Annotated in this window: 96 protein-coding genes and 1 tRNA gene (2 of these 97 only partly in view); 45 read left to right on the top strand and 52 right to left on the bottom strand. The window is 47.7% G+C overall.

Going from position 1 to position 115343, the window contains the following annotated elements; genetic code table 11:
• On the top strand, positions 1 to 562 hold the 3' portion of the coding sequence (locus BMZ54_RS05050; RefSeq protein ID WP_238386493.1) for a DUF2891 domain-containing protein. Its footprint begins 545 nt before the window's first position; the window shows 562 of its 1107 coding nt (coding positions 546–1107); the start codon falls outside the window, past its left edge; its stop codon occupies positions 560 to 562.
• A gap of 28 nt (positions 563 to 590) precedes the next feature.
• A complete protein-coding gene (locus BMZ54_RS05045; RefSeq protein WP_089907068.1) occupies positions 591 to 3158 on the top strand; it encodes a DUF3857 domain-containing protein in 2568 nt (855 codons plus the stop codon).
• A gap of 166 nt (positions 3159 to 3324) precedes the next feature.
• On the opposite strand, the gene BMZ54_RS05040 is transcribed toward BMZ54_RS05045, so the two are convergent.
• From BMZ54_RS05040 to BMZ54_RS05025, 4 genes are all read right to left on the bottom strand, one after another.
• Positions 3325 to 3654 (bottom strand): Dabb family protein, encoded by a 330-nt coding sequence (locus tag BMZ54_RS05040; protein ID WP_089907066.1) that lies wholly within the window; start codon positions 3652 to 3654, stop codon positions 3325 to 3327.
• Position 3655: 1 nt separating this feature from the next.
• Positions 3656 to 4969, bottom strand: coding sequence for a metal-dependent hydrolase family protein (locus BMZ54_RS05035; RefSeq protein ID WP_089907065.1), 1314 nt, complete (start codon positions 4967 to 4969; stop codon positions 3656 to 3658).
• Between the two features lie 196 nt (positions 4970 to 5165).
• Complete coding sequence (locus BMZ54_RS05030) at positions 5166 to 6353, bottom strand: FtsX-like permease family protein (RefSeq protein ID WP_089907063.1); 1188 nt, start codon at positions 6351 to 6353, stop codon at positions 5166 to 5168.
• 59 nt (positions 6354 to 6412) lie between these two features.
• Positions 6413 to 7063: an ATP-binding cassette domain-containing protein gene (locus BMZ54_RS05025; RefSeq protein ID WP_089907062.1), complete on the bottom strand. Its 651-nt coding sequence runs from the start codon at positions 7061 to 7063 to the stop codon at positions 6413 to 6415.
• 155 nt (positions 7064 to 7218) lie between these two features.
• On the opposite strand from BMZ54_RS05025, the gene BMZ54_RS05020 reads away from it, so the two are divergent.
• Both BMZ54_RS05020 and BMZ54_RS05015 read left to right on the top strand, forming a co-directional pair.
• Positions 7219 to 7713 carry an RNA polymerase sigma factor gene (locus BMZ54_RS05020; protein WP_238386492.1) on the top strand — a complete coding sequence of 165 codons (495 nt, stop codon included), beginning with the start codon at positions 7219 to 7221 and terminating at the stop codon, positions 7711 to 7713.
• Position 7714: 1 nt separating this feature from the next.
• A complete protein-coding gene (locus tag BMZ54_RS05015) occupies positions 7715 to 8521 on the top strand; it encodes an anti-sigma factor (RefSeq protein ID WP_089907058.1) in 807 nt (268 codons plus the stop codon).
• Positions 8522 to 8709: 188 nt separating this feature from the next.
• Here BMZ54_RS05015 and BMZ54_RS05010 read toward each other — a convergent pair whose 3' ends face one another.
• Positions 8710 to 10476, bottom strand: coding sequence for a DUF4836 family protein (locus BMZ54_RS05010; RefSeq protein ID WP_143080910.1), 1767 nt, complete (start codon positions 10474 to 10476; stop codon positions 8710 to 8712).
• 169 nt (positions 10477 to 10645) lie between these two features.
• Here BMZ54_RS05010 and BMZ54_RS05005 point away from each other — a divergent pair, with 169 nt between their 5' ends.
• From BMZ54_RS05005 to BMZ54_RS04980, 6 genes are all read left to right on the top strand, one after another.
• The gene (locus BMZ54_RS05005; RefSeq protein WP_089907053.1) at positions 10646 to 10933 is read left to right on the top strand and encodes a YciI family protein; all 288 of its coding nucleotides are present in this window, start codon (positions 10646 to 10648) and stop codon (positions 10931 to 10933) included.
• Positions 10934 to 11375: 442 nt separating this feature from the next.
• Entirely contained in the window at positions 11376 to 14618 is a 3243-nt protein-coding gene (locus BMZ54_RS05000; RefSeq protein WP_089907051.1) for a SusC/RagA family TonB-linked outer membrane protein, read from the top strand.
• 19 nt (positions 14619 to 14637) lie between these two features.
• Positions 14638 to 16353 carry a RagB/SusD family nutrient uptake outer membrane protein gene (locus tag BMZ54_RS04995; RefSeq protein WP_202909137.1) on the top strand — a complete coding sequence of 572 codons (1716 nt, stop codon included), beginning with the start codon at positions 14638 to 14640 and terminating at the stop codon, positions 16351 to 16353.
• A gap of 674 nt (positions 16354 to 17027) precedes the next feature.
• Entirely contained in the window at positions 17028 to 18092 is a 1065-nt protein-coding gene (locus tag BMZ54_RS04990) for an efflux RND transporter periplasmic adaptor subunit (RefSeq protein ID WP_089907047.1), read from the top strand.
• A 36-nt stretch (positions 18093 to 18128) separates the two neighbouring features.
• Positions 18129 to 21200: an efflux RND transporter permease subunit gene (locus BMZ54_RS04985; protein ID WP_089907045.1), complete on the top strand. Its 3072-nt coding sequence runs from the start codon at positions 18129 to 18131 to the stop codon at positions 21198 to 21200.
• Between the two features lie 11 nt (positions 21201 to 21211).
• The gene (locus tag BMZ54_RS04980; protein WP_089907044.1) at positions 21212 to 22510 is read left to right on the top strand and encodes a TolC family protein; all 1299 of its coding nucleotides are present in this window, start codon (positions 21212 to 21214) and stop codon (positions 22508 to 22510) included.
• A gap of 64 nt (positions 22511 to 22574) precedes the next feature.
• On the opposite strand, the gene BMZ54_RS04975 is transcribed toward BMZ54_RS04980, so the two are convergent.
• From BMZ54_RS04975 to msrB, 4 genes are all read right to left on the bottom strand, one after another.
• The gene (locus tag BMZ54_RS04975) at positions 22575 to 23114 is read right to left on the bottom strand and encodes an SRPBCC family protein (RefSeq protein WP_089907042.1); all 540 of its coding nucleotides are present in this window, start codon (positions 23112 to 23114) and stop codon (positions 22575 to 22577) included.
• A 46-nt stretch (positions 23115 to 23160) separates the two neighbouring features.
• Positions 23161 to 23856 carry a DUF2306 domain-containing protein gene (locus tag BMZ54_RS04970; RefSeq protein WP_089907040.1) on the bottom strand — a complete coding sequence of 232 codons (696 nt, stop codon included), beginning with the start codon at positions 23854 to 23856 and terminating at the stop codon, positions 23161 to 23163.
• Between the two features lie 141 nt (positions 23857 to 23997).
• Entirely contained in the window at positions 23998 to 24873 is an 876-nt protein-coding gene (locus BMZ54_RS04965; RefSeq protein WP_089907038.1) for a LytR/AlgR family response regulator transcription factor, read from the bottom strand.
• A 316-nt stretch (positions 24874 to 25189) separates the two neighbouring features.
• A complete protein-coding gene (gene msrB, locus BMZ54_RS04960) occupies positions 25190 to 25744 on the bottom strand; it encodes a peptide-methionine (R)-S-oxide reductase MsrB (protein ID WP_202909136.1) in 555 nt (184 codons plus the stop codon).
• Between the two features lie 130 nt (positions 25745 to 25874).
• Between msrB and mutL the strand changes: the two genes are divergently transcribed.
• Positions 25875 to 27755, top strand: coding sequence for a DNA mismatch repair endonuclease MutL (gene mutL / locus BMZ54_RS04955; protein WP_089907037.1), 1881 nt, complete (start codon positions 25875 to 25877; stop codon positions 27753 to 27755).
• A 39-nt stretch (positions 27756 to 27794) separates the two neighbouring features.
• Here mutL and BMZ54_RS04950 read toward each other — a convergent pair whose 3' ends face one another.
• Complete coding sequence (locus BMZ54_RS04950; protein WP_143080909.1) at positions 27795 to 29258, bottom strand: gluconokinase; 1464 nt, start codon at positions 29256 to 29258, stop codon at positions 27795 to 27797.
• A 94-nt stretch (positions 29259 to 29352) separates the two neighbouring features.
• On the opposite strand from BMZ54_RS04950, the gene BMZ54_RS04945 reads away from it, so the two are divergent.
• From BMZ54_RS04945 to BMZ54_RS04930, 4 genes are all read left to right on the top strand, one after another.
• Entirely contained in the window at positions 29353 to 31092 is a 1740-nt protein-coding gene (locus tag BMZ54_RS04945) for a GMC family oxidoreductase (protein ID WP_089907033.1), read from the top strand.
• Positions 31093 to 31152: 60 nt separating this feature from the next.
• On the top strand, positions 31153 to 31848 hold the full coding sequence (locus BMZ54_RS04940) for a gluconate 2-dehydrogenase subunit 3 family protein (protein ID WP_089907031.1): 696 nt from the start codon (positions 31153 to 31155) through the stop codon (positions 31846 to 31848).
• 127 nt (positions 31849 to 31975) lie between these two features.
• Entirely contained in the window at positions 31976 to 33424 is a 1449-nt protein-coding gene (locus tag BMZ54_RS04935) for a Gfo/Idh/MocA family protein (RefSeq protein ID WP_089907029.1), read from the top strand.
• 267 nt (positions 33425 to 33691) lie between these two features.
• Complete coding sequence (locus BMZ54_RS04930; RefSeq protein WP_089907027.1) at positions 33692 to 34357, top strand: hypothetical protein; 666 nt, start codon at positions 33692 to 33694, stop codon at positions 34355 to 34357.
• On the opposite strand, the gene BMZ54_RS04925 is transcribed toward BMZ54_RS04930, so the two are convergent.
• From BMZ54_RS04925 to BMZ54_RS04915, 3 genes are all read right to left on the bottom strand, one after another.
• Positions 34354 to 35682 carry a D-alanyl-D-alanine carboxypeptidase/D-alanyl-D-alanine-endopeptidase gene (locus BMZ54_RS04925; protein ID WP_089907025.1) on the bottom strand — a complete coding sequence of 443 codons (1329 nt, stop codon included), beginning with the start codon at positions 35680 to 35682 and terminating at the stop codon, positions 34354 to 34356. The two genes, BMZ54_RS04930 and BMZ54_RS04925, sit on opposite strands and share 4 nt — an antisense overlap.
• A gap of 158 nt (positions 35683 to 35840) precedes the next feature.
• Positions 35841 to 37184: a Gfo/Idh/MocA family protein gene (locus BMZ54_RS04920; RefSeq protein ID WP_089907023.1), complete on the bottom strand. Its 1344-nt coding sequence runs from the start codon at positions 37182 to 37184 to the stop codon at positions 35841 to 35843.
• A gap of 61 nt (positions 37185 to 37245) precedes the next feature.
• Positions 37246 to 38217, bottom strand: coding sequence for a formylglycine-generating enzyme family protein (locus tag BMZ54_RS04915; RefSeq protein ID WP_089907022.1), 972 nt, complete (start codon positions 38215 to 38217; stop codon positions 37246 to 37248).
• A gap of 141 nt (positions 38218 to 38358) precedes the next feature.
• Here BMZ54_RS04915 and BMZ54_RS04910 point away from each other — a divergent pair, with 141 nt between their 5' ends.
• Entirely contained in the window at positions 38359 to 39288 is a 930-nt protein-coding gene (locus tag BMZ54_RS04910) for a hydroxypyruvate isomerase family protein (RefSeq protein ID WP_089907020.1), read from the top strand.
• A 124-nt stretch (positions 39289 to 39412) separates the two neighbouring features.
• Here the strand turns inward: BMZ54_RS04910 and BMZ54_RS04905 are convergent, their stop codons facing one another.
• Positions 39413 to 39853 carry a lipocalin family protein gene (locus tag BMZ54_RS04905; protein ID WP_162277473.1) on the bottom strand — a complete coding sequence of 147 codons (441 nt, stop codon included), beginning with the start codon at positions 39851 to 39853 and terminating at the stop codon, positions 39413 to 39415.
• Between the two features lie 122 nt (positions 39854 to 39975).
• Here BMZ54_RS04905 and BMZ54_RS04900 point away from each other — a divergent pair, with 122 nt between their 5' ends.
• The 3 genes from BMZ54_RS04900 (at position 39976) to BMZ54_RS32895 (ending at position 42960) form a co-directional block, all read left to right on the top strand.
• A complete protein-coding gene (locus BMZ54_RS04900; RefSeq protein WP_089907016.1) occupies positions 39976 to 40329 on the top strand; it encodes a phage holin family protein in 354 nt (117 codons plus the stop codon).
• A gap of 446 nt (positions 40330 to 40775) precedes the next feature.
• Positions 40776 to 42752 (top strand): alpha-ketoacid dehydrogenase subunit alpha/beta, encoded by a 1977-nt coding sequence (locus tag BMZ54_RS04895; RefSeq protein ID WP_089907014.1) that lies wholly within the window; start codon positions 40776 to 40778, stop codon positions 42750 to 42752.
• A 67-nt stretch (positions 42753 to 42819) separates the two neighbouring features.
• Positions 42820 to 42960, top strand: a complete 141-nt coding sequence (locus BMZ54_RS32895; protein ID WP_156093008.1) for a hypothetical protein — start codon at positions 42820 to 42822, stop codon at positions 42958 to 42960.
• 60 nt (positions 42961 to 43020) lie between these two features.
• Here BMZ54_RS32895 and BMZ54_RS04890 read toward each other — a convergent pair whose 3' ends face one another.
• The 3 genes from BMZ54_RS04890 to BMZ54_RS04880 form a co-directional block, all read right to left on the bottom strand.
• The gene (locus BMZ54_RS04890; RefSeq protein WP_089907012.1) at positions 43021 to 43545 is read right to left on the bottom strand and encodes an O-acetyl-ADP-ribose deacetylase; all 525 of its coding nucleotides are present in this window, start codon (positions 43543 to 43545) and stop codon (positions 43021 to 43023) included.
• 1 nt (position 43546) lies between these two features.
• Entirely contained in the window at positions 43547 to 44320 is a 774-nt protein-coding gene (locus BMZ54_RS04885) for an NYN domain-containing protein (protein ID WP_089907009.1), read from the bottom strand.
• Between the two features lie 68 nt (positions 44321 to 44388).
• On the bottom strand, positions 44389 to 44904 hold the full coding sequence (locus BMZ54_RS04880; protein ID WP_238386491.1) for a Dps family protein: 516 nt from the start codon (positions 44902 to 44904) through the stop codon (positions 44389 to 44391).
• 114 nt (positions 44905 to 45018) lie between these two features.
• Between BMZ54_RS04880 and BMZ54_RS04875 the strand changes: the two genes are divergently transcribed.
• Positions 45019 to 46248, top strand: a complete 1230-nt coding sequence (locus BMZ54_RS04875; RefSeq protein ID WP_089907008.1) for an MFS transporter — start codon at positions 45019 to 45021, stop codon at positions 46246 to 46248.
• A gap of 181 nt (positions 46249 to 46429) precedes the next feature.
• Here the strand turns inward: BMZ54_RS04875 and BMZ54_RS04870 are convergent, their stop codons facing one another.
• The 3 genes from BMZ54_RS04870 to BMZ54_RS04860 all read right to left on the bottom strand — a co-directional run bounded on the left by BMZ54_RS04870 (position 46430) and on the right by BMZ54_RS04860 (position 49498).
• Positions 46430 to 47506 carry an iron-containing alcohol dehydrogenase family protein gene (locus BMZ54_RS04870; protein WP_089907005.1) on the bottom strand — a complete coding sequence of 359 codons (1077 nt, stop codon included), beginning with the start codon at positions 47504 to 47506 and terminating at the stop codon, positions 46430 to 46432.
• A 68-nt stretch (positions 47507 to 47574) separates the two neighbouring features.
• The gene (gene kdsB / locus BMZ54_RS04865; RefSeq protein WP_089907003.1) at positions 47575 to 48300 is read right to left on the bottom strand and encodes a 3-deoxy-manno-octulosonate cytidylyltransferase; all 726 of its coding nucleotides are present in this window, start codon (positions 48298 to 48300) and stop codon (positions 47575 to 47577) included.
• A gap of 7 nt (positions 48301 to 48307) precedes the next feature.
• Positions 48308 to 49498, bottom strand: coding sequence for a DegT/DnrJ/EryC1/StrS family aminotransferase (locus BMZ54_RS04860; protein ID WP_089907001.1), 1191 nt, complete (start codon positions 49496 to 49498; stop codon positions 48308 to 48310).
• A 116-nt stretch (positions 49499 to 49614) separates the two neighbouring features.
• Here BMZ54_RS04860 and BMZ54_RS04855 point away from each other — a divergent pair, with 116 nt between their 5' ends.
• Positions 49615 to 50052: a YybH family protein gene (locus tag BMZ54_RS04855; protein ID WP_089907000.1), complete on the top strand. Its 438-nt coding sequence runs from the start codon at positions 49615 to 49617 to the stop codon at positions 50050 to 50052.
• A 146-nt stretch (positions 50053 to 50198) separates the two neighbouring features.
• On the opposite strand, the gene BMZ54_RS04850 is transcribed toward BMZ54_RS04855, so the two are convergent.
• Positions 50199 to 50396 (bottom strand): hypothetical protein, encoded by a 198-nt coding sequence (locus BMZ54_RS04850; RefSeq protein WP_089906998.1) that lies wholly within the window; start codon positions 50394 to 50396, stop codon positions 50199 to 50201.
• A gap of 286 nt (positions 50397 to 50682) precedes the next feature.
• On the opposite strand from BMZ54_RS04850, the gene BMZ54_RS04845 reads away from it, so the two are divergent.
• The 3 genes from BMZ54_RS04845 to BMZ54_RS04835 all read left to right on the top strand — a co-directional run bounded on the left by BMZ54_RS04845 (position 50683) and on the right by BMZ54_RS04835 (position 52184).
• A complete protein-coding gene (locus BMZ54_RS04845) occupies positions 50683 to 50892 on the top strand; it encodes a hypothetical protein (RefSeq protein ID WP_089906996.1) in 210 nt (69 codons plus the stop codon).
• Between the two features lie 38 nt (positions 50893 to 50930).
• A complete protein-coding gene (locus tag BMZ54_RS04840) occupies positions 50931 to 51392 on the top strand; it encodes a PA2169 family four-helix-bundle protein (protein ID WP_089906995.1) in 462 nt (153 codons plus the stop codon).
• Between the two features lie 249 nt (positions 51393 to 51641).
• A complete protein-coding gene (locus tag BMZ54_RS04835) occupies positions 51642 to 52184 on the top strand; it encodes a CAP domain-containing protein (protein WP_089906992.1) in 543 nt (180 codons plus the stop codon).
• A 206-nt stretch (positions 52185 to 52390) separates the two neighbouring features.
• Here the strand turns inward: BMZ54_RS04835 and BMZ54_RS04830 are convergent, their stop codons facing one another.
• The gene (locus tag BMZ54_RS04830; protein WP_089906990.1) at positions 52391 to 52651 is read right to left on the bottom strand and encodes a hypothetical protein; all 261 of its coding nucleotides are present in this window, start codon (positions 52649 to 52651) and stop codon (positions 52391 to 52393) included.
• Between the two features lie 35 nt (positions 52652 to 52686).
• A complete protein-coding gene (locus tag BMZ54_RS04825) occupies positions 52687 to 53442 on the bottom strand; it encodes a glycoside hydrolase family 25 protein (RefSeq protein WP_089906988.1) in 756 nt (251 codons plus the stop codon).
• Positions 53443 to 53580: 138 nt separating this feature from the next.
• Here BMZ54_RS04825 and BMZ54_RS04820 point away from each other — a divergent pair, with 138 nt between their 5' ends.
• The gene (locus tag BMZ54_RS04820) at positions 53581 to 54606 is read left to right on the top strand and encodes a radical SAM/SPASM domain-containing protein (RefSeq protein WP_089906986.1); all 1026 of its coding nucleotides are present in this window, start codon (positions 53581 to 53583) and stop codon (positions 54604 to 54606) included.
• Positions 54607 to 54686: 80 nt separating this feature from the next.
• Here BMZ54_RS04820 and BMZ54_RS04815 read toward each other — a convergent pair whose 3' ends face one another.
• From BMZ54_RS04815 to BMZ54_RS04805, 3 genes are read right to left on the bottom strand one after another with little or no spacing between them, the layout of a single operon-like run.
• Positions 54687 to 55082 carry a hypothetical protein gene (locus BMZ54_RS04815; protein WP_089906984.1) on the bottom strand — a complete coding sequence of 132 codons (396 nt, stop codon included), beginning with the start codon at positions 55080 to 55082 and terminating at the stop codon, positions 54687 to 54689.
• Between the two features lie 52 nt (positions 55083 to 55134).
• Positions 55135 to 55554 (bottom strand): hypothetical protein, encoded by a 420-nt coding sequence (locus BMZ54_RS04810; protein WP_089906983.1) that lies wholly within the window; start codon positions 55552 to 55554, stop codon positions 55135 to 55137.
• Between the two features lie 19 nt (positions 55555 to 55573).
• Positions 55574 to 55768: a YtxH domain-containing protein gene (locus BMZ54_RS04805; RefSeq protein ID WP_089906981.1), complete on the bottom strand. Its 195-nt coding sequence runs from the start codon at positions 55766 to 55768 to the stop codon at positions 55574 to 55576.
• Positions 55769 to 56002: 234 nt separating this feature from the next.
• Here BMZ54_RS04805 and BMZ54_RS04800 point away from each other — a divergent pair, with 234 nt between their 5' ends.
• Complete coding sequence (locus BMZ54_RS04800) at positions 56003 to 57064, top strand: AI-2E family transporter (RefSeq protein ID WP_089906979.1); 1062 nt, start codon at positions 56003 to 56005, stop codon at positions 57062 to 57064.
• Between the two features lie 7 nt (positions 57065 to 57071).
• Here BMZ54_RS04800 and nadD read toward each other — a convergent pair whose 3' ends face one another.
• From nadD to paaA, 5 genes are all read right to left on the bottom strand, one after another.
• Complete coding sequence (gene nadD / locus BMZ54_RS04795; RefSeq protein WP_089906977.1) at positions 57072 to 57641, bottom strand: nicotinate (nicotinamide) nucleotide adenylyltransferase; 570 nt, start codon at positions 57639 to 57641, stop codon at positions 57072 to 57074.
• A gap of 54 nt (positions 57642 to 57695) precedes the next feature.
• On the bottom strand, positions 57696 to 58190 hold the full coding sequence (gene paaD / locus BMZ54_RS04790; protein WP_089906976.1) for a 1,2-phenylacetyl-CoA epoxidase subunit PaaD: 495 nt from the start codon (positions 58188 to 58190) through the stop codon (positions 57696 to 57698).
• Between the two features lie 11 nt (positions 58191 to 58201).
• Positions 58202 to 58969 carry a 1,2-phenylacetyl-CoA epoxidase subunit PaaC gene (paaC, locus tag BMZ54_RS04785; RefSeq protein WP_089906975.1) on the bottom strand — a complete coding sequence of 256 codons (768 nt, stop codon included), beginning with the start codon at positions 58967 to 58969 and terminating at the stop codon, positions 58202 to 58204.
• A gap of 4 nt (positions 58970 to 58973) precedes the next feature.
• A complete protein-coding gene (locus BMZ54_RS04780) occupies positions 58974 to 59360 on the bottom strand; it encodes a 1,2-phenylacetyl-CoA epoxidase subunit B (protein ID WP_089906974.1) in 387 nt (128 codons plus the stop codon).
• 109 nt (positions 59361 to 59469) lie between these two features.
• Positions 59470 to 60468: a 1,2-phenylacetyl-CoA epoxidase subunit PaaA gene (gene paaA / locus BMZ54_RS04775; RefSeq protein WP_089906973.1), complete on the bottom strand. Its 999-nt coding sequence runs from the start codon at positions 60466 to 60468 to the stop codon at positions 59470 to 59472.
• Positions 60469 to 60567: 99 nt separating this feature from the next.
• On the opposite strand from paaA, the gene BMZ54_RS04770 reads away from it, so the two are divergent.
• Together BMZ54_RS04770 and BMZ54_RS04765 are read left to right on the top strand one after the other, a co-directional pair.
• Entirely contained in the window at positions 60568 to 61179 is a 612-nt protein-coding gene (locus tag BMZ54_RS04770; RefSeq protein WP_089906972.1) for a hypothetical protein, read from the top strand.
• 149 nt (positions 61180 to 61328) lie between these two features.
• Complete coding sequence (locus BMZ54_RS04765; protein ID WP_089906971.1) at positions 61329 to 62798, top strand: S41 family peptidase; 1470 nt, start codon at positions 61329 to 61331, stop codon at positions 62796 to 62798.
• Between the two features lie 248 nt (positions 62799 to 63046).
• Here BMZ54_RS04765 and BMZ54_RS04760 read toward each other — a convergent pair whose 3' ends face one another.
• The 4 genes from BMZ54_RS04760 to BMZ54_RS04745 form a co-directional block, all read right to left on the bottom strand.
• A complete protein-coding gene (locus tag BMZ54_RS04760) occupies positions 63047 to 63985 on the bottom strand; it encodes a M28 family peptidase (RefSeq protein WP_089908381.1) in 939 nt (312 codons plus the stop codon).
• A 132-nt stretch (positions 63986 to 64117) separates the two neighbouring features.
• On the bottom strand, positions 64118 to 66253 hold the full coding sequence (gene feoB / locus BMZ54_RS04755; RefSeq protein ID WP_089906970.1) for a ferrous iron transport protein B: 2136 nt from the start codon (positions 66251 to 66253) through the stop codon (positions 64118 to 64120).
• Positions 66254 to 66457: 204 nt separating this feature from the next.
• Complete coding sequence (locus tag BMZ54_RS04750; protein ID WP_143080908.1) at positions 66458 to 68275, bottom strand: PspC domain-containing protein; 1818 nt, start codon at positions 68273 to 68275, stop codon at positions 66458 to 66460.
• 60 nt (positions 68276 to 68335) lie between these two features.
• A complete protein-coding gene (locus tag BMZ54_RS04745) occupies positions 68336 to 68674 on the bottom strand; it encodes a PadR family transcriptional regulator (protein WP_089906968.1) in 339 nt (112 codons plus the stop codon).
• A 296-nt stretch (positions 68675 to 68970) separates the two neighbouring features.
• On the opposite strand from BMZ54_RS04745, the gene BMZ54_RS04740 reads away from it, so the two are divergent.
• The 3 genes from BMZ54_RS04740 to BMZ54_RS04730 all read left to right on the top strand — a co-directional run bounded on the left by BMZ54_RS04740 (position 68971) and on the right by BMZ54_RS04730 (position 71849).
• The gene (locus BMZ54_RS04740) at positions 68971 to 69258 is read left to right on the top strand and encodes a hypothetical protein (protein ID WP_089906967.1); all 288 of its coding nucleotides are present in this window, start codon (positions 68971 to 68973) and stop codon (positions 69256 to 69258) included.
• A 194-nt stretch (positions 69259 to 69452) separates the two neighbouring features.
• A complete protein-coding gene (locus tag BMZ54_RS04735; protein WP_089906966.1) occupies positions 69453 to 71108 on the top strand; it encodes a SulP family inorganic anion transporter in 1656 nt (551 codons plus the stop codon).
• A gap of 60 nt (positions 71109 to 71168) precedes the next feature.
• Entirely contained in the window at positions 71169 to 71849 is a 681-nt protein-coding gene (locus tag BMZ54_RS04730; RefSeq protein WP_089908378.1) for a carbonic anhydrase family protein, read from the top strand.
• Between the two features lie 228 nt (positions 71850 to 72077).
• Here BMZ54_RS04730 and BMZ54_RS04725 read toward each other — a convergent pair whose 3' ends face one another.
• The 3 genes from BMZ54_RS04725 to BMZ54_RS04715 all read right to left on the bottom strand — a co-directional run bounded on the left by BMZ54_RS04725 (position 72078) and on the right by BMZ54_RS04715 (position 75406).
• Entirely contained in the window at positions 72078 to 73214 is a 1137-nt protein-coding gene (locus BMZ54_RS04725; protein WP_089906965.1) for a methionine aminotransferase, read from the bottom strand.
• 116 nt (positions 73215 to 73330) lie between these two features.
• On the bottom strand, positions 73331 to 74425 hold the full coding sequence (locus BMZ54_RS04720) for a mannose-1-phosphate guanylyltransferase (RefSeq protein ID WP_238386489.1): 1095 nt from the start codon (positions 74423 to 74425) through the stop codon (positions 73331 to 73333).
• A 6-nt stretch (positions 74426 to 74431) separates the two neighbouring features.
• Positions 74432 to 75406, bottom strand: coding sequence for a KpsF/GutQ family sugar-phosphate isomerase (locus tag BMZ54_RS04715; RefSeq protein ID WP_089906963.1), 975 nt, complete (start codon positions 75404 to 75406; stop codon positions 74432 to 74434).
• Positions 75407 to 75560: 154 nt separating this feature from the next.
• On the opposite strand from BMZ54_RS04715, the gene recQ reads away from it, so the two are divergent.
• The 3 genes from recQ to BMZ54_RS04700 all read left to right on the top strand — a co-directional run bounded on the left by recQ (position 75561) and on the right by BMZ54_RS04700 (position 78686).
• Positions 75561 to 77762: a DNA helicase RecQ gene (gene recQ / locus BMZ54_RS04710; protein WP_089906962.1), complete on the top strand. Its 2202-nt coding sequence runs from the start codon at positions 75561 to 75563 to the stop codon at positions 77760 to 77762.
• Positions 77763 to 77770: 8 nt separating this feature from the next.
• The gene (locus BMZ54_RS04705) at positions 77771 to 78544 is read left to right on the top strand and encodes a DUF3050 domain-containing protein (protein WP_089906961.1); all 774 of its coding nucleotides are present in this window, start codon (positions 77771 to 77773) and stop codon (positions 78542 to 78544) included.
• A 69-nt stretch (positions 78545 to 78613) separates the two neighbouring features.
• Positions 78614 to 78686, top strand: a tRNA-Phe gene (locus BMZ54_RS04700).
• Positions 78687 to 78740: 54 nt separating this feature from the next.
• Here BMZ54_RS04700 and rpiA read toward each other — a convergent pair.
• Positions 78741 to 79424, bottom strand: coding sequence for a ribose-5-phosphate isomerase RpiA (gene rpiA, locus BMZ54_RS04695; RefSeq protein ID WP_089906960.1), 684 nt, complete (start codon positions 79422 to 79424; stop codon positions 78741 to 78743).
• 103 nt (positions 79425 to 79527) lie between these two features.
• On the opposite strand from rpiA, the gene BMZ54_RS04690 reads away from it, so the two are divergent.
• From BMZ54_RS04690 to cls, 3 genes are all read left to right on the top strand, one after another.
• Positions 79528 to 80823 carry an MFS transporter gene (locus tag BMZ54_RS04690; protein WP_089906959.1) on the top strand — a complete coding sequence of 432 codons (1296 nt, stop codon included), beginning with the start codon at positions 79528 to 79530 and terminating at the stop codon, positions 80821 to 80823.
• A 29-nt stretch (positions 80824 to 80852) separates the two neighbouring features.
• Complete coding sequence (locus tag BMZ54_RS04685; RefSeq protein ID WP_089906958.1) at positions 80853 to 81821, top strand: carotenoid biosynthesis protein; 969 nt, start codon at positions 80853 to 80855, stop codon at positions 81819 to 81821.
• 105 nt (positions 81822 to 81926) lie between these two features.
• On the top strand, positions 81927 to 83405 hold the full coding sequence (gene cls, locus BMZ54_RS04680; RefSeq protein ID WP_089906957.1) for a cardiolipin synthase: 1479 nt from the start codon (positions 81927 to 81929) through the stop codon (positions 83403 to 83405).
• 1 nt (position 83406) lies between these two features.
• Here cls and BMZ54_RS04675 read toward each other — a convergent pair whose 3' ends face one another.
• The 6 genes from BMZ54_RS04675 to ybeY form a co-directional block, all read right to left on the bottom strand.
• Positions 83407 to 83787 carry a hypothetical protein gene (locus BMZ54_RS04675; RefSeq protein ID WP_202909135.1) on the bottom strand — a complete coding sequence of 127 codons (381 nt, stop codon included), beginning with the start codon at positions 83785 to 83787 and terminating at the stop codon, positions 83407 to 83409.
• Between the two features lie 51 nt (positions 83788 to 83838).
• Positions 83839 to 84987, bottom strand: coding sequence for a lactonase family protein (locus tag BMZ54_RS04670; protein ID WP_089906956.1), 1149 nt, complete (start codon positions 84985 to 84987; stop codon positions 83839 to 83841).
• Between the two features lie 49 nt (positions 84988 to 85036).
• Positions 85037 to 86317: a hypothetical protein gene (locus BMZ54_RS04665; RefSeq protein WP_143080907.1), complete on the bottom strand. Its 1281-nt coding sequence runs from the start codon at positions 86315 to 86317 to the stop codon at positions 85037 to 85039.
• A 110-nt stretch (positions 86318 to 86427) separates the two neighbouring features.
• Complete coding sequence (locus tag BMZ54_RS04660) at positions 86428 to 86973, bottom strand: RNA polymerase sigma factor (RefSeq protein ID WP_089906954.1); 546 nt, start codon at positions 86971 to 86973, stop codon at positions 86428 to 86430.
• 389 nt (positions 86974 to 87362) lie between these two features.
• The gene (gene mnmG / locus BMZ54_RS04655; RefSeq protein ID WP_089906953.1) at positions 87363 to 89231 is read right to left on the bottom strand and encodes a tRNA uridine-5-carboxymethylaminomethyl(34) synthesis enzyme MnmG; all 1869 of its coding nucleotides are present in this window, start codon (positions 89229 to 89231) and stop codon (positions 87363 to 87365) included.
• Positions 89232 to 92597: 3366 nt separating this feature from the next.
• Entirely contained in the window at positions 92598 to 93023 is a 426-nt protein-coding gene (gene ybeY, locus BMZ54_RS04645) for an rRNA maturation RNase YbeY (RefSeq protein WP_089906951.1), read from the bottom strand.
• A gap of 133 nt (positions 93024 to 93156) precedes the next feature.
• On the opposite strand from ybeY, the gene BMZ54_RS04640 reads away from it, so the two are divergent.
• On the top strand, positions 93157 to 93396 hold the full coding sequence (locus BMZ54_RS04640) for a FeoA family protein (protein WP_089906950.1): 240 nt from the start codon (positions 93157 to 93159) through the stop codon (positions 93394 to 93396).
• 499 nt (positions 93397 to 93895) lie between these two features.
• On the opposite strand, the gene nadA is transcribed toward BMZ54_RS04640, so the two are convergent.
• On the bottom strand, positions 93896 to 94903 hold the full coding sequence (nadA, locus tag BMZ54_RS04635) for a quinolinate synthase NadA (protein WP_089906949.1): 1008 nt from the start codon (positions 94901 to 94903) through the stop codon (positions 93896 to 93898).
• A 765-nt stretch (positions 94904 to 95668) separates the two neighbouring features.
• Here nadA and BMZ54_RS04625 point away from each other — a divergent pair.
• From BMZ54_RS04625 to BMZ54_RS04615, 3 genes are all read left to right on the top strand, one after another.
• A complete protein-coding gene (locus BMZ54_RS04625) occupies positions 95669 to 97768 on the top strand; it encodes a peptidylprolyl isomerase (protein WP_089906947.1) in 2100 nt (699 codons plus the stop codon).
• Between the two features lie 114 nt (positions 97769 to 97882).
• Complete coding sequence (locus BMZ54_RS04620) at positions 97883 to 98386, top strand: DUF2480 family protein (RefSeq protein WP_089906946.1); 504 nt, start codon at positions 97883 to 97885, stop codon at positions 98384 to 98386.
• Positions 98387 to 98419: 33 nt separating this feature from the next.
• Positions 98420 to 99067, top strand: a complete 648-nt coding sequence (locus tag BMZ54_RS04615; RefSeq protein ID WP_089906945.1) for a hypothetical protein — start codon at positions 98420 to 98422, stop codon at positions 99065 to 99067.
• Here BMZ54_RS04615 and corA read toward each other — a convergent pair.
• Entirely contained in the window at positions 99064 to 100158 is a 1095-nt protein-coding gene (gene corA, locus BMZ54_RS04610) for a magnesium/cobalt transporter CorA (protein ID WP_089906944.1), read from the bottom strand. The genes BMZ54_RS04615 and corA overlap by 4 nt on opposite strands.
• Positions 100159 to 100323: 165 nt before the next feature.
• Between corA and BMZ54_RS04605 the strand changes: the two genes are divergently transcribed.
• The 4 genes from BMZ54_RS04605 to BMZ54_RS04590 all read left to right on the top strand — a co-directional run bounded on the left by BMZ54_RS04605 (position 100324) and on the right by BMZ54_RS04590 (position 106196).
• Complete coding sequence (locus tag BMZ54_RS04605) at positions 100324 to 101790, top strand: PhoX family protein (RefSeq protein ID WP_162277472.1); 1467 nt, start codon at positions 100324 to 100326, stop codon at positions 101788 to 101790.
• A 235-nt stretch (positions 101791 to 102025) separates the two neighbouring features.
• Positions 102026 to 103849 carry a cytochrome-c peroxidase gene (locus BMZ54_RS04600; protein ID WP_143080906.1) on the top strand — a complete coding sequence of 608 codons (1824 nt, stop codon included), beginning with the start codon at positions 102026 to 102028 and terminating at the stop codon, positions 103847 to 103849.
• A gap of 138 nt (positions 103850 to 103987) precedes the next feature.
• Entirely contained in the window at positions 103988 to 105607 is a 1620-nt protein-coding gene (locus BMZ54_RS04595) for an FAD-dependent oxidoreductase (protein WP_089906942.1), read from the top strand.
• A gap of 37 nt (positions 105608 to 105644) precedes the next feature.
• A complete protein-coding gene (locus BMZ54_RS04590) occupies positions 105645 to 106196 on the top strand; it encodes a type 1 glutamine amidotransferase domain-containing protein (RefSeq protein ID WP_089906941.1) in 552 nt (183 codons plus the stop codon).
• Positions 106197 to 106419: 223 nt separating this feature from the next.
• Here the strand turns inward: BMZ54_RS04590 and BMZ54_RS04585 are convergent, their stop codons facing one another.
• From BMZ54_RS04585 to BMZ54_RS04565, 5 genes are all read right to left on the bottom strand, one after another.
• The gene (locus BMZ54_RS04585) at positions 106420 to 106794 is read right to left on the bottom strand and encodes a septal ring lytic transglycosylase RlpA family protein (protein ID WP_089906940.1); all 375 of its coding nucleotides are present in this window, start codon (positions 106792 to 106794) and stop codon (positions 106420 to 106422) included.
• A 49-nt stretch (positions 106795 to 106843) separates the two neighbouring features.
• A complete protein-coding gene (tamL, locus tag BMZ54_RS04580; protein ID WP_089906939.1) occupies positions 106844 to 109207 on the bottom strand; it encodes a translocation and assembly module lipoprotein TamL in 2364 nt (787 codons plus the stop codon).
• Between the two features lie 41 nt (positions 109208 to 109248).
• Entirely contained in the window at positions 109249 to 114219 is a 4971-nt protein-coding gene (locus tag BMZ54_RS04575) for a translocation/assembly module TamB domain-containing protein (RefSeq protein WP_089906938.1), read from the bottom strand.
• A 220-nt stretch (positions 114220 to 114439) separates the two neighbouring features.
• Positions 114440 to 115075 carry a hypothetical protein gene (locus BMZ54_RS04570; RefSeq protein ID WP_089906937.1) on the bottom strand — a complete coding sequence of 212 codons (636 nt, stop codon included), beginning with the start codon at positions 115073 to 115075 and terminating at the stop codon, positions 114440 to 114442.
• Between the two features lie 92 nt (positions 115076 to 115167).
• Positions 115168 to 115343: the end of a hypothetical protein gene (locus BMZ54_RS04565; RefSeq protein ID WP_143080905.1), read on the bottom strand. The gene runs 418 nt beyond the window's last position; the window shows 176 of its 594 coding nt (coding positions 419–594); its start codon lies beyond the right edge, outside the window — the gene reads right to left on this strand; the stop codon is at positions 115168 to 115170.

Raw genomic sequence — 115343 nt, 5'->3', positions numbered from 1 at the left:
TTTCCTGGATAAGCTGGTATATCCCATTCGGGTGGGCGAGCATACCAACCTGGCCTTTGGCCTGCGCCTGGCCTGGGATTACGCGGTAACCGCACAGGATACGGCCCTGCAAACGGCCATCCGCAAAGCAGCCCTGCGTTTTTATGCGCAGGACAAAGACTGCCCCATTAGCTGGGAGCCCGGCGGGTACGATTTCCTTTCGCCCTGCCTGGAAGAGGCAGACCTGATGTGGCGTATTATGCCGGCAAGCCAGTATACAACCTGGGTAAAGGAATTTTTACCCGGCCTGTTCACCACACCCATTACTATACTTAGCACCGCACAGGTAAAAGACCGTACGGATGGTAAGCTGGTGCACCTGGATGGCCTGAACCTGAGCCGCGCCTGGTGCCTGTATGGTATTGCCCGCCACGTGGATCAGAACCAGGAGGCTATTAAACAGCTGGCGCACCACCACCTGGAAGCCGCGCTGCCCCACGTGGCCAGCGGCGACTATGCAGGCGAGCACTGGCTGGGATCTTTTGCTGTATATAGTTTAACGATAGAGAATAATGACCGCTGAGATTTGCTTGTTTATTTAAAATTCATTCATGTACCGTTCCTACTATCCTTATATACTCAAGTGGCTGTTGATGTTACTGTGCCTGCCCTTACTGCTGCATGCACAGCGTAACAATTTTACCATTACACCCGCTCCTAAATGGCTGGCCCCCTATACGCCGGACCTTAATAAAAAGCCCAACCTGCACGATATAAGCAGCGGGTACTGCCTGCTGCTGCTGGAAGAGCAGCACCATGCAGAAAAGAAAAGCGTTTACCAGCACATCATCCGTCAGATAGTTTCAGAAGCCGGGGTACAAAATGGCGCAGAGGTATCTGTAGATTATGATCCCGCTTATGAGCAGCTGCAGTTTCACCAGCTCATCATACGCCGCGACGGTAAAGTACTGAACAAGCTAAGTGCAGGCCAGTTCCGCATTCTGCAGCAGGAAAAAGAGCTTTCGCGTTTTATATACAGCGGCGTGTATACTGCCTATTGTATTATTGAAGATGTGCGCAAAGGCGACCAGATAGAATACGCCTACACCATTACCGGCCGCAATCCCATTTTTGAGGATAAGTACTTCCGCACCTTTTACTTTGCAGCCTCCGAGCCTATTTTAAATTATTACAAATGCCTTATTGCCTCCACCGCCCGTAACATACAATTCAGGTCATTTAACGATGCACCTATGCCGGTTAAGAAAACATGGCAGGGCATGAACCTGTATGAATGGCAGCCCAAACATATTGCAGAACCGGAAAGGGTGGATTACAGAACACCCTCCTGGTACGATAACTATGCGTATGTGGAGGCCAGTGAATACACCAGCTGGGAACCCATTGTGAACTGGGCCCTGCTGGTAAATGCCACGCATGACCTAAGCCCTGCTTTACAGCAGAAAATAGCAGCCTGGCAAAAAGAAACCGGCAACAACAAGGCGCTGTACATGCAAAAGGCTATCCGCTTTGTGCAGGACGATATCCGTTATATGGGCATTGAAATGGGCGAATACTCCCACCGCCCCAGCCAGCCCGGGAAAATATTGAACCAGCGCTTTGGCGATTGTAAAGATAAATCCCTGCTGCTTTGCACCATCTTACAGGCCAATGGAATTGATGCCAGCATGGCTTATGTAAATACGTTTGCAAAAGCCTCGCTGTCGGAGGCGCTGCCCTCGCCGGTACTGTTCAATCACGTAATTGTATCTGCCAACCTTAGCGGCAATCATTACTGGATAGATCCTACCATTAATTACCAGCGCGGCACCATTGATAACCTTACGGTGCCGGACTATCAACTGGCACTGATCATAAAAAAGGGCACCAATGCATTAAGCAGCATAGACCAGCGCTATAATGGCACCGTACGCATTTCAGAAACCTTTGTGTTGCCGGAAAGCAATAAAAAGCCCGCCCACCTGCAGGTGCTTTCCAACTACAGCCTGCAGTTTGCAGATGACCAGCGGGCGAACTTTGCAGAGAACAGCATGAAAGACCAGGAGCGCGCCTTCCTGGATTATTATAAAGGATTGTATGGTGATGTGCGGGCAGACAGCGGCCTGCAGATCGAAGATGCAGAACCCGAAGACCGTTTTGAAGTAGGCGAATACTATACCATTCACAATCCCTGGAAAGCGGATACTACAGCGGCTAACCGCCAGCAGTTCCATGTGCAGGCCCGCATATTAACAGATATGCTGCCCCGGGTACCGGACGATAATCATACGCAGCCGCTGGCGCTGAAATATCCTTACGCGCTGGACTATACGATCACGCTGCAGATGCCGAATGACTGGGCCATGGATAATACCAGCATGCACGTAAAGAATAAATACTACCGTATTGATTTCACGGCTGCTGTAAATGGCCGCACCGTTACGCTGCATTACCAGTACAACTCCTACCAGGACCATGTGCCGGTTGATTACCTTACCAATTATGTGGACGACCGTAACCAGCTGGCTGAAATAGGCGGCTTTTACCTTTACTGGGACCCCACTGCCGGCAGCAGCACCTCACCTGCCGGGCATAAAGGTATTAGCTGGGTAATGCTGGTTTTATGCCTGCTGTTTGCAGGTATTTTCAGCTACATGGCCGTACGTTTTTATCATCGTTCAGTATTCCCGCTGCAGTATAACCCGGAGTCCTGGGCTATTGGCGGCTGGCTGTTACTGCTGGGTTTTAGCATTACATTTTCCCCGCTTGGCATACTGGTGGATTTAGTACGGAGCGGCTTTTTCAGTAATGCCACCTGGGAGGCTGTGGTGCATGCCCAGGATGCGCAGGTAAGGCTGCTGGTATTTATAGCGGAGCTGGCCTGCAATGTATTCCTGTGCGTATATGCCGTATTGTTAGTGCTGCTGTTTTTCAGAAAGCGGGATACTTTTCCTGCAGCCTGTATTGTTTTTTTTGCGGCGGTGTTAAGCGTGCAGGTGCTGGATTATATAGCGGTAAGCGCTTTAAATAACAACTATGCATGGAGCAGGGACCAGATCACCAATATAAGCAGGGGCATTATAGGAGCCGCCATCTGGATCCCTTATTTACTGCGGTCGGAAAGGGTGCGTAAAACCTTTGTAGTGCCACACCCGTCTGCAGTACAGCGAAATTGGTAATGGAAGGTGAAATTTAAATCTTAAACCAGCGAAGGAGGTTCATGGAGACCATTTAAAAGACTTTATGAACGGGATAAATGCAAAATATAAAAGTGGAATGCAGCGTAGATGGTTTAATATCCAACATCGCTGCATTCCACTTTTACATTTAAGATCTTACATTTCTTTAGTAGTCTATCGTCTCAGAATCAAAGATCACCACCTTCTCCCACAGGTGTTTGCATTCTTCTACAAACTTGAGGTGAATGGGATGTTCCTGGTAAATATCATGGTCGGCCTGGCTGTTAAATACCGTTAGCTCGCAATAGCTATAGCTGCGGTCTATTACCGGACGGTCTGTGCTGGCGGGTTTGCCCAAGTTGAATACCTGTACGGCTTCTATTTTTCCCAGCTCGCTAACTCCATCTTCAAACTTTTTAATGTCCGCGGCAGAAAGGCCTGGTTTCAGGTAAAAGTTCACTACGTGTACAAACTTTTTATCAGTTGCTTTTAACATATCAGTCGTTTTTAACGGTTGGCAAGTTAGCCGTTGTGTTCTTAAAAACCAACCCATCTTTCATTACAAAGCTTACTTTGCCCATGGTTTGTATGTCCTGCAGGGGATCCCCATCCACCGCAACAATATCTGCCAGCTTGCCAACGGTAATGCTTCCCAGCTTATCCTTCATGCCCAATAAGTCAGCTGCCTGCATGGTAGCGGCTTTAATAGCTTCCATGGCTGGCATGCCGCTTTCTACCATGTAGGTAAATTCCAGCCAGTTCTTTCCGTGTGCATACACGCCGGCATCTGTACCAAAGGCTATTTTAACCCCGGCTTTATAGGCCTTGGCAAAGGTGGCCTGTAATTTAGGCCCAATGGATAAGGCTTTGGGAGTTATAACGGCAGGATAAAAACCGGGAATTTTAGCGGAATCCGCTACAGAACGGCCGGCTATAATTGTAGGCACATACCAGGTGCCGTATTTTTTGGCCAGCTCCATGCCTTCATCATCTATAAAAGTGCCATGCTCTATGGAGGTAACGCCGGCGCGTATAGCGCGTTTAATACCTTCAGCCCCATGTGCATGAGCGGCTACCCGCATACCGTAGTCTTTGGCAGTTTCCACAATGGCTTTAAGCTCTTCTTCTGTAAACTGGGCGCCGCTGCCATCCTTGGCTAAGTCCAGCACGCCGCCGGTGGCCATGATCTTTATCAGGTCTGATCCATTCTTATACGCCTGGCGTATTGCTTTACGGCATTCATCAGGGCCGTTCACTACTCCCACATCCGGGCCAGGATCGCCCATCAGATCGCGGCGGTAACCATTGGTAGGGTCTGCGTGGCCGCCGGTAGTGGAAATGGCCTTGCCTGCTGTAAACACCCGCGGGCCTTTTACCAGGCCTTTGTTAATGGCATTACGCAGGGAAATATTTACACCATAGCCGCCACCCAGGTCACGCACGGTGGTAAAACCAGCCATCAGCGTACGCTCTGAGAATGCCACACTCTGAAAGGCATAATCCGCCGGGTTCATGGTAAATTCTTCCATGAATGCTTCCTTTGTAAGCTCCCCGTCCAGGTGCACATGCATATCCATCCAGCCCGGAGTAACAGTTTGTTTGCTGAGGTCTATGATCTTGTCCTGCGGGGCGCCTTCTACAAATCCTTCTTTTATAGCGGAGATCTGGTTGCCGGCAATAATTACCGATACATTTTTACGGGGTGTATTGGCAATACCGTCAATAAGGGTACCGCAATGCAAAATGGTGCTTTGCGCATAAGCTGCGCTCATGCATAATAATAAGAGGGCTGTCAGTACATGGGATCTCATGGGATTGTAGATTTTAGATTTACAATTTTAGATTTGGCTGACCTGGGATTTACGATATACGATTTTAGATTTACGATTTGATTGGCGCGGAATTGGATGCCAATAGTACCAAGCTGGTTTATGGCATACCACGTAAGTAACGGATACCACTATACTACTTCCAAAAAATCTAAAATCGTAAATCTAAAATCTAAAATCAATCCAGGTATTTGCGGATCGTACGGTTGTTAACAAAATACACCAGCAGCAATACCACTACAGCGGCTATCCACATGCCTATACCCGGCCAGGGGCTTACCACCATTTCATGCGCTGCCAGCGCACGGGCAGCCACCCATTGCAGCACCGCTACCAGCAATACAGCCACTATGCCGGTTACTACATACAGCGGCACAAACTGCCGCAGCAAATAACGCCGCAGCTGTGCCGGCGCAGTACCCAGCATTACCAGTAGCTGGATCTCTTTTTTACAGGATGCAATGATCAGCTGTATGAACATGCTGAACACCAGCAGGGCAAACAGTAACAGCACTATACCAAAGAAACCGATCACGGATACAATGGTTTGTACGATCAGCTTTGTTTTGCTGTACTTGATCTTATCCTGGTTGGTGGTATAGCCATGATCGTCCAGAAACTTTACCAGGGCCGGGTTGGCAGGGTCGCTGGTTTTAATAACTATGCGGGATGGCGCTGCCGCTTTACCATTGCCATAGCGGTTATTGGCCCAATCCATAAAAGCGGCCGGCACTAAAAAGGAAGAGATGCGGTCTGAAAAACCTACAATATGTCCGGTGAACTGGGAAGAGAGCAGTCCCCTGGATACCGTGATCTTTACCGGCAGGTTCTTTACCGTTTCCTGCGAAACCTGCGGCAGGTCCTGGCTGAGGGCAAATCCAAAATTATACAGGTTTAAAAAATCATTGGGTAATATAATAGGTATAACACCATCTCCCTCCTGCCATTTCCACTCTTCATTCTTTACATCTATAAAAGAATCGGGAACCGATTCAAAGAACATATCCGTATAGAATTGCAGCTCGCCGGGTGCTGCGGCCGTTACCTTAAACTGGCTGGAGGTTATGTATCCTGCTGCTTCTACAAAGCTTTGTTGCTTGATGGTTTGCAGCTCTTCTGCGGTGAACATGCTTTTATCTGACTGCCCCATCATGGCATTGGTGATCTTTTTATTCACCACCAGGAAATCCGCACTCTCATTCTGGTTCTGCCGCCCGTATAACAGCTGGTTAAAGTTGGTATGGGCCTGTATAGCTATCAGCAGCAGCACCATGGCAATACCCAGGCCCGCAGTAGCCATTAGCAGGCGGCTTTTGCCAATACCGGTTTGTATGATCTTTTTTAAGAGTTGAAAGAACGGGCGCATGTTTGAGTACTAGCTTTTAGCGTTTAGCTCTTAGCCTTTAGCTAAAAGCTAAGCGCTGTTTATAATTGATATTGCACATCGTAATTAAAATGCACATCATTATCCAGGTCAGTAAGCACAAAACCGGCTTGCTGTGCTTTACAGGTTTCCGCTATCAGCGCAGCAGCGCGGCGGGTATTCTCCTCATCCAGGTGGCTGAAGGGCTCATCCATTAACAGCCATTGAAAGGGTTGTACCAGCGCACGTATAATGGCTATACGCTGCCGCTCCCCGTAAGAAAGTGTGCGGGCGCTTTGCTGCAGCACATGCGTTACCTGCAGGCGGGCGGCCATTTCCTGCACCTGCTCCCCTGTGCAGGCCGGGGCAGGGCCCATCACTCTTTTCAGCTCTATGTTTTCCCAGGCAGTCAGCTGATCAAACAGGCGCAGGTCCTGGAAAATAATGCTCACCTGCTGCTGGCGTATAGTGGCCAGCGCGGATTTATTATAATCCTGCCAGGGTTTGCCGTTCACTATTATCTTACCGGAATAGTCATATCTTATATGGTACAGGTAGTGTACCAGGGTGGTTTTACCCGTGCCGGAAGGCGCTTTTATCTTTATAAAACTGCCCGGGCTAAAGGTCACGTCCTTGTTCCAGATATCAGATGTCCGCTGCAATAGCTTGTCGCGCAGGGGCAATGGTATCAGGTGGCTCAGTTGGATCTGCATATAAATTCCATGAAATACAAAATGTACAAACTATTTTTATAGCAGCAAACTTAATTTAACAGTAATCCGTATATAAAGGCGCATCTGAATTTATTTGTCTGCTTTTGAAAGCCGTACCAACATACACGGAGCAAGAATTGGTTAGATCGCTGAAATTGCGGGAGCAAGCTGCATTTAGCTATCTGTACGATCACTACTCGTCCGCCTTACATGGCGTGATCCAGCAAATTGTGCCGGATCCGGATGTATCTGTAGATGTGTTGCAGGAGGTTTTTGTAAAGATCTGGCGGCAAATAGAGCAATACGATCCTGTTAAGGGACGGCTGTTCACCTGGATGTTTAGTATTGCCCGTACCACTTCCATAGATACAGTGCGTGGCAAAGACTGGCGGAATAGTCAAAAGAATAATTCATTAACCGACGACCTTATACCGCTGGCGGGCGCCACTCAGCCCAATCCCATTGATGATATAGGGTTACGTAAAATGGTGCACAGCTTAAAAGAAGAGCATAAGGTATTAGTAGAACTATCTTATTTCCAGGGGTATAAGCAGGATGAAATAGCACAAATGCTGAACATTCCGTTAGGTACCGTAAAAACAAGGCTTAGAGCAGCTTTATTATTATTAAGGCAACAGGTTAAATTATAAAGTGGATATACAGGCATACATACAAAGCGGTGTGATCGAAAGCTACGTGTTAGGCGTAGCGGACGCACAGGATGTAGCAGAGCTGCAAAGGCTGCGCTTTGAGTATCCTGAGGTGGAAGCCGCTATAGCTGCATGCGAAGCATGGCTGGCAGCAACAGCCAACGCCGGCGCAGTACCTGTATCAGATAATGTGAAGGAACAATTACAGCATACCTTACAACATGAATTTGCCCCGGCTGCCGGTACTACTGCCGCCAATCAAACATCGTTGTTAAAGCGTATGAACAAGGTGCGGTATTTTGCAGCCGCTTCCATCGTATTACTGGTGGTCAGCGCAACCATCAACGTATATCTTTACCAGAAATACCACCAGGCTAATAAAGATTATATAGCGCTCATGAATGAACGCAATACCGTGGTGGCAGATAACGGCCTGTACCAAACCAGGCTGCGGCAAATGCAGGACCGTATGCAGCTGATGGCTGCCCCCGGTATGTTAAAAGTATCCATGCCGGGTACACCGGGTAAGGAAGGCAACCTGGTAACCCTGTTCTGGGATACCCATACCAAAGATGTATATGTACTGGCTAACAAGCTGCCCAAAGCCCCCGCCGGCAAGCAATACCAGCTATGGGCACTGGTGGATGGCAAACCCGTTGATGCGGGCATGTTAGGTGATTGTACAGATCTTTGCCAGCTAAAACCGGTGCTGAAAGCGCAGGCCTTTGCCATTACACTGGAAAATACCGGCGGCAGCCCCACCCCGCATTTAGACCAGCTGTATGTAATGGGTAATGTAAAATCGTAAGCTACTAACATACTCAATAGCAGGCTTCAGATGCCTTATTGACTCAGATGCATGGCCGCCTTAACGGGCGGCCATTTTTTTGCAGCGCCCTTATTGCCTGTCTTCCGGCAGGTTTGCAGATCTGTTTGGTGAAATGAAAAAGCCTACCTGTAATGGGTAGGCTTTTTCTTATATCTTATTTATCAGTATCAATTACCGGGAGCGGCAGCAGTATCTGCTTCCATTGCTTCCGCTTTCTCTTTTGCCTGCTGCTCTTTGTAATACTTGGCAGCAGCGGTACCCAGGTTCACCAGCTGTACCAGGCTGTTCTCTTTCTCATTCTTAAAAGTTACCACCACCTGTGATTCCTGCACCTTGCCATTAAACGGCTGGCTTACTGCGCGCAGGTCCTTTAACAGGTCTTTTGCCTGCAGGGCTACTGTACGGCCTTCTGCCGGAATTTCACTATCCGGTATATTCTGCGCCAGCTTTTCAAAATTAACATAGGCGCCCATTGGGTTGCCTTTTATTTTGCTTACAATATCATCATCCAGCTTGGCTTTACCCTTACCGGCCAGGTAAGCCTCCAGCAATACGCTGTCGGAGGCTGCTGTTACCAGCTTATCTGTAATATCAACAGCCGGCATATTAGGCAGCTGCTGAGCCATTACATAATGATCGCCCTGTTTAACAAAAAAGTTTTTAACCATGGGTGAGTTCATCAGCTTTTCAAAAGCGGCTTTATCGCCTACTTTCATGGCAAATACCCATTTGCTGTCAGCGCTCACGGTGCTGTCTTCCGGGAAATAAGGCAGCGGTTTTTTCTTCATGGAAAAGTCGGAAGATACAAATACCAGCTGTCCCTTGAATGCGTTCAGCACGTCATCCAGCGTAAGCCCGCTCTGCCCCATCATCATATTCACAATACCATCTGTTCCGGTGCTTTTTACAATGTCGCCTATAATGCGCATGTCAAAGCCATAGGCGAAAAAGCCGGTAATGTTATCAGAAGGGTATTTTTCCAGCATCTCCAGGTCAAGTGTATTATTACCGTATTTCTTATAGATATCAGCCATTTCCTTGCCTACATAAGAATGGCCGTTCATTACTACCTTACCTTCATCAAAACTTACGGTAGCTGCATAATAACAGCCTTCCAGCAGTTTTTTGAAATTGGCAGGCAGCATGGTCATCTGGCTGGTGGAGATCACTTCCGGATGCACAAAAAAGCTCATGTCGCCGCTTTCTTTCAGCAGGTTTTTGAAAGGTTCCAGGGAACCGGCTGTTTCTGCATCTTTCAGGTGAAACAGGTTATCCAGCACCGGCAGCCAGGTGCTTTCCGCATCATCCGGCGTGGTAAGCACAGTAGGCAGCGCAGTGGCAGAGTCTATCACCGCCGGTTCGCCTTCCTCAGAGCTGTCCGGCTCGTCGGCCCCGGGCATACCCGGTACACCGCCATGTTTCTTAATATCGTTCAGGTCAAAGGGGCGCACATAGATCACCACGCTTTTGTTCCAGCCTACCAGGGAATTATCATCCTGCAGCCAGGCATAGGTAAAGTCGCCTTTTGTTTTGGAGGCAAAGTTGGGAGCATTCTTTTTCAGGAAATCCTCAAACTTGGCGGCGTCTTTTAAGCTGCCGGTCAGTGACAGGTAGGAGTTCTTGTCATTGCCAAAAACCATAGAGGCAAAAAAGTTGCTGTTCAGGTCTACCCCGGAATTTTCCACATCCCGTACGGCTTTGGCCGCTTCGCTGGAGGTGTCTTTGTTCTGCAGGGCAGCAAAAAGTTTGTCTACAGTAATGCCGTTAGTTACCAGTTTTTGTACAATTTGTTTACTGTTGATCCCAATTACAACCCCTGCATTTTTGGGGATATGCTTGCTTTCTTCGGGTATCTTGGAGCAAGCGCTCAGCAAGACCGCTGTGGTGATAGCGGTTAACAAAACCCGGTACATGTTACTTAGCGATAAGTGCATAAGAAGTGTTCAAAGATTTAAAAAATAATAATACCTGTGAAATTACACAAAAATCAACCCTTCCGCACTTTTTATATAAAGTAAATCCTCCAATTGTTTCATACCTTTATGGCACGGTTTTCACTACCTTTTGTTGTAACTATTCCTATTCATTAGAACCAGCGCCAACATGTTCTTGATTTTATTACAATACATACGGCCATTAACGGCCATAGAACACTATCTGGACGCCCACAAAGCATTTCTGGATAAGTATTACCAAAGCGGAAAGTTCATCCTTTCCGGCCGAAGAAAGCCCAGGTCCGGCGGGTTGATCCTGTGTAAAGCCTCCAGCCGTAAGGAAGTGGAGCAGATCATAGCAGAAGATCCTTTTGATAAGTTTCAGCTGGCCCTGTATGAGATCATTGAATTTGAGCCTACTACCTATGTAAATGAGCTGCAGACCTATTTTAACTGAGCAGCCACCAGCATGAGCATAATGTAAGCCTTATACCTCCGAGCACATTTCCCCGCTGATTTATTAACCTGCAAAAATTAGTTCCCTACCGGGAGCCGGGAATTTCTTTTGTCTTTTTTAAGTAGTGCTATTGCAATCGTTTGGAAAAGGTTGTAACTTAATTTTTATCCGGGTAAAACCGGGCATAATTCACGTTATAAAACAAGTTAACTATGATGCCTTGTTGTGATGGTATTCAGTAGTACGTCAGCCAATGTAGATAGTTCCGTTAATTTCCACTAGTTAACTGTAGCAGTAACAAAACAAATATGGATGTCTTCCACGTACGCTTTGGGGCCGGGAAAGGTATTGCCTTTACTATGCCATAAGCCGCCGCATTGCCTGCCGGGAGCCTGACATAGATGCCTATAATTTCCATTCCACAACCTAAAATCAGCATCGTATGAATGTTCCCGTTAACGTTAAACTACGTCTCTCCCGCTGCAGCAGCCTTCTTTGGCTGCTCCTGTTACTGGGCGCAGCACCTGCTGTTGCCCAGCAAAAGATCACCGGTAAAGTGGCCGATGAAAAAAGTAAAACCGCACTACCCGGGGTTACGGTAGTAGTAAAAGGTACCAACCGGGGTACCGCCACCAGCCCTTCCGGCACCTTTGCTATTGAGGCTAAGTCCGGAGAGGTGCTGTTATTTTCCTTTGTTGGTTATAACACAAAAGAAGTAACCGTAGGCAGCAGTACCGACCTTGATGTGGCCCTGGCCGAAAACATCGGTAACCTGAATGAAGTGGTAGTAACCGGTTACGGCAGCCAGTCCAAGAAAGATATTACCGGCGCCGTGGCCACAGTAGATGTGAAGAAGCTGCTATCCACCCCTGCCGCCAACGTAGGCCAGGCCCTGCAGGGCCGCGTAGCCGGTGTTACCATTGGCACGGATAACAGCCCCGGGGGTAATGTAATGGTGCGCATACGCGGGTTTGGTACCATTAACGACAACTCGCCCCTGTATGTAATTGACGGGGTGCCCACCAAAGGCAACCTGAACACCCTGAACCTGGGCGACATAGAATCTACCCAGGTGCTGAAAGATGCCTCTGCCTCCTCCATTTACGGCTCCCGCGCAGGGAATGGGGTGGTGATCATTACTACCCTCAGAGGCAAGCCCGGCAAGCCTAAGCTCAGCTACGACTTTTATTATGGCACCCAGCGGCCCGGCAAGTTCCTGGATCTGCTGAACACCCAGGAGTATGCCGACCTGTTATGGGAATCGCGCATTAATGCGGGTAACGTATCCAACGGCAACCCCAAACATGCGCAGTTCGGTAACGGACCCAAACCCGTAATACCGGATTACATTTTCCCGGAAGGCGCTATGGAGGGCGATCCGCGGGTAAACCCCGCCAATTACACCTCTAATATTGAAAGCCCGGATTTCCGCAAAACCAAATGGCTTATTACCAAAGCCAATAAACAAGGCACCAACTGGATGGATGAGATCTTTGACCCCGCCCCCATCCAGAACCATCAGCTGAAAGTATCCGGCGGCAGCGAAACCGGGCGTTATGCCATGTCAGTGAACTACTTTAACCAGCGGGGCATTATGATCTACACCGGTTATAAACGTTACTCCGTGCGCGCTAATACGGAATTTAACGTGAGTAAGGCCATCCGCGTAGGCGAGAATTTCCAGGTAGCCTACGGTGAGCGTATAGGCCAACCCGCAGGTAACCAGAACGAGGGCAACCCTGTTTCCTTTGCCTACCGCATGCAGCCCATTATACCCGTATATGATATTATGGGCAACTTTGCCGGTACCAAAGGCGGTGACCTGGATAACGCCAAAAACCCGGTAGCTGCGCTGTACCGCAATAAAGACAATATCAGCAAAGAGCTGCGCCTGTTTGGTAACGGCTGGGCAGAGGTGGACATCTTAAAGAACCTCACCGCCCGCACCAGCATTGGCATAGATTATAACTGGAATAATTACCGGAACTACACCATCCGCGATATAGAATCCAGCGAATCTGCCAGCGTGAACAGCCTGGCCATTTCCACTGCCTACGGCAATACCTGGACCTGGTACAACACGCTCACCTACCGGCTGGACCTCAGCTCCATGCACCACTTCAACTTCCTGTTAGGTACAGAGGCTATCAGCAGCATGAACGACCCGCTGACCACCGGCCGCTCCCGCTTCTTTTTAGATGACCTGGACAACCGTTATATAGATGCCGGTAATGGCAGCACCGCCAACAATACCGGTGTATATTCAGACTGGCGCCTGGCATCAGAATTCGGTAAGATCAACTACGGGTATAATGATAAATACCTGGTAGACTTTACCCTGAGAAGGGACCGCTCCTCCCGCTTTTCCCAGCAGCATAACGTGGCCTACTTCCCGGCGGTAAGTGCCGGCTGGCGCGTATCTGAAGAGCCTTTCATGAAAAGCATCAGCGCTATTAACGACCTGAAGCTGCGCGTAGGCTGGGGCCAGACTGGTAACCAGGAGATTGGTAACTACAACCGCTTTACTACTTTTGGTACCAACCCTACCAACTCCTTTTATGACCTGAACGGCTCCCGTTCCTCTGCCCTGCAGGGTTATGAGCTAAGCCAGTTCGGCAATCCGAATGCCAAATGGGAAACCACTACCAGCACCAACATTGGTTTGGATGCCACCATGATCAAAGGCAAGCTGAGTATAGGTATTGATGTGTACCAGCGTAAAACCAGCGACATGCTGTTCCCGGTAGAGATCCAGTATACCCAGGGCCAGGCTACCAACCCTTTCCGCAACATTGCTACCATGATGAACCGCGGTATTGAGCTGGGCATCAACTTCAGTAATGATGCTATGAAAGGCGACCTTACCTATGACCTGGGCATTAACTTCAGCACCTATAAAAATGAAGTGCAGAAAACAGACGGGAATGCCAATACCCGTTACTTTGGCTTTACCACCCGCCTGCCGGCCATGACGGTAACCCAGGCCGGGCAGCCCATTTCCTCTTTCTTTGGTTATGTGATCGATGGTATTTTCCAGTCGGATGATGAGGCGCTGAAAGCACCCCCGCAATTTGGCGGCGGCGCTAATAATAAAGCCGGCCAGTTCCACTTCCACGATGTAAATGGCGATAATAAGATAGATGCCAACGACCGCACGATTATCGGTAATCCGCACCCGGACTTTACCTATGGCTTTAATGCCCAGGTGAACTATAAGAACTTTGGCCTTACCGTGTTTGCACAAGGCGTGCAGGGTAACCAGATCTTTAACTATGTGCGCTACTGGACCGACTTTCCCACCTTTGGCGGTAACCGCAGCCGGGAAATGCTGGAAGACTCCTGGCGCCCGGGAAAAACAGATGCCAAGCTGCCACAGCTCCGCTCCAATGATGTGATCAGCAGCAACCCATCCACCTACTACGTGGAAAATGGCTCTTACCTGCGCTTCAAGAACATACAGCTTTCTTACAACCTGCCGGAAAGCCTGTTAAAACGCTTTGGCATCAGCACATTCCGCATTTATATACAAGGGCAAAACCTGTGGACCATTACCCCCTACACCGGGCTTGATCCGGAAATTAACCTGCGTAACTACGATCCTAATAATGACCGCCATATGGGTGTGGATGAAGGCTCTTATCCCATGGCAAAAGTGTATCTCGTAGGCGCAAACATTAGCTTCTAACAACCATAAAATGATTACCATGATCACACGTAAAACCATATATACCGCCATTTTACTGCTGCTATGCGCGGCTTGCAGCAACAGTTTCCTGGACCTGAAACCCAAAGGCGTGCTGCTGCCGGAACAATTATATACCAACAGTGGCGTGAATGCGGTATTGATAGGCGCTTACTCATTGCTGGACGGCGTAGGCGCGGGCAACACTACCTACCAAAGTTCCGGCGATAACTGGGTATACGGCAGTGTAGCTGCTGACGATGCCTATAAAGGCACTACCTCCGGCGACCAGCCGGCCATTAGCCTGATCGAGACCTACCAGATCCTGGCAGATAATGATTACTTCCGCGGTAAGTGGCGCGCCGTATACGATGGTATTGCCCGCAGTAACGACGTAATACAGGCCCTGGCCAAAACACCCGCCACGGAAATTGATGATGCAGAGCGCACCCGCATTACGGCAGAAGCCCGCTTCCTGCGCGGCCACTATCATTTTGAAGCCAAAAAGATGTGGAATCATGTGCCTTACATTGATGAGAAAGTGTACAATCCGGAAGATGCCAACAGCACTAAAGTGCCCAATGATAAAGACATATGGCCCAATATTGAGGCCGACCTCCAGTTTGCCTACGAAAATCTTCCCCACCGCCAAACCCAGCCTGGCCGCGCCTCCAAATGGGCCGCTGCCGCTATGCTGGCAAAAGCCAAGCTGTTCCAGCAAAAGTATGCGGAGGCTAAAACCCTGCTGGACCTTATTGTAAGCCAGGGCGGTTATGTGCTGGTAGACCGCTATGCCGATAACTTCCGCGCCCAGGCCAATAACAATGCAGAATCTGTTTTTGAAGTAGAGCACTCCGTAAACGATGGCGCACCCGGCGGTGAAAATGGTAACCAGGGCGCTACGCTGAACTATCCCTACGGCGGGCCTACCACCTGCTGCGGCTTTTTTCAGCCTTCGCAAAACCTGGTGAATGCGTTTAAAACAGATGCCAATGGCCTTCCTCTGCTGGATAATTTCAATGCAGATGATGTAACGAACGACCAGGGCATAGAATCCAAAGACCCTTTTACTCCCTATGCAGGTACCCTGGATTCCCGCCTGGACTGGACGGTAGGCCGCCGCGGCATTCCCTACCTGGATCATGGCCTGCACCCCGGCAAAGCCTGGATCCGTGACCAGGCGTATGCAGGTCCGTACTCACCTAAAAAGAACATGTTCTATAAAGTGGATATTGGCAGCGCCACCTTTGCCAATAACCCGCGGCAGAATGCCAATAACTACCGCATGCTGCGTTACTCACATGTGCTGCTGTGGTTAGCGGAATGTGAAATTGAAATAGGCTCCCTGGAACGTGCCCGTGAGCTGGTGAACATGATACGTACCCGCGCCGCCAACCCCGTAGGTTTTGTAAAACTGCCGGATGGCACCAATGCCGCCAACTATAAAGTAGGTTTGTACAATACCACGTGGACCGACAAAGCGCTGGCCCGTAAAGCCGTTCGCTTTGAGGAACGCCTGGAATTTGCCATGGAAGGCCACCGCTTTTTTGACCTGGTACGCTGGGGTATTGCACCGGATGTGCTGAACACTTATATAGCCCAGGAAAAAAGCAAACGTACTTATCTGAATAATGCTGCGTTCAAGGCTACTAATATTTATTATCCTATTCCGCTGCAGGAGATTGTGAATAGCTCCATAAGCGGAACAGCCACGCTGAAGCAGAACGATGGATACTAGGGTTAATTATGACCCGCCCAAAGCAGCGCCCCGCTGAGCGGGGTTGGCCATTGAATAATCATGAATAATTACGAATTGTGGAGTATTCAAGGCCTGCACCCGTTTTGCGGAAAGTGTGTTGAAAACGAATATGAATGCGACGATGAATTGCGTAATCTGACGGTGAAATCGTTTGTGAAGCATAGACAGATTAAGAAGTTTTATGAATACGAATAGATAAAAGCAAACGCCCGTAATGTTTCTACATTATGGGCGATTTTTTTTGTGCAATTCAAGATTTGCAATACTATTAACGTTACCATAAAGGCTCCGGTGGCCTGGTTACACATCCCTCCAAACAAACCGACCCACAAGATTATCAGGCTACTGCATAACATCCATCATCAAAATCATATCAATAATATCAACGGACCCATTGCCTGTGTGTTGAAAACCCATTACCACGAACTACCCAATTATTCGCATTCATATCTGTTTTTCAATGGTGCTCATGAATGCTTCGCATTTCGTAATTCGTAATTGACAATTCGTAATTAAATTAACAATCCGGCGAAGCTGTGATTGTTAATTACTGTTAACCCTGTTCAACCCGTAATCCGCCGCAGCCACCGATAGTAAACGCCCATTGGCCGACACCCCCCAAACCTCCCTTACCTTATCTCTAGTTTTGTCAAATGGCAAAATTGATTACCGGAATATTGGGCATCACCGTGCTCATAGCCGGGTGTAAAGGAAAAGCAGCTACACCCAGTGCCCGCGAAAAGGGCAACAACCAGGCTACCATTGTAGATGTAATGGTAGCCGGCACCAGCACCATTAACAATACGATTGAAGCCAATGGTACGGTGGTAGCCAATGAATTTGCAGAGCTGCACCCGGAAATAAGCGGGCGCATTACCTACCTGAATGTGCCGGAAGGCGCGCTGGTACAGCAAGGCACCCTCATTGCCCGCATTAACGATGCAGACCTGCAGGCACAGCTGCAGAAATCAAAAGTGCAGCTGGACCTGTACCAGAAAACAGAAGAACGCGACCGTAAGCTGCTGGACATTAACGGTATTAACCAGGCCGACTATGACCTGGCCCTTAACAATGTGAACAGCACAAAGGCAGATATTGCCTATACCCAGGCGCTGATAGATAAAACCGTGATCCGCGCGCCCTTTACCGGCATTGTAGGCTTGCGCCAGGTAAGCATTGGCGCCTATGTAGCACCCACCAATGTAATTGCTACCATTCAGCAATTGGATAAAATAAAAGTGGATTTCACTTTGCCGGAACAATACGGCTCAGTGATTAAAAAAGGTGCGGTAGTAGATGTAACGATAGATGCCAGCACCAATGCACAGCGTAAAGCAGTAGTGATAGCCTATGAGCCGCAGATAACGCCTACCAGCCGTAACATACGGGTGCGCGCCGTGCTGCAGGAAGGTAAAGGCCATCCCGGCGCTTTTGTAAAAGTGTACCTGAATGCAGCCGCCGATAAAAAAGCCATCCTGGTACCCACCAACGCCATCATCCCCAACGATAAAAATAACCAGGTGATCCTGGTAAAAAATGGCAAAGCCTCTTTTGCAGATGTTGTAACCGGTTTGCGTGAAGCCAGTAATATAGAGATCACCAGCGGCATTAACCCTGGCGATACCGTAGTAGTAACCGGTGTGCTGTTTGCACGGCCGGATGCGCCATTGAAAGTACGGGGCGTAAAAACAACCGCACCGGCAGTTGCGCAGCAGTAAAAGATTTGAACGGAAACATAAGATAAGACAGTACACATGAATATTTCTGAACTGTCACTGAAGCGGCCCGTGCTGGCAACAGTGATGAACCTGTTGATCATTTTATTCGGCGTGATCGGGTATACCTTCCTGGCCGTACGTGATTACCCGGCCATTGATCCGCCGGTGATCACCGTTACCACAGCTTATACCGGCGCTAACCCGGATGTAATAGAAAGCCAGATCTCCGAACCGCTGGAAAAACAGATCAACGGTATTCCCGGTATCCGCACCATCAGCTCCACCAGCTCTTTAGGCAGCAGCGCCATTACCGTAGAATTTAATTTAGGGATCGACCTCGAAGCTGCAGCCAGTGATGTGCGCGACAAAGTAAGCCAGGCCACCCGCAGCCTGCCCCTGGATATTGATGCCCCACCCGTAGTAACCAAGGCCGATGCCAATAGTGATCCCATACTGATCCTGGCCGTGCAAAGCCGCACCAAAAGCCTCATGGAGCTGAGTGATTATACGGACAATGTGCTGCAGCAACAGCTGCAAACCATTGACCAGGTAAGCGCTGTAAATGTATTTGGCGATAAAAGCTACGCCATGCGCATTTGGCTGGACCGTGATAAAATGAACGCCTACGGCATTGCCTATAATGATATAAGCACCTCGCTGAATAATGAGAATGTGCAGCTGCCTGCCGGTAAAGTGTATGGCAACAATACAGAGCTTACCATCAATACCCTGGGCCGCCTTACTACAGAAAAAGATTTCCGTGATCTTATTTTAAAGGAAGACAGCACCGGCATAGTACGCCTTAGCGATATAGCCCGTGTGGAGCTGGGCCCGCAGGTGGAGGAGCAAAGCTGGAAATACAATGGCGTAAATGCAATTGGCCTGGCCATTATTCCCCAACCCGGCGCCAACAATATTGCCATTGCCGATGAATTTGATAAACGCCTGGCTGCCATTAAAAAAGCCAACAAGGCGGATATTGAATTTAGTGTGCTGGTAGATAATACCCGCATCATCCGCCAGTCGCTGGCAGAGGTGCAGGAAACCCTCATCATTGCCTTTGCGCTGGTAGTGCTGGTGATCTTTTTCTTTTTCCGCAACTGGCTCATTGCCCTGCGCCCCCTGATAGATATCCCTATCTCGCTGATCGCTACCTTTTTTGTGGTGTATGTAGCCGGGTTCACCATCAACATCCTTACCCTGCTGGGTATTGTGCTGGCCACGGGTTTGGTGGTAGATGACGGTATTGTGGTAACGGAAAATATTTTCCGGAAAATGGAGCAGGGCCTTAGCATCCGCAAAGCCGCGCTGGAAGGCAGTAAGGAAATATTCTTTGCCGTTATCTCCACCTCCATTACACTGGCGGTGGTATTTATGCCCGTGCTTTTCCTGCAGGGATTTGTGGGCCGCCTGTTCCGCGAGTTTGGCGTAGTGCTGGCAGCAGCGGTGCTGATCTCCGCCTTTGTATCCCTTACCATTACACCGGTGCTGAATGTGTACCTCACACGTAAAAAAGCCGGCCATGGCTGGTTATATGATAAAACAGAACCTTTTTTCCAGGGCCTGGAAAACGGCTATCATAAGCTGTTAAAAGGTTTTATGCAGGTGCGCTGGCTGGCCTGGGTGATGATCGGGGTATGCGGCATCATTATCTGGTTAATACTACGCAGCATACAAAGTGAAATAGCACCGCTGGAAGACCGTAGCAGCATCCGTTTTAGCGTAACCCTGCCGGAGGGCGCCAGCTTTAACTATACGCAGGATGTAACGGATAAGATCTCCAACTACCTGCTGGACTCTGTTCCCGAACGTGATTTTGTTTTTGCTCGCACCCCGGGTGGCAATGGCACGGTCATGAATACCTCCCAGCCCCGTATTGGCCTGATACCTCCGCATGAAAGAAGCCGCAGCCAGAACGATATTACCACGGATCTGCAGCAAAAGCTCCGTCGCTTTAATGATGCCCGCATTTTTGCCATCCAGGAACAAACCATTGCCGTAGGCTCCGGCTCTAAAACCAGCCTGCCCATACAATTCGTATTGCAGAACCAGGACCTGAATAAGCTGAAAACAGTGATCCCGGAATTTCTGGAAGCGGCCCGTAAGGATAAAACCTTCTCCAATGTGGATGTGGACCTGAAGTTTAATAAACCAGGCGTGGAGATCAGCTTTGACCGTATGAAAATAAAAGACCTGGGCCTTTCCACTAATGATGTGGTATCCGCTATGCAGGCCGCCTTTAGTGGCGGCCGTATGGCTTACTTCATTATGAATGGCTACCAGTATTATGTAATAGCGCAAATGGAAAGGGGGCAGCGTAACACGCCGCTGGACATCAGCAATATTTATGTGCGTAATAAGTATGGCGATAATATTCCGCTGGAATCGGTAGTGCATGTAGTGCCCAACACCAGCCCCTCTACCCTGTATCACTTTAACCGCTATAAGGATGCTACCATTTCCGCATCCCTGGCCCCGGGCCGTACTATTGGAGATGGTATCAAGGCCATGCAGGGCATCGCCGCCAGGCTGCTGGATTCCAGCTTCCATACCTCGCTGGCAGGCTCCTCCCGCGACTATGCGGAAAGCTCTTCCAACATTGTATTTGCTTTTTCACTGGCGCTGGTGCTCATTTACCTGGTGCTGGCCGCACAGTTTGAAAGTTTTATCGATCCGCTCACCATTATGCTTACCGTGCCGCTGGCCTTAGCCGGTGCGTTATTAAGCCTGTGGGTGTTCCATCAAACCCTCAATATCTTTTCTGAAATAGGGATGATCATGCTCATAGGGCTGGTAACCAAGAATGGTATCCTGATCGTAGAATTCACCAACCAGAAACGGGAGCTGGGCATGTCAAAGATGGATGCAGTAATAGAAGCAGCCTCCCAGCGTTTACGTCCCATTTTAATGACCAGCCTTGCCACCTCCTTAGGTGCGCTGCCCATTGCCATGAGCCTGGGCGCCGCCTCTACCAGCCGTATTCCGCTGGGTATAGTAGTGGTAGGCGGTATTTTATTTTCACTGATCCTTACGCTGTTTGTGATACCAGCCGTATACACCTTTGTATCCGGTAAGCACAAAGCGCATGTAACAGTTATCAATGATTAATGTAATTAAGCATGAAGCAGTTTTTTTTATACAGCTGTATGGTATTGTGCCCGGGTTTATTACAGGCGCAAACCCTCACCTTGCACGATGCAGTAGCCATAGCGCTGCAGAACAGCTTAGGCATACAGATAGCAAAGAACAATGTAACCGCAGCAGGCATTTATAACAGCTATGGCATAGCCGGTGGCCTGCCGCTGGTAACCGCCAGCGGATTGGACCAGGAGCAAAGCACCAGCATTAAACAGGAATATGCCAACCCGGCTAATAATAAAAGCAGCAGTAATGCCTCTTCCAACAGCCTGTCGGCTTCATTAAACGCCTCTATGCTGTTGTACAATGGCAACCGGGTACAGAATGCGCGTAAAAGGTTAGGTACCATAGAAGCGCAGAACCAGCAGGTGCTCAGCTCCCGCGGGTTGATGGTAGCCTATAATGTAATGCTGCGGTATTATGATATTATCCGCCAGCAAAGCTATGCCGGTACACTGGCCACCTCCATTACCGTAAGCCGGCAGAAGCTGGATATTGTAAAGGCCCAGCAAAGCGCTGGCGTAGCTAATAATGCAGATCTTTTTCAGGCCCAGGTAGACCTGAACACACAGATACAGAACTTACAGGCGCAGCAGCTGGTGATAGATCAGGCTAAAACAGACCTGCTAACCTTACTCACTTTAAAGCCCGATTCTTCCGTTACCATACAGGATACTATCCTGGTGGATAAAAATATGGAGCTGGGTACAGTGCTCAATGCCATTGCATCTAACCCGGATATTACGGCGGCAGATGAACAGGTGGCCATTAATGAATACCTGGAAAAAGAAACTGCTGCACAACGCTATCCATCCCTCAGCGCAAATGCAGGTTATAACTTCAGCCATACCAAAAATGCCGCAGGCTTTTCCCTGTTGAACCAAAGCTATGGCCCTTTTGCAGGTGTAGGGGTAAGCATTCCCATTTTTAATGGCAGCATTTACAGAAAGCAGCAGCAGGTGGCAGACATTAACATTAAAAATGCCCGCCTGCAAAAAGATACGCTTACACTTAACTATACTTCCAATACCATTAAGAACTGGCAGGCCTATAATAACAACCTGCAGCAGCTGGAAACAGCCAAGGACAACTACGACCTGTCCGGCAAATTACTGGCCCTGGTGCTGCAGCGTTTTCAGCTGAAACAGGCTACTATTGTGGATGTAAAAAATGCGCAGGAAAGTTTTGAGAATGCAGGCTACCTGCTGGTGAATGTAAGCTTCTCCGCCAAGGCGGCAGAGCTGCGGTTAAAATGGTATGCACATAATTTGCAGTATTAAAAATATAACCGTCACTTTTAACCAATAACGCGCGCCAACAACAAAGCGCCAGCACCGGCTGCCATCAATACTGCATAGTATCTGCCTCCGCCTGTTTTTTAAGAGCCGCCAGCCCGGCATCGTAATCCCTTTCCAGGGAACCTCTCAGTAACAAACTGATTACATTCAGCGGGCGGGGAAAATCACTGTCAACTCCCCAGGTAACAACCGTTTGGCCTTTATCTTCTTTGAGGTGAAAGAACACATCTGCAGTAGATTTGGAAGGGCCGGCAAAGCTTAGCTTTTGCTGCACCTTTTTATAGGGCTCCAGCTGCAGGTGCTCCAGCCTTCCTTCACCTACTTTTTCACCTTGCCAGCTATCCACCGCGCCCACAGTACCATCCTGCCCGGTAATAGTATACTGCGCAGCGCTATCCAGCTTACCCCAGGCATTCCATTGGTTAAAGTTTTTGAACAGCACAATGTGCTGCCATACAGTGGCTTGCGGGGCATGAATGGTAATGGTACGTTCCATATGCAGGTGGGTAGGCGCTGCAAATAAGACGACGACGGCCGCCAGCAGCGCCACACCGGCGATCCCTAACAGTACTTTAATAACTTTCATTACGGCAAGGGTTTGGTGATGCCGGTAAGATACACTTTTTCCCTTGCTACCTTACTGCTACCGGCACAGTTGTTTCCGTTGCAGCAGCTTGCTTATTGAATTTACGTTTGTACCGGTTTATAGTAAGCGTGATCAGCGTGCCGCCTATGATCACAGGGGCCATCCACACCATAAGGCCCGGCAAAAAATGTACATTCACCACCATAAAGGCTGTTACTGCTGCCACATAGGCCCCGCACATGCCGCCAATATGGGTGTACAGCCATTGCTGCTTGTCTTTAGGCGGAATAATAAAATGTTTTATATCACTCCCGGCCATCCAGATACCCAGCAGGCCAAAAAATACAGCCACCGTGTGAATGTAAGTACTGTGGGTAACTAAATGGCTTGCGCCCCAGGCAAGCAGGCCGGTATTAAAGATCACACCCACCCCGTTAATCAAATAATCCGGTAGTGCCATGCGCTGCCCCTTATATAACTCCTTCAGGTACAGGGCCCGGTAACCGCGCAGCAGCAGGTGATAGCTGAAAAAGGCTACCATCAGCAAAAAGGTAAGCCCTTTCATGAGCGACATAGCCAGCGCCGTAACAAATACCAGCGTCATGGCAACAAAAAAGGCTTTGCCACCTGCCCGGTGCCTGCTTTTTCCCTTAGCTGCCAGCATGGCTACCAGGCCGGTAATAAGGGAAAGGGTGCCGCCAATAATGTGTAATACCAGTGTAACAGTGAAGATTTTTTCCATGGTCGTATGCTTTGATGCAAAGTTGTAGCAAAGCTTCCCGGTCATAAAATGCAAGGGGCCAACGGGAAGGAAAATGGGGCCAATAGGAGCCTGTGGGGTGAATGGGAAGGTAACGTGGGCAGATGGGAAAGCGTGCAGGGGCTACAACCGCTCCCGTATTTCCTGGTGCAGGCTGCGGGACACCGGCACCCAATCGCCCGTATGGGCCAGCTGCAATTTATACCCCTGGGCATTGCCGCTTACCTCCGTTACATGATCCAGGTTTACCAGAAAGGTGCGGTGGCAGCGGAAGAATTGCGGATACCCTTCCAACCCGGTAGCCGCCCTTTTCAGGGAGCTGCGCAGCATGGTTTGCCTTACAATGCCTTTTTCAAGATGGTACACTTTTATATAATTATCTGCGGCAGCTATGTATAATAACTGTTCAGGGGTCAGCTGCAAACCATCGCCACCCTGTTCTGCCATTAGCTGCACGGTGGTTTTCACAGGCGCGTCTGGCGTGGGCGCAGGCGTTTCAGGATGCTTTCTTTCCTGTACCTGTGCATCCAGGCGGCTGGCTTCTGCGGCATATTTTTTTTGCAGCTTTAGCTGGGTGTACATAGTCCACATGCACACGGGCAGCACGCCTACAATCAGGGTCACCACCTGGAACCAGATCACAGAGGATACGGTAAAAGAAGTATGCAGGTACCAGGCGGAAAATACCAGGTTGCCCAGGCCGATCAGGAAAACATCCGTAATTGTTACAAATATTTCCCGCCCTACTGTCCAGGAAGCTTCCCGGAAATAAGCCGGCATCAGCAATGGGCTGATCCATATTTCCAGGAATATAACCCCAAAGGTTACCAGCCCAAAACCGGCAGCAGCCCGTAACAGGCGCCCCGGCTCCAGCTCTCCCAGCCCAAATGGGCGGAAGATGTACAGGAACAGGGCTATAAATACCCCGAAGACCAGCGGGGTAATTACTTTGCTTCCGGCAGTAGCTAACGGGTACGGCTGTTGTAAAAATTTAAACATGGGCGGCTGCTATGCCGCAAAAATAGTATTTCCGTTGGGGCAGGCGGCAAGAAAGAGGGTAAATAACATGGCGCACCCACCAAACATCCGGCTGGGCTTCACGTATGTTCCTTGTAGCCGCCGGCGCTGACAGTAAGCCGCTCACGGAGGTTTAGCCTGTGCACCGAATATTGCAACAGGTAGCGGCAGAGCGGCATACACCGGTAACTCCTGCTAAACCAATGGTTATTAATGATCGTTGTTAAAAAAAGAAAGCCGGTCTTTTAAGGCCAGCTTCCATTTTATTTGTTCCGGTGCTGATGGTTCAGCGTTGCGGCTATTCTTTTTTGTCCTTGTAATTTTTATCCGCTTCCTGTGCTTTGTCAAAATCCAGTATCACAGAGTTTATGCAATACCGCAGGCCGGTAGGCGGCGGGCCATCATCAAACACATGTCCCAGGTGGGCTTTACAACGCCCGCACATTACCTCCGTGCGCTGCATGCCATGAGTATTGTCCGGCGCATAGATCACACTGGTTTTGGTAAGCGGCTGAAAAAAGCTGGGCCATCCGCAGCTGCTTTCAAACTTAGCGTCTGATACAAACAGCGGGTTACCACAGGCCGCGCAGTAATAGGTGCCCTTTTCCTTGCTGTTCCAGTACTTACCGGAAAAAGCCCATTCCGTGCCTTTTTCACGCGCAATATTATATACATCTGCCGGTAGCATCTTTTTCCATTCATCGTTGCTGATATTCACCTTCGACGAATCTGTACGGGAGTACACTTCATTCTTTTTATCTTCCATAGCTGTTTTTTTATCGGATTGCTGTGAGTAGGAACAATGGCTGAACAGAATGGCTAAACCCAATATCATCAAACTTCGTACGCTCATTATTATGCTGGTTTAGATTTATTTTTTTGGACACTGAAGTTACACACATTTTATGTTATAATCCTGTTATAAAATGCCCGCTGGGGCTTGGCATTATAATTCCTAACTTTACAGCAAAAGGGATTTACGCGTGGCCGATATCATTAACTTACTACCAGACAATATAGCCAATCAGATAGCCGCCGGGGAAGTGATACAACGCCCTGCCTCTGCCGTGAAGGAGCTGCTGGAAAATGCGGTGGATGCCGGTGCAACTGAAATACAGCTCATTGTGCGTGATGCAGGTAAAGAGCTGGTGCAGGTAATTGACAATGGTAAAGGCATGAGCGAAACAGATGCACGCATGTGTTTTGAGCGCCATGCCACCTCTAAAATAAAAACCATTAACGATCTGTTCGAGATCCGCACCATGGGTTTCCGGGGCGAGGCCTTAGCCTCCATTGCCGCCGTAGCGCAGGTGGAGCTGAAAACCCGTCAGCCCGATTCGCCCATTGGCACCTGTATAGAAATAGATAACAGTGTGGTACGCAACCAGGAGCCCTGCCAAACAGCTGCAGGTACCTCCATTTGCATGAAGAACCTGTTCTTTAACGTGCCTGCCCGCCGCAACTTCCTGAAAAGCAATGCCGCTGAAATGCGCCACATAGTAGATGAGTTCATCCGCGTGGCCATGGCTTACCCACAGCTGCAGTTCACCTTTACCAGCAATAACCAGCAGGTTTTTTACCTGGAAAAAGGCTCGCTTAAACAACGCATCATTGCCATCTTAGGACAGCATTATAACGCAAAGCTGGTAACCGTAAAAGAAAGTACGGATTATGTGAACATACATGGTTTTGTAGGCAAGCCGGAAACGGCTAAAAAAACCCGGGGCGATCAGTTCTTTTTTGTGAACAACCGCTTTATTAAAAGCCCCTACCTGCACCATGCCATTATGAGCGCGTTCTCTGAAATGCTGCCGGGCGACAGCTTTCCGCTGTACGTGCTGTACATAGACCTGGACCCCGCTCATGTGGATATTAACGTGCACCCTACCAAACAGGAAATAAAGTTCGACGACGAAAAGATCCTGTATGCTTTTGTACAATCAGCCGTAAAACATGCGCTGGCCCAGTTTAATGTTACGCCCACCCTGGATTTTGACCTGGACCCGGGCATTCAGCAGCTGGATGCTATCAGCAAGCCATTCACGGAACAGCAGCAGGAACGTTCCACCAGCAGCTCCCTGTACAAAACCTTTACCCAGGCACACCAGGCGCACGTAATTGACAAAAGCAGCAACAGTAATCTTAAACACTGGAAAGACCTGTACGAGATAGGCAAAACAGATCTGCCGATCCAAAATACCGGCATGTCGCCCATACCGGACGCACCGGCTTTTGTGAACCGACCCTCCACTGCCTCCATGATAGATGACCGCTGGCAGGATACTACCATTGATCAGAAGGTACCCGTACAGGTGCACCAGCAATACATTCTTTCGCAGATAAAATCCGGGTTTATTCTTATAGACCAGCATGCCGCACATGAGCGTATCTTATATGAACGCTATCTGCGCGCCCTGCAGGATAAACCGATGCCCACCCAGCAAAGCCTTTTCCCGCAAACACTGCAGCTGCTGCCGGCCGATGCTGCGCTGATCGCAGAAATGCTGCCTGACCTGCAGGTATTGGGGTATGATATGGAACCTTTTGGCAACCATACCTTTGTAGTACGCGGCACCCCCGCAGATATACAAAGCGGTAATGAGCAGGCCAGCATTGAAGGACTGCTGGAACAGTTCAAGCATTTCAGCGCGGAGCTGAAGGTGAACAAACGCGAGCAGCTGGTGCGCTCCATGGCCCGCAACAGCGCTATACCCGCTGGCAAAAGCCTGGGCGCCCGCGAAATGCAGAATATTATTGATGAATTGTTTGCATGCAACATGCCCAATGTATCACCGGGTGGTAAATACACTTATGTATCCTTTAAGCTGGCCGACCTGGTGAGAATGTTTGAGAGAGGAAATTAACAATGTGCGCCATACCTTAAAGGTGTGGCACACATTGAACTATAGCTGATGCATTATATCTTTTAACCGCTCATACACCAGCCCATAGAGCTGGTAATGTTTCTTATAAACAGCTGCACCTTCAGTCCACGGCATAAACACCTGTGTTTCTGTTTCCGGCAATCCTTTAAACGGTATATCTAACGCCTCATAACCCATCATACCAGCACCAATGGCAGATGCATCATTCTGCTGCCCCAGGTGCATGGGCTGCTGAAAAATATCTGCTATCAATTGTATCCATCCCGGTGAAGCCGTAAACCCGCCGCTCACTGCTATCTGCTGTATAGGTCCCGCAGCTTCCTGCAGCGCGTTGAAAATGCTTAACAATCCAAATGCAACCCCTTCCATGGCCGCACGCATAAAATGCATGGCCGTATGCTGCGGCTGCACGCCAATAAAAGCGCCCCGTGCATGCCCGTCCCACACAGGCGCACGCTCACCTAACAAATAAGGCAAACAAATTAATCCGCCCACGCCAGGTTCCAGCTGCAATGCCTGCGCTATGTAAGTATCCAGGTCAGCCTGCGGCTGTTGTAAAAAATCACGCATAAACCATTGCAATACATTGCCGCCGTTATTCAATGGCCCGCCGGTGATATAATGGTTTGCGTCCAGCACATAATTAAAGATCCGCTGCTGCTCATCCCTTACCGGTTTTGCTGTTGCAATGCGAAATGCGCCACTGGTGGCTATAGTAAGCGTAGCGTGGCCGGGCGCTAATGCCCCGCTGCCCAGCTGCGCCAGGCAGCCATCGCTGGCGCCAATTACAAAAGGCGTATCAGCTGGTATACCCAATTCTTGTTTTAAGCCGCGTAATATATAATGGGCGGGTACGGGCTGCGGCAGCTGCGCGGCCGTAATACCCGCTACCTGTAAGGCTTCCGGGCTCCACTGCAGGGCATGTATATCAAACAGCCCCGTAGCAGATGCAATGGAATGATCCACTACATACACACCAAACAAATGATATAGTACATACTCCTTAATACCTACCCACCACTTTGTATGTGCAAACAGATCTGGTGCATGCTGCCGCAGCCAGGTTATTTTGCACAGGGGCGTCATGGGATGCACAGGCACGCCGGTTTGATGATATAATGCTTTACCTTGTGCAGTAGGCGCCAGCACATCTGCAACCGGTTGACTTCTGTTGTCGGCCCATATGATCAAAGGTATTAAAGGGCTGCCGTCCGCATCCAGCGCCATTATGCTGTGCATTGCGCTGCTGAAACAAATTCCTGACGGCGGTTGTTTCATTTGCTGTGCTACCTGGCGTATACCCTGGGTTACCGCCCGTAAAATATCATCCGGGTGTTGCTCACTATGCCCTGGTTGGGGTTGTTGTGTAGTATATGCTTGCTGGTAAAGGGCCTGCACACGGCCATCCGGCAGTAAAGCTATTACTTTGGTGCTGCTGGTGCCAATATCCACACCGATCATGTATTTTAATCCGCTATTCATACCGTAATTGGTTCTCAAAATAAAAAACACCTTTCATTTCCTAGCTTTAATTTATAGATTTAAAGCCTTTTAAAAGTAAAATCACACCACGTATATGGCATTGGAGATCAAGCAAAAAGGAAAGGTCTATGACGTATGTATCGTAGGTTCCGGAGCCGGGGGCGGCATGGCCGCTAAAGTACTATCAGAGGCTGGCCTCAAGGTAGCGCTGCTGGAAGCCGGGCCTAAATATGATCCGGCAGACCCCGAGCAGGCCACTCAGCTCAAATGGCCCTGGCAGTCCCCCCGCAGGGGCGCCTCTACTACCCGCCCCTTCGGCGATTTTGATGCCGCCTATGGCGGATGGGAAATAGACGGTGAGCCGTATACTACTAAAAACGGTACTTCATTCGACTGGTTCCGCTCCCGCATGGTAGGCGGACGTACCAACCACTGGGGCCGCATTTCACTGCGTTTTGGCCCGCGCGATTTCAAACACAAAAGTGTGGATGGCCACGGCGACGACTGGCCCATCTCTTACGATGATGTAAAACCCTACTACGACAGGGTAGATAAAATGATCGGTGTGTTTGGATCCAAAGAAGGCATCTTTAATGAGCCGGATGGCTACTTTCTGCCACCGCCCAAACCACGCCTGCATGAGCTTATGATCAAACAGGCCGGTGATCGTTTAAATATTCCCGTAATACCTGCACGCTTATCCATATTAACACGCTCTGTAAATAAGGACCGCGCCCCGTGTTTTTTCTGCAGCCAGTGTAACCGCGGCTGTACCGTGTATGGGGACTTTTCTTCCTCATCCTGCCTGGTAAAACCGGCTGTTAAAACCGGGCATGTAGACCTGTACACCGGCGCCATGGTGCGCGAAGTGCTTACAGACGATAGCGGCAAAGCTACCGGCGTTTCTTATGTTGATAAAACAGACCTGCAGGAATATGAAGTAAAGGCCCGCGTAGTAGTGCTGGCAGCCAGCGCCTGCGAATCAGCGCGTTTGCTGCTCAACTCTAAATCTCCCCGTTTCTCCAATGGCCTGGCCAACGGCAGCGGGGTGGTAGGTAAATATTTACATGACAGCACCGGCGCCTCCCGCGGCGGTTTTATACCCAAGCTCATGGACCGCAAACGCTATAATGAAGATGGCGTAGGCGGCATGCACGTGTATATACCCTGGTGGCTCGATAATAAAAAGCTGGATTTTGCCCGCGGTTATCATGTGGAATTAGGCGGTGGTATGCACATGCCTATGTATGGTTTTGGTTTTGGTATGGAACGCCTCAATGGCAAGTACGGCGGCGCTGATGGTAAAATGAAGGATGCCGGTGGTTACGGCGCCGGGCTTAAAAATGACTACCGCCGCTTTTTTGGCGCTACCATTGGTTTTGCCGGCCGTGGCGAATGTATTGCCCGTGAAGATAACTACTGTGAAATAGATCCCAGCGTAGTGGATAAATTTGGTATTCCTGTGCTGCGCTTCAATTACACCTGGAGCGAGCATGAGATCAACCAGGCCAAACACATGCAGGATACTTTTGAGCAGCTGATCCACGAAATGGGTGGTATCGCCCTGGGCGAGAAAGCCGGTGCGGATACTATGTACGGGCTGGAAACACCGGGCCGTATTATTCACGAAGTAGGTACTACCCGTATGGGCGATGATCCCAAACGCTCTGTGGTGAACAAGTTCAACCAGGCGCATGAGGTAAAGAACCTGTTTATAGTAGATGGCGGACCCTTTGTGTCACAGGCAGATAAAAATCCTACCTGGACCATCCTGGCCCTGTCACTGCGTGCCTCCGAATACATTGTATCTGAATTAAAGAAACAAAACATTTAACGGTGAAGCCCCAACGTTGATCACAAAGCGTTGCACGTTTCACACATAAAACTCAAACGTATGGATAGAAGAGAGTCCCTGAAAGCATTAGCCGTTGGGTCCTTATCTGTAGGCGCCATCCTTACCGGCTGTGATGATAAATCGAAGGTAAAGGAAGATAATAAGAAGCCGGGCGGCGATGATGCCGACGTGTATGGCCGCACGCCGGAAGAAAAAGAACGCGATAAAAAGCTGAAGGCCGACAAATATTTCACCGATGCAGAAATGAAAACCATTACCCTGCTCACGGCCCTCATTATCCCGGCGGATGAACATTCCGGCAGCGCTGCCGATGCCGGCGTACCCGCCTTCATAGAATTTACGGTAAAAGATCAGCCCCGCCACCAGCTGCCCCTGCGCGGCGGCCTGCGCTGGCTGGATGTATATTGTCTGAAACACTATAACAAACCCTTTGTGGATTGCAGTAAAGAACAGCAAACCGCTTTGCTGGATCATATTGCCTATCCCGAAAAAGCCACGCCGGAGTTTAGCCAGGGTGTAGCCTTCTTTACCCTGATGCGTAACCTGACCGCCACCGGTTTTTATACCAGTGAGCTGGGTATTAAAGACCTGGGGTATGTAGGCAACCGCCCCAATGAATGGGATGGCGTGCCGGAAGATGTATTGAAACAATACGGGCTGGCATACGAAGAAAAAATGTTACCCGTTTATCTGAAAATTGAAGACCGGGGCAAACTCATGACCTGGGAAGATTAAATTATAAACAATAGGAAGTGATGAAATGTGAAAGGAGCGTCCTCTCACATTTCATCTTTCGTTAACCATGCACGTCATTGACATTTGACTATATTTCTTTTATCTTGATTTAAAACTTTTCTTACTCATGGTCCAGGAAAAAAATAACCAGGGAGACAGTGTTTCCCGCAGATCTTTTCTGAAGAACGGGGCGCTTACCGCCGCCGGCTTTATGATCGTTCCACGTCATGTACTCGGCGGTAAAGGATATACCGCTCCCAGTGATCGCCTGCGTATAGCAGGTATAGGTGTAGGTGGTAAAGGTGAAAGCGATATCAATGAATTCTCAAAAGGCCCGGCCGACATTGCCTTCCTTTGCGATGTGGATGAGCGCCGTGCTGCCAATTCCGTTAAGCGTTTCCCGAAAGCCAAGTTCTATAAGGATTTCCGGAAAATGCTGGAAAAAGAGCACAAGAATATTGATGCCGTATCCGTATCCACCCCGGATCATACGCATGCCGTAGCCGCTATGGCCGCCATGCAGCTGGGTAAGCACGTATATGTGCAAAAACCGCTTACGCATGATATTTATGAAGCCCGTATGCTTACCCAGGCAGCCAACCGCTATAAAGTGGTAACGCAAATGGGTAACCAGGGTTCCTCCGGTGATGGTGTACGCCAGCTGATGGAGTGGTACCAGGCCGGCCTGGTAGGCGATGTGCATACCGTATATTGCTGGACAGACCGCCCCGTATGGCCCCAGGGTATTCCCTGGCCTACTGCCAAAGCAGAAGTGCCTAAGGAGCTGGATTGGGACCTGTGGTTAGGTACCGCCCCCTCTAAAGATTATATAGATAAGCTGGTGCCCTTTAACTGGCGCGGCTGGTGGGATTATGGTACCGGCGCTATCGGCGATATGGGTTGCCATATTATTGAACCGCCCTTCCGCGTGCTGGACCTCGGCTACCCTACTGCGGTAGAGTGTAGCGTAGGCAGCGTGTATGTAGATGAGTTCAAACGCGGTTATTTCCCCGAAAGCTGCCCACCCTCTTCCCACGTAACGCTGAAGTTTGCCGGCAAGAACGGTAAAGAAGTTACCATGCACTGGATGGACGGCGGCATACAGCCTGAGCGTCCGGAAGAGCTGGGCCCTAACGAAAGAATGGGCGATGGTGGTAACGGCGCCCTGTTCATAGGCACCAAGGGTAAAATGATGTGCGGCACCTATGGCATGTTCCCCAGCCTGCTGCCCACTTCCAAGAATACCCAGGTAAATATTCCGCAAACCATTGCCCGCGTACCGGAAGGTCACTACCAGCAGTGGGTAAATGCGGCTATTGCCGGTTATAACAGCCCTAAGGCAAAAGCCCTCAGCTCTCCCTTCTCCATAGCAGGTCCCTTAACAGAAACTGTGCTGATGAGCAACCTGGCCATCCGCAGCTATGACCTGAAGAAGGAAATTGAAGGTAAAACCACCTTCCCCGGCCGCTACATTAAGCTGCTGTGGGACGGTCAGAACATGAAGATCACCAATTTTGACGATGCCAACCAGTTTGTGAAGCGTACTTACCGCGACGGCTGGAGCCTGGGCGTATAGTCAATGTGTAAATAAGTAAATGTGCGGATGTGCAGAAAATGATCTGCGCGGTCCGCACATTTCTTTTGTAGATCTGTTTGTTATAAAACACGGCCGGCCCCATACATAACCTGTTCATAAACAACCCATTCCCTTAAGGTTACTACGGCATTCCTTCCGGATATCCGCAGACCGGCACTCCTCCACATCAAAATATTCATCCTATTCTTTTCGTTTAGTAGGGTAGGTTAGCTATTTTTATAGTGTCAATCCATATCCTAGCATTCTATGGCGCAAAAATACTTTTGGTTATTAGCCGTGTCAGGCGGTTTATTTTTATGGGCCTGTAAAAAGGAAGTGAGCCGCGAAAGCGCAGCTCCTCCGCCCGTAGCAAGCACCTGTAGTTATGCGCCTTACACCGCAGGCTCCACTTACGACTTTGTTAATACAAATAGCAGCAACCCGCTGGATAGCAACTTCTTTACAGTAACCGTTACCGGGGATAGTACCATTAACGGGCTAACTTTCAGAAAGCTCAGCTCCGATACCGCCACCACCTACGACCGCTGCGATGGGAATGGTAATTACTACCAGATGGTAAAGGGCATTTCCTTTGAAGGCTATAGTGCAGACAGCGTGGTAACGCTTTACCTGAAAGATAATGTGAATGCCGGCGCCAGCTGGAATGATACGGCTACCGTTAAAAAGGGAACGGATGAACAAAAGGTGATGCTTACCTATACCGTTACCCAAAAAGGCGGGCAAAAAACCGTTGCCGGCCTGGATTTTACAAACGTGATCACCGTAAAGCTCAGCGCTTCTGTTAAGTTCCTGGGCACCACCATTCCTTTAGGTACGGTAGCTACCAACTATTATGCGGAGGGTATTGGCCTCATAGAAATAGATCAGCAGGATGATACTACTCGCCTGCTTAAATACAACATTAACCCCTAATTATTATTCCTTACTTCCGTTAAAAAGCGCTCAACTGCACGCCGCACCGCGGTGCTGGTGCCGTTATGGTTATTTACCAGCACGCTGAATACCAGTGTTTTCCCTTTCTTTGTTACCAGGTATCCGCTTAAAGCCACACACCCACTAAGGGTACCGGTTTTGGCATGCACAAACTGCTCTTTATAATAATTGCGCAGCGTGCCTTTGCCCCCGGTTGGGAAAATGGCCCACAGCCTTTCTTCCGGGTATTGTTTATGCATAATGGTCAATACGCTCACAAAATCCCGCGGACTAAACAGGTTGTAGCGGGAAAGCCCGGAACCATCTACCCACTCCGGCTTATCCGGCAGGTTTTGCAGGTATTGCTGCTTTACATAATCAATCACTTTTTGGGTGCTGATGGTATCCCATTGCTTGGCGCTGCTCATCATCAGCGTTTGTTCTGCAAAAAAGTTATCGCTGCGGTGCATCATGGGGGTAAAAAGGGAATCTACCGGTCGGCTGTACAGCGTAGTAAATGCTTTGGCGTTTACTGCAGGCATTTGTTCCGCCACGGTTACGGGCTTGTGCAGGGTATCCTGCAGGCGCTGGGCCAGGTCCTGCAGCGTGCCGGTAATATAGGGCACTTCTGCCAGCAGCAGGGCCGTATCCCGCTTTGCGTATTGCAGGGAAAAGGTGTTGCTGCGTTCATCCCTCTCCGTTACGGCTTCGCTGAGCGTATCATTTACCTGCCAGGAAAAATGCCCGCCGTAGGAAAAGGCAGGCGGCGTAATGCTAATGGTATCCCGGTGGTGCTTAATACGGGCCACATTGCCATACACGGGCCACTCATTCAGCTCCGGCTGGTAATAATCCGCATAGTCGCTCCAGCTCCAGCCCGGCCCAAAACGTTTATTGGTAATTACGCCTGGTATCAGCACAATGCGTTTATCCGTGCGCGTAAGCAGGTCCATAGCGGGTTGTGAAATATAGTCCGGGTGCAAAAAGGAGGGATCTCCCATGCCCTTCACATACAGCACACTGTCTGTTTCCAGGTACTTGAGCGCGGGCAGGCTATCGCCCAGCATTTGCAGGCCGGCAAATAAGGTGAATATTTTGGTGTTGGAGGCAGGGGTAAAATATTTATTCTCCTGGTACTGGTACCAGTACTCCTGTTTGGCAGGGTCGTAAATGCAAATACCTACATGCGCCTGGTTCAGCGGCTGGCTATTCAGTAGTTCCTGCGCCCCTTTACGGAGGTTGCTGTGCTGCGCCCACAGGGGATGTGCGCAAAAGAGGGTAAGGCACAGGAAGGCGGTACATTTTAGCGGATACTTGATCTTCATTGTGGTAAAATAATAGTTAGCGGGGGTTAGCGCAAAAAAAAGATGGCGGGCGGTAGTTCATGGACCGTGTCCCCCAAAAAAGCCAATGGTCCACCGCCTTCCCCTTACTTTAATAGCAATGAAAGCAATGGACCATCGGCCATGAACTATGAACCTCTTTAACTAAAATACTTCGTTTGCCCCGGCTTCGCATACGCGTAAAATCCATCAGCATCCGGCATTACCGGCGGCTTGGCATCAAACGCATAGGTTTCCGGCTGCAGGTTTAAATTGGAATGCAGCGCTTTATCCCAGGGAATAATTTGCCCGGAGTAAGTGGCCAGGCGGCCCATAATGGCAGTCAAGGTAGTTTGCGCACCGCGCTCTGCATCCCAGAATTTATACTCCCCTTTGGCTACGGCGGCAAACAGCTCATCATGCTCTGTTTGATAGGGATTGTTCTCCTGTTTCTTATCAAACTGGTACAACGTTTTGCCTTTGTAATCCTGTATCAGGCCTTTATCGCAAATAATACGGCCCTTGGTTCCAATAATCTCTTCATCCACCCGGCTGGCACTGTCTTTCCAGTGGCGGCACTGGCTGTTCATTACAATACCATCATCATAGCGGTATTCTACATAATGGTGGTCATAGATCTCTCCGGTATCCTTGCCGGTACGTACGGCCCGGCCGCCCATACCCACAGCAGTGGCGGGGGTAGCGCCTTTAAACCAGTTGCCTACGTCAATGTTGTGAATATGCTGCTCCACAATATGATCGCCGCACAGCCAGTTAAAGTAATACCAGTTGCGCATCTGGTATTCCATTTCAGTATATTCCGGCTTGCGGGGACGTATCCATAAAGCGCCTTGGTTCCACCACACCTGCATGGAAAGGATGTCGCCTATCATGCCGTCCTGCACGCGTTTGTACAGCTCCCGGTAAGAGTTCTGGTACCGGCGTTGCAGGCCTACTACCACGTTCAGCTTTTTTGCTTTTGCTTTTTCCGCAGCTGCCAGCACCCGCTGTATACCGGCGGGATCAGTAGCTACCGGCTTTTCCATAAAAATATGTTTGCCCTGGTTCACCGCTTCTTCAAAATGTATGGGGCGGAAACCCGGCGGGGTGGCCAGTATCACCACATCGGCCAGGGGAATGGCTTTTTTGTAGGCATCAAACCCGGTGAATTTATTTGCCTCCGGTACCTTCAGGCGGTCCGCCTTTCCTTTTTCTTCCAGGGCTTCCTTAATATTATTGTAGCTGTCGTTCAGGCGGTCGGGGAAAGCATCCGCCATGGCTATCAGCTCTACATTTTCTTTGGTGCTCAGCGCCTGGGTGGCGGCGCCGGTGCCGCGGCCACCACAGCCTATCAGCACTATTTTGATAGTGTCTTTAGCGCCGGAAAAATAATTGGCGTGAGAGAGCATGGGCATAGCCAGCAGGCCGCCAGCCAATAGGGTGGATTGTTTCATAAAATCCCGGCGGTTCTGTGCGTGGAATGTTTGTTTTTTTTCGTTTTCCATAAATCTTTGACGGTTTTTTAGTTGGGAGTAAGAAATAGGAAGGCAGAGGTACTTCATTTACTTATCTCGCTCCAATATATTTATCTAGTACCTCTGCAAAAAATTGCGCTGCTTCTTCTTTAGTAGGCTGCTTAACGGGGCGCACTATACGAAAACCAATAAACGGCGCGTCTGCATTCCACCATTTGCTTTTAGGGATCTGCGGGTCACGGCGGTTCCAGTCCGGGTCCGATTTCAGGCGTGCTGCGCTGCGTACATGCGCTGCATCATCCTGGTAGTTGCCGCCTTTAATAGTGCGCGGTGTTTTGGCAGTGGGTTTGATCCAGGGGTCTGTGGCGGCGGCATGCTCCAGGTACTGCGGATCGTATTGGTCCAGCGTCCATTCTGCAACATTGCCCAGCATATCATACAAGCCAAAACCATTAGGCTGCAACTCTCCTACTTTATGATATTTTCCTTCGCTGTTATCTGCATACCAGGCAAATCTTTTCAGCTCTCCGGCATCATCCCCAAAGGGATAGGCCGTGGCAGCGCCGGCGCGGCAGGCATATTCCCATTCTGCTTCTGTAGGCAGGCGGTAAAACACCCCGGTTTTTATATACAGCCAGCGGCAGTACATCAGCGCGCCGTACTGGCTCATACTGTTGGCCGGAAAACCGCCGCTTTTACCCATGCCCAGGGTAAGGTCAATGTAGGGTGGGCTGGGGCGCGTCATACCATCCGGTATGGGCGTTTTATCTTTCTCCGCATCGGCATATACGTCATATTCATCAAAGGTAACCTCATGGGCGCCCATCCAGAACGGGGCAATGGTTACCTTCTTTTGCGGGCCTTCATCTGCTGCACGGCCCTTTTCTGTAGCCGGGCTGCCCAGTGTAACGGTGCCACCGGGTATGGGTACCATTTTAAAGGAAACATCTGTGCCGGGAAGCTTTTCTTCATACGTTTTAAAATTAGCATCGCCGGGCGTTTGTGCCAGTACAGGTTGTGCTAACAATGCTATCAGAGCCAGTGCGGTCAATTTTTTTTCCATGGAATTTTAGCGTGGTTGGGTGAATTTATTAAATCCATTAGTGGAATCCAATACTAATTTTTAAGCGGGTTAGTATTTCCATCTAAAACCTATTAAATTTAATACCTCATAAAAGCATCACCCTTAACCCTCCTAAACGTTATGGAAAGAAGAACCTTCCTGCAACAAGGTACCCTGGCCGGTATATCGGCCCTGGCTTTTGGCGGCGCACAGGCAGCCGGTAAAACTGCTAACGGCACAACGACGCCGGCAGCAGAAAAAACTTTTAACATGAACTACGCGCCGCATGATGGTATGTTCAAGAACAGCGCCGGCGACGATTTCCTGGACCAGATCCGGTTCATGCACGACCAGGGTTTCCGTTCCATTGAAGATAATGGCATGTTGAAAAGAGAGCCTGCCATGCAGGAAAAGATCGGTAACCTGCTGGCTAAGCTGGGTATGCAGATGGGCGTATTTGTAATTGACAGTGGCGATAACTGGAAAGTATCCCTCACCACCGGCAAGCAGGAATTTGTGGATACCTTTTTAAAAACCTGCAAAGCCTCCCTGGATACGGCCAAACGCTGTAATGCCAAATGGGCTACCGTAGTGCCGGGCTTTTTTGAACGCAAGCTGCCTATTGGCGTGCAAACCGGTAACGTGATCGATGCCCTGCGCCGCGGTGCAGAAATACTGGAGCCACAGGGCCTGGTAATGGTGCTGGAACCGCTGAGCGATACGCCGGAGCTGTTCCTGCGCACTGCCGATCAAACCTACGAGATCTGCCGGGCGGTGAACAGCCCTTCCTGCAAAATACTCTATGATATTTACCATATGCAGCGCAATACCGGCCACCTCATACCTATGATGGATATGTGCTGGGATGAAATTGCCTACATACAGATCGGCGATAACCCCGGCCGTAAAGAGCCCGGCACCGGTGAGATCAACTATAAGAACATTTTTAAACACCTGCACGAAAAAGGCTACAAAGGTGTGCTGGGCATGGAGCACGGTAATTCCGGGCAGGGTAAGGAAGGAGAGCTGGCTGTAATAAAAGCTTACCGCGATAGCGATAATTTTCTTTGATTTTAGATTTTGGAGAAAGACTCCACTCCAGCAAATCTAAAATCTGAAATCGTAAATCTAAAATAGAAAAGGATGGGCTTGCGCTCCATCCTTTTTTCATTTTTACTATAGAAAACTTGGCAGTTTACTTTTTTAAATAGAAGTATTCCTTACTGTAGTTACCATTTCCAAAATCCGTATCCGTAGAGGAAAGTACCAGCTGCGTGCTGTTTAAGGTTACAATGTTCACCTGCTGCGGTACGCTGCCATTGCTGCTTAGCTCCAGGGTTTGGGCATTCACCAGCGTATAGGTGCCTGTAACTGTAGTATCATTCAGGTTGGAAGAGAATTTCCCGTTCTGCTGAAAAGTAATATGCGTGTTAGCCGGGTCTTCCACATCCAGCGTATCTACAGATATCAGCTGGTTTTGCTTATTAAACAGGGAATCAATGCCTACTTCAAAGCGCCAGGTACCTGCAATTACGGAGTTGTCCGGTCCCTCTTTATCATCATCTTTACTACAGGCCGCAAAAGCAATTGTGATTGTACCGGCCATTGCCAGTAACCAGGTAAATGGTTTTCGCATACACATATGGTTTATTAAATACAAAAATAATATGTTTGCCTGGAAGTTCGCTTTTCCGGCTGTTACGTTTACGTCATGTTTTATAACGCTATTTTCTTAACTTTCTGTATAAATATTTGTTTATGAACTTTTTGATCCGCCTGCTGGTAAGTGCACTAGCCGCCATGGTCACCGCTTACCTGCTGCCCGGGGTTAAGATAAATAACTTCTTAACGGCGCTCATACTGGCCTTTGTGCTGGCTATCCTGAACCTGCTGGTACGCCCCGTGCTGGTGATCCTTACCCTGCCGGCTACGGTAGTTACCCTCGGTCTGTTCCTGCTGGTTATTAATGCCGTTATTATTTTGCTGGCCGCACGGCTGGTATCCGGCTTCCGGGTAGATGGTTTCTGGTGGGCTTTGCTGTTCAGTATTGTTATGACCGTGGTCAACAGCATTATGCATAGCCTGGCAGGCGGAGATAATGACCGGGATTGATTTTAATTACGAATTATCAATTACGACCCCGCCCAAAGCGGCGCGGGGAATGCCATTGAAAGCAATTATGATATGAATAATTGCGAATTGGGAGTGCGAATGGAAAAGCAATTCGTAATTGGTAATAAGAATTAAGAAGGATGGGTAGCCAATAAAGCAACCCGTACCGGACATTCATTTCACAATTCATAGTTTATAGTCGCCAACAGTTTAGAATACAGGTAATCATTAAAACAACCCGCAATTAACATTCGCTTCGATCACAATTTGTAAATTGGTAATACGAATTAAGAAGTGTAATAGTCAATACGGCAACCATTACTGACATTTAGTTTGTAATCATTAGTACAAATTAGGAAGTACATTTAACAGTAACACGCACCCGCCATTGACAACCGCTTCGATCACAATTCGTAATTGATAATCCGTAATTAAACCAGTCCGGCATGTACTTTAACAGGACATTGATCAGCGATGAGCAGTTGCTGGATTTTTATCACGCTATACTCTATCCCAGGTTAGTAGAGGAGAAAATGCTGCTCCTGCTGCGGCAGGGCAAGATCAGCAAATGGTTCTCCGGCATAGGCCAGGAAGCCATTGCCGTAGGCGCTACCCTGGCCCTGGCGCCGGATGAGTGGATCCTGCCTCTGCACCGCAACCTGGGCGTATTTACCACCCGTAATATGCCGCTGCACAAGCTCTTCCTGCAATGGCAGGGCAGTCGGCAGGGCTACAGCCAGGGGCGGGAACGCAGCTTTCATTTTGGCAGCCGGGAGCACCATATCTGCGGCATGATCTCCCACCTGGGCCCGCAGCTTTCTGTTGCAGATGGTATTGCCCTGGCCCATACCCTGGCCGGGCAGCAAAAAGTTACCCTGGTATTTACCGGCGAAGGCGGCACCAGCGAAGGCGAGTTTCATGAAGCGCTGAACGTAGCTGCCGTGTGGGGCCTGCCGGTCATCTTCCTCATAGAAAACAACGGCTACGGTTTAAGCACCCCCGTAGCAGAGCAATACCGCTGCCAGCAGCTAACAGATAAGGCCATTGGTTACGGCATGCATAGCCTGCGTATAGATGGTAATAACCTGCTGGAAGTGTATAACACCGTAGCCGAAGCAAAGGCCTATGCCCTGCGGGAGCAAAAGCCGGTGCTCATAGAGGCCCTTACCTTCCGCATGCGTGGGCACGAGGAAGCCAGCGGCACCAAATACGTACCCCCCGCCCTGCTGGAAGAATGGGCGCAGAAAGATCCTATCCATCACTATGAAGCCTTTCTGCGTTTTATAGGCCTGCTGGATGATGAGAAGATCAGCGCTATTCACCAGCAACAGAAACAATATATTGATGCCACGGTTCATGATGCATTAACAGAAACCGTCCTTGTAGCGGATACAGCGCAGGAGCTGGCAGACATTTACGCCCCGGCGCCGGCCATTCACCACAAAGCTGCCGACACCACCCGCGAGCTGCGTTTTATAGACGCTATTGCCGCCGGATTAAAAACCGCCATGGAGCAGTTTCCTAACCTGGTACTCATGGGGCAGGATATTGCTGAATATGGCGGTGCTTTCAAGATCACAGATGGCCTGCTGGCGCAGTTTGGCAAAGCACGCGTGCGCAATACCCCCCTGTGTGAAAGCGCTATCATTGGCGCTGGCCTGGGCCTTTCCATTATGGGCTATAAAAGCATGATAGAAATGCAGTTCGCTGATTTTGTGAGCTGTGGTTTTAACCAGATCGTAAATAACCTGGCTAAGATCCATTACCGCTGGGGGCAGCACGCCGATGTGGTCATCCGCCTGCCGGCGGGCGGCGGCGTGGGCGCAGGGCCCTTCCATTCACAGAGTAATGAAGCCTGGTTTACCCATACACCGGGGTTAAAGGTGGTATATCCTTCTTCCCCGGCAGATGCCTATGGCCTGCTGCTGGCGGCCCTGACAGATCCGAACCCGGTATTGTATTTTGAGCACAAAGCCCTGTACCGCAGCATTAGCGGCCCGGTGCCGGAAGGCTGGTTTCCCATAGAAATCGGTAAGGCCAGCCTGGTGCAGGAAGGCACGGACATAAGCATTATCACTTACGGCAGCGGCGTGCACTGGGCGCTGGACTATGCACGGCAGCATCCGGAGCTGTCCCTCCACATCCTGGACCTGCGCACATTGCTGCCGCTGGACTATGACGCCATTAGCCAGGCGGTAACCCAAACCGGTAAAGTGCTGATACTGCATGAGGATACGCTCACCGGCGGCCTGGGGGGAGAGATCAGCGCCTGGATAGCGGAGCACTGCTTCCAGCAGCTGGATGCGCCTATTATGCGCTGCGCCAGCCTGGATACACCGGTACCTTTTGCGGCGGAGCTGGAAAAAAATTTTCTGGCAAAATCCCGGCTGGATCAATGTATTCAACAACTGGCCGCATATTAAACGGCGGCTGCTATGGGATTTTTAAAGGGAATGCCCTAACTTGCAGCCACAATTAAACGCTTTAATCATGTTACAAACATTCTTAACAGTACAAACCTCTGAGTTTTATAAAACCTTTGATAAAGTGGGTGGTATTATGATCTATGTTGTTATTGCCCTGTTTGTGCTGATGCTGCTGTATGCTACTGTGAAGTATGTAAAGCGCTAGTTGCTTACTTAGATTAAATTAATCTCTTTATATACGGCCCCGGCATTCCCGGGGCTTTTTTTATTGCCCCTCCTGCAGCGCTTCCTGAGCGTACTGCAAATTCTCTCCGTCAAAACAAACCAGTATCACCTGCTCAATGCTATCTTCCTGCGCTAAAAAGTCCCGGATGGTTTTCACCGCAATCTTTGCCGCCTGTGCTTTGGGAAAATGATAAATGCCTGTGCTGATGTTTGGGAAGGCAATGGTCTTTACGCCATTGTCTACCGCCAGCTGCAGGGAATTCCGGTAACAGCTGGCCAGCTTTTCTGCCTCCTTTTTATGGCCGCCGTTCCATACCGGGCCTACGGTATGTATCACATATTTAGCCGGTAAGCGGCCGGCAGTGGTGATCACGGCTTCGCCGGTGGGGCAGCCTCCCTGCCGGGCTACTATCTTACGGCAGTCGTCCAGTATGGCCGGGCCTCCGGCCCGGTGTATGGCCCCATCCACCCCGCCGCCGCCCATCAGGGAGGTATTGGCTGCATTTACAATGGCATCGGCTTCCACTTTGGTAATATCACCCTGTATGGCAATGATCTTTGCCATGTTACTTCACTTTTACGTATACCAGCTTACCCATTTTCTTACCGCTGTCGCGGATATCTATCTCAAAACGGTCAATGCTTTTAATAAGCTGTACCAGCTTGTTAAAGCCGTAGTTACGGGCATCGAAGTCCGGCTGTTTTTTCAATAACAGGTTGCCCAGCTCTCCCAGGTAGGCCCAGCCATCTTCATCTGCAATATCATTAATGCTGGATGAAAGTAGCTTGATCACTTCCCGGCCGGCCTTGTTAATGGCTTTTGCCTTTGGTTTTGCTTTGCGGTTATTGCTCTTGGCTGCTGCGGTCTCCGTTTCGGCTTCTGCCTCGGCCTCCTGGTTTTGCCGTAATATTTCCAGGTAAATGAACTTATCACAGGCGGCCCGGAAGGCGGTAGGCGTTTTCATTTCGCCCAGGCCAAATACGCGCATGCCGGCTTCCCGCAGGCGGGTGGCCAGCCGCGTAAAATCGCTGTCGCTGCTTACCAGGCAAAACCCGTCCACACGCCCGGTGTACAGGATGTCCATGGCATCAATGATCATGGCGGAATCCGTTGCATTTTTGCCTACCGTATAGCTGTATTGCTGTACAGGATTAATGGCATTTTCAAGCAATACGGTTTTCCAGCCCGTAAGGTGAGGTTTGGTCCAGTCGCCATAAATTCTTTTGAAGGTAGGAATGCCATATTTGGCTATTTCCTCCAGCATGGCTTTTATGTTGGAATGGGGAATGTTGTCGGCGTCTATTAATACGGCAAGCCGAAGCTCTGTATTACTGTCCATAAGCCAGGGGGTTTAGTTGCGTAATATTACAAAAGATCTGCGGCCTGCCGTTATTTTACAGTAGTGCATTATTTCAGGTAAGAGCGGATCATCCATGCGGTTTTTTCATGACTGGTCAGCAGGCCGGTCAGGAAATCGCTGGTGCCTTTGTCTTTGTATTTTTCGTCCAGCTCGTCTATTAAACGGCGCAGGTTACGGATGATGGTTTCATGATCATCCAGCAGGTGGCCCAACTGTACCTGCTGATCATTGGTGTACTCCTGCTCTACCAGGCTGGTAAGCTTCAGGAAGTCGCTCAGGCGGCCTTCTGCATAGTGGCCCAGGGCGCGTATACGTTCTGCCATTGCATCGATCGCCTCTGCCAGCTCTTCATACTGGTTCTCGTAAAACTTGTGCATCTCCATAAAGTTGGAACCTTCAATGTTCCAGTGGTAGTTGCGGGTTTTGGTGTATAACACCATCAGGTCTGCCAGGCATTTATTTAACTCCAGGGCTACTGCCTGTAAGTTCTTTTCTGAAATGCCGATGTTTGCTTTCATCTCTTTGTGTTTTTCTGTTGTTGCTTTTGCGGTCATTGTTGTCATAGTTAATATTTTAAGGTGGTTAAACAAGACGTGCCCTGAAAAATCCTACTAAAATAGTAGGCGGTGGTGCCGGTTACTTCGCTATTTTTGTGCCATACTTCCTAATTTTGTGGTATGGAACAGTCGTCGGGGAGAATGTACACTTTGCATTTCGTTCTACTTTGCCTCAGTAATGCAGTATTCTCCGCTAGTTACAATATGTTGATCCCTGAGCTGCCGGCTTATCTTACCAGCATGGGCGGCGCGGATTATAAAGGTTATATCCTGGCATTATTTACCTTAATGGCAGGTCTCTCCCGTCCTTTTAGCGGCAAATTGACAGATAAGGTAGGCCGCGTTCCCGTAATGATCTTCGGCTCTGTTGTATGTGTAATTTGCAGCCTGTTATACCCGCTGATAAGTTCTGTAGGTGCGTTCCTGCTGTTGCGTTTCTTTCATGGTTTCTCCACTGGTTTCAAACCTACCGGTACCTCCGCTTACATCTCTGACCTGGTGCCTAATAACCGGCGTGCAGAGGCGATGGGTATGGTAGGATTGTTTAGCACCATTGGCCTGGCTTTAGGCCCTGCCATTGGAGGTTTCATTGCTGCCCGCTGGAATATTTATGTAATGTTCCAGGTATCTGCCGTATTTGCGTTACTGTCTGTCGTAATACTGATCGGCGGTCTTAAAGAAACCCTGCCTAAACCCAGCCGGCAACGTTTTAGCCCTTCGCTGCTGAAAATATCCCGTCACGAAATATTTGAGCCGCTGGTGCTGGCGCCGGTGATCGTTACCTTTTTCTGCTTCCTAAGTTACGGCGCTTTACTCACAATTATTCCTGATTTTAGTCAATACCTGGGTATTCATAACAAAGGCCTGTTCTTTACCTTCTTTACCGGCGCATCTATCGGTATCCGTTTGCTGGCCGGTAAGTTATCGGATAAATACGGCCGCTTACCCGTGCTTAAAATATCTACGGCTACCATGGCCATAGCGCTGTTCATGCTGGCCATGGCCACCACGCCGTATCTGATGATGGTGGCAGCAATCATATACGGTGTATCCGTAGGGTTAAACTCTCCTGCCGTTACTGCCTGGACGGTTGACCTGGGCGATCCCGCACACCGCGGCCGGGCGCTGGCTACCATGTACATTGCCATGGAAGCAGGTATCGGTTTGGGCGCTTATTTTTCTGCCTATATCTATCATAACAACGCGTCCTATTTTCCCCTGGCCTTTGGCGTAATGGGCGTAGGCTGCCTGGTAGCGCTTGTGTACATGATGCTGATTTACGACAACCGCCGCCTGAAAGTTATGTGGAGACTGGTGCATATGAAGGCGCCTTTCAGGAGGTGGCTGTGAGAAGCTGAAAGCATAAAGCGCAAAGCATAAAGCAACTACATTATCTGCTATAAAGTAAAACGCCTAACGAATGTTCGTTAGGCGTTTTACTTTATTATGTTTATACACATTACATCGCGTACAACAAGCCTCTAATTTGCTTTCTCCCTTTTGCTTTCTGCTTTATGCTTTGCGCTTTATGCTACAATTTAGCATACAAATCCCTTAGCCTTTCCCTCGTCATCTGCTGCTGCCAATCCTTACCCAGCGCATTTTCCCACAAAGGCGCCAGGCTTAATGATACATCTATCATCTTATCCACATCCGCAGCGCTCATGCCTTTGGTAATGTTCTGAGGAATGGTTACGTTATGGCGCTGCACCATTTCCTTAAACTCCTTTACCCCCTGCGGGTAAAACTCTTCCAGCTTATCAAACACAATACAGTTACCAACGCCATGGTGAGTACCCAGCACATAGCTAAGGCCGTAGCTTACTGCATGCGCCACGCCTACCTGTGAGTAGGCAATGCTCATACCGCCGGCATAAGAGGCCATCATCAGCTTTTCATCTGCATCATCATCCCAGTGCGGTTTTTTCAGGAATATTTCCTGGCACAGCTCCAGCGCCTTTTCGCCATAGGAGCGGCTAAAGGCGTTCAGGTAAGTACCTTCCAGTGATTCTACGCAGTGTATATAACAGTCCATAGCAGTATAGAACCGCTGGTTAATAGGCGCGTCTTTTATTAACTCCGGGTCCAGCACAATCTGGTCAAATGGCGTATAGTCAGAGTTCATGCCTAGCTTACGGGTAGGCCCGGTAAGCACCGTAGTACGGCTTACTTCAGCACCGGTACCGGAAAGCGTGGGTATCCCGGCTTTGTACACACCGGGCTGCTTTACCAGGTCCCAGCCCTGGTAGTCGGCGGAGGAGCCTGGGTTGGTCATCATCAGGCTTACTGCTTTGGCCATGTCCATGGTGGAGCCACCGCCAATACCAATAATGCCGGATACCTGGCCAAATTCTGCTTTCAGCTCATCGCGCAGCTGGTCTACATACTTCGTCTTAGGCTCATGCGTTACATCAATGAACACAACCTTATCCTTGCCCTGCAAAGGTATACGGCCGGTAAAAGCCGGTTTATCCTTAAAGAACTGATCCACGAAAAAGATCATAGGTGCATCGCCCTTGCGCTGCGGCGCCAGTATTTCATCTAACTGGTTAAACGCACCCCGGCCGAATATTACATAACCTACCAGCTTAAAATTTCTGAATTTCATACCTTACTTATTATTACATACAATCCAACCCCACCAATCACTATTAATTATTCATTCTTCATTATTAATTACAACAGCCGCGCTGCTTTCTCCAGGTCCTCCGGTGTATCTATCTCCACACCCATATATTCCGTTACCACCATTTTCATGGGAATACCATTTTCCAGGTAGCGCAGGCATTCTATTTTTTCCGCGGCTTCCAGCGGGCTTACCGGCAGCTGTGTAAATTCCAGCAGGGTTTGTTTGCGGAAAGCGTAAATGCCAATATGCTCGTAATAAATGCTTTTCACCTGCTTATCGCGCGGGTAGGGTATTACGGAGCGGGAAAAGAACAGCGCGTTAAATTGCTTGTCCACCGCCACTTTTACATAGTTAGGATCTTCAATGGAGGTCCAGTCTTTCAGCTCCTGCATCAGGGAAGCTACCTGCACCTGTTTGCCGGCTTCGCCTTCAAAAACCTTCAATAGTTTTTCCAGCGGCGCCTTTTGGGTAAAGGGTTCATCGCCCTGCACATTCACTACAATATCCACGTCCATACCGGTTACGGCTTCGGCTATACGGTCTGTACCGCATTCATGCTCTTTTTTACTCATTACAGCTTTGCCGCCATTGCCGGTAATTTCCCGGTATATCACATCGCTGTCCGTTACCACCATTACCTCGTCAAACACGCCGGTATTTACCGTAGATTCATAGGTGCGCAGTATTACAGACTTCTCTCCCAGCTTGGCCATTAGCTTACCGGGAAAACGGGTGGCCCCGTAACGCGCAGGTATTAAAGCAATACTTTTCATAGTTGAATTATAATGCGCTCTTTACAGCCTTCACCAGCTTATCTGCTCTTTCTTTTATTTCGCTTTCGCTCCAGCCCAGGTTAATGGGGGTGCAGATGCAGCGGCTAATAATAGCGTCAGATACCGGGAACTGTTTGATCTTATATAATTCCAGCGCCTGTTGCAGGCCTGGTGCAAAGTGATTTAGGGTAGCGCTTTGCTTAAAATGTTCCCAGTTGCGGATGTAGTGCCAGTTATTATCAAACCAGTAAAAAGCAGCCAGCCCGGCGGCTTTCATGGCAGCGGCTGCAGCGCGCGCCTGGTTTTCTTCCGGCAGGAAAAAGCCCAGGAAAGTAGCGCTGTCACCCGCTTCATCCGGCAGGCGGCGGAAGCTTACTTCCGGTATGCTTGCTAAAGCGTCTTTAAATATTTTCTTGGTGCTGCGTTGTATGGCCAGGAATTTATCCAGCTTGCGCACCTGCGCCAGCCCCACGGCTGCATGCAGCTCGGAGATCCGGAAGTTCTGCCCCATAAACGGATGCAGGTCTGCCCCGCGGTCCACACCCAGGTGGTCATGTCCGTGGTCGGAGTAGGCATCGCATTTCAGGTACAGGTCTTTATCACTGGTTACCACAGCGCCGCCTTCGGCACAGGTAACAGTTTTTACAAAGTCGAAAGAAAAAATGCCGGCATGCCCTATAGATCCCAGGGCTTTGCCTTTATAGCTGGCGCCAAAGCTTTGGGCGGCATCTTCCAGCAGTATCAGGTTATTCTTTTCGCAAATGGCTTTCAGCGCATCCAGGTCGGCCATGGCACCGCACATGTGCACAGGCATAATCACTTTGGTGCGTGGTGTAATGGCGGCTTCTACTGCGCGGGGATCCAGGGTAAGGGTATCATCCACATCCACCAGCACCGGGGTGGCCCCTACAGAAAAGATACTTTCAAAGCTGGCTACAAAGGTGAAAGTAGGCATAATCACCTCATCGCCGGCGCCAACACCCAATGCTGCCAGCGCAGTGGTAAGGGCAGTGGTACCGCTGGAGGTAAGCTGCGTATATGGTACATTCAGCTTGCTGCTGATTGCCTGTTCCAGTTCTTTCGCTTTCCAGATGCCTTTACGGGGACCATCAAACCCGTAACGCATAAAAATGCCGGTTTCCAAAACATCATTTACCTCTTTCCTCTCCTCGGCGCCAAATAATTCAAATCCTGGCATAAGCTATTGATTTTAACGTGTTGATAAAGCTATTTTTGTTGATCGTGCTTGCAAAGGTAGCATAATCATACTTGCCTCCTAGCTAAAAACTGTTTATCTTTTATTAAAAATTCAACATGCGTTTCCTCCTGTATGCTACCCTTTTGACAGTGTTGGCCCAGCTGCCTTGCTCCCATATTAATGCCCAGCAAACACCGGAAGCCGCTATCCGGCAGCTGATGCAGCAGCAAACCGATGCCTGGAACAAGGGCAACATCCCGGTTTTTATGCAAACCTACTGGCAGTCGGATTCTTTGCTGTTTATTGGTAAAAACGGCATTACCAAAGGCTGGCAGGCCACCCTGGACCGCTATAAAAAATCGTACCCCGATACGGCCACTATGGGCCAGCTGCACTTTAATTTACTGGAACTTAAACAATTAACGCCGGAGCTTTACTTCCTGGTAGGTCAATGGCACCTGCAACGCAGTGTGGGCAACCTGCAGGGGCATTTTACCCTCCTGATCCGGAAAATAAATGGCGCCTGGAAGATCATTGCAGATCATAGTAGTTAGAACTTCCCTAAAAAAGAAAACCATCCCAGGAATGGGACGGCCTGCTATACACCACAACATTAAAGAAGAACTATGACTAAACACTGTTCCCTAAATAGTTAAAAATGTTGACGGGAGTTTCCAATTTTATTAATCGATATGGTGAGTCAAGTGTTATCTTTTCTTCTCTCCTCACTATCTCTCACCGCCTTATTCTCTTTAGTAGGTTTTTCCGACAATTCTGCCCGCAGCGGGTTAGTGCGCGTATCAGCCTTGCTGGTTTTTAATATCTCTGCCGGCTTTTTAGAATGGTCTACTTTCGTATCCGTATTCTTTTTGTCCGATGTGTTTTTCTGTTGCGACATAGGCTACTCTGTTTATGTCAGGTAAAGGAATAAGTAACAAAGTTTATTCCATTCATGTACCCCGCAGCCACAGGCACTTGTAAGCCTTAATGTGATGCGCAGATTCCACAACCTGTGCGGCAGCGTTCCCCAAGTAGTGGGACTAAAAATAACTGGCAGCATGCTGTCACTCGATTGCAGTAGCCACTTTTAGCCCTGATAACCAACTCTTAACGAGCAGGCACAGAAATTGAAAAGTCTTTTTTCTCATTCCCCTATTTATTTTTAAAAATTAAAGCTGTTGTTTATGAAGATCCAGTTGCACAACTGGTGGGAGCTGAAGAAGAGATTGCAAAAACGTTACTCCCACCTCTCCGAAGAAGACCTTACTTATGAGTATGGCAAAGAACAGGAACTGATTGTACGCCTGCAGAAAAAAACCGGCACCTCGCATGACGATATGGTGCGCATCATCAAAAGTTTTCAGGTAGCATATTTGCAGCATGAGCTATTGTAGATCGTGACAACGTTTATGCACCTTTTAAAATGTGAGTTATGATAATGTACACAGATCTTGTTAGCACGCTGAACGACCTTGTGCGGGTGAACAACGACCGATCGGCAGGTTATGCTACAGCGGCAGGGCAAACAGATGAGCCGGGATTACAGCACATTTTTCAATCCATGGCCGACCAAAGCCGGGAATATGCTTTTGAGCTGAACCGGCTGCTGAAGGACATGGGCAGTGAAGAAGAAGTAGACACCAGCCTGGGTGGCGATCTATACCGCACCTGGATGGATCTGAAGGCCGACTTCACTGCAAATAGTGATACCAGTATCCTGGCCTCCTGCGAGTACGGTGAGGATGTAACGTTGCGGGTGTATAACATGGCGCTGACCAATGAAATTGAGATACCGCAGCACGTGCTGGATGTGATCACCCGCCAGTATGGCGAATTAAAACTGTCGCACGACAGGATTAAAAAACACCGTGATCTGAATAAAGCAATTAAATAATTTTAGCATCTGAGTTAACCCTTTGACAGCCAGTTGCTCCCGGTCCCAAGGGAACAACTGGTTTTGTTTTTTATATATGCGGGGCAAATAAATCTGTTTTGGTCCATTTTAGTTTCAAATCAGCCACTTATCTTTGATACCCAAGAGTCTGTTTTAACCCTTTCCTCTGAACAAAACCGGTATTTAATTTTAACCCAATTCTATCTCAAACCGGTAACTGATTATTCCTAACTTTTTTAACTGGTAATAATGACCGGCTTTTTACGATTTATAGCCCCCGTATTTGTTGCGCTATTATTTATTGATTGCGGAAAAGAAAATAATGTGAACCCGCCCGTTACTTCCATTACACCGGATAGCTCTGCACCGGTAACCGACAGCTTCCCGGAAAATGTGGTGAACAGAACCGCTTTATTACGCCTGGTAAATGGCCTGCGCAGCCGCGGCTGTAATTGTGGTACCGATAAAATGCCGCCCGTGCCCGCCCTTACCTGGAACATAACACTGGAAAAAGCGGCCTGGCTGCATAGCAAGGATATGTACACACAAAATTACTTTGACCATAACTCACCGGACGGCACCAATCCCGGCCAGCGCCTGAGTGCCGCCGGCTACCCCTGGTTATACTATGGTGAAAATATTGCAAAAGGCCGGATGGATGAACAGGCTGTGGTACTGGGCTGGCTTAACAGTCCTAAACACTGTTATAACATGATGGATGCAAACTTTAAGGAGCTGGCCGTAGGTAAGTTTGATATTTACTGGACGATGGAGCTGGGGAACAGGAAATAGTTGGCAGTCATTAGTTGGCAGTGGGCAGTATGAAACCCTTTGTTGGGTAAAGTTTTTTGAACATGGTTTATATAGCTCCCATTTATATTCATATTTTTGCGGCGCATCTTCCTGACTGCTGACTGCTGACTGCTGACTGCTGACTGCTGACTGCTGACTGCTGACTGCCCACTGCCCACTGCTGACTGCCCACTGCCCACTGCCCACTAAATATCTATTTTTCTTCTCCACCACTTCCACACCATATACAAATAAGCGCCCAGTGTGATCGTGGCAAAGGCATAAAAAAATATCATGCGGCCCGGTGTGGATTGGTCCGGTACGGCAAACCCCAGGAACAGCCCCAGGAAAACATTTATCATCATCCAGAAAAAACCCAGGAACAATGTGCGTGTGATCTTTATAAAATACAGCACTATCTCCGACTTAAACGGGTCTTTCTGTTCTTCTGGTCCGGTGGGTTCCATGGTGCAGGTATTTAGGTGAGCTATTGAACCACTTATCAGGGCAGGCACATTTTCATTAACGCCGCACTATCGCCCCGGAATACATTAAAGTCTACAATTGTTTTTATCCCATTTACCCTGCCAATATCACTGTGCTGCCAGAACACCCATTCCCGGTCTACCCGGGGCCGTTCTTTCTGGTAGTAGTGCGCTATCCACAGCGGGTAATCATTAAACTCATCGCCCAGGTAGGTGTTATAGAATTTCAGGTTTGTATAGATAATAGGCTTTATGCCATATGCTTTTTCCAGCTCCTCCAGCCATATTTTAGCGGTGCTGCGTATCACTGCCGGCGGCTGGTTGTTATGCGTTTCAATATCCAGTACGGGTGGCAGGTCGCCGGAAGTAAGCTGTACCACGTTCTTAAAGTTCACCGCCTGTTTCAGCGGATCGCGGGTAGCATAAAAAAAATGGTAGGCGCCCCGTATAAGACCGGCCTCCCCGGCTTTTTGCCAGTTGCGTTTAAATGCTGCATCCTGGCGGGTAATACCTTCCGTTGCTTTTATAAACGCAAAGGATATACGTATTTTATCAACCTGCATCTGCTGCACGGCATCCCAGTTGATCTCTTTCTGGAACTTGGAAACATCTATGCCATGTATGGCATAGTTCACCGGCATATCTATCCCAAACTCCTCATAACGTACAAAGTTCAGCGCTTCCTGCCGCTGCCACCACCACCATGCCACCACGGCAATGGCTGCTGTTATTATACAAACTATTAATAAACGTCCCGCTTTGTTAATGCGCATGTAACCTTTTTACAAATAATAAATGGGGCGCAACAACCACCCCCTGAGAACTTACTATGCAGCTACAAGTATAGCGCAATATTTTATTACTGTTACATGTATAGTTGTGTTATTTTTACATACAAAGTACCCGGATGTATGCCTGAATTTAATCTGAATGATTCCTTAAACCTGCTTTCCAAGTTCACCCTTCGCCGGGCATGGAATGCTGGTAAGGTGCTGAGCAGCTTTTTCGTGAGTAAGTGGACAGGCAAGCCCGTACAGTGGGGATACCCGGTATCCATCTCTTTTGAGCCTACCACCTCCTGTAACCTGCGCTGCCCCGAATGCCCCAGCGGCCTGCGGGCCTTTACCCGGCCTACCGGTATGCTGCAGCAGGATTTTTTCCGGAAAACCATCGACGAAATTTCCAAAGACCTCTTATACCTCATCTTTTATTTCCAGGGAGAACCTTACCTGAACCCCGGTTTCCTGGACATGGTAAAGTATGCAGGCGATAAAGGTTTATACACTGCCACCTCCACCAACGCGCATTACCTTACAGAGGCCAATGCCAAAAAAACGGTGGAAAGCGGGTTGGACAGGCTTATTATTTCTATAGATGGTACTACCCAGGACGTATACACGCAATACCGGGTAGGCGGCCAGCTGGATAAAGTGATCCAGGGCGCTAAGAACATTGTAAAATGGAAAAAAGAGCTGAATTCCAAAAAGCCCTTCGTTTTCTTCCAATTCCTGGTAGTAAAACCTAATGAGCACCAGATAGAGGATATTAAAAAGCTGGCAAAGGAGATCGGGGTTGATGAGGTACGTTTTAAAACGGCCCAGGTATATGATTATGAAGAAGGTAACCGCCTGATTCCAACGATTGATAAATACAGCCGCTACCGCCGCAAGGAAGATGGTACCTATGCCATCAAGAACAAGCTGGGTAACCAGTGCTGGCGCTTATGGCACTCCCCTGTTATTACCTGGGACGGGCTGGTGGCGCCCTGCTGTTTTGATAAAGATGCACAGCACAAGCTGGGCGATCTGAAACAGCAGTCGTTCCGGGACCTGTGGTTCAATGAACAATATGTGCGGTTCCGTACCCAGATTATGGAAGGCCGTAAGAATATTGATATTTGTGCTAACTGCAGTGAGGGCACTAAAGTTTGGGGCTAAGCTGCTGCCGGTTATTTGCTGATAACAAGTCCTGCTAACCTCCGGCTTCAAAGGCGCCGGCTGGTATTGCATCTTTTAAGCTATTCATCATCATGCTCCGTTTCCCGCCCGCGGGCACTGGCTTTTTTCCTCGCCCTTTTCTTTCTCCTGTTCTGCTGGTACTTGCTGAACAGGTTTATACCTAAGCGTACGCCCACAAATTCCACCGCCGTCATAATGGCGCTGGTAGCAAAGTTCTTGAACTTGCCACTACCCATGGCTATACCGGCTACCCGCGCAGCCATACTTATAAAGCCTTTGTGTTTGCCCACTCCCGGTATTACCGAGTTAATGGCCATGGTTTTGTAGTTGTCCTTAAAAAAATCAACCCGTTCACCCAGATCCAGCTCCAGTTTGCGGGTACGTTTTTTAAGACGGGAAATCTCTCTCTCCAGGTGATCTGCGTTATTGATTTTAGCGATTTTTGCCTTAGGCATGTGTAAACGCGTTTATTGATTTTACGTGGATTCCGTTTTGGGTTGTGTGGATTTATGCTACAGGTTCCTCCTCTTCAGATTCAAATTCAGCAGGTTCCTTTTCAGATTGCCGGTTATCATCTACCATCTCATCTACCAGTTCGGCAATCAGCATATTGGACAGGGGCCGCTGTATCAGGGCTTTACGGAAAACCAGTAATATAATAAGCAGCACTATAAATAAACCGGCCGCACAGGAAAACCCGATCGTATAGCTGCCGGTTATCTCGCCAATCCAGAAACCTACTACCATCCCCAGGAACACCACCACAAAAAAGAACAGCAGGAAAGCCATGGTCAGGGAAAAAAATAACCCTAATGCTTTCGATAGCTTTCCTGCTGCCTGGAGCTTAATGAGGTCCAAACGGGTTTCCAAATATTCTTTGGCAACCTTGCCTGTTTGGTTAAAATAATTGCTAAAGTTATCTTCCATGCAAATTAGTTTAGGGGGATTATGCCAGCTCATTTTCTATGGCATCCTCAAATTGCTCCCTTTTTTTCTTAAAGCGGTCTTTTAGCTTATCTGTCTGATATTTCAGCTTATCCACTAACTCATCTTTTTTATCAGAATTCAGAAAGTAACCAACAGCTACGCCTACAGCGGCGCCAACAATGAAAGATACAACGGCTTTTGAACTGTTACTCATAGTGATTATTTTTTTAGATGAAACATTGAGTTTTAAACTTGGGTAAAGAACGGGGTACAAACATTATTCCAACATTTTAGCACTGCCACAAACCGGCGTTAAGTATCATTTAAATGTTAATGGTTGCTGTATTTATATAATTGCACATACAAGGTATGAACAAAACACGGGTTAAATGGTTCAATCTTTGGATGGCTTCTCTTGTCCATTCATTCAACTATTGTATCTTTTACTATGAGCTATATCGACAATGACCGCCTCAAACAGATCTTTTTCCTGCTGATCATTATTTTATGGGGGGTGCTCCTGTTTTCTGAACTGTATGGGTTATTCCCCGGTTTGCTGGGCGCCTTATCCATGTATATACTTTGCCGCCGCTGGATGCGGCACCTGGTAGAAACACGCCAATGGCGCAAAAGCCTGGCCGCCGCTACCCTCATGTTCCTTTCCTTTATTATTATACTGCTGCCCATTGGTTTGCTTATTAACATGCTTACCGATAAAATAAGCTATGCTATTAACCATTCATCTGAGCTTATACAGAGTATTAAGATGGTAGATGGCCGGCTGCAGCACAGTATGGGCTTTAGCCTGCTAACACCGGAGCGCCTGCAAAAAGTGCAGGAAGCGGTAACCGGCCTGCTTCCCATGTTATTAGGCGCCACCTTTAACACCGTAACCGCCATTGCTATCCTGTACTTTGTATTATATTTTATGCTGGTATACTCCAGGGAAATGGAGGAAGGCCTGTATGAATATATTCCCCTGAAAGATGAAAATGTGATACGCCTGGGTAAAGAGCTGCACACCATGATCTTTGCCAATGCAGTTGGCATTCCCTTAATTGCTATTATACAAGGAGTGGTAGCGCTGCTCGGCTACTTTATTTTTGGCGTGCCTCAACCTTTTTTCTGGTTTGCAGTAACCTGCTTTTGCGCCATGCTGCCCATTATAGGAGCCGCCGCCGTATATGTGCCCATGGGCGTATACCTGATTGCAGCAGGGCATACCTGGCAGGGTATTGCAATACTCATCTACGGCTTTGTAATAGTGGGCGCCTCAGATAATATATTCCGTATGATGCTGGCTAAAAAAATAGGGGATGTGCACCCGCTGATAACAGTTTTTGGGGTGATCGTTGGCGTAAACCTGTTCGGGTTTATTGGGCTGATCTTTGGGCCGCTGCTGATCTCTATGTTTATACTATTGCTGAAGATCTATTCCAATGAGTACCTGGTTAAAAAACGCGAGGTAAAGGTGATAAAAACAGGCGCTGCTGCTAAAGTAAAACCTTAGCCGGCTGCTATTTGTAATAATTATTCTCCGCTATATACGCTACCACATTATCCGGCACCAGGTAACGGATGGATTTTCCCTGCTGTATCCATTGCCGGATGTGGGTGGATGATATGTCCAGCATAGGCGCTTCCAGCACCTGTACATTAGCACCAAAGGTTTCAGTTACCTCATGCCCCGGACGCTTATAAACGTAAATGGGATAATGCTTTATCAGCTGCTCATAATTCTTCCAGCGGCGAATGTTCTGAAAACTATCGCTGCCCATGATCACGGTAAATTCCTGCGTAGGAAATTTCTCCGCCAGATAGGTAAGCGTATCAATGGTATAGGAAGGGCGTGGTAAGGAAAACTCTATGTTGCTGGCCCGCAGGCGGGGCTCGCCCTGTACCGCCAGCTCTGCCAGGTGAAAGCGGTGATGCTCATTCAATAAGGAAGAGGAAGGCTTTAACGGGTTCTGTGGGGATACTACCAGCCAAACTTTATCCAGGTCGGTGTTATAGGCTATATAGTTAGCAATAATAAGGTGCCCGGTATGTATAGGATTAAAGGACCCGAAATACAAGCCAATCTTCATGCGCAGCTTTTATTTGGGCTGTAATATATAAATTCCCACCCACATGTGCTGCATTTACTCCACAGGTTTAAACTGCTCAAACACCATCCCGCAATCTTTACAGTAATGAATGGCGCGGCAAAGCGTGGAGCCAAAGGGGGAGCGCAGGTACGTGTTTTCACTATGGCAATGCGGGCAGGGAGTGTTCAGCATAATTTCCGCACGCAGCTCACCCTCATGCACCTGCGGGGCGGCTATTCCAAAATGCTGCAGCTTTTCTTTCGCCGTGTCGGTAAGGCGGTTGCTTTGCCAGTGCACTTCCTTATCCACTGTTACCTGCACGGGCAGGCCGGTTAATTTGTTTACAGTGGCCCGTATATTTTGCTGAATGTAGCTTACAGCCGGGCAGGCCGCAAACGTAGGGATCATTTTTATATGAGCCGTACCCTCATACAGCGTTACCCCGGTGATCATGCCCAGCTCCAGTACATTCAATACCGGTATCTCCGGGTCCATTACCTGTTCCAGGGCAGCGTATATATCAGCAATGGTGGTGGTTCCGGTTGTCATATGCTTTTATTTTACCAGCCGGCCGTGGGGTCCAGCCTGAATACTTCTCCCATTTCCTGCAACAGCGCCTGCAAATGTGGGGTATGGTTTCCATAGCGCCCGCCATATTGGGGCGCTACCTCAGCGGGGTCCGGCAAGTTCAGGGATGCATTTACCAGCAGGGGATAAATAGTGTTCAGCCATTTATCATACAGCGCCTGCTCTCCGGGATAAATACCGGCATCTGCCAATAAGGCATCCTGCGGGCCCGGTTCAAAAATGCCGGCCGCCAGCGGAAAACAGCGGTCCAAAGCAGCCTGCATGCGCTGCCGGCTTTCTTCCCCTCCCCTGCACAGCTGTAATAACCAGGCATCTGCATGCAGGGTATGATACTTTAATTCTCCCTTCACTTTTTTGCTCAGCTGCTGTAATGGCTCAAAGCTGCATTGCTGCAGGCTTTCATAACGCACTGCCTCCGCATGGTCAAACAGGAAATGCCGCATCAGGCTAAAGTCGTAGCCGCCAATAGGCAGCTCTGCCAGGTGGCAGCAGGTAAAATCCTTTGCAGCGCGCATAAAGGCAAACTGGTCAGGGTCTTCCCCTCCCAGGTGCTCCTGCAGTATGCGGTATAAAGCCCAGGCATGGCCTATTTTATCCTGCGCCATGGAGGAAAAGGCAATGTCTTCTTCCATAATAGGCCCCAGCCCCGTCCATTCAGAGTTGCGGTGGCCTAAGATCAGCGCATCATCTGCCATGCTGGTAATAAGTGTGGTAATAGCTTTTTGCAAGGCTGCATTCATAATACTATGCTTTGGGCGGCTTTACGGCCTCCCCTTTAAATTTGTTGATCTTATCCATTACTTTGAACCCACTGGCATCCCTATACGTTTTTTCCAGGTTGTTGGCAAACATATCCTCATCCTCCAGGTCAAAGGCCAGTATATCCGCGCTGCGCACCACCCACAGGTTCACGCATTTTTTACGGCGGCCAAATTGTTCTTTTGCAAATACCAGCGCCAGCTGCGGGTCCGGGGCATGTACACAGCCTACGTGCTCATGATGGGCGCCTCTTTTTTCCTGGTGAAATACTTCGTACACATTCCAGTTCTCCCCTTCTTCTACCTTAATGGGATCATCCGCATTCCCCAGCTTTAAGCGGTTCACACGTGGATCATATGATTGGTTGGACATGCATTTTCATTTTTAAACACTGCAGAAAGTAGTAGTACGTGGAAGCAGCTTTGTTCATAACGGTAACTATTATACGCTGTCAATATCTTATCCCGGGAAGCAGCTATGCCTACGCTACGGGCAGGGCTCTTCTCTCTTTCGGATTCATTAATGCCTTACGCACCCAGCGCCCTTCTTCCTCCGCCCACCTGCGTACCTGCAGCCGCTCCTGGTTACAGGGGCCGCCGCCGTTGATCACTTTAAAGAACAGGTCCCAGTCAGGGTCCGTATACTCCCAGCGGCCGGTTTCCGTATTTTTATGCAACAGGGGATCCGGCAGGGTAAGCCCCAGCTCCCATAGCTTTGGTACATAAGTATCCAGGAACTGGTTCCTCATTTCATCATTACTGGCCATTTTCACCCGCCATTGCATCAGCTTTTCAGAATGCTGTGATACCTTATCAGGGGGGCCAAAGAAGTGCATAATAGGCTGCCACCAGCGGTTCAGCGCATCCTGCAGCATATCCTTTTGCATAGGCGTGCCCGTAGCCAGCGCTATCAGTGCATCATGCCCCTGTTTCAGGTGAAAGCTTTCTTCATAACAAATGCGCTCCAGCGCACGGCAGTAGGGACCGTAGGAGCCTTTGGCATTAGCCACCTGGTTCACAATGGCTGCCGCATCTATCAGGAAGCCTATCACCGTCACATCCGCCCAGGTTTTAGCCGGGTAATTAAATACATTGGAATATTTGGATTTACCGCTCAGCAGGTCATTGATCATAGCCTCCCGGCTTTTGCCCAGGGTTTCTGCGGCATTATACAGCAGCTGCCCATGGCCTATCTCATCCTGCACTTTAGCTATCAGCGCCAGCTTGCGTTTAAAGCCCGGTGCACGGGTTATCCAGGTGCCTTCCGGCAAAGCGCCTATTATTTCAGAATGGGCATGCTGTTCTATCAGGCGGGTTAGCTGTCGCCGGTATTCTGCCGGCATCCAGTCGCCCGGTTCTATCTTTTCCCCTTTGGAAATACGCGCCTCAAAAATGGCCAGCTTTTCAGGGTCATCATGCTGCTGCTCCTCGCGCAACTGTTTTTTGTTGGGCTCATCAAAGATGTATCCTCCGCCGTACATGGGACGATTGTTTTGGTCAATTGTAAATTACGATTTTTATACATTCCGCCGGAAAATCGTTTAAATTACAGCAGGCCGCTTTATGAGCTGCCAACTGAAATGTTACTGCCTTTCTGGAGTATATTAAACGCGCTGTTACCCATTGCCGGTAGCCCTGCAGGCCCGCCCGCCGTGCAGGATACACCTGTTATAAAGGTGGTGTTCACTATGGATAACCGCCCGGACGATCCCGATAGCGATACCCTCTTTTACCCCACCCGCCGGCTGCGCTGGTCTGATTTCCGGGGCATCCCCTCCCTTTCCGGCAATAGTGGCGCCATAGCTTTTACCAGCTTCTCTTACGAAGGCAGCAGCCGTTTGCAAAAAGATACATTGCGCATTACCCTTAACCTGCAGGTGTTCTTTATCCGCAGCGCCTCCTGGGCACGCGCCGGTGTTATGGATAGTTACTCCCTGGCCCATGAGCAGCTGCATTTTGATATTACCTGGCTGGTGGTGCAGCGGTTTAAACAAAAACTCCTGCACATGGAGCTTACCAAAGATGATTACGACAGCATGATCCAGTATGAATACCTGGAATCTTTCCGGGAAATGAACCGCATGCAGGATGCATATGATGAGGAAACCCGCCATAGCATAAACACAACAGCCCAGCGGGAGTGGGCTGACAGGGTAGCACGGGAGCTGGAAGCGTTTAATACGGATAAATGATTGCGGTCCGGACGGCCAAAATGCGGCCGGCGTATTGCTTTATAGATAATTTTAGCTTGCTGGCCGATGCATTCCCTTCACCGGATAACATTTAAAGGCAGGAAACGTTTATTTAATTAGCTTTAAGTAAATAATAAACCCATAAACTTATGTCATCTAACCGTTGGGGAGCCCTAGTAGGGAGCTGTGTTGCTTTACTATTCTTATTGAATGCCTGTAAAAAAGATCACGGAACTCCTGTTACGCCCATTACAGACACTACCGGCACCGGTGGTAACATTGCTACAGTGAAAGATTCTATGTACTTCATTTTCAAGGATGAATACCTGTGGAATGATGTGATACCGGATTCTGCCACCTTTAAGCCCAATAGCTACTCCACCCTGGATGACCTGTTCAAAGCCCTTATTTCCTTTAAAAAGAATGCAGCCGGCAAAAACATGGATAAGTACGGTTTCCTGGATAATGGAGCTATAGCCGGTGAGATCAATGAAGGCATTGCCGGCGATTACGGTTTTGACCTGGGTTACAATGATGTAAGCGATCTTCGTGTGCTTTATGTATACCCCGGTTCTCCTGCCTACCAGGCAGGCATTCGCCGCACCTGGCAAATAACTGCGGTTAATGGCAATACTGATATGGAATACAACAATGCCAACGTAACACGGATCAGCAATGCCATCTACTACAGCAATAGCGTAACACTTACCCTTAAAAAGCCGGATGCTACCTCCGTTACCGTTACCCTTAATGTGGCTAACTACAACATTAACCCGGTGCTGTACAGCAACGTGCTGAATGTAGGCGGTAAGCGCGTAGGTTACCTGGTATTCAACCAGTTCATTGCCCTGGATAAAACTCAAACCCAGCTGGATGCTGCCTTCGATAATTTTGTTACCAACAATATAACCGACCTGGTGATAGATCTCCGCTACAATGGCGGCGGCTCAGTAGAAACGGCTGAATACCTGGCCAACCTCATAGCTCCTACCTCCGTTGGTACCGGCAATACCTCGCTGATGTACAAGGAGTACTACAACACTAACCTTACTAACCACCAATACAGCAATTACCTGAAAACTAAAAAGGTGCCTGGCGCCAATTATTCCTGGGGCGATGTGTTTGACGATTGGGTAAGCAACCCCTCCTTCTATTTCTCCAAGAAGAAAAGCGTAAATGTTCCTAATGTAGTGTTCATTGGTACCGGTTCCACAGCATCGGCCAGTGAGCTTACCATGAATGTGCTGAAACCATATATGAATGTGAAGCTGGTGGGCGATACTACTTACGGCAAACCGGTTGGTTTTGTAGGCATCACCATTGGCGGCAAGGATATGTATGCCGTATCCATCTGGTCAAAGAACTCCCAGAACCAGGGAGATTATTTTGATGGATTTTTCCCGGATGGCGGCACCGCTACCTATGAGGATTTCTCCATTGACTGGGGTAGCACCAGCGAGCTGCTGCTGCGCAAGGCGCTTATTACCCTGGGTGTGCCGGAAAGCGCCCTTGGCCGCATCAAGCCGTCTACAGAAGGCCTGCGCACATTCCGGGAAAACATCCACATGCCGGAACATAAGTTCAAGGGCATGATAGAAACCCGGCGTAAGTTCAAATAATTTTGAAAACCTTATCTATACACAAGGGGCCAACCGGATCGGTTGGCCCCTTTATTTTTATGGTAGTGTTATTCGGGTGTTATTGGTATGCTTCCCTCCTAAAAAGGCTCCGTAACCCGTATGCAACCCGTGCGCAACTAGGGTCCCCTACATAAAACCCTACATCTTTTTTATTCGGGCACCTGATGGAGACCAGTCGTTGCTTAACAATTCTCAAATCCTTCGTTTACTCCTGAGGCATTTTCATTTCAATAGATCACTTTAGACCGCGCTTTATTCCCTGTTAGCTCAGTATCCGCTGCGCTTAGCACCATCCTTATTGTTTGCACCGCCCGGTAATAGAACGATGGATCAATATGCTCAAACGCATCTCCCACACGGTGGTAGTCCGCATGATCCTCTACTCCAAAGTACAGGAAGGGAATGCCTTTTTTATGAAACTCATAATGGTCGCTTTGTTTGGTCCAGTCCTGGGCGCCGTCTTCCGGCCGGTCATGGCCGGTTAGCAGCTTAATGGCACTGCTGTCGGCTGCCCGTGTCACAAACTTCTTCAGGTCGGGATTCTGATAGGTACCGCATGCATACAGCTCCTGTTTTTCATTCCGGCTTACCATATCCATATTCAGGTTCATATGCACGCTGGCGGCAGGCACCGGTAGCTGCTGCACAAAGGCTTTGGCGCCCTGCAGGCCTTCCTCCTCCCCATCCAGTGCGGCAAATACCAGGGTATGCAGGGGCGGGTGCTGCTGGTAATATTTAATGAGCGATAGCAGTGCGGCGCTGCCGGAGGCATTATCATCGGCCCCGTTAAAAATGCTGTCTGCGCTGTTAGCCTGGTGGCTGATGCCCAGGTGATCATAATGCGCCGTTATAATGATCACGTTATCTGTTTTACCGGGAATATAGCCGTACAGGTTAGTACCCATGATCTTCTTATCTCCCTGCGTAAAATAAAACGGGTATTCGTATGTGCCATGAAAAGGCTGCAGGCCGGCCTGTTTAAAGCGGTCCATAATGTAAAACTGCGCCAGCCGGTTCCCTTTGGTGCCGGTTTTACGCCCCTCAAACTTATCGGCGCTCAGGGTGCGGATATCTTTCATTAATTGAAGGGAATCAATAGCCGGCCGTTGTGCCAGCGCCCCTAATACGGGCAACAGTGCAATGGTAACAAGCAGGAACTTTTTCATACGTGCAAGATACTTAATTACGCTAAACGCCGAGGGCAAAACGCTTAATGCAGAACGCTGATCATAGCCATTCTGTTGCAGTATGCATTGCATTAGCGTTAAGCGTTCTGCGTTAAGCATTCAGCTTAACTCCTACTTCAGTATCTGGTAAGCTATAAAACTGCAGATGTACGCCAGCCCGGTCATATACACCAGCTGTATGGCCGGCATTTTCCAGGATTTGGTTTCCCTTCTTACAATGGCCAGGGTGCTCATACACTGCATGGCAAAGGCATAGAACAGCATCAGGGAAAAGCCAGTAGCCATGGTATATACCGGGCTGCCATCGGCCCGTACGGCGGCATGCATTTTTTCGCGGAGGGTGGCATCATTATCTTCCGGGCTTTCGCCTACGCTGTACAGGGTAGCCATGGTGCCTACAAATACTTCGCGGGCAGCAAAAGAGGTAATAAGGGCAATGCCTATTTTCCAGTCAAAACCCAGGGGGCGTATCGCGGGTTCTATGGCATGGCCCAATATGCCGGCATAGGAATTGGCCAGCTTTTCTGACTGGTAGGCTTTATCCAGCGCCTCTTTATCATTGGGGTTAGCAGCCATTAATTTCTCGTACTTGGCATGTACCGGCTGCATTTTGCTGCCAGGGCCATAGGAGGCCAGGAACCAGAGTATTACAGATATCACCATAATCACTTTCCCGGCATCTGTAATAAATATGCGGGCCTTTTCCAGCATGGTGGTGCCTACGTTCTTCCAGCGGGGCGCCCGGTACACGGGCAGCTCCATAATAAAGTAGCTCTTTTCCTTAATGGCCACAAACCATTTCATGATAGCAGCTATTGCCAGGGCCATAAAAAAGCCCAGCAGGTAAAGGCCCATCATCACTAACCCCTGCAGGCTTAAAAAGCCCAGCACCTTACGGTCAGGTACCACCAGCGCAATCATAATAGTATAAATGGGCAGGCGTGCGGAGCAGCTCATTAAAGGGGTTACCATAATGGTTATCAAACGCTCTTTCCGGTTCTCAATACTGCGGGTAGCCATAATAGCAGGTACGGCACAGGCTACGCCGCTGATCAGGGGCATTACAGATTTACCGTTCAGCCCCACCTGCCGCATTAAGCGGTCGGTTAAAAAGCTGATGCGGGCCATATAGCCCGTATCTTCCAGCAGGGTTATTAACCCGAACAGGATCATGATCTGTGGTATAAAAACGGCTATGCCGCTAATACCTGCCACCACGCCATTGATCAGCAGGTCGCTGAACTGGTTGTCGGGCAGTATGCCCGAAAGGCTGCCGCCTAACCAGCCAAAGGCCGCCTCTATACCGTCCATAGGGTAAGAGGCCAGCCAGAATATGCTCTGGAACAGGAAGAACAGCACCACCAATAATATCACATACCCCCAGAAACGGTGCAGCAGTATATCATCCAGCTTTTCGGTTTGCAGCTGTTTCTGCAAAGGGTCGGCCTCCACTACGGAGGCTTTCATAATATGTTTTATGCGGCCGTAGCGCTGCATAATTTCCTCTGCCTGCACCTTGGTTTTATTAAACTTGTGGGTTTGCAGGGCATTTTTAATGGCCAGCTTTTGCCCGCCGTTCAGGAAGTGAAGCTCATCACTATTCACCGCTATGTGCAGGGCGGCATAGTCGCTGCGCACCTGTACGTATTTTTTAACCTCGTCCACTACTTCAGGCGCCATAATATGGCTGTCCACAAAATCGCGCACCGGCACAGGGAAGTGCTCCCTGGCCAGCAGGTCTATATTCTTCTTCAGTTCAGGAATACCTTTATTCTTGCGGGGGTTAATGGCCAGCACCGGCACGCCCAGCTCACGTTCCAGCCCGTTCAGGTCTATTTCCACGCCTTTTTTGCGGGCAATATCCATCATGGTAAGGGCTATAATAACCGGGATCTTCAGGTCTATGATCTGGGAGCAAAAGAGCAGGTTGCGTTTCAGGTTAGAGGCGTCGGCAATAATAAGGATCATGTCAGGCCGGTCTTTCCCCGCAGGGTTCACCAGCACATCATAGGTCACAAATTCATCGGCGCTTTTAGGATACAGGCTATAGGTGCCCGGCAGGTCTATGATGTTGGCATGCAAGGCATTGGATATGCTGCTGCTGCCGGTTTTCTTATCAACCGTAACCCCTGGAAAATTACTGACCTTCTGATTTAAACCCGTTAATGCATTAAAGAGAGAGCTTTTCCCGCTATTCGGATTTCCTACCAGCGCAATATTGATTGCTGCGTTTTTCGTTGCCTGCATTCCTTATCCTTGTCATCGAAGTTCAAATATGCAAAGCTATATATTTAAAAGCGAGGGTAATGATCGAATCCGGAAAAAAAGAAGAAACGGGTGAGGTTCCCCGGGACAAATGAAAAGGCGGTTATAAAAGAAGAAACCACGGTGGATACCGTGGTTTTCATTTCTTCTCGTTAACTATTGAACTTATTGTGATGAATGAAAAACTTATTTCAGCATGTTATAAACGCTGTAAATGACCAGGGAAGCGCTTTCCACCGCCGGTACCTCCATGCCTGCATTTATGCTGGCAGCGGTAGGGGTAACCGGTTTTTCCTTTGTTTTTTCTTCTTTCTGATCCTTTTCCTGCTTATCCTGCTTTTCTTCCGGCGACTGGTAACGGTAGTTATCCTGCAGGGAATCATCTCCACTCCTTTCCTCGCGGTGGCGGGGTTTCTTCTCAATGTGAATGTTATCCAGGCCATCTATGGTCATTTTCAGCTCCACCGGGCCATCATGGTCGCGGTCCCAATCATCCCAGTCATCCCACCAGTCATTATCATTCCATCCGTGTATGAAGTGGTAGTGATGGTAAGCATCCTTCTCCACCTCAATATCCTTACCTATAGGCACTTTTACCACTACGGTAATACGCTGTTCCCGGAAGTGGGAGTTACGTGGTATGCTGATGCCGGCGGGCAGGTACAGGATAGAATCCTGCTGGTTCATCTGGAACTGGATTTCGCGGGCCAGGGCTTTTGCCTGGGAAACGGTTCTGCCGCGGGAGCTGCGGAGCACTTCCACCTGGAAGCTGTCCGTAATGCTCTTTTCAATCTTCACACGTATGTTGTCAATGATGGCGGTATCATCGGTTACCCGCAGGCCGCCTTCAAAAAAGTCCACATCATCCATCTCCACCAGGTCTTCTGTCTTTTTAATGATCAGCTTTCCCTTGCTGGGCTGTACCAGGGGATAAGTTTCCTTTTCCCGGAAGCTGGTACGGAAATCCTTTACAATAGATACTATCAGCCAGGTGCCGCACAGCAGGCCTAACACCCACAAAAAGCTTAAGGTATAGCCCACATACCGGTTAGTCTGTTTTACGCCGGTAAGCTTACGGGTCAGGAATATTATAAGACCTACTACGGGGATGCCTATCAGCAGGATCACCGCAGGCCAGAACAGCATATTCTGGAAGCCGGATGACAGTAACAGGCTTTTAAGTGGGAAGAGGGCCGCGGAGGAAGCAGCGATAGCAATACCGGCTATTATAAGGCTAAACAGTATTACCACTGCCAGGAAGTAAAAGAACCCTTTGGTTACAAACAACAGCACTTTCCCCAGACCGGTAAAGAAATTGCGGAAGATCCGCTCAATATCGTTACCAACCTGCCTTCCGCGGCCCTGCGAAAAATTTTTGATGTCGTCGCCAACATTTTTGAACTGGTTTTTCATGGCGTTGATCTCATCCTGCACTGTAGCGCGGATGTTGTTCACATCCACGCGCTCACCGCGCATTTCCAGCTTTTCAGCTGCCGTATTGGCTTCCGGGGTGGCTATCCATAATATAAAGTATACCAGTATACCGCTGCCAAAACCGCCAATAGCCAGCAAGGCAAAGATGATGCGGAATACCACGGGGTCTACATTCAGGTAAGCACCCAGGCCGCTACATACGCCACCCAGTACTTTATTATCCGGGTCGCGGTACAGGCGTTTACGCGGGCGAATGTGTGGGATGGCCTGTTCCGCCGCGCCGGTTTGGGCGCTTTCTTTGGCCGCATCTTCCTCAAACTGCTCCGGCGTACCCATGGAGGTTTTGATGGATTCCACGTCCTCATCGGTGATGCAATGAGCGCCTTTTTTCAGCTTGTCCTGGAATAATTCCGCTATCCGGCTTTCAATGTCGCTGACAATCTCGTCGGCCCCTTCCTCCCTGGCAAAATAGCGCTTCAGGCTATCCAGGTATCGCCTTAATATCTCATAGGCGCTATCCTCTATGGGTATTAATCGGCTGGCGAGGTTTATGTTAATAATCTTTTTCATCTTTACAGTTTTGATTTTCAACAGCGGGAACTGTTTTACAGATTTTAGGTGATATAATGTTTAAAGGATGGTAGTGTTCTGCGTGAGCTGATGGACCGCATTGGCCAGTTCATTCCACGTTGTTTCCAGCTCCCGGTAAAAGGCCTCTCCCTTTTCGGTCATGGAAAAATATTTGCGTGGGGGCCCTGAGCTGCTTTCTACCCAACGGTAGGTTAATAGTTCTGCATTTTTCAAACGGGTCAGTAAGGGATACAGGGTGCCCTCCAGGATGTCCAGCTTCGCCTCTTTCATTTTTTCAATAATGTCTGAAGGATAAGCTTCTCCTTGCTTGATAACGGAAAGAATGCAGAACTCCAGCACTCCCTTCCGCATCTGCGACTGTGTGTTATCTATATTCATGGCAAGTGAGCTTTTTAACTTTACAATTCAAAGATAGGGAATATTTACTACTATGCAATACACAATACCATAGAAAGCAAAATAATTGGTTTAGACCATTACCTATCAAAACCGGTAGATCAGCCACAGTGGCTGATCTACTTAAATCTATACTAAAAACAGTAGCTGATTTTATGTGATGAATGGTAATATATTGGGATGAAAAAGGGACCAGGGGCTTTTAACATTTTTTTAATTGTCGTATTTTCAAAGTATAAACTTGGTTAATTACTTTTGTCCCGAGTGTATCTTAAAACATGAAGAAATTTCTCAGCATATGCCTCCTGGTACTCATGGGTACCCAACTGCTCCCGATCAAGGAGATGGGCAAGCTGCTGTTTAATAACCAGATTGTTGAGGAACACCCCGTAGATGGTTGTGTAGATATAGTGAAGCTGGCCAAAGAAGTTAAGTACTACGACCATTTTGATGATTCCCTGAAATTTGCTCCTGAGTTATACCTTAATATAGTGCAGTACCAACTCTTTGAAGATATTCCTTCTGGTCCTGCCCGTGAAATTCACGCTCCCCCACCCAATTGTTAAGCGATACCTATGGTTTTTTACGCCTTACTATCCTGTAATGCGTTTTCCTCTTGTATTTACATTTTCACATGCTGTTCCACTGCGCTGGTACGAATTAACATGGTATATAGGTCTATACCTGTGTTAGATCGCACATAACGTCGTCGCAGCTCAGTCGTGTGAACAAAGCTTAACAGTTAAATCCCTTTGCGATTATGAGCAAGCAACCTTCTTTTTTCTCGAATATAAAAAGCGACCTTTCATCAGGCCTGGTAGTATTTCTGATAGCAGTGCCGCTTTGCCTGGGTATAGCCCTGGCTTCAGGTGCGCCTTTGTTTTCCGGTTTAATAGCCGGCATTATCGGGGGCCTCGTTATCGGTTCCCTGAGCGGTTCCCAGCTAAGTGTAAGCGGCCCGGCCGCCGGCCTTACCGCCGTGGTATTAACGGCTATTACCAAGCTGGGGGCTTTTGATGTATTCTTATTATCCGTATTCATTGGCGGCGCCCTGCAGTTAGGGCTGGGCTTAATAAAAGCCGGTACCGTGGCCAATTACTTTCCCTCCAATGTTATTAAGGGGATGCTTACCGCCATCGGTCTTATTATTATCTTAAAACAAATACCGCATGCCTTTGGGTATGATAAAGATTCTGAGGGCGACTTCACCTTTATACAGGTAGATGGGGATAACAGCTTTACTGCGCTGCTTTCAGGTATAAATCATATTCACCTGGGCGCTACCCTTATCACCATCATATCTATATTGATCATCCTGTACTGGAGCAAAATACCCAAGCTCAATGCAATACCATCTGCCCTGGTAGCGGTAATAACCGGTGTGCTGCTGAATATGCTTTTCCTTAGCACTGGCAGCAGCCTGGCCCTTTCGCCCAGCCACCTGGTGAATTTACCGGTAGCGGACAGCTTTCAGCAGTTTATAGGCCAGTTCACCCTCCCCAATTTTAGCGCAATTGCCAATAAAGAAGTATGGGTGGTGGCGCTTACTATTGCCATAGTAGCTTCTGTAGAAACCTTGCTGAATGTGGAAGCCACCGATAAGCTGGATCCGCTGAAACGCCATACCAACCCTAACCGTGAGCTGCGTGCACAGGGCATTGGTAATATGATAAGCGGTTTAATTGGCGGCCTGCCCATTACCTCCGTAATTGTGCGTTCCTCCGCCAACATTAATGCCGGCGCCCGTACCAGGATGTCCGCCATTACCCACGGCCTTTTGCTGCTTACCTGTGCCGCTTTAATACCCATGGTGCTGAACAAAATACCGCTGGCCACCCTGGCGGCCGTGCTGCTGGTTACCGGGTACAAGCTGTGCAAGATTTCCATTTTCAAAGAAATGTTCAGCAAAGGCAAGTACCAATGGGTGCCGTTTGTGGTAACACTGGTTGCCATTGTGTTCACCGATCTGCTGATAGGTATAGCCCTGGGTATGGCCGTGAGCGTAATTGCCATTTTAAGAGGCAATATGAAAAGCCCCTATTATTTCCGTAAAGAGCAATACCATACCGGCGATACCATTCGCCTGGAGCTGGCACAGGAAGTATCCTTCCTTAATAAAGCCAGCATATTGCTTACGCTGGATCATTTACCGGAAAACAGTTCTGTGGTAATAGACGCCAGCAACACGGTGTATATAGATCATGACGTGCTGGAAACCATCCGTGAATTCAGGGATGTAAAAGCCGTACAAAAAAATATAAGCCTGGTGCTCACCGGCTTTAAAGAGGTATATAATATCTCCAACACACCCAGCGAGGAGCTGGATGGCCATCATGCGGCCGCGCGGGCCGGGCATGTACAGGTAATATCCTCCGGTAATCATGAACAGCTGTTAAAGGAGCTGGAGCTGAATTAACCGGGAAGCATGCCTTCCGTTTTTCAATTCTTTTATTCACAAACCATTAAAAAAATTAAAATGAAAACTTTAAATAAAGCTGCACAGGCAAACTTAACGCCGGAACAAACTTTACAATTGCTTAAACAGGGGAACAACCGTTTTGTAGATAACCTGAAGATAGACCGGAACCATTTACAACAGGTAAATGAAACCTCCGATGGCCAGTGGCCCATGGCAGCTATCGTAAGCTGTATGGATTCACGCACCTCTGCAGAGCTGATCTTTGACCAGGGACTGGGCGATATTTTCAGCATTCGTTTAGCCGGTGCTGTTATTTCCGATAATGTGCTGGGTAGCTTGGAATATGCCTGTAAAGTAGCCGGTTCCAAATTTATTGTGGTGCTGGGCCATACCAAATGCGGGGCTATAAAAGGCGCCTGCGATCATGTAGAAATGGGTAACCTTACAGGGCTGCTTAACAAGATCACTCCTGCCGTGTACGCGGAAAGAACCATCCGCGAAAACCGGAACTCTCATAATCATGCTTTTGTGGATGCTGTTACCAAACTGCATACAGAACGCTCTGTACAGGCCGTGCTGGAGCAAAGTATGATACTTCGGGAAATGATCCTGAATGGTGAAGTAGGAATAATAGGCGCATTATACGATGTTGAAACCGGTATTGTAACCTTCCTGGATCATACCCAGGTACTGGGTGCAAACAGTTTGTACGAACAGGAGCTGTTAGCGGTAAGCTAACCGGGATTTAACTCATAAGCATTTCGTACTGCTCGTAATACAAAGGACAGCCGTCTCTTTTTTAAGAGATGGCTTTTTTTTACTTACGAATTGGCAATTACGAATTACAAATGAATAGAACGTATGAACAGTGTGAACACTGTTAAATACTAAGCGGCAATTTGTAATACCAATCCGTAAATTCGATAGTTATATGGAGAATATCCAAGCGTAGTATCCAATTCGTAATTAAACCTTGCGTAGTCTTTCCGCCGCCTGCTCTAACGTGGCTTTCTTTTTGGCAAAACAGAACCGGATCACGTGATCATCCTGCCCATCCTGGTAAAAGGCAGATACTGGTATGCTGGCTACGCCAAATTCTTTGGTTATACGAATGGTGAGGTCTTTATCCCCTTCATCGGAGATCCTGTCATAACGCATCAGCTGAAAATAGCTGCCGTAACATGGCAGCGGCGTAAATTTAGTATCCGCCATTAGCTGCAGAAAGTAGTCTCTTTTTTCCTGGTAAAAGGCAGGCAGGGATAAGTAGTGTTCCGGTGTTTCCAGGAATTTAGCCAGCCCATATTGCATGGGGGTATTTACTGAAAAGCAAAGGTACTGGTGCACTTTACGGTACTCCTTCATCAGGTGGGCGGGGGCTATGCAGTAGCCCATTTTCCAGCCGGTTACATGAAATACTTTACCAAAAGAAAAAGTAACAAAGCTGTTCTTAAACAGGTTGGGGTATTTTAATATGCTGTGATGCTGCCCGCCGTCATAAACAAGGTGCTCATATACTTCATCACTTAACACCAGCAGGTTATGTGCTGCCACCAGCTGTTCCAATTCCCGTATATCCGCCTCCGTTAGTATGCTGCCGGTAGGGTTGTGCGGCGTGTTCAGCATGATCATGCGGGTGCGGGATGTTATTTTGCTGCGTACCAGCTCCCAGTTTATACGGTATTCCGGAAAAGTAAGCGGTATCAGTACCGGTACACCGCCATTCACCAGTACGTTTGGTATATAGCTATCGTAAGCCGGTTCAAAAATAATCACCTCATCGCCGGGTTGTATACAGGTGGCAATGGCTGTAAATATGGCATAGGTACCGCCGGGTGTAATAGTGATCTCTGTATCCGGGTTAATGGTTTGCGCGTAGGAATTGTATATTTTTTTTGCAATAGCTTCCCGCAGCGGCATAATACCGGGCATAGGCGCATACTGGTTATGACCCTGCTGCATGGCAGCATTCACAACTTCTTTTAAAGTATCGTCACAATCAAAATCCGGGAAACCCTGTGAAAGATTAATGGCCTTGTGTTCTGCTGCCAGGGCAGACATGACGGTGAATATAGTGGTGCCTACGTTCGGGAGCTTAGAGATCATATCCTATAAATTAACAGCCGTGCCAAGCGAATAACAAACGTCGTTTCAGGTTGCCAAAAAAATAATTCGTAATTCGTAATTCGTAATTCGTAATTCGTAATTCGTAATTCGTAATTCTACAAAAATTTGTCTCCCTTATTCCGCTTAACTTCTGCTACGTATTCTTTGATCTGCTGTTCATTCTCTTTTTTGCAGATAAGCAGCACATCGTTGGTATCTATCACTATAAATTCATCTAAACCCTGCAGCACTACCAGCTTTTCGGGAGCTGCTTTCACCATACACTTGGTAGCATCTATCACTACCACGTTCTTACCCTGCACGGCATTGCCCAGGTAATCCTTTTCCAGGTTTTCGTAGGCGGAGGCCCAGGTACCCAGGTCGCTCCACCCGAAGTTGGCAGGGATCACATACACATTATCCGCCTTTTCCATAATGCCATAGTCAATGGAAATATTGGTGCACTGCGGGTAGATACTGTCCACCAGCTCCCGCTCTTTAGGCGTATTCAACGCATCCCGGCCCTGTTCAAACAGCTCGTCTATTTCAGGCAGGTATTTTTTAAACGCAGCAATAATTGTTTTTACATTCCACACAAAAATGCCCGCGTTCCAGAGAAAATCACCGCTTTGCAAAAAGGTTTTGGCCAGCTCCAGGTTGGGCTTTTCAGTGAAGGTTTTTACCTCGTACACATTATCCGCCACCTGCTGGGTTTCATATTGAATGTAACCATAGCCGGTATCCGGGCGGGTAGGTTTAATACCCAGTGTTAATAATGCGCTGTTCTTTTGTACAAATGTGAGGGCGTTCAGGCAGGCGGCGGTAAAGGCCGGGCCATCTAATATCAGATGATCTGCAGGTGCGCAAACCACACAGGCCTGCGGGTCCTGCTGATGGATCTTATAGGAAATATACGCTACACAGGGTGCGGTATTTTTGCGGGAGGGTTCACACACCACATTGGCAACCGGCAGCTCTGTCAGCTGTTCCTTTACCTTACCTTCATAATGCTGGTGTGTAACCACATAGATGTTCTCTTTCGGCACAAACGCTGCAAAGCGCTCATAGGTCCACTGGAGGAGGGTTTTCCCGGTATTCAATATATCCAGGAATTGCTTGGGGTAATCGGTACGGCTGTAAGGCCAGAAACGGCTACCTATTCCTCCGGCCATAATGGCCACATAAAAATGCCTGTTCATTTGTGTCGTCATCGCTTGTCAAATAATCCCTTCCCTGATAAGGTCATGTAAATGAATGATGCCAATATACCGCTTATCTTCCATAACCAGTAACTGCGTAATATCGTGCTGCCGCATTTTTTCCAGGGCGTTGATCGCCAGTTCATCCTTTTGTATGTGCTTGGGATGGGCCGACATTATATCCCGGGCAATTACCGTTGCAGTATTAATATTTTTCTCCAGCATCCGGCGCAGGTCACCATCAGTAATAATGCCACACAATTGCTCTTCCGGATCCATTACAGCGGTTACGCCCAGCATTTTGGAAGATATTTCCAGGATCACTTCCTGCAGGGGGCTGTCCAGGCGTACACGGGGTGTTTGATGGTGCCGGCTCAGGTCCCCTACCTTCAGGTACAATTTTTTGCCCAAAGTGCCGCCGGGGTGGAATTTAGCAAAATCTGCAGCAGTAAAACCGTGCCATTCTATCAGGCATACGGCCAGCGCATCGCCCATCGCCATTTGAGCGGTGGTGCTGGTGGTGGGCGCCAGGTTATTCGGGCAGGCCTCCTGGGTAACCGTAGTATTCAGCACCAGGTCCGCTTCCTGCGCCAGGTAAGAGCTGGTATTGCCTACCATGGCAATAAGGGTATTGCCAAAGCTCTTTACCAGTGGCAATAATACCTTTATCTCAGGCGAGGAACCGCTTTTGGAAATGCACATCACCACATCATGCTCCTGTATCATACCCAGGTCGCCATGAATGGCGTCTGCAGCATGCATAAACAAGGCAGGGGTGCCGGTGGAATTTAGCGTGGCTACAATCTTTTGCCCAATAATGGCGCTCTTGCCAATACCGGTTACAACCAATCGTCCCGCACACTGTGCAATTATCTCCACAGCCTTTTCAAAGTCCTCATCTACAAATTGCTGCAGATCTCTTATTGCTGCGGCCTCCACTTGAAGGGTCCGCAATGCGGTTTCACGGATGTTTATAGCTGTTGTTTTTTTCATCTTGGCGGCACAAATTTACCTCAGTTTATATAAATTCTGTTGTAATTCAGGGGTTTTTTAAGTAACTTCGTGTCCCCTAAAAATCATATAATCAATAAACGTAATCCGTTAGTTCTTTAGAGTTTTGAATGTATATCGTTAAATCTTGAATGCAATGGCTGTTGTAAAGGTAAGTTTGTTAGATGCATTACACGAACACTTTGGGTTCGATTCCTTTAAAGGGAACCAGGAGATTATCATAAAGAGCATACTTTCCGGGAAAGATACTTTTGTAATTATGCCAACCGGAGGGGGGAAATCCCTTTGCTACCAGTTACCCGCCCTCATTAGTCCCGGATGCGCGCTCATTGTTTCTCCTCTTATTGCGCTGATGAAAAACCAGGTAGACCTGGTTCGTTCCTACAGCAGCAAGGATAATGTTGCACACTTCCTCAATTCTACTTTATCTAAAGCACAAATAAAAAAAGTACGTACCGACCTGCTGAGCGGCAAAACCAAATTGCTGTATGTAGCACCGGAAACACTTACAAAACAGGAAAACCTGGATTTTTTCCGGGACCTGGAGATCTCGTTCTTTGGCGTGGATGAAGCGCATTGTATCTCTGAATGGGGGCACGACTTCCGGCCGGAATACCGCCGCCTGAAGGAAATGATAGACCAGATCAACCCGAACCTGCCTATTATTGCCCTTACCGCTACCGCCACCCCTAAAGTGCAGAGCGATATTGTAAAGAACCTGGTATTACGCGAGCCGGAGATCTATATTTCATCCTTTAACAGGCCTAACCTGTATTATGAAATAAGACCCAAACGCAAGAAAGATCAGACCATCCGCGAAATAGTAAAGTTCATCCACTCACATAAAGGCAAAAGCGGTATTATCTATACCCTGAACCGTAAAACAACGGAGGAGCTGGCCGATATGCTGATGGCTAATAATATTAAAGCCGTAGCCTACCACGCCGGGCTGGATTCCAATACCCGTGCTCAGCGCCAGGATATGTTCCTGCTGGAAGAGGTGGAGGTGATAGTAGCTACCATTGCGTTTGGAATGGGGATCGATAAGCCGGATGTACGTTTTGTGATCCATTACAACATTCCCAAAAGCCTGGAAAACTATTACCAGGAAACAGGCCGTGCCGGCCGCGATGGGCTGGAAGGCATCTGCCTTTGCTTTTACAGCCATAAAGATGTGCAGAAGCTGGAGCACCTTATGCGCGACAAGCCGCTGAGCGAACGCGAAATGGGCGCCCAGTTAATAAACGAAACAGTAGCATATGCAGAGAGCGCTGTATGCCGCCGTAAAGTAATTTTGCACTACTTCGGAGAACATCTTGAAAAAGATAATTGCGGCAACTGCGATAACTGCCGTAATCCGAAGGAGAAAATAGAAGTAAAGAACCGCGTGGTCATAGTGCTTAAAGCAATTAAGGCGCTGGGTGAGCGTTTTGGTACAGAGTACGTAGTAAATATTATTACCGGTAAAAGCAACCCGCAGATCACCACCTACCGCCATGATCAGCTGGATGTTTTTGGCGAAGGCAAAGAGTTTGATTCCCATTTCTGGAATTCCCTTATCCGGCAAATGATGCTGGAAGGGCTGATAGAAAAAGATATTGAGGAATATGGCCTGCTGAAGGTAATGGACAAAGGCAATAAATTCCTGAAAAAGCCTTACTCCATTATGGTATCCCTTAACCACCAGTTTGATGATGAAGGTGGCGGTGATGATGATGAAATGACCGCAGAAGCCCAGGCCTCCGCTGATCCGGTGCTGTTTGAAATGCTGAAGGACCTGCGTAAAAAAGTGTCGAAGGAAAAGAACCTGCCTCCCTTTGTAATATTCCTGGAAACCTCCCTGGAAGATATGGCTACCCAGTACCCTACCACCGTACAGGAGCTGGAAAAGATACAGGGCGTTAGCAAGGGTAAAGCCATCCGGTATGGTAAACAGTTTGTTGACATTATCGGCAAATATGTGCAGGAGAATGACATTGTAAAACCGGACGATTTTGTGATGAAAAGCGTGGTGAATAAAAGCGGTTTAAAAGTGTTCATTATCCAGAACATTGACAAAAAAATGCCGCTTGAAACCATTGCCAAAAATAAAGAGTTAAGCATAGCCCAGCTGCTGGATGAAATGGAAACCATTGTAGCCAGCGGTACTAAACTAAACCTGGATTACTGCATTGACGAAGAGCTGGACGATTATGCCCAGGACGAGATCATAGAGTACTTTAAAGGCTGCGAAACATCCAGCCTTGCGTTGGCCCGTGAGGAGTTGATCGAAAGCGACTACACCATTGAACAATTAAAGCTTATGCGCATTAAGTTCCTGGTGGAATACGGAAATTAAAAGCAGGAATGAATACACAGATCAAGGATGCAATAGCACCCTTAAGAGAAACCATTATCCAACATCCCCTATACCGCCGCATCCAACACATTGATGATATACGGCTGTTCATGCAATACCATGTATTTGCAGTTTGGGATTTCATGTCATTATTAAAATCTTTACAAAGCCGGCTCACCTGCACCACCATTCCCTGGATGCCCACCGGCAATGCAGCCACCCGTTTTCTTATTAATGAAATTGTCACCGGGGAGGAGAGTGATATAGCGCCGAATGGCACCCGTACCAGCCACTTTGAGCTATACCTGCAGGCCATGCAGCAGGCGGGCGCCAATACGCAGCCTATATTGATTTGCCTGCAGCAATTACAAGCCGGTGTTAACATAAAAACAGTACTGCAAAATACTTCCATACCTGAAGCTGCCCGCTCTTTTATGCAATACACCTTTGACCTGATTGAGCAGGCGCCGGTGCATATACAGGCTGCGGTATTCACCTTTGGCCGCGAAGACCTGATCCCCGATATGTTCTTAAGCATGATCCAGGACCTGGACAACCAGTTCCCCGGGCAAATCGGTATTTTCAAATATTACCTGGAACGGCATATAGAAGTGGATGGCGATCATCACAGCCAGCTAGGCATGCAAATGGTGGAGGAGCTATGTGGTACCAATTCCCTGAAATGGCTGGAAGCAGCCGGGGCCGTGAAAACAGCTTTGGAAAAGCGCCGTCAGCTATGGGATGGTATTTATCAGGAAATAACGGCTTCTGTAACAATTTGATCCAATAATATTTGGAAATTAAAATCGAAAACTATTATCTTTGCACTCCCTTCACAAGAAGGACTAGGCGGTGCGGTAGCTCAGTCGGTAGAGCAAAGGACTGAAAATCCTTGTGTCGGCGGTTCGATCCCGCCCCACACCACTGGAAAAGAGATCACAGCAATGTGGTCTCTTTTTTTTGTTTATATCCTCCCGGCTATTTCTCCCTTACCTCCGTTGTTCCATCCTCATAACCCAATACCACCTTATCCGCCATTTGCACAAACAATCCTGTTTCCACCACACCCGGAATATTATGCAGCGCATCATTGATCAGCTGCGGCTCTTTAATAGTTCCAAAAGAGCAATCAATAATATAGTTTCCGTTGTCTGTAATAAAGATCTCCTCTCCTTTTGCACGCAGCAACGGCCGGCAACCCAGGCTTTGCAGCTTGCTGCCTGTGGCTTCCCAGCCAAATGGGATCACCTCTACCGCTAATGGAAAACGGCCCAGCGTAGGCACATATTTATGCTCATCCGCAATAATGATCAGCTGCTTACTGTGGTAAGCCACTATTTTTTCCCGCAACAGCGCACCACCCCCACCTTTAATTACATCCAGGTTTTCACTTACTTCATCGGCGCCGTCAATATCAATATCTAAGCGCTGGGTTTCTGCAAAGGTGGTAAGCGGGATCTTTAGCTCCCGGGCCAATGCTGCAGAGGCTTCAGAGGTAGCAATAGCCTGTATATCCAGTCCATCTTTCACCAGGGCGCCTATTTTCTGAATCGCCCAGTAAGCGGTAGATCCGGTGCCCAGTCCTACTATCATACCCGGACGGATGAACGATGCCGCTTTCTCGCCGGCAGCTCTTTTAGCATTTGTTATAGGATCTTGCATTTTATTCAGTTATGAGTGGTTGTTTACGAAGATACAAGAACACCTTTAACTTATATAAAAAGCTGCTATTTTTGACCGCACATCCCATGTTCAAATACATTCCATGACTGATCAACACCCTGCCCACAACACCGCCTGGCGCCTGAAAGCAATTATCACCGGTTCTGCCGGCAACCTGGTGGAGTGGTACGACTGGTATGCCTATTCCACCTTTGCCCTGTACTTTGCACCGGCCTTTTTCCCGGAAGGCAACCCTACTGTACAGCTGCTGAACACAGCGGCTATTTTTGCCGTGGGCTTTCTCATGCGGCCTATTGGGGGATGGCTGTTCGGCCGTATTGCCGACCGCACCGGCCGTAAAGCGGCCATGACCTTATCCGTGCTGTTAATGTCGCTGGGATCGTTGATGATCACGTTCACACCCTCTTACCGCAGCATTGGCCTGCTATCGCCGGTATTTTTACTGCTGGCCCGCTTGCTGCAGGGCCTGAGCGTAGGCGGGGAGTACGGTACTTCCGCCACTTACCTGAGCGAGATTGCCACCAAGGAAAAACGTGGTTTCTTTTCCAGCTTTCAATACGTAACCTTAATTGGCGGGCAGCTGGTTTCATTAGGCATTCAGCTGCTGTTGCAAAAAGTTTTTCTTACCCCGGAGCAGCTGCATAGCTGGGGATGGCGCATTCCCTTTTTCATAGGGGCTCTGCTGGCATTAATAGTATTGTATATGCGCCGTAACATGGAAGAATCCGTAAAGCTGGATGATAAAAAAACAGAACGTGGCTCTGTAGCTGTGCTGCTTAAAAAACATCCGCGGGCCGTGCTCACCGTTGTGGGATTAACGTTAGGCGGCACGCTGGCCTTTTATACCTATACCACCTACATGCAAAAGTTCCTGGTAAATACGGTGCATTTATCCAAAGAACAATCCACCCTTATTGTTTTTATGCTCATGCTCATTTATGCAGGTATACAGCCGCTGTTCGGGTGGATCTCTGATAAATACGGGCGCAAGCCTTTACTGATAGGGTTTGGCGTGTTAGGAACTTTATTCACCGTACCTATTTTAACTACGCTTAGCCATACCACATCTGCTGTTGCTGCATTTTTTCTGATACTAGCTGCGCTTATTATTGTAAGCGGGTACACCGCAATTAATGCCGTGGTAAAAGCAGAACTTTTTCCGGCAGAGGTAAGGGCATTGGGGGTAGGGCTGCCTTATGCCTTAACTGTAGCGCTTTTTGGGGGAACAGCAGAATACATTGCATTGTACTTTAAAAACATTGGGCACGAGTCCCTGTATTACTGGTATATTACCGGCTGCATTTTTATTTCGCTTATCGTGTACGTTGCTGTAAGGGATACCAGGCGCACTTCATACATTGACCGGGAAAATATGTAATTTCATATTGCTACCATAAAACCTGCAATATGAGGCCTTACCCCGCTATGCCATATGAGTATCCTGTTGGTATTTGCTACCCGCTTACAGAATGTTGTATGTTCCTGTTATTCTTACTTTGTTGCATACACGCCTATAAAAAGGGTATTGGCAATATCATGTACCTGCTGGGTGGCCTGGGTTTCGGCTTATTGCTGGAGTATGTGAATGTAGCTACCAACGCAGGTTATAAGTATGGGCAGTTCTGGGTTATGCTGGGTATAGCGCCTCATAACATCCCGGTGTGCATTGGTACCGGCTGGGCCATTATTATTTACACCTCACGCCTGGTAACAGATGCATTGGGTATGAGCTTATGGACGGCCGCCGCGCTGGATGCCCTGCTGGCCGTGAATATAGACCTGAGCATGGATGTGGTAGCCTACCGCCTGCATATGTGGCATTGGGACTGGGAATCCCGCGGGCCGCAATACAATGTACTTACCAGCCAGTGGTTTGGCGTGCCTTATGGCAATTTTTATGGCTGGCTTTGTGTAGTGTTCTTTTATTCTTCTTTTGCACGTTTACTGGAAAAGGTAAAGGCGGTGCGGGCTAAAATATGGCGCATCTTTACCCCAATCCTGTCTATCCTCATTTCGCAGGCGGCGCTGTGGCTATCCCTTTTCACTATTGCAGATTTTTTAAGATTAACTTTTGGTATCACCAGCGCACACAGGCTGGTGGCTTTGCTCGTATTGTTCAGCATTATGTCTGTATGGGGTTACGTTAAACGAAAAAATAAAACCATTGATCATACTACGCTTCCTGCTGTAACCTGGCTGGTGCCCGTATGGTTCCATCTCTACTTTTTCTGCTGGTTATTTATTGGCGGCTTCTCTACAGAAAATACCCGGATGACGGTTTTCGCTGTAATTAACCTGCTGGTGGGCGCTCTTATACACTGGGCCCTGTTTATAAAACCAGCTATTACACCTTTACCTGCAGTAGCCAAACAGTAAACCAATTTATTGGAAAACTTTTTGTTGATAACTATTCCTTTACCGGTGCATTACTGCACTATTGGCATAAACTTTTATCTTTATCAACAATAATCGCTTCCTGTTGTGTTTACCATCCTCCATTTATTATCAGAAACTAACTGGCACCTGGCTATTAAAATATTCAGCTATCTATTGGTGCTCCTCACATTTGTAGGGGTAGTAGGCACTATTTTGTTGGAGAACCGCAACCCTATTAAAGCCATGGCTTATATACTGCTGCTGGTATTTTTACCCCTGGTTGGTTTGGTGGTATACTATTACCTGGGGCGCGATCTGCGTAAGCGCAAACGCTTTACCTTTAAAGGTTCCAGGGATGAATCCCTTATGCTGCGGTACTGGGAAAATAAACGGCCTGAGATAGAACAAATGCAGCTGGAGCTACGCCACCTGGTAGCCAGTAAACAGGAAATAGCGGCTATGCTGCTGAATACCATGCACTCACTGCTTACCCGTAATAACCGCGTAAAAATATTACTGAACGGCGAGCAAAAGTTTCCGGCCGTAATGGAAGCACTGCGCGGGGCGCAGCATCACATTCATATAGAGTATTACATTTTTGCTGTGGATAGCGTAGGAAATGCGGTAATAGATATTTTAGTAGAACGCCTGCAGGCGGGAGTGGAAGTCCGTTTTATTTATGACGACCTGGGATGTGACAACATGGGCGGAATAACCCGCCGCCTGAAAGAGCATGGTGCGGAAGTATATGCTTTTTCACCGGTGCTGTTGGATTTTTACCTGAATGCTAATTACCGGGATCACCGTAAGATCATTGTGGTAGATGGAAAAATTGGTTTTACGGGTGGTATAAATATGGATGAACGTTACCTTAATAATGGCAACAATGAAGTGTTTTGGCGGGATACCCACCTGCAGCTGGAAGGTGATGTGGTGAACCAGCTACAGCTGCAGTTTATGATGAGCTATCGCTATTGCAGTAAAAAAGATTTCCCGTTTGCAGCCCCCTATTACCAGCGTGCAACCTTTACCGGTGAGTGTTTTACGGATATTGTTGCCAGCGGTCCGGATTCACCGTGGCCCATGGCTATGCAAACCATTATTATGGCCATTAATGTAGCCCGCCGCCGCATACGCATCAGCAATCCATACTTTATTCCGAATGAACAATTATTAACAGCTTTGCAAATGGCTGCACAAGCCGGTAAAGATGTAGAGTTATTGTTACCCCAGCAGGGCGATTCATTTTTTGTGCAGCATGCCGCACAATCCTTCATCAAACCCATGCTGGATGCAGGAGTGAAAGTGTACTTTTATCAGAAAGGTTTTATCCACGCTAAATCCATGATCGTTGATGATAACCTGGCAATAGTAGGTACCGTAAACCTCGACAACCGCAGCTTTTACCTGAACTTTGAAATTGCGGCTATTATGTATGACCGCGTTGTTGTAAAAGAACTAAACGCTGCTTTTGAAGATGATCTGGATAACGCTGTGCTTATTACCCGCCGCAGCTGGAAGAACCGCTCTATAGGTGAAAAGTTTGTAGATGCACTATGCCGGCTGTTAACACCGCTGTTATAGTTTATTCTTCATCATCCCGCTCTACTAACTGATCATCTTCCAGATCCTCATGCCGGTCGCCACCTAAACTATAAAAATTATTTTCTTCATCCTCCTCACCAATATCTTCTCCCTCATTATCCAGTTCTGCGCCAGGTATATCCAGCTTCCTTTCTTCTTCCGGTAAATCCTCTTTATTCTTTGCTAATTCATTATTCAGCTGAACATTGCGGGTAACGTTTTCCACATCCAGGTCTTCCTGTTCACCCTGGTTCATAATATCCTCGCTCGCGGGATAAGTGGGGTAACCGGGAAATGTTTTATCTCTTTTCTCCTCCTGCTCTTTCATGCTGGGCGCTTGCGGCAGGTCCTTCTTTTCTGGTTTGTTTTGATTATTTTTCATAGCAGTACCTTTTTAGTTTTACTACGTACCGAAAATGCTATGCCATAAATATTACTGCTTTTCCACGGCTATCATTTTTAAACATACAGGCATAGAAATTTTTATTTGCTCGCCGGTGGGTTTTATAGCACCGGTAGTGGGATTGCGTTTAAACAGAACAATATTATCGCTATCCTGGTTGGCCACTAACAGGAAGTTGCCGGAAGGGTCTATCATAAAATTGCGGGGCGCTTTTCCACCGGCGGACTGCTGCCCTTTCCACACCAGTTTCCCACTACGTTGATCAATGGAATAATACACAATGTTATTCAGATCATAGCGGTTGGAGGCGTACAAAAATTTCCCATCCGGTGAAATGTGAATATCTGCACCTGAGACCTTGCCTTTATAGGTAGCCGGCAAAGTAGAAATCGTTTGTATGGGTGTAAGCTTGCCGGCATCATATTTAAATGCCGTTACTTTTCCATCCAGCTCATGAATAAGATAAGCCCATTTGCCATTGGCATGAAAAGTAATATGCCGCGGACCGGAGCCTGGCGGCAACGGTGCATAGGATGGGTTGGCCTCCTGCAGCAGTAAAGGCGAATTGGGATCATACTTGTAAATACCTACTTTATCAATTCCCAGGTCAGGCACATACAGGTATTGATTATCCCGCGAAAACTCCACGCAATGCACATGCGGCTTTTCCTGCCGGTTCTTATCCACACTGGATCCGGTATGTTGCACGGTTTGCAGCGGGGCGCCAACCTTTCCGTCTGCCTGTACCGGTAGTACGGATAAGCTGCCGCCAGCGTAATTGCCCACCAGCACATGTGTGCCGGCGCTGTCGGTATTAATATAACAGGGACCTTCTCCACCGGAAGGCTGTTTATTCAGGAACTGCAGCTGGCCGGTGGCATTATCAAATGCAAAAGCGCTTACACTGCCGGTTCTTTCCTCACCAACTTCGTTTACGGAGTATACATGTTTTTTATCCGGTGCAATAGCCAGGAAAGAAGGGTTATCCACACCTTTGGTAATACTTACCGGTTTTACCGCTCCTGTTTGTGAGTTAAAGGCATAGATATAAATACCTTCACTTTGCTTTTTGGTATAGGTGCCAATCAGCAGATATTGGTCGTAGTCAGTTGATGGTGTTTGCGCATTTAGCAGCAGGGGGAAAAGTATTGCGCCGGTAGTAAGCAATAAACCATGCATAGGTCATAACGTTTCTTATACCTAATATAAGCAAAAAGAAACTACCGGCCTATTGCTTGCGCCTGAATTGGTTAAAATTCAGCTGTACGGCTACCCCGGTGGAATATAATTTTACCTGCCCATATCCAATATCACCCAGCGGTACTTTTACAAACGGTTGTATGCCTAATGACATATGGCTATTCAGCGGCAGCTGGTAAGTGAAAGCTAAGTTAAGCACCGACAGGTAATGCTGATTTTCATTGCTCAGGGATTTATTCCAGTCGGTCATATAGTCCCTTTTATAAGTATATTCTTCCTTGAGCATAAAATAGCTGGACAAACCAACAGTAGCTGTTAAGGTATACTTAGGTCTGTCCATAAAAGTGTAGTTAATATTGATGGGCACATCCAGCACTTTACAGTTTGCATCTATGCGCTTTACTGTATTCATTGGGTAAGACCATGTTTTTATTACACCATAATCTTTCCGGGTACCGCCATAAGGTTTATCGCTATACACTGCACCGGTGGTGAATGACCATCGATTGTTTATATGATAGTTGACCAGTATTCCACCATCCAAACCAAACTTTCCATATTCCAGTGAAGGGGCTACGTTAAACACAGGTCCCAGCATTAACCCAACAGAAAATCCTTTGCGGCTGGGAACGGTGTTTTTCTTTTTCTCCGTTTTTTCCGCGATCTCTTTAATGGGTAAATGACCACTGCGGTTTAGTTTAGCAGAAACTGCCGGATTAGTAAAGTAATGAGTATTGAGTAAACGCAGCACCTCATTTTCTTCTGCTAAGCCGGAAGTATTTTTATTAACCGGAGCCGGAGCATTTGATACGTCCGTTCCCGTTACATCATTTGAATTTGACAATGGTTGTTCTGACTGATCGGCTACCGGTGAAGTATTTTTTGTTCTCTGTTTATTTGCCAGCCGGTCTGCCGCAAACCCCTTACCTGTAGTATTATATTTATTTTGTCCGGGCTTATTCACGGAGGCGTTTGCTGGTGTTGAATTATTATTTCGTGCAGGTGTTAACGTTGTAACATCAGATGATGCTGAAGGTGTTTTTGAAACAGGAGGTACAACTGCACTGTTATTATCATTTGGTGCAACAATTTTTTCATTAGAAGTCAAGACGGAATCTGCAGGTGAAGTAGTGGTCGCCTGCTCAGTAGTTTTTGTTGTTTCAACAACCGGGCTGGTTGTTGTGGTAGTGCTGTTGCGCCACCAAATGAAAGCGCCTGTACCCAATAATATTAATACAAGCGGCGCCAGCCACCACCAGAAAGGTTTTCTGTTGGTGTCGTTGTCGAGAGCATCCAGTTTCCTTTCCATTTTTTTCCAGGCATCCGGATCAAATGGAAAATTTTCTTCGCTCAACCTCTCACGAAACTTATTATCAAACGCGTCACTCATTTTACGTAACCCTCGTGGGTTTTTATATTTTATCTTACGGTGTTATAGGATGTAGCCTTTTCTATTTTTTCTTTCAATATTTTTTTTGCCTTAAAAAGATTAGACTTGGAGGTTCCCTCCGATATCCCCAATTGTTCTGCTATTTCCTGGTGCTGGTACCCCTCCATTACATACAGGTTAAAAACAGTGCGGTAAGCAGGGGGTAAAGATTGTACCAGCAACAACAACTCATCATACGAGAGCTTGTCCATTGCTTTATCATCCATACCCAGGTCATACACCTGTGTTATATCTTCTGTGAAAGAAATTCGTTTTTTACTGCGCAGATGATCGATGGCTGTATTTACCACTATTTTGGCCAGCCAGCTTTTGAAGGGACGTGTCGTATCAAATTCAGAGATGTGTTGAAATATTTTCAGAAACCCATCATTTAAAATTTCAATTGCTTCCTCCTTATTTTGTGCATACCGCAAAGCAATACTCATGGCATATCCATAGAATTGCCGATACAATAATTCCTGGCTGTTACGGTTTAAGTTCCGACAGCCTTCAATAATGTCGTTCAGTTCGTGCACGAAATATCTGTTACCTTTTTTTTCTTACGTTCCCCTTAAAGTACACAACTTTTTTTCAGAGAGTATAAAGATATTCGTTTTACAATAATCACCTTAATATTTACGTCGGTTAAATACAAAGCGTTGCTTTTATCCACAATTTTTAGTAAAAAAATATGTGGTTCTCAAAATATCCATTTTAAAGGCGCTAAATTCTTTATATCCCTGTTTTGATACTAACACCAGCTTCAGGGAGCGATCGTTAAAATTTGGGGAGATAATGAAGCTGCAATTTTATTAGTTAATTATTTGATAATCAATTAGTTAATAGAAATAAGTCTTTTCTGGTACGAAAAAGGGAAATATCCACGTGGAACATTTCCCTTCAGCATTTTTAAACAGTATTTATTTTACCGTCCCATGTACACCATTAAAATTTGTACATCACTTGGATTCACGCCGCTGATCCGGCTGGCTTGTCCTAAAGTACGCGGACGAATTTTATTAAATTTCTGACGGGCTTCTGAACTGAGTGAAACCAATTTGGTATAATCAAAAGCTTCCGGGATCACCAGGTCTTCCAGTTGGCTCATTTTTTTCACCAGTTCATTTTCCTTTTCAATGTATACTTCATACTTGATCTGGATCTCTGCCTGTTCCAAAATTTCTGCTGAAAAACTTTCCAGCGCATTTGCAATTTTTTGCACCCTGTTTTTCATGGACAAAATATCCATTCCGGGGCGCAGTAAAATTTGCCAGGCACGTTGCCGTTGGGTAAGCAGCGCAGAATTTTTTTCTTCCAGGTGATGATTAATATCTTCCGGATCCAGGGGCAGCTCTTTCAAAATGGATTTTACTTTAGCAACACCTTCCTGTTTCTGCTGCACTTTTTCAATTCTTTCCTGGGAGGCCAAACCTAAGCGATAACTTTTTTCTGTTAACCGGAGGTCTGCATTATCCTGACGGAGTAATGTTCTGAACTCTGCCCGGGAGGTAAACATGCGGTAAGGTTCTTCGGTACCCTTGTTTATAAGGTCATCTATCAATACTCCAATGTATGCTTCACTCCTTTTTAATACAAACGGTGGCTGACCACTAGCTTTCAGATGAGCATTCATACCAGCTATTAAACCCTGGCAAGCTGCTTCCTCGTACCCGGTGGTACCATTAATTTGTCCGGCAAAGAAAAGGTTTTGCACCTGTTTTGTTTCCAGGGAAAACTGTAATTGGGTAGGTGGAAAATAATCATACTCGATGGCATAGCCCGGGCGGAACATTCTGCAGTTCTCAAAACCGGGTACCATTTGCAGGGCTTTGTATTGTACATCTTCCGGCAGGGAGGTAGAAAAACCATTCACATATATTTCCACGGTGTTCCAACCTTCCGGTTCTACGAACAGCTGATGTCTTTCTCTTTCTGCAAAACGGTTGATCTTGTCTTCAATACTTGGACAGTACCTCGGGCCTACACCCTGGATCCTTCCCTGAAACATGGGTGAACGATCGAAGCCGGTCTTCAATGCCTCATGAACTTCGGCACTGGTATAGGTGATCCAACAGCTGCGTTGCTGTTCGGGTTTTATTTTTTCTACATCCAGGTATGAGAAGCCGGTGATCTCTTCATCACCTTTTTGCTCTTCCATTTTTGAGTAGTCAAGGCTGCGGCCATCAATCCTTGGAGGGGTCCCTGTTTTCAAACGGTCGCTTTCAAAACCCAGGGATACCAGTTGTTCGGTAATTCCGGTGGCAGCTTTTTCTGCTACCCGTCCTCCACCGAATTGTTTATCGCCAATATGCATTACGCCATTCAGGAAAGTACCATTGGTAAGTACTACTGATTTGGCTTTTATTTCATGTCCTAATCCGGTGATAACACCATAACATTTACCATCTTTTACTAACAGACCTTTTACCATGTCCTGGTAAAAATCTACGTTCGGGGTTTGCTCCAATGCTTCCCTCCACTTAGTGGCAAATAACATCCGGTCGTTTTGGGTACGGGGGCTCCACATCGCAGGTCCTTTGGATCGGTTTAACATCCGGAACTGGATCATAGATTGATCTGTAACAATACCGGAGTATCCACCCAGCGCATCTATTTCACGTACTATTTGCCCTTTAGCTATACCACCCATGGCAGGGTTGCAGCTCATTTGGGCAATAGTTTGCATATTCATGGTTACCAGTAATACCCTGGATCCCATGTTAGCTGCTGCAGCTGCAGCTTCACAACCGGCATGTCCGGCGCCCACCACTATAACATCATAAGAAGGAAACATACTTCGTTTTATATTGTAGAAGATGCAAAATTACATATAAGCAAGGATAACTGAGGTTTTTGTTTAGTGTTCCACGTGGAACATGAAGGTGGTTTCATCTCGGGGTTATAATAGCGGGTGGTGCCATTCACACCGCGACCATTTGGTATACTGTTGTAGACACCGCCTATGTAAGTAACACTGGCGCCAATGCCTTGTTGTTCTGTACATAATCATAGCAGCCAAATGGATCAGGACGGTGACGGTACTATAAGTATTGACGCTGATTGAAAGATTATTAGCTGGAAGTACTTCTCTAACGCAATAAAATAGCTGTGCAGGGTGTACAATGACATGGAGAAGTAATAGCTTAATGACCAGACAGGTGCTTTATACCACGTGACATGCAAAGTGTTGATATTATCACTTTGCAGATTTAAATCACAATCATGATCTTAGATTCCTAATGGATCTTTTGTACAGGTCAGCCTACCTTCCTTCACCTTCCTTCACCTCCCTCTTCCACCTTTCTCCTACCTTATTGCCTAAATATAGCTTACCTCCATGTAGGTATTCTGTAGGTATTCTGCATTGTGGAAGTATGCTAGTGTATAAAGGCAGTACATTATTGGCAATGCTCTACAGTAATTCTTACCAATAACTGGTGTTCAAACAATACGGACTGAAGAGTAATTATCCCTAATAATAACTAGTGATGGAGCCATACGGAACAGGGTCGTGAAGCCAGGACCTTCCTAGTAGCCCCAATTCTCATAGTAATTGTTCCTGATAACTGGTGATAGAACAATATGGAACAGGGAGGTCAAACAAGGATTCTCCTAGGACGGCAAATGCTCACAGTAACTATTTCTAATAATCCGTGATGGAACAATATGGAACAAGGAGAGTGAAACAAAAATCTCCTAGCACCCCCAATGTTCACAGTAATTACTCCTAACATCGGTATTGGTAATGGAACCATACGAACCGGGGAAGTGAACAAGATCTTCCTAAGACTATATTCACAGCAATTATCTCTAGTCACTGATGGTGGAGCATATGGAATACCGGGCGAGACACAAGAATTCCCAGTCCTTATACATGGAAGAAGGTACTATCAAGACACTCCCCAACCTGAGTAAGTTCCTATAATAGCATGTTGCAATCTTATCTGATACCAGCCCTCTGTTATAAAACGTGGGCCGTGAAAAGTAGTTGAGTAGGGCTGCGGGGTATATTAGATGGCTACCCTCTCACCCACTTGGCTCGCTTCTTATTGGTAATCTATCCATAAATTGAATTGGTTTATTCATTCAAGGTAGGAGTAAAACACATAGAGTACTACCCTCAAAGTACCAATAATCACCCCTCCTAAATAAACATTCCCAGGGTCAGGATAGCTATAAGTGGTCAGGACTTTCCAGGCAAATGAAGAAGAATGATGCTGCGCAGGAACTCATAGAGGTAAAAGGATTTCAAATTATCTGAGCTGGAAACATCAAATAAGACAGCAATTACAAGAAGTAATAGTATTTATAAGGGCACTTTGACCTATCCAGCCCACCAGATATAGGGGAAGAATGTCAGGATCCGGGCGTCCCCTAGCCTATTTACCCTCTATTGATAACTACCTACTTCTTCAAGGGTGATAGGTCGCTATGAATATTCCAGTATTGGCAAAGATACTCTCCTGCACTAATGGAACTACAACCTCTATTCAACTATACCTGGGTACCGTTACCAGTAACCTCCACACGGTCAACAACAGTTTGGATACGTGCAGGGAAAGACCATATGAAACTAACAGGTTTTTCTGCAAACTGAACGAGGAAATCTTGTATGTACAGGAGGAAGATCATTCTACACCTGCCGTCTCTCCTTAGTTGAGGCCCTTTAAAGCAGACTTATAAGTAAAGGAATAGATAATCCTGTTCAATACTCTTTCTTAAAAGGAGGCAATATCTTCCGGTTGGGACCGCACATGTTCCTTGACATTGTCCTACAGGATCACCTCCAATACTAAAGAGTGCGGCCTAGCCTGGTATTAAAAAAGTTTCATTACCGGCATTCTGATGAAGGTTGGTTTGAATTTATAAGGGCGGTTCAGGGGCAAAAAGTGTTTAAAGGCTGTAATGAATGAGTATACTTTAACCCCTAAACAAGATCTTATGTCTATCTCTCTCATTAAAAGAGGGCCATCCCTAGGGTGAGAAATCTCTACTCGCCTGCTACTTTTATGTCTTAATTGTATGCAGTCTGCCCCTTTATCCCAGGTACCAAAGGGCAATCCTCATATTCCCTATCCTCAAACAATACTCCTGGATCATACTTTTTAGAAGATAATCTCCGCTCAGATCTTTCCATTTACTCTGTCCATCACATACCAATGGGAGTACTTTTCAGTAAATTCCCTTTGATTAATCAAAACTCATACTTTCAAGGAAGGCGGGATCTATGATTTCGATAGATCTTACAATCTTTCAAATACCAATGTGCTCATCAATCAACCTCTAGTGTCAATGAAATCTTCCTTCTTTATACTGAAGGATAATGAAAAACTAATTCTGTATCTAGTGTTCCACGTGGAACATACAGATTTCACAAAGTAGATTGTTCCATGTCAATGCAGCTCTTATCTAAAAAGTATCGTCGATTATTGTACAATAAGAGTAAGATGAAGAAAAAAATGCTTTCCTCCCCTTGTTAAGATCAGGTCAAAAGTGAAATAGTAAAGATTACGGATAATAGTATCGTAGAGATAGATATTAAAAAAATAGAGGGACAATTATGTCAGCCTGAATAAATTTTCGATGCACTCTCATTATACCACATAAAAAATCATCCTCACCTCTCCCATTCATTCTGAAAATCTATTGCTCCCTCATCCAGGTTTTGGTAATCTGCAAGCTTCGTTGTTTAACCATAACCAACTTAAGTCTAGCACACCTATTCTATTTTTAGGTTAACCTCTTTAGAAAATATTTTCCGTCTTAAATAATTCTGAAAGCATAACAACCTAAAAAGTTCGTGTACCTGCACGACCAAATGTTCTATTACAAGATGGAACCTCTGTTTTACCGATAGTGCATGTTTGCATCCAAAAGTATTTCCTAAATAATTTTGAGTAAAGAAGCGTGAGGTACATTTCCGGGTTTCCGAATTGTGCAAGGAGTAGCACATTAAATTCCTGAAGAAAAACACATCAATCAAAATAAGGGAAAGTGAAAATAATTTTACTCTTCAGGTTCTATTATACAAAACAGCAAGGTTAACAACGCTCAATTTTTGGAATTACATTTCTCTGAGTTATAATAAGCAGTAACCATCTCTGGCAAAACAAAAATCATCTATCGCCCATAACCTAAACTCTCCCTATTTAAAACTCCCTCATCCCACAAAATACAACTTCAAACATTCGTCCTCTTTTTCTCTCATCAGTGCCGCATCTTTTTTCGTCTTATCCTTATACCCACATAAATGCAGGGCGCCATGAAAAATCACCCGGTGCAATTCCTGCTCTTCACTTACTTTAAACTTTGCCGCATTATCCCGCACCCGGTCAATACTAATGTAAATCTCCCCCACTGTTTCTCCAGGTACTTCGCTCATCTCAAAAGTGATAATATCGGTATAAGTGTCATGCTGCAAAAATTGCTGGTTCATTTCTAACAGGTAGGCATCGCTGCAAAAAACATACTGCAGCTCCTTCAGCTTTTGTCCCTCTCTTTCAAAAATACTTTTGAGAAATGTTTTCAGTCTTGTTTTTTGTTTGATAGCAACGCTTACTTCATGCGCGTCAAAATGTATAGCCATAATTTCCTGTTATAAATTCTCAAAAAACAGATGTAAAAATATGGTGAAATTTCTGATTCGCCGGATCCTGTTTTTTGCGGGTAACGTTTCACAAGGTACCTTTGCGTATTCATGAATAAATGATGATAGTGAAATGAGTAAGCTTCCCATAAAGTTATCAGCCCTGGCCATAGGTAAAAGTGCAGTGATCACCTCTTTTGAAAAAGACGATCTTCATATCAAATTAATGGAAATGGGTTGCGTGCCCGGAGAAACGGTGAAGGTGGAAAAAATTGCACCGCTGGGAGATCCTATCTCCATTATGGTAGCCGGCTATAATTTATCGCTCCGCAAAACAGAAGCTGATTTTATTTGGGTAGAAGAGATCGGATAAGATCATTCTTATAAAATAAATTTGTTACCCCTTTTTAAAGTACGCTGTATTTTACACTGATCAATTATGATTATTTGAAAAATTCTTTTCAGATAGATTGTAAATTGTTTGCATCACCCAGACACCTATTACAATACTAAAATAGTTCCCTCCTATTTTTGGTTAACCCAGATCATTTTCCAACTAAACAAATATCCAGCCGTTGTATTTCATATAACCGTTAGCGTTAGCATACCAATATTTACCGTCTTCAAATTCCTCACTTATCCTTCAAAAAAATTCAATTATACCATGTTCATAACCTAGGAAAATAGAAACTTCCAAATGTGGATTACATGTGCGTAACCTGGGAGATATTCAGAATCAGGGGAAGGCCTTTAGAATCATCTATACAAGAGGAAGGCCCGGATCTACGCCATATAACGCATTCTCCGGGCCTTCATTTTTTGAAAACTATTATAAAATAGCTAACCGATGTAGTATATTGATAATCAATTAATTATAATCCATATTGCGCGCTGATCTCCAGCATACGGTCAATCGGTTTCTTAGCGGCTATACGCAGCTGTTCATCCATGGTAATTTCAGGTTCTTCATACTCCATACACAGGTACAGCTTTTCCAGCGTGTTTAATTTCATATGTGGACAATCATTGCAGGCACATGCATTATTTGGTGGCGCCGGTATAAACGTCTTGTTAGGATTGTTTTTCTCCATCTGGTGCAGAATACCTGTTTCTGTTACCACAATGTATTCCTGCGCATCGTCCCTTTCTGAGAATTTCAGTAAGCCGGTGGTAGAGCCGATATAATCCGCTATTGCCAGCACAGCTGCTTCACATTCCGGGTGCGCTATGATCTTTGCCTTAGGGTGCCTTACCTTGAGCCGGGTGATCTTTTCCAGGGAGAAAATTTCATGCACCATGCAGGCGCCATTCCACAGCACCATGTCCCTACCCGTTTTTTTGATCAGATAGCTGCCTAAATTCCGGTCAGGGGCAAAAATGATGGGTTGGTCAGCTGGCACGCTTTCGATGATTTTTTCGGCATTAGAAGACGTACAAATGATATCGCTGAGCGCTTTGATACCTGCAGAGCAGTTAATGTAGGAAATCACGATATGGTCCGGGTACTTTTCCCTGAACTTCTTAAACAACTCCGGCGGGGCACTGTCGGCCAGGGAACACCCTGCCTTCAGGTCGGGCAGCAGCACCTTTTTCTGCGGGCTTAATATTTTCGCCGTTTCTGCCATAAAGTGCACCCCGGCAAAAACAATGATGTCGGCATCTGTTTTGGCAGCCTGCTGGCTCAGGCCCAGGCTGTCCCCGATATAGTCTGCCACATCCTGGATATCGGGCTCCTGGTAATAGTGAGCCAGTACAATCGCATTCTTTTCCTTTTTCAATCTTTCAATCTCCGCAAACAGATCCAGGTTCACATTTACGGGCACATCCAAAAATCCATTACGTTGCAAATTTTTTTTCGCTTCCGTGAGCTCCCTAATCATAATTATATATTTAGTTATTTATTTAAAAAAGAAAAACCCACTACTATTAGGGGGGTGAATATGTGGAAATTAAATTTTCCCATCGTATACAAAGGTAGTTGTTATTCTTTTTTACTCAGCTATCCACAGGAAATTAACAACGTATATCAGCCACCATATTGGATTTTACCCGCTTCATCCACACCCGTGGATATCATTTTCCGTGTACATCTTTTTACCCCTGTGTGTATTAAGAAAATGTTAACAGACGGGGTTAACTTTCCCCTTTTTTGCTGTTTTACCATCCAAACAACCAGCGGGCACAATAACAAAATTAGTTTTACCTGTGTGTAACCCTGCTTTTTACCACTCTTTCACCGGGTTATACGGTGGTTTTACACAACGGCTGTGGATAAATTCCGGCCTAGAAAGTGAACCGGAACTCCCCCGTTCGTTTTATAACGCGCTAATGGTTATAAACAATTTTATGTGGATTGGCAGCGGCCGTTTTCAAAAATGTGAATAATCATAAAAATTTTTACGGCCTGCGTAGAACGGCATATCTATATGCGTGGCTAATTCCGTTATATGTACCAAACAGTGCCATAAATACATTAAAATTTCCGGAAATGTGGATAACCTGTGCATGTACCGGCTGTAACGAAAGGGTGATATATGCCTGAAACCCTTAACTGTACTGCATTTGGACCTGGAAAATACTGTTTTGCAGTTACAGTTATTTTATTCTATTTTTGCTTTCCCTAAAATTTTATACTATATAATATTATGTCAGTTATTCAGAAGATCAGGGATAAATATGCAGTGGTGATCATAGTGGTGATCTGCGTTGCTATTGTTAGTTTCCTGCTGCAGGATGCCTTTTTTGGCAAGAATTCCCTATTCCGCCGTTCCACGAGTGTAGGTAAAGTTAATGGTGAAGAGCTGGAGATCGCCGATTATCAAAAGCGTATACAAGACGCTGAGAACGGTGCGCGCCAGCAAATGCCCAATGGCAGCATTGACGAGCAAACCCGCCAGTATATTCGTGAGCAGGTATGGAACCAGTTCCTGAACGAGCAGATCATGCAGGCACAGTATGATAAACTGGGCATAGATGTTACAGAGGCTGAGGTGGTAGACCAGTTCAATGGTAAAAACCCCAACCCGATCGTTGTACAGCAATTCACCAACCCGCAGACCGGCCAGTTTGACCGCGCCGAAATGCAACGGGCTTTACAGAATATCGGGCAGGACCAATCCGGCAGAATGCGCCAGGCCCTGCACCAGCTGGAAGAAATGATCTCCAAAACTCAGCTGCAGCAGAAATATATGACCCTGGTAAAACAGGCAGTATATTATCCTAAATGGCTGGCTGCTGAACAACAGCAGGAGAACAGCCAGACAGCAAACATATCTTATGTGAACGTGCCTTATGCTACCATTGCAGATTCTACTATTAAAGTATCTGATGGGGAGCTTAATAATTATATAACTGCGCACAAATCTTTATTCAAAACAGAAGAAGCCCGCAAAGTTGAATATGTAGCTTTTGATGCATTACCTTCCAGAGCTGACTCTGCTGCTGCCCTGCAACAGCTGGCAGCGCTGAAACAGGAAATGGACACTACAAAAGAGATCGAGAGTTTTATTAACAGTAATTCTGAAATTAAATACTTCGACGGGTATGTTTCCAAAACTGCGCTGATGGTACCTAATAAAGATACCATCCTCAACCTGCCGGTGGGCGCTATCTATGGTCCCTATGTAGATAATAACTATTTGGTGCTGGCAAAAATGCTGGACCGTAAAACCATGCCGGACAGTGTGAAAGTGCGTCATATATTAATAGGTACCCAGCAAGGCCTGCCCGATTCTATTGCACATAACCGTGCCGATAGTATTGAAAGAGCAATTAAAGGTGGCGCCGATTTCAAAGCCCTGGTTACACAGTACTCCGATGATCCGGGTAGTAAAGCCAACGGCGGTGAATATGACATTACCCCGGCTACCCAGTTCGTAAAAGAATTTAAAGATTTTGCGTTTGATGGCGCTAAAGGCCAGATAAAAGTGGTAAAGACCCAGTTCGGTTACCATGTAATAGAAATAATGGACCAGAAAAATTATGGTCCTGCCGTGAAAGTGGCTTACCTGAGCAAGCCGGTGGATGTAAGTAAAGAAACCGACAGTAAAGCATATGCTGCTGCCAGCGAATTTGCCGGTCAAAACCGCGATCAGAAATCTTTCGAGAAAAACATCCAGGAAAAAGGATATAACAAACGCCTGGCAGACAATATCCGTCCTATGGATTTTGTAATTCCCGGTATTGGCCAGGCACGTGAGCTGGTACGCTGGGCTTATGAAGCCAAGAAAGGCGATGCCAGCCAGGTTTTCACTTTTGAAAACAAATACGTGGTAGCGGTATTAACCGGTATCCGCCAGGAAGGCACTGCCTCTCTGGATGAAGTTAGACCGCAGGTAGAAGCAGAAGTGAAAAAACATAAAAAAGCAGAACAGCTGATCGCTAAGCTGGGCCAGCCGGCTTCTATTGATGCTGCTGCAAAAGCCAGCAGCCAGCCGGTACTGAAAGCAGATGGTATCAGCTTCAGCACACCGTTTGTACCCTCTTTAGGTTTTGAGCCTAAAGTAGTAGGTGCAGCCTTTAACAAAAGCTGGGGTACTGCCAAAGTATCTGCGCCTATTGAAGGTACTGCCGGTGTATATGTGCTGAAGGTAGACAGCTACCAGCCTGCCGCACAACCCGCACAGGACCTGAACACACAGCGCGCTGCCTATGAGCAGGGTATTAAATCCATGCTGGATCAGCAGCTGTTTGAAGTGCTGAAAAAGCAAAGCGATGTACAGGATAACCGCGGTAAATTCTTCTAAAGCTCACAAACGACTTATATTATAGCAAAGGCCCGGAGCGTAAGTTCCGGGCTTTTTGTTTTGAAGGGGTTTGGCCGGATATTTCGTAAATTCGTATACGGAAAAAGGATTTATATGGACGAGATTGTTAATAAAGTAGCGCAGAGCGCACTTACTTCACTGGACCTGGAAGATTATTATCCCAAAGAAGAAATAGTAGTGTTTGATATAAAGGATTACCTGTTTATGGAAATGATCCTGAAGGAAAAAGATTTCCGTACTGCTATGCAAAACCTAGACTGGGAGCAATACCGCGATAAAAATGTAGCCATTACCTGCACGGCCGACGCCGTGGTGCCCCGCTGGGCCTATATGCTGATAATGACCTACCTGGAACCGGTAACACATTACGCTGCTTTTGGCGATGCCGGCTTTATTCATAATACCCTGTTCCTGCAAAACCTGAATAAGATAGATGTGAATGAGTTTGCAGATAAACGGGTTGTGATCAAAGGCTGTGGGGACAAAGGCGCTGGTGAAATTGCCTATGTGGAGATCACCCGCCTGCTGCGCCCTGTAGTAAAAAGCATTATGTATGGAGAGCCTTGCTCCACAGTGCCCATCTACAAGAAAAAATAAACTGTAAATATTAAACGTGTACTGTTGCCTGGAATGCATTACATCCGACACCGTTATTTTTTAGTACCGGCTATCATCATTACTATATGGTTGCTGCAGGGTTGTAATGGATGTAACCATACTAAAACAACACCTCCTGTACGCGACAGTGTAACTACTGAAATAATAAAGTCCACACCGAAAGACACGCTTAAGAACTGGGCAGAACAGCGCCTGATACAATGGAAGGGCTGGATAGACAGCAGCATGGCCGGCGGCTTTGGAACCGATAGCCTGGAACGTACCACGGTAGACACTTTGGGATCAATAGATACTACCTCTATGGAAGTGGCGCGGTTTGAACAGTTCCGGCAATTTTTTGTGTATAGCCCCGACAGCAGCCGGGTAATAGATATGGTGAGCTATGGAAATTTCCTGCACCAGGGCACCCATGGTAAAGTAGTGCTGGAATCCGGTGAGCCTGATACGGAGGTGGCTATTGTTAACGTACAAACGAAAAAACGCGAACGCATTTTATTTACCGGCCCATCCACTATTATTAAACAGGCCGTGTGGGTAGATGATCATACCATATTAATAGCCGGCGGCACGTACGATGAAAATAACCAGCTGCAACCGGTTATCTGGAAATACGATACCAACACCAAATTATTGGAGAACTGGGAAAACGACCGGCTCTAAAACCATCCCCGCTTCTTAAATAAAATGATCATAATTATAAGGATTACCACCATAATTGCTATGGTAGTAAAGTAACCGTTGGGTGAGTGCAGCTCCGGCATGTTATCGAAGTTCATACCGTAAATACCGGCTATTACCGTGAGCGGCGCCATAAGCGTGGTTACCACGGCCAGCACCTTCATTACCTCGTTCATTTTCAGATTCAGCTGGGTGTGATACTGCTCCTGCAGGTTAAACACCATATCCTTATAGTTATCGGTAAGGTCGTTACAATGCACAATGTGGTCAAACACATCTTTATAATATTTCATGGTGCGCTCATCCAGCAAAGGACTTTCACTTTTTAAAAAGCCATTTACCAGTTCCCGCACAGGTGAAATAGCGCGGCGGAACAATAACAGCTCCCGGCGCAGCAGATTAATACGGGCCAGGGTGCGGTTGTTAGCTTCGTGCTGCACCACATCTTCCATCAGCTCTATACGTTCACCTAATTTGTCCAGCACCGTGAAATAACTATCTACAATAAGATCCAGCAAAGTGTAACATAAATAATCTGCAAAAGCCAGGCGGATGCGGGAGCCGTTGATATGCAGCTTTTCGCGGATGGGATCAAAAACATCGCGGTGGGAATCTTCCTGAAAGGAGAGCACGAAGTTTTTTCCCAGCACAATGCTCACCTGCTCCTGTTCTATGGTACAGCTAAGCTTATTAAAATAGATCATGGGCAGCACACAAAATAAGTGATCACCCATTTCATCCATCTTGGCGCGCTGGCCTACATTCAGGATATCTTCCTCTAAAAGGTAGTGAATACCAAAGCCGGTGCAAATAGTATGGATCTCTTCTTTGCGGATACCGTCAATATTGATCCAGCTGGTTTCCGGTGTTGTTGCATAGTGTAACAGCTCTTTTACATCCTGCAGCTTCACTTCTTCACAATGATTATCTTTAAAATCAAACACCGTGATCTTTACCTCTGCTACGGGCTTGCGGTCTGCAATACCGGTAGCAGGATTGTAGTTCATGATGCGCTGCTTTTTTCCCTTAAAAGGATTTAACGCATCCGGAATGGGCAATATACGTTTAGCCATAACAGTTAGTTAATTCAGTCCTGTAAAAATACAGGGGTGAAAGAAAAAACTTTCACCGGTCATACCTTGTTCGTACTACTTTTTCAAAATTCAAATTAAGATAAAATAATGGTAACCCTGGCATAACATAGCCCCCTTATCTTCAGTTTAAATTGGTCAAATCTCATGTCAACTATCAACCTCGGAAAAACCTTGCCCCTACTGGGCCTTACTGCCAGCGTACTGTTTCTTTCATGTGGTAAAGACAACGATGGAGGAACTGAAAACCCTCCGAATAACGCCATTGAATGGAAAAACCATTCTGTTACACCAGCTTTTATCAAAAAACTCTCCGGTTTTGAAGGCCTGGAAGTGTATTCCCTGATCAGCAGTGATGATACCCTGCCGCAAAGCCCCAATTATGTATTTGGCGGCTCTGCCGATGGCTCCGGTATACTAAAGCAGGGGGATAACTATGTAATGCTGGTGAACCAGGAGGATAACTATTCGGTATCCCGCATTACGCTGGACAAAACCTTTAAACCTGTAAAAGGCGAGTACGTGTTAAACTCCGATGGCGGCCAGTGGCGTTTATGTTCTGCCACCCTGGCTACACCGGAGATACATGGCTTTGGCCCGCTGTACCTGACCTGTGGGGAAAGTAATGTAGAAGGCAATGTACATGGGCTGGATCCGCTGGCAGCTGCCGGCAACCCCGCCACCGGGCATGAGCTGAAAGCCCTTGGTTTCAGAAGCGCGGAAAATGCCGTGCCCCTGCCTAAAGGTACCTATGCAGGTAAAACTGTGATCGTGATCGGGGAAGATGCAGAAGATGCTTCCGGCGGCCAGGTGTTCCTGTATATGAGCAACACCGTGGGCGACCTGCAAAAAGGCAGCCAGTTTATGCTGCGCCGGGTAGATGGCAACCAGCGCGAAACAGATATGAAAACCGGTTCCACCTACGATGTGGAATTTGTAAGATATGATAGCACTCTTACCGGTGCGCAGGTAGCCCTGCTAACTGACCCACTGAAGGCTATTAAGTTTGGCCGCGTGGAAGATGTGGATTACCGCAAAGGCAGCGATGCCAATGGCCGCGAAATATATTTTACTGTAACCGGACAGCCTGTAAGCGGTGTGAATGCAGATGGCGCGCGCACCCAATGGGGCCGTGTGTACCGCCTGGTGCTGAATGAAAACGACCCCTTAAAAGGTAAGCTGGAAGTAATACTGGATGGGGATGATGATAATGGCCCGGCGAATAAGTTCCAGAACCCTGACAACGTATGTGTTACGGAAAATTATGTGTACGTACAGGAAGATTCCAATGGTTATGGTACGGAAGATCATGATGCATATGTGTACCAGTACACCATTGCCAGCAAACAGCTGAAACCCGTGTTTGAGCTGGACCATCACCGTACTGCAGCAGATGCGGCCAAGTATGGCAGCGCTACTTCCAAGTTCGGTAGCTGGGAATACGGATCGCTGGTGGATATTTCCAGTGTAATTGGTGTGGATAACGCCTTTACGCTGTGTATACAGCCGCATACCTGGCATGGCGCCCGTTATAAAGGTGCAGATGGCGGCGCCAAACGCGCAAATGAAGATCAGGGTAGTGAGATTGTAGTGATCAAAGGATTACCGAGATAAATTTAATGATAAAGCAGGGTTGGCCAAAAGAATGTAAAATCATAAATGCAACCTTTCAAATGTAAAAGTAAATTACCGTGATAACAGGTACAGACTCATGTTCGCGGCATTTTACTTTTACATTTATGATTTATCCCGTTCATAAAGTCTTTTAAATGGTCTCTATGAACCGCCTTCGCCGGTTTAAAATTTTACATTCTTTTTGGCCAGCCCCTTTCCGTACCCAACCTGCAACATGCGTATAGGCGTTATAGTGATAGCTGTTACACTGCTGGCCATACTGGCTTACAGCATTATTGACCTGAAGGCAGATAGTGCTGCACCTTTGGCTACCAGCCGCTGGTACCAGTTTCAGGCAAATGAGCTGGAGCAGAAGGTAGCTGCGCTATGTACGGCTATTGAACAACGACAGCCAACGCAAAAATTGCAGCAGGCTTTTTTTGCAGCCAGGCTGGCCTACAAACCCCTGGAGCTGCTTACTACTTATTACATGCCCTATACTGACCGGTTTATTAACGGGCCCAATTTGCAGGAAGTAGAAGCAGATGAAAAAGATGTGACTATACAACCGGAAGGTTTCCAGGTGCTGGAAGCCTTATTATTCCCCACCTTACAAAACACAGATACCGCAGCACTGCGGCAGGAAGCACAACGTCTGCAGGCAAACCTGCAGCGGGTGCACATGCGGGCATCCAGCCAGGATTTTACGGATGCACAGCTGTTTGATGCCATGCGGCAGGAAGTATTACGTATCTCCTCCCTGGGCCTGAGTGGATTTGACTCACCGGAAGCGCAATACAGCCTGCCGGAAGCCGCAGCTGCCTTGCATGGTGTGGAAACCATCTGGCATTTTTATGCTACACGGGTACAGCTTATTAACACAGAGCTGGCTAACCATACGCAGGAATTGTTTACCAACGCCCGGCAAATACTGCAAACACATACTGACTTTAATACGCTGGACCGTTTGCACCTGATCAGCAACTACCTGGATCCGCTGATGGTAAATTTAAAACTGGTGCGTGAAGCCTTGAATATTCCCTATACACAGCTGCCCCACTTTTTAGACCCTGCCGCTTCCCATACATTTGCCAAAGACGCTTTTGACGTTACCTTTTATGCACCTGACCAGGCGCAGGTTATTACAGCGGATCAAATAACCCTGGGTAAACAATTGTTCTATGACCGGGTGCTTTCCTACAACGGACAACGTTCCTGCGCTACCTGTCATGATCCGCATAAGGCATTTTCCGACGGACTGAAAACCCCTGCTGCCCTGGACGGAGAAGCACCGGTAATACGAAATACCCCTACTATTTTAAATGCTGCGTTGCAACCCGGTTTGTTCTATGACCAGCGCGTAGCTTACCTGGAAGACCAGGTGAATACTGTGGTGCATAATCGCGCAGAAATGCATGGCGACTTAAAAGCCGCTGCCTTGAAACTGCAGCAGCAAACCCGCTACCAGCAATTATTTAAAAAAGCATTTGATGTACAGCCATCGGAGATCAATCCTCAAAATATTCAGCGTGCTATTGCCAGCTACATACGTTCGCTTATAAAACTGAACAGCGCTTTTGATGAGTATATGCGTGGCGATACCACCCGGCTGACTGCTGCAGCAAAAAGAGGATTTAATATTTTTATGGGCAAGGCAAAATGCGGCACCTGCCATTTTATGCCGCTGTTTAACGGCGTAGCTCCACCGGATTTTGCAAAAGCAGAAGCTGAAATTATCGGGGTACCTGCTATAAAAGATAAACCGGTAATAGATACAGATAATGGCAAATATAACGTGCACCACATAGCCTTATACCGCTATGCGTTTAAAACCCCTACCCTGCGCAATATAGCCCTTACAGCGCCTTACATGCATAACGGTGTATTTAATACGCTGGAAGAAGTGATCACTTTTTACAACAACGGCGGTGGCGCCGGCATGGGTATGCAGCTGCAGGGGCAAACCCTGCCCACCGATTCACTGCACCTGAACCAGCAGGAGCAGCAGGATGTAATTGCCTTTATGCAATCGTTAACCGATACTGCTGCCATTCAATAATTCCCCGCATAACGTAGTAATGTATACACACTTGTTTACGGAATAGTGTAACCTAATTACCTGTAATAAAGCGCACTGCACGGTAGGCACTACTGGAACCGTTTTTGTTATTACTACTTACACCTAAATGCGTGATTTATGGAGCAAGCGCAGCAAAATGAGCATAAAGGAATTGAAAGTAATATTACCTCCGGCATACACAGCAGTTACTGGCTGGATTCTTTGCAAACCCTGCAATATGAGCCCCTGCAGGAAGACCTGGAAACAGATGTGGTAATTATAGGTGGCGGCATGGCAGGTGTAAGCATTGCCTACCGCTTAACCATGCTGGGCAAAAAAGTGGTATTGGTAGAGGACGGCTCCATAGGCAGCGGGGAAAGCGGACGTACCACCGCGCACCTGGTAACTGCATTGGATGACCGTTATTACCACCTGGAAAAAGTATTTGGAAAAGAAGGCATCCGCCATATAGCAGAAAGCCACCGCGCCGCGATTGATACCATCGAACAGATCATACAAACAGAAGGTATTATATGTGATTTTGAAAGAGTGACCGGTTACTTATTCCTGCACCCTTCTGATAAAGCAGATTCACTGGAAAAAGAATATAACGCTACCCGGGAAGCCGGGCTGGAAGCGGCTTTGCTGGATGCGGTACCCGGCCTGCCCCAGGTGGGGCCCGGCCTTGCATTTGCCAACCAGGCACAATTTCATCCTTTAAAATATTTACATGGTTTGTGTAATGCCATTACCGCAAACGGCGGAAAAATATTTACCTCCACCAAAGCGGAATCCATAGACCATACCGGCATTGTTACCGACCAGGGCATGCGGGTGCATGCCGGTTTTGTAGTGGTGGCCACCAACTCACCAGTAAATGATAAATATGCCATTCACCTAAAGCAGTTTGCTTACCGTACGTATGTAATTGGCGGGCTGGTAGCAAAAGATAGTATTCCGCATGCATTGTGGTGGGATACCGGTGACTACCACACCAATGCTTCTATACCACCCTATCACTATGTACGCATACAGGCTTATGATGAAAAGCATGACCTGCTGATATGCGGTGGTGAAGACCATGCTACGGGCCTGGCTTTTGCAGAACCTATTACAGATGAGGAACGGTACCGGCACCTGGAAACCTGGGTACGTGGAAAATTTAATATAGAAGAAATTATTTACCGCTGGTCCGGCCAGGTAATGGAACCCATGGATTCACTGGCTTACATAGGCCGTAACCCCGGGGATAAAGACAATGTATTTATTGTTACCGGCGATTCCGGTAACGGCCTTACACATGCCACTATAGCAGCCTTGCTGATACCGGACCTGATATTGGGGCAAGTAAATCCCTGGAAAAAGATCTATGATCCGCAACGGTTCAAATATTTCCGTTCCGGTAAAACCTGGATAAAGGAATTTGCCGGCGGCTTATTCCGCTACATGAAAGAATACCCGTATGATGCGGATGTGGTGGAGCTTTCCTCCATTCAGCAGGGTGAAGGGAAGATAGTAGAGCTGGGAAAAAATAAATACGGGATCTACCGCGATGAAGAGGATGACCTGCACATTGTATCTGCAGCATGCACACACCTAAGCTGTATTATACAATGGAATGCGGATGAGAAAAGCTGGGACTGCCCCTGCCATGGCAGCCGGTTCACCTACAAAGGAAAAGTAATTAACGGGCCTGCCAACCAGGACCTGTTCTATTACCGGGAAAAGGCGCAGGCCTCACACCCCGCAGATAAATGAGAAAATAATTTTTGTTAACAACTATAAAACGGATCTTATGGAAAAGCAACTCAGCAACAAGAAGGTAGCTATACTGGTAGCAGATGGGTTTGAAGAATCTGAATTTACAAAACCATTAGAGGCACTGAAAGATGCCGATGCACAGGTAGATATAATATCATTACACGGCGGTAAGGTAAAGGCCTGGGCTGAAAAAGACTGGGGCGGCGAGTATGATGTGGATAAAACTGTTGACCAGGCCAACTCAAAAGATTATGACGCCCTGGTATTACCGGGTGGTGTATTAAACCCGGATCAGTTAAGGGTAAATGCAGACGCAGTGGCTTTTGTAGGCGGCTTTTTTGATGACAGCAAACCCATTGCCGCCATTTGCCATGGCCCCTGGACCTTAATTGAAACCGGTGAGCTGGCCGGCCGTACGGTAACATCTTACCCCAGTATTAAAACAGACTTAATTAATGCCGGTGCGCAGTGGGAAGATAAGGAAGTGGTGGTGGATAATGGTTTGGTAACCAGCCGCAGCCCGAAGGATCTGCCAGCCTTTTGTAAAAAGATGGTGGAGGAGATTTCGGAAGGCATACATGCGTAATTACGAATTGTCAATTACGGATTACGAATTGAGCTTAATAAGAACGCTGTGTGCTTAGCTAATGCAGTAAGTTTGATATTTGCTGCATTAGGGTTATGCATACAGCGTTTTGCATTTAGTATTAAAGGACTGGCCCCATTCATAATATTCATATCATAATTGCCTTCAAAAGCATTCCCCGCTTTGGCGGAACCGTAATTGATAATTCTATCTGCGTACTTAGCTATCTCTTCTTTTTGTACTTAATATCCACCGGTGCTACGCCGGTTTCTACGATGCCCAGCTTACGGGCTGCTTTTTTGGAGAGGTCTATGATACGGCCTTGTGCAAACGGACCCCGGTCGTTGATCTTTACTTTTACGGAGCGGCCGTTGGCCAGGTTTATAACTTTTACTTTAGTACCAAATGGTAAGGTACGGTGTGCGCCCGTCATGGCGCTTTGGTGAAACGTTTCGCCACTGGCTGTTTTACGGCCTTCAAACTTATCTGCGTAATAAGAGGCTTTTCCGCTTTCCGTGATCTGCCGGGCACAAGAGCACAGCAGGAACAGGCAAAGAGCCAGTAAGATATAGTAATGTATAAACCGGGATATGAGCATGCAAAAGGTTGTTTACAAATATACTCCTTTTTTCATGTGTTTTCCAGCGTCAGAATGGGTAGCCAATAGCTATATTCAGGATCAGGTTATCCTTACGCCAATCCGGATCGCCAAAGCGAACATCTTTTAACACCCATCGTTCATTTTCCGGCAGCCAGGGCTTGCGCAGGGGAAAGGCAAGGTCCAGGCGCACCACTATAATAGAGGCATCTATGCGCAAACCCACACCTGCATCCACTGCAATATCCTTTAGGAAATGCCCGCTGAATTGCCCACCTATCCTGTTGGTATCGCTTTTTTGCAGCCAGATATTACCGGCATCTACAAACAGCGCGCCATTGACCACGCTTATAAGATGTATGCGCAATTCGGAGTTAAACTCAAGCTTAATATCACCGGCTTCATTGGCCAGGTAACGGCTGCTGGTATCGCGGTAAGTACCCGGGCCTAATGTTCTGGCGCGGAAACCGCGTAAGCTGCTGCTACCGCCGGTAAAGAATTGTTTTACAAAGGGCAGGGTCCTGGAATTGCCGTAAGGCAGGCCGTAACCGGCAAAAAAACGGTTCACCCACAGGTTGTTCTTGCTTAGCTGCCAATAGTGCCGTACATCACCATTTAGCCTTACATATTGTGCAAAGGGGCTGCCGAACAGCGTTCTGCCACTATCGCCTTTGGGTACTATTAAACCGGCTACATTACCGGATATATCTATGTTACCATTCAGATAAAAACTATGAATGCGGTTAGGCTCCTGGTTATTATAGGTAATGTTATAGTTAGCACCCAGTATGAATTGTTTTTCTATGGCCCTGCGCTGCACAGGATCTACCTTTAAGATACTATCGTAACCCGGGGTAGTGCTGGTAGGCAGCACGTAGGTAATGGAAACGGGCGCCCAGTTATGTTCCAGGAAACGTGTTTGCCGCCAGAGATACTGCCACTGGAACGTATACGCGTTCAGGTTATACAGGTTTTGCCGGCTGAACAGCTCATAGCTGAGGCTAATACGCGTACGCGGCACATAAGGTGTGCGGATGTTTAACAACCCTCTTACAGGGGAAATAAAACGTGGCACCGTTAAGGCTACCTCACCCTTCAGGCTATACGAATTAGCGCTTACCAGCTGCCCGCCGGTTTGCCATTCCATACCACCGGAGGCTGATACTTCCAGCAGGTTAGCGGCCCGCCGCCAGTTACGGTTACGCTGTGTTACCTTTATTTCAGAACCCACAAAGTTGTTGGATTTGGAGGTGCCGCGCAGCTCCGCCTGCAGGGAATACTGCGGGTAAGGCGTAAGGTAAAAGGTAGCATCCAGCCGCCCGGTATCAGACAATAGCCGGGTTCTGTAGCTGCTATCCCTCCTGTTAATGCTGAAATTATTCCTGTAACTGCTGCTATCCCTTCTTATGGTGGTATCCCTCCTGTTATTCACACTGCTGTCACGGTCGCGCACTGTGCGGAACTGGCCTTTCACAAACTTAAAATTGCCCAGGCCAATAAGCCGCTGCAGGGTAATATCATGGTTGCTTAGACGGTACAGGCTATCCGGCTTCAGGAACACGGAGCGGCGGAATATAAGAGGCCTGAACTTCTTTTCCGGATCTACTACGCCAAAGTTGCGGTATAATGTTACCTCTCCCCGGTTAATGCGGTTTGAGGTATCCTGGTCCAGCGAATAGTTAGGGAACAGGGTGATCCTGCGCATATAGTACGGCTTACGCGCCAGTGGCGAAATATCTTTCTTTACCGTCACAAACAGATTCACCGTACCATCATTCTGTGTGCTGTCTACTTCTACCAGCAAATGATCGGCTGTGAAGTAGTAATAACCCTGCTCTTTTAAGCGGTTGTGTAAACGTTCCCTTTCTGCCTTCACACTATCCAGGCTATAGTTTTTGCCAACCACCAGCGAGGAATGGTCTGTAGATGCGGCAATGGTGCGGCCCAGCTGCGAGCTGTCAGTTTCGTAGGTAACACTTTTAATAGTATAGCGCAGGTTGGGTGTGGCGGTATACACGCCGCTGGCTTTTTTCTTACCCTTGTATTTTATGTCGGATACAACATCGGCCTGAAAGAAACCATTGTCCACCAGGTATTGCTGCAATACGTTGGAGGTATAATCCCTTTTGGCGGAGCTTAACAGCACCGGCGGCTCGCCCCACTTATTACGCAGCAGGTAATTAAGCCCTTTGCCTTTAGGCTTATTACCCAGGTTGTAGAGCCACAGCCGCACAGGCATACCCAGGAACTTGCGGTTAGGTTTCGGGCGTGCGCTGCTTTCCAGGTTTTCTTTTAGCGTAGCATAATCGCCGGGCTTTTTACCATCCCACTTTATGTTGGTGCCGGTATACAGCCGGTCGCCTTCCGGAACGGTACGCGTAGTGCTGCAGGCGCAGATACATAGGCCGGCCATTAACAGAACGATATGTGAATAGTTAGTTCGCAATATTCTTATTATTTCTTAGAAGATTTCTTTTGATTGTTCCGGCGGATCTTTTCCTGCCGTTTTTCCTCTTTGGAGCGGCCAAAGATCTCGCGGAATTTGTCATAATCTATTACCAGCATAAAGGCCGCGCCGGTTTCCACTACCTGTCCTTCCACTACGGTTTCGTTGGTATTACGCTGGTAAATGCGTACGCGGTAACGCCCGTCGCGGGTAAGCTTATAGTCCACAGAAATATCACCCACCAGGTTGCTGGTATTGCTGGTGGCGGCATCGCCTTCCAGCAGCACATTGGAGCCCACGGAAACGGTTAAACGATCATTGAACAGGGCTTTGGATACGCCTACATTCAACGTAGTATTTTCTTTGGCAGAGCCGGTGGAATAGTCTTCATTCTGCTGCAGGTCAAAATTAATATCCACCCCTTTAATAAGGTTGCCGGCCAGGTTGTTCATTTGCTGGGATAAGATCTTGCTCACACTCTTACGCGCCTGCTGGCCAACGTCCACTCCTTCACTTTCTGTAGCCCCGGGATCATCTGGTATAAATGAGTTCAGCACCAGCAGGCCCATTACCTGTTTATTCAGCTCAGACTCTATCTGGTTAATTTGTTTTAACCGGTTATATACCGTGCCGCTGAAGGCATTACGTTCCGCCTCCGGCATATCCAGCATAAATGAAATTTGTGGTTTCAGCAGGTCGCCTTTAATGTACATGTACACTTCAAAGGGCAGGCGCTGGCGGTAGCGGTTACGGGAACTGGCATCCATGCTGGAAAGCTGGTCAGATACCAGGTCTGCCGCAGGTGCATTTACCGTATACTTGGCAGTGATATCCAGCATAGCATCCATTGCATCGCCATTAAAAGTAATGGCGCTTCCTTTTTCAATAGCAAAGGAGCGTTTGATCACCTCGTATAAAGACATCTGGTATTTACCTTCCTGGATCTCATACCGGCCGGTTAAACTCAGCTTGCTGCTGGCATCCAGCGTGGCATTGAGGTTGGTGCTGCCTTTGGCCTCCACATAATCACCATTCTGCGGATCAATAATTATTTTGATGGTAGATTCCGGCGTGATCTCCGCATTACCGCTGAAGTTTATACCCTGCAGGCGCGGATTCTCAAACCGTGCGCTGTCCTGGGCTTTAATAAGTGCTGAATCCAGCGGCGCATCTTTATCCACAAACACCATTACGCCTTCCCTGTTGGCCACGCCGGGGTTGGGTTCCGGAATGGTAACCGTTACCTTGGATTTATCGCGCAGCTTAACGTAAGCATCAATACGCGGCAGGTCCATGTTGCCCCGTATTTTAATACGGCTGTCTACAAATGCAGGGCCGTAGAACAATTGATCGGGGTTCTGCTGCTTACCCAGCACCATAAAGTTATCTGCATTCACATCCAGGTTAAAGCGGTAGTTGGTAAAATCAGTGCTGTTTACCCGGCCATTCACGACCAGCTCATTACCCAGGCTATCTGCAATCACAAACTTATTAAAGGCAATGCCCTTTTCATCCAGCACAATTTCCTCATCCGGTAATGTGAGCGGTGCGCCTACATAGGTTATAGTGCCGCCGGCATCGTTAAAATGAATGTGGCCTAATACCTTTGGCTTATCGGTAGTGCCGGTAATATTAAACTGCCCGTTGGCGCTGCCGTGCATGCGCGTAACATTGCCAAAAGTGAAAGGCTCTATGACGGCTACATTCAGGTGGTTAATATCCACTTTGGCATTAATGGCCGTATCATAGGTGGCCTGCACCTGCAGGTCGTTATCATTACCAACCAGGCCGGCATTAATAGCGTAAGTGTTGGGCGCCGGCGTTTTAAGATCTGCATTCAATGTACCCAGGCGTGTATTCCTGAACGTTAGGCTGTCAATTTTCAGGGTGCTGGCTACCAAAGGCGTGTTACTGAGATTGCTCACGGTGGCCTGGCCATTCAGCACGCCGGTGGCCAGCACCGTATCTGCTGCCAGGAGGCCGGTAATTGTGGCCAGCTGAAAATCCTTAATATCTGCCTGCAGCGCCGGTAAGCGGCTGTTGCTGCTATCCGGCCGGGTTTGTAATTGAATGGATTGTTCCCGGTAAGAGAGTTTCAGGTTGGCGGTATCCGGCATACCGTTATGCAGGCGCACCAGGTTATTGTCAGCCACCGTCCACTGCTGTTTGTTCAGCAGCAGCTCCCGGTCCAGAGAAAGAGCAATTATGCTATCCGGTAAAAATTGCACCAGGCCGCCTACTTTATATTTAGGCTTGCGGGCCGGATCATCCACATTCAGGTTCCAGCGCAGCTTGCCTATGTTAGCGTTGGCCAGCAGCTCTGTATGGTTGAGCGGGGCTATGGGGTGGCGCAGCGCTGCCAAGGAAACGACTGCATTCATTGCTGTATCCTGTATGCGGGCATCTACCAGCAGGCTATCTATATGCAGGGAGTCGTATGTTAATTTAGGTAAGGTGGCCTTCATTACCAGCAGGCTGCTATCTGAATTCAGGCGGCCCCATATATTTATGGGCTGGTTCATACGCAGGCCGGGCGCCATGGCCTGCAGGCTGCGTGGCCAGTTTAATACAGCTGTCCATTGCAGCAGCTGGCCGGGCGGCAGAGTTACAATGCGTGAGCTATCCAGCGGTTGTAACGGCTTGCTGATAATACCGCTGAATGCAGCGCCTATCTTTGTATAATCCACCATACCATTGGCTTTTATAAAACCAAAAGGGCCCCGAAGGGTCAGGTATTGCTGGTCCTGGTATTCCGCTATTAATGCTACCGTATCAATGGGGAACACCTGCCCGTTAGTAGCTATTTGCCAGCCGGTGAGGTTAGCATTACCTATGATGCGGGTGGGTGTAATGCTGCTGAAATCTGCTGTGAGATCGCCTTTCAGCTGCATGGGATCTGTATAAAAATGCGTGGCATACAGGTCGGCCTTAGTGAGCTGCAGGTTGGCCTGCAGGTTTTGCAGCAGGGTATCCTGTATGCGGCCGGCTACGTCAAACACCATGTTCAGGGAAGAATCTTCACTCTGACCGGAGGCATTGAAATCACCTGCGCGGATGCCAGCTTTCATATTAATATCCTGGTACGTATAGCCGTTATAGGTAGCGCTGCTTAATGCCAGCGCAGCATTGGCGGCCATGGTATTTATTTCATAACCTTTACCTTCTGCTTCCAAACGCCCATTGATCCAGCCCATGGAAGTATCATATAAAATACGGCCGGGGTTCACATGAAAGTACGGCACGTTCACGGAGTAGCTGGCGCGCAGGCTATCCATAATATTTACCAGGTGAGCGGTCAAATTTGCGTTTGCCAGGTCGCTCTTAAGCTGCAACTCTGTTTGCAGATTAGCCATGCCGCCCTGGAAAGAGCCGGTAATAAGCATTTGTTCCGGCAGGCGGATGGAGTCCGGCATGGTGCCGGGCGGCAGCCAGGCCCGCAGCGGTTTGTTGCCGCTTTGCAGCAGCAGCTCCGGCAGGTTAGCGCGTATGCTATCTGTATTTTTTGAATAAAAGATCTCTCCCTTAGCCTGTACCAGGTTACCCACATTATCACGTATGTAGAGCTGCGGAATTTCCAGGCGCGACATACTGCCTCTCATAACAGCATGTATAAACAGCTGCTTGCCCCATAATGGCTGCATGTACTTACTATGCGCGTCCGGTACAAAGGGCATGAACTCATTCAGCACAATACGCGTAGAGTCCAGGTTGGCGCGCAGCTGCAGCTGATCCAGGTGATCAGCCACCGTGGCCCAGGAAGGCACGGTAACGACTATTTGTTTCCGCAGAATGGATTGGTTGGTTTCCAGCAGCAGGTCATTAAGGGCCAGCACCTGCGGGGTAAACAAAAAGTTCATGTGCGCCCGCTTTACAGCCAGGCCGGATGACTGTTCCCGCATGCTTAGCTGCTGCAGCACGGCGCTCACGGTATCTGCATTGTAATTAATATCCTTTAGGTGGGTAGTAAAATCCCGGATGAACAGGTGGTTATAGTCCGGGTTACCTGCGCCTGCGCCGCGTGGGGCGGGGCCGGTATTATTATCATATTTAACCGTCAGCTGCTCAAACAATGCCTGGCCCGTATTTACCCGCCAGGTATTGGGGGCGCTGCTGTCTGATACCGGTGCGCTGGTATCTTTAGGCATAGACATGGTTACAATGCCCCTGGTGCTGCGCAGGTCAATATTTTCTATTTGTATGTGGGTAGAGTCCTGGTCAATATTAGCATTGGTGACCTGGAAGCGGCCTACTTTCCACGCGGTGGAAATACCGATGTCCTCACTCTCATACCAGAAGGTGCTGTTGCTTAGCTGTAATTTTTTCAGCAGCAGGTGAAAAGGCGCTGCCGTGGTATCTGCATCCGGTGGCGGCGGGGCTGCGGCGGCAGTGGCTTTCAGGCGGTAGGCCTGGCGGAAGAAACCTGTTAACCCATCCAGCGTAATACCGCGGAAGGCATATACACCATCATTCACCAGCAGATCATCCGGATCTATTTGCAGGGTTTTCCAGTGCAGCACCGCGTGCATGCCGTCCAGGTCATCCACATAGCTTAGCCGTACCTGCCGCATAGTTACATCTTTAATGCGGAACTGCATGGTGGTGCCGGTTTCCGGCGCCAGCGTATCCGGTGTAGTATCCGGGCTGGTAAAGGCATTTACAATAAACTGGTAATTATATGTTGTGTCTGCGCCATGCCGGTACACATTTATCAATACGGTATCCCATTCCAGCTTATTGATGCGCAGCTCATTATTGAGCAGGGATAGCAGGTTGTAATGTACTTTCAGAGAGCCGGAGTATAAGAGGGCCTGCTGCGCCGTATCTGCCACATATACATTGCGCAGCTCAAGATATTGCCAGCCGCGGGCGCGCAGGTACCCGATCTTTACTTTTGTATGCAGCTTGCTTTGCAGGTATAGCTCCCCCTGCCGGCGCAGGTAATCCTGTACGGGTGTAAGTTGAAGCAATAATACAGCCATCACAGGCAATAATAGTATGGCAATGATGATCCATAAAAGCCAACGCCACCATGGGCGACCGCGATGATGTTTGTCCTCGGGAGTTTCAGCTACTGTCACTATGAAAAATTACTCGGTAATTTACTGAAAATAAATGCTTTGGTAAATGTATGGTGCTACAAGTAGAGGTAGCAAAATTTATACCTACCCAATATGGGGAGATAGCTGGGGCTATTATAATTTACAGCACCGGGGTATTACGCTCGTTAAACCAGCGGATATAGTACTCCATGCGGTCCCGCTTTTTTGCATCGGTAATAAAAGTATCCAGTAAGGTCTGGTCCTGTGGGAGGATATATTTCCTGAGATTGTAGAGGGTCAGGTCATATATCTGTCCGGTAAGGATGTTGATCACTTTTTTCTTTACGCTGGGTGGCGGTGCGGCGTTAAACGTTACGGAAGCGGGATTAGCCACCGGCGTGGCTGTTATGGCGTGGATCTCGTATAAACAGTAATAGCCAATTTCCTCCAGCTTGTTCAGCCCATTGTCCCGGATGTACACATTGGTGCCGTCAGAAAATCCCCAGTAATCCTTTACCTTATGTTCCTGGCCGGTGCTATCTACCACATGCAGCTCATTGCGGTTGGCCAGCAGATAGATCTGCGCGGCGGAGCTGCGGTTCTTTACCACTATGTTCCCACTTTCGGAAGGCGCGTTCTGCTGAAATTCTTTGAAGGTTTTGTAAATACCACGTTTGGGATGGGTGCTGCTGAAAATAAAATCATCGCCGGAGGGAATGCCGGCAGTATCCTGTGCGTGGATACAGGAAAGGCTTATGAACAGACTGCATACTAATAGGAACGCCCGGCGGCACATGCTGTAAAATTAGCTACTAAGCGGCAGGCTGTTCCTGTAAATAGCTTAACCGCCTTTTTATGCCTGCTGATGAACGGTTTACACCGTTAAGCTTACTGAGCGGCAGCTGCTATTCCAGGCAGCAGCTTGTTCTCTTTCAGCTCTGCTATTATTTTTTTACTGATAACCGGGTAAATGCTGCGGGGATATTCCGGGATGTTGGTGGTGAGGCGGCCACCCCATACTAATTTGTCCTGCACCTCTGTGAGCTCAAAAGAATAGGCTGCCC

This window comes from Chitinophaga rupis (genome assembly GCF_900109685.1).
Classification (GTDB): Bacteria; Bacteroidota; Bacteroidia; order Chitinophagales; family Chitinophagaceae; genus Chitinophaga; species Chitinophaga rupis.
The sequence above is the reverse complement of the archived record's forward strand: the minus strand, read 5'-3'. Positions and strand labels throughout refer to the sequence as shown.

What these genes read in the sequence shown, in the direction of transcription:
- BMZ54_RS05040 (WP_089907066.1), bottom strand. Translation starts at nt 3,654, where the DNA reads ATGTTAAAAGCAACTGATAAAAAGTTTGTACACGTAGTGAACTTTTAC.
- nadD (WP_089906977.1), bottom strand. Translation starts at nt 57,641, where the DNA reads ATGAAGATTGGCTTGTATTTCGGGTCCTTTAATCCTATACATACCGGG.
- BMZ54_RS04890 (WP_089907012.1), bottom strand. Translation starts at nt 43,545, where the DNA reads ATGGCAAAGATCATTGCCATACAGGGTGATATTACCAAAGTGGAAGCC.
- BMZ54_RS04620 (WP_089906946.1), top strand. Translation starts at nt 97,883, where the DNA reads ATGGACGAGATTGTTAATAAAGTAGCGCAGAGCGCACTTACTTCACTG.
- BMZ54_RS05030 (WP_089907063.1), bottom strand. Translation starts at nt 6,353, where the DNA reads ATGCGCCCGTTCTTTCAACTCTTAAAAAAGATCATACAAACCGGTATT.
- BMZ54_RS05035 (WP_089907065.1), bottom strand. Translation starts at nt 4,969, where the DNA reads ATGAGATCCCATGTACTGACAGCCCTCTTATTATTATGCATGAGCGCA.
- kdsB (WP_089907003.1), bottom strand. Translation starts at nt 48,300, where the DNA reads ATGAAAAGTATTGCTTTAATACCTGCGCGTTACGGGGCCACCCGTTTT.
- BMZ54_RS04860 (WP_089907001.1), bottom strand. Translation starts at nt 49,498, where the DNA reads ATGCCAGGATTTGAATTATTTGGCGCCGAGGAGAGGAAAGAGGTAAAT.
- BMZ54_RS04750 (WP_143080908.1), bottom strand. Translation starts at nt 68,275, where the DNA reads ATGAAAAAGATTATTAACATAAACCTCGCCAGCCGATTAATACCCATA.
- BMZ54_RS04745 (WP_089906968.1), bottom strand. Translation starts at nt 68,674, where the DNA reads ATGAATATAGATAACACACAGTCGCAGATGCGGAAGGGAGTGCTGGAG.
- BMZ54_RS04935 (WP_089907029.1), top strand. Translation starts at nt 31,976, where the DNA reads ATGGTCCAGGAAAAAAATAACCAGGGAGACAGTGTTTCCCGCAGATCT.
- BMZ54_RS05010 (WP_143080910.1), bottom strand. Translation starts at nt 10,476, where the DNA reads ATGCACTTATCGCTAAGTAACATGTACCGGGTTTTGTTAACCGCTATC.
- corA (WP_089906944.1), bottom strand. Translation starts at nt 100,158, where the DNA reads ATGGCTAAACGTATATTGCCCATTCCGGATGCGTTAAATCCTTTTAAG.
- paaA (WP_089906973.1), bottom strand. Translation starts at nt 60,468, where the DNA reads ATGTACGGCGGAGGATACATCTTTGATGAGCCCAACAAAAAACAGTTG.
- BMZ54_RS04965 (WP_089907038.1), bottom strand. Translation starts at nt 24,873, where the DNA reads ATGTTTAAATTTTTACAACAGCCGTACCCGTTAGCTACTGCCGGAAGC.
- BMZ54_RS04770 (WP_089906972.1), top strand. Translation starts at nt 60,568, where the DNA reads ATGTTACTGCCTTTCTGGAGTATATTAAACGCGCTGTTACCCATTGCC.
- BMZ54_RS04940 (WP_089907031.1), top strand. Translation starts at nt 31,153, where the DNA reads ATGGATAGAAGAGAGTCCCTGAAAGCATTAGCCGTTGGGTCCTTATCT.
- rpiA (WP_089906960.1), bottom strand. Translation starts at nt 79,424, where the DNA reads ATGCAAGATCCTATAACAAATGCTAAAAGAGCTGCCGGCGAGAAAGCG.
- nadA (WP_089906949.1), bottom strand. Translation starts at nt 94,903, where the DNA reads ATGATTAGGGAGCTCACGGAAGCGAAAAAAAATTTGCAACGTAATGGA.
- paaC (WP_089906975.1), bottom strand. Translation starts at nt 58,969, where the DNA reads ATGAATGCAGCCTTGCAAAAAGCTATTACCACACTTATTACCAGCATG.
- BMZ54_RS04875 (WP_089907008.1), top strand. Translation starts at nt 45,019, where the DNA reads ATGGAACAGTCGTCGGGGAGAATGTACACTTTGCATTTCGTTCTACTT.
- BMZ54_RS04665 (WP_143080907.1), bottom strand. Translation starts at nt 86,317, where the DNA reads ATGGAAAGGAAACTGGATGCTCTCGACAACGACACCAACAGAAAACCT.
- BMZ54_RS04990 (WP_089907047.1), top strand. Translation starts at nt 17,028, where the DNA reads ATGGCAAAATTGATTACCGGAATATTGGGCATCACCGTGCTCATAGCC.
- BMZ54_RS04945 (WP_089907033.1), top strand. Translation starts at nt 29,353, where the DNA reads ATGGCATTGGAGATCAAGCAAAAAGGAAAGGTCTATGACGTATGTATC.
- BMZ54_RS04810 (WP_089906983.1), bottom strand. Translation starts at nt 55,554, where the DNA reads ATGGAAGATAACTTTAGCAATTATTTTAACCAAACAGGCAAGGTTGCC.
- BMZ54_RS04880 (WP_238386491.1), bottom strand. Translation starts at nt 44,904, where the DNA reads ATGACAACAATGACCGCAAAAGCAACAACAGAAAAACACAAAGAGATG.
- BMZ54_RS05005 (WP_089907053.1), top strand. Translation starts at nt 10,646, where the DNA reads ATGTTCTTGATTTTATTACAATACATACGGCCATTAACGGCCATAGAA.
- BMZ54_RS04685 (WP_089906958.1), top strand. Translation starts at nt 80,853, where the DNA reads ATGAGGCCTTACCCCGCTATGCCATATGAGTATCCTGTTGGTATTTGC.
- BMZ54_RS04915 (WP_089907022.1), bottom strand. Translation starts at nt 38,217, where the DNA reads ATGGAAAAAAAATTGACCGCACTGGCTCTGATAGCATTGTTAGCACAA.
- BMZ54_RS04995 (WP_202909137.1), top strand. Translation starts at nt 14,638, where the DNA reads ATGATCACACGTAAAACCATATATACCGCCATTTTACTGCTGCTATGC.
- BMZ54_RS32895 (WP_156093008.1), top strand. Translation starts at nt 42,820, where the DNA reads ATGTTACAAACATTCTTAACAGTACAAACCTCTGAGTTTTATAAAACC.
- BMZ54_RS04730 (WP_089908378.1), top strand. Translation starts at nt 71,169, where the DNA reads ATGAAAACTTTAAATAAAGCTGCACAGGCAAACTTAACGCCGGAACAA.
- BMZ54_RS04980 (WP_089907044.1), top strand. Translation starts at nt 21,212, where the DNA reads ATGAAGCAGTTTTTTTTATACAGCTGTATGGTATTGTGCCCGGGTTTA.
- BMZ54_RS04930 (WP_089907027.1), top strand. Translation starts at nt 33,692, where the DNA reads ATGGCGCAAAAATACTTTTGGTTATTAGCCGTGTCAGGCGGTTTATTT.
- BMZ54_RS04835 (WP_089906992.1), top strand. Translation starts at nt 51,642, where the DNA reads ATGACCGGCTTTTTACGATTTATAGCCCCCGTATTTGTTGCGCTATTA.
- tamL (WP_089906939.1), bottom strand. Translation starts at nt 109,207, where the DNA reads ATGGCCGGCCTATGTATCTGCGCCTGCAGCACTACGCGTACCGTTCCG.
- BMZ54_RS04765 (WP_089906971.1), top strand. Translation starts at nt 61,329, where the DNA reads ATGTCATCTAACCGTTGGGGAGCCCTAGTAGGGAGCTGTGTTGCTTTA.
- BMZ54_RS04720 (WP_238386489.1), bottom strand. Translation starts at nt 74,425, where the DNA reads ATGACGACACAAATGAACAGGCATTTTTATGTGGCCATTATGGCCGGA.
- BMZ54_RS05000 (WP_089907051.1), top strand. Translation starts at nt 11,376, where the DNA reads ATGAATGTTCCCGTTAACGTTAAACTACGTCTCTCCCGCTGCAGCAGC.
- BMZ54_RS04905 (WP_162277473.1), bottom strand. Translation starts at nt 39,853, where the DNA reads ATGCGAAAACCATTTACCTGGTTACTGGCAATGGCCGGTACAATCACA.
- BMZ54_RS04585 (WP_089906940.1), bottom strand. Translation starts at nt 106,794, where the DNA reads ATGCTCATATCCCGGTTTATACATTACTATATCTTACTGGCTCTTTGC.
- BMZ54_RS04800 (WP_089906979.1), top strand. Translation starts at nt 56,003, where the DNA reads ATGAGCTATATCGACAATGACCGCCTCAAACAGATCTTTTTCCTGCTG.
- BMZ54_RS04885 (WP_089907009.1), bottom strand. Translation starts at nt 44,320, where the DNA reads ATGGACAGTAATACAGAGCTTCGGCTTGCCGTATTAATAGACGCCGAC.
- BMZ54_RS04605 (WP_162277472.1), top strand. Translation starts at nt 100,324, where the DNA reads ATGTCAACTATCAACCTCGGAAAAACCTTGCCCCTACTGGGCCTTACT.
- BMZ54_RS04625 (WP_089906947.1), top strand. Translation starts at nt 95,669, where the DNA reads ATGTCAGTTATTCAGAAGATCAGGGATAAATATGCAGTGGTGATCATA.
- BMZ54_RS04575 (WP_089906938.1), bottom strand. Translation starts at nt 114,219, where the DNA reads ATGGCTGTATTATTGCTTCAACTTACACCCGTACAGGATTACCTGCGC.
- BMZ54_RS04740 (WP_089906967.1), top strand. Translation starts at nt 68,971, where the DNA reads ATGAAGAAATTTCTCAGCATATGCCTCCTGGTACTCATGGGTACCCAA.
- BMZ54_RS04925 (WP_089907025.1), bottom strand. Translation starts at nt 35,682, where the DNA reads ATGAAGATCAAGTATCCGCTAAAATGTACCGCCTTCCTGTGCCTTACC.
- BMZ54_RS04820 (WP_089906986.1), top strand. Translation starts at nt 53,581, where the DNA reads ATGCCTGAATTTAATCTGAATGATTCCTTAAACCTGCTTTCCAAGTTC.
- BMZ54_RS04840 (WP_089906995.1), top strand. Translation starts at nt 50,931, where the DNA reads ATGATAATGTACACAGATCTTGTTAGCACGCTGAACGACCTTGTGCGG.
- BMZ54_RS04615 (WP_089906945.1), top strand. Translation starts at nt 98,420, where the DNA reads ATGCATTACATCCGACACCGTTATTTTTTAGTACCGGCTATCATCATT.
- BMZ54_RS04590 (WP_089906941.1), top strand. Translation starts at nt 105,645, where the DNA reads ATGGAAAAGCAACTCAGCAACAAGAAGGTAGCTATACTGGTAGCAGAT.
- recQ (WP_089906962.1), top strand. Translation starts at nt 75,561, where the DNA reads ATGGCTGTTGTAAAGGTAAGTTTGTTAGATGCATTACACGAACACTTT.
- BMZ54_RS04975 (WP_089907042.1), bottom strand. Translation starts at nt 23,114, where the DNA reads ATGAAAGTTATTAAAGTACTGTTAGGGATCGCCGGTGTGGCGCTGCTG.
- BMZ54_RS04670 (WP_089906956.1), bottom strand. Translation starts at nt 84,987, where the DNA reads ATGCATGGTTTATTGCTTACTACCGGCGCAATACTTTTCCCCCTGCTG.
- BMZ54_RS04595 (WP_089906942.1), top strand. Translation starts at nt 103,988, where the DNA reads ATGGAGCAAGCGCAGCAAAATGAGCATAAAGGAATTGAAAGTAATATT.
- BMZ54_RS04815 (WP_089906984.1), bottom strand. Translation starts at nt 55,082, where the DNA reads ATGCCTAAGGCAAAAATCGCTAAAATCAATAACGCAGATCACCTGGAG.
- msrB (WP_202909136.1), bottom strand. Translation starts at nt 25,744, where the DNA reads ATGAGCGTACGAAGTTTGATGATATTGGGTTTAGCCATTCTGTTCAGC.
- BMZ54_RS04570 (WP_089906937.1), bottom strand. Translation starts at nt 115,075, where the DNA reads ATGTGCCGCCGGGCGTTCCTATTAGTATGCAGTCTGTTCATAAGCCTT.
- BMZ54_RS04735 (WP_089906966.1), top strand. Translation starts at nt 69,453, where the DNA reads ATGAGCAAGCAACCTTCTTTTTTCTCGAATATAAAAAGCGACCTTTCA.
- BMZ54_RS04920 (WP_089907023.1), bottom strand. Translation starts at nt 37,184, where the DNA reads ATGGAAAACGAAAAAAAACAAACATTCCACGCACAGAACCGCCGGGAT.
- BMZ54_RS04950 (WP_143080909.1), bottom strand. Translation starts at nt 29,258, where the DNA reads ATGAATAGCGGATTAAAATACATGATCGGTGTGGATATTGGCACCAGC.
- BMZ54_RS04985 (WP_089907045.1), top strand. Translation starts at nt 18,129, where the DNA reads ATGAATATTTCTGAACTGTCACTGAAGCGGCCCGTGCTGGCAACAGTG.
- BMZ54_RS04640 (WP_089906950.1), top strand. Translation starts at nt 93,157, where the DNA reads ATGAGTAAGCTTCCCATAAAGTTATCAGCCCTGGCCATAGGTAAAAGT.
- BMZ54_RS04855 (WP_089907000.1), top strand. Translation starts at nt 49,615, where the DNA reads ATGCGTTTCCTCCTGTATGCTACCCTTTTGACAGTGTTGGCCCAGCTG.
- BMZ54_RS04715 (WP_089906963.1), bottom strand. Translation starts at nt 75,406, where the DNA reads ATGAAAAAAACAACAGCTATAAACATCCGTGAAACCGCATTGCGGACC.
- BMZ54_RS04970 (WP_089907040.1), bottom strand. Translation starts at nt 23,856, where the DNA reads ATGGAAAAAATCTTCACTGTTACACTGGTATTACACATTATTGGCGGC.
- BMZ54_RS04705 (WP_089906961.1), top strand. Translation starts at nt 77,771, where the DNA reads ATGAATACACAGATCAAGGATGCAATAGCACCCTTAAGAGAAACCATT.
- BMZ54_RS04830 (WP_089906990.1), bottom strand. Translation starts at nt 52,651, where the DNA reads ATGGAACCCACCGGACCAGAAGAACAGAAAGACCCGTTTAAGTCGGAG.
- BMZ54_RS04725 (WP_089906965.1), bottom strand. Translation starts at nt 73,214, where the DNA reads ATGATCTCTAAGCTCCCGAACGTAGGCACCACTATATTCACCGTCATG.
- BMZ54_RS05045 (WP_089907068.1), top strand. Translation starts at nt 591, where the DNA reads ATGTACCGTTCCTACTATCCTTATATACTCAAGTGGCTGTTGATGTTA.
- BMZ54_RS04910 (WP_089907020.1), top strand. Translation starts at nt 38,359, where the DNA reads ATGGAAAGAAGAACCTTCCTGCAACAAGGTACCCTGGCCGGTATATCG.
- BMZ54_RS04895 (WP_089907014.1), top strand. Translation starts at nt 40,776, where the DNA reads ATGTACTTTAACAGGACATTGATCAGCGATGAGCAGTTGCTGGATTTT.
- BMZ54_RS04900 (WP_089907016.1), top strand. Translation starts at nt 39,976, where the DNA reads ATGAACTTTTTGATCCGCCTGCTGGTAAGTGCACTAGCCGCCATGGTC.
- feoB (WP_089906970.1), bottom strand. Translation starts at nt 66,253, where the DNA reads ATGCAGGCAACGAAAAACGCAGCAATCAATATTGCGCTGGTAGGAAAT.
- BMZ54_RS04870 (WP_089907005.1), bottom strand. Translation starts at nt 47,506, where the DNA reads ATGAAATTCAGAAATTTTAAGCTGGTAGGTTATGTAATATTCGGCCGG.
- BMZ54_RS04600 (WP_143080906.1), top strand. Translation starts at nt 102,026, where the DNA reads ATGCGTATAGGCGTTATAGTGATAGCTGTTACACTGCTGGCCATACTG.
- BMZ54_RS04760 (WP_089908381.1), bottom strand. Translation starts at nt 63,985, where the DNA reads ATGAAAAAGTTCCTGCTTGTTACCATTGCACTGTTGCCCGTATTAGGG.
- paaD (WP_089906976.1), bottom strand. Translation starts at nt 58,190, where the DNA reads ATGACAACCGGAACCACCACCATTGCTGATATATACGCTGCCCTGGAA.
- BMZ54_RS04825 (WP_089906988.1), bottom strand. Translation starts at nt 53,442, where the DNA reads ATGCGCATTAACAAAGCGGGACGTTTATTAATAGTTTGTATAATAACA.
- BMZ54_RS04845 (WP_089906996.1), top strand. Translation starts at nt 50,683, where the DNA reads ATGAAGATCCAGTTGCACAACTGGTGGGAGCTGAAGAAGAGATTGCAA.
- BMZ54_RS04805 (WP_089906981.1), bottom strand. Translation starts at nt 55,768, where the DNA reads ATGAGTAACAGTTCAAAAGCCGTTGTATCTTTCATTGTTGGCGCCGCT.
- BMZ54_RS04850 (WP_089906998.1), bottom strand. Translation starts at nt 50,396, where the DNA reads ATGTCGCAACAGAAAAACACATCGGACAAAAAGAATACGGATACGAAA.
- BMZ54_RS04780 (WP_089906974.1), bottom strand. Translation starts at nt 59,360, where the DNA reads ATGTCCAACCAATCATATGATCCACGTGTGAACCGCTTAAAGCTGGGG.
- BMZ54_RS04690 (WP_089906959.1), top strand. Translation starts at nt 79,528, where the DNA reads ATGACTGATCAACACCCTGCCCACAACACCGCCTGGCGCCTGAAAGCA.
- BMZ54_RS05025 (WP_089907062.1), bottom strand. Translation starts at nt 7,063, where the DNA reads ATGCAGATCCAACTGAGCCACCTGATACCATTGCCCCTGCGCGACAAG.
- mnmG (WP_089906953.1), bottom strand. Translation starts at nt 89,231, where the DNA reads ATGTTTCCTTCTTATGATGTTATAGTGGTGGGCGCCGGACATGCCGGT.
- ybeY (WP_089906951.1), bottom strand. Translation starts at nt 93,023, where the DNA reads ATGGCTATACATTTTGACGCGCATGAAGTAAGCGTTGCTATCAAACAA.
- BMZ54_RS04675 (WP_202909135.1), bottom strand. Translation starts at nt 83,787, where the DNA reads ATGAAAAATAATCAAAACAAACCAGAAAAGAAGGACCTGCCGCAAGCG.